Source organism: Paenibacillus sp. FSL L8-0340, from assembly GCF_038593145.1.
GTDB lineage: Bacteria > Bacillota > Bacilli > Paenibacillales > Paenibacillaceae > Paenibacillus_AQ.
Window position 1 is genome coordinate 2,536,680 of record NZ_CP151967.1, and the last position, 115,343, is coordinate 2,652,022.

At 49.7% G+C, this 115,343-nt stretch carries 96 protein-coding genes and 1 tRNA gene (2 of these 97 cut by a window edge); 73 read left to right on the plus strand and 24 right to left on the minus strand.

The features are described from left to right. Positions 1-52 carry the 3' end of a hypothetical protein gene (locus tag NST07_RS11200; protein WP_341091672.1) on the plus strand. 191 nt of this gene lie to the left of the window's left edge, so the window shows 52 of its 243 coding nt (coding positions 192-243); its start codon lies beyond the left edge, outside the window; its stop codon occupies positions 50-52. Between the two features lie 327 nt (positions 53-379). Here the strand turns inward: NST07_RS11200 and NST07_RS11205 are convergent, their stop codons facing one another. The 4 genes from NST07_RS11205 to NST07_RS11220 form a co-directional block, all read right to left on the minus strand. Continuing rightward, positions 380-2,140 carry an ABC transporter ATP-binding protein gene (locus NST07_RS11205; protein ID WP_341091673.1) on the minus strand — a complete coding sequence of 587 codons (1,761 nt, stop codon included), beginning with the start codon at positions 2,138-2,140 and terminating at the stop codon, positions 380-382. Then, positions 2,140-3,891, minus strand: coding sequence for an ABC transporter ATP-binding protein (locus NST07_RS11210; RefSeq protein WP_342481568.1), 1,752 nt, complete (start codon positions 3,889-3,891; stop codon positions 2,140-2,142). Before NST07_RS11210 ends, NST07_RS11205 begins: the two co-directional genes overlap by 1 nt. Positions 3,892-4,011: 120 nt before the next feature. Then, a complete protein-coding gene (locus NST07_RS11215) occupies positions 4,012-5,067 on the minus strand; it encodes a HAMP domain-containing sensor histidine kinase (protein WP_342481569.1) in 1,056 nt (351 codons plus the stop codon). After that, the gene (locus NST07_RS11220; RefSeq protein ID WP_341091676.1) at positions 5,064-5,738 is read right to left on the minus strand and encodes a response regulator transcription factor; all 675 of its coding nucleotides are present in this window, start codon (positions 5,736-5,738) and stop codon (positions 5,064-5,066) included. Before NST07_RS11220 ends, NST07_RS11215 begins: the two co-directional genes overlap by 4 nt. Positions 5,739-5,894: 156 nt before the next feature. On the opposite strand from NST07_RS11220, the gene NST07_RS11225 reads away from it, so the two are divergent. Further along, positions 5,895-7,187: an amidase gene (locus NST07_RS11225; protein WP_342481570.1), complete on the plus strand. Its 1,293-nt coding sequence runs from the start codon at positions 5,895-5,897 to the stop codon at positions 7,185-7,187. Between the two features lie 179 nt (positions 7,188-7,366). Here the strand turns inward: NST07_RS11225 and NST07_RS11230 are convergent, their stop codons facing one another. The 3 genes from NST07_RS11230 to NST07_RS11240 all read right to left on the minus strand — a co-directional run bounded on the left by NST07_RS11230 (position 7,367) and on the right by NST07_RS11240 (position 10,839). Next, complete coding sequence (locus tag NST07_RS11230; RefSeq protein WP_342481571.1) at positions 7,367-8,194, minus strand: GNAT family N-acetyltransferase; 828 nt, start codon at positions 8,192-8,194, stop codon at positions 7,367-7,369. 43 nt (positions 8,195-8,237) lie between these two features. Continuing rightward, positions 8,238-9,461 (minus strand): hypothetical protein, encoded by a 1,224-nt coding sequence (locus NST07_RS11235; RefSeq protein WP_342481572.1) that lies wholly within the window; start codon positions 9,459-9,461, stop codon positions 8,238-8,240. 112 nt (positions 9,462-9,573) lie between these two features. Further along, positions 9,574-10,839, minus strand: coding sequence for a S8 family peptidase (locus NST07_RS11240; protein ID WP_341091680.1), 1,266 nt, complete (start codon positions 10,837-10,839; stop codon positions 9,574-9,576). A 175-nt stretch (positions 10,840-11,014) separates the two neighbouring features. Here NST07_RS11240 and NST07_RS11245 point away from each other — a divergent pair, with 175 nt between their 5' ends. From NST07_RS11245 to NST07_RS11305, 13 genes are all read left to right on the plus strand, one after another. Then, positions 11,015-11,377 (plus strand): hypothetical protein, encoded by a 363-nt coding sequence (locus NST07_RS11245; RefSeq protein ID WP_342481573.1) that lies wholly within the window; start codon positions 11,015-11,017, stop codon positions 11,375-11,377. 188 nt (positions 11,378-11,565) lie between these two features. Further along, positions 11,566-12,534, plus strand: a complete 969-nt coding sequence (locus tag NST07_RS11250) for a hypothetical protein (protein ID WP_342481574.1) — start codon at positions 11,566-11,568, stop codon at positions 12,532-12,534. Between the two features lie 508 nt (positions 12,535-13,042). Continuing rightward, entirely contained in the window at positions 13,043-13,624 is a 582-nt protein-coding gene (locus NST07_RS11255) for a TetR/AcrR family transcriptional regulator (RefSeq protein WP_341091683.1), read from the plus strand. Between the two features lie 203 nt (positions 13,625-13,827). Next, positions 13,828-14,565 (plus strand): UMP kinase, encoded by a 738-nt coding sequence (gene pyrH / locus NST07_RS11260; protein ID WP_341091684.1) that lies wholly within the window; start codon positions 13,828-13,830, stop codon positions 14,563-14,565. 263 nt (positions 14,566-14,828) lie between these two features. Beyond that, positions 14,829-16,235, plus strand: coding sequence for an NAD(P)/FAD-dependent oxidoreductase (locus tag NST07_RS11265; protein ID WP_342481575.1), 1,407 nt, complete (start codon positions 14,829-14,831; stop codon positions 16,233-16,235). Between the two features lie 82 nt (positions 16,236-16,317). Next, the gene (locus NST07_RS11270) at positions 16,318-18,153 is read left to right on the plus strand and encodes a UbiD family decarboxylase (protein ID WP_342481576.1); all 1,836 of its coding nucleotides are present in this window, start codon (positions 16,318-16,320) and stop codon (positions 18,151-18,153) included. Positions 18,154-18,838: 685 nt separating this feature from the next. Beyond that, positions 18,839-19,915: an alcohol dehydrogenase catalytic domain-containing protein gene (locus NST07_RS11275; RefSeq protein WP_342481577.1), complete on the plus strand. Its 1,077-nt coding sequence runs from the start codon at positions 18,839-18,841 to the stop codon at positions 19,913-19,915. A 28-nt stretch (positions 19,916-19,943) separates the two neighbouring features. After that, positions 19,944-21,881 (plus strand): alpha-amylase, encoded by a 1,938-nt coding sequence (locus tag NST07_RS11280; RefSeq protein WP_342481578.1) that lies wholly within the window; start codon positions 19,944-19,946, stop codon positions 21,879-21,881. 19 nt (positions 21,882-21,900) lie between these two features. Next, positions 21,901-23,052 carry an extracellular solute-binding protein gene (locus NST07_RS11285; protein WP_342481579.1) on the plus strand — a complete coding sequence of 384 codons (1,152 nt, stop codon included), beginning with the start codon at positions 21,901-21,903 and terminating at the stop codon, positions 23,050-23,052. Positions 23,053-23,067: 15 nt separating this feature from the next. Then, the gene (locus tag NST07_RS11290) at positions 23,068-23,727 is read left to right on the plus strand and encodes a dihydrofolate reductase family protein (RefSeq protein WP_342481580.1); all 660 of its coding nucleotides are present in this window, start codon (positions 23,068-23,070) and stop codon (positions 23,725-23,727) included. Positions 23,728-23,748: 21 nt separating this feature from the next. Further along, complete coding sequence (locus tag NST07_RS11295) at positions 23,749-25,110, plus strand: MATE family efflux transporter (protein WP_342481581.1); 1,362 nt, start codon at positions 23,749-23,751, stop codon at positions 25,108-25,110. Positions 25,111-25,327: 217 nt separating this feature from the next. Next, complete coding sequence (locus NST07_RS11300; RefSeq protein WP_341378120.1) at positions 25,328-26,722, plus strand: helix-turn-helix transcriptional regulator; 1,395 nt, start codon at positions 25,328-25,330, stop codon at positions 26,720-26,722. A gap of 202 nt (positions 26,723-26,924) precedes the next feature. Then, on the plus strand, positions 26,925-27,047 hold the full coding sequence (locus tag NST07_RS11305) for a hypothetical protein (RefSeq protein WP_269322513.1): 123 nt from the start codon (positions 26,925-26,927) through the stop codon (positions 27,045-27,047). Between the two features lie 327 nt (positions 27,048-27,374). Here NST07_RS11305 and NST07_RS11310 read toward each other — a convergent pair whose 3' ends face one another. Beyond that, positions 27,375-29,078 carry a methyl-accepting chemotaxis protein gene (locus NST07_RS11310; RefSeq protein WP_341091695.1) on the minus strand — a complete coding sequence of 568 codons (1,704 nt, stop codon included), beginning with the start codon at positions 29,076-29,078 and terminating at the stop codon, positions 27,375-27,377. A 30-nt stretch (positions 29,079-29,108) separates the two neighbouring features. Then, a complete protein-coding gene (locus NST07_RS11315) occupies positions 29,109-30,380 on the minus strand; it encodes an ABC transporter substrate-binding protein (RefSeq protein WP_341091696.1) in 1,272 nt (423 codons plus the stop codon). 350 nt (positions 30,381-30,730) lie between these two features. On the opposite strand from NST07_RS11315, the gene NST07_RS11320 reads away from it, so the two are divergent. The 5 genes from NST07_RS11320 (at position 30,731) to NST07_RS11340 (ending at position 35,561) form a co-directional block, all read left to right on the plus strand. Next, entirely contained in the window at positions 30,731-31,045 is a 315-nt protein-coding gene (locus NST07_RS11320; RefSeq protein WP_342481582.1) for a transposase, read from the plus strand. A 464-nt stretch (positions 31,046-31,509) separates the two neighbouring features. After that, positions 31,510-32,061 (plus strand): GNAT family N-acetyltransferase, encoded by a 552-nt coding sequence (locus NST07_RS11325; RefSeq protein WP_342481583.1) that lies wholly within the window; start codon positions 31,510-31,512, stop codon positions 32,059-32,061. A 220-nt stretch (positions 32,062-32,281) separates the two neighbouring features. Next, entirely contained in the window at positions 32,282-33,247 is a 966-nt protein-coding gene (locus NST07_RS11330; RefSeq protein WP_342481584.1) for a sugar ABC transporter permease, read from the plus strand. Further along, positions 33,244-34,068, plus strand: a complete 825-nt coding sequence (locus tag NST07_RS11335; RefSeq protein WP_342481585.1) for a carbohydrate ABC transporter permease — start codon at positions 33,244-33,246, stop codon at positions 34,066-34,068. The genes NST07_RS11330 and NST07_RS11335 overlap by 4 nt, the downstream gene beginning before the upstream one ends. Positions 34,069-34,178: 110 nt before the next feature. After that, on the plus strand, positions 34,179-35,561 hold the full coding sequence (locus NST07_RS11340; protein WP_342481586.1) for an ABC transporter substrate-binding protein: 1,383 nt from the start codon (positions 34,179-34,181) through the stop codon (positions 35,559-35,561). A 179-nt stretch (positions 35,562-35,740) separates the two neighbouring features. Here the strand turns inward: NST07_RS11340 and NST07_RS11345 are convergent, their stop codons facing one another. Further along, entirely contained in the window at positions 35,741-36,385 is a 645-nt protein-coding gene (locus NST07_RS11345; RefSeq protein ID WP_342481587.1) for a phosphotransferase, read from the minus strand. 487 nt (positions 36,386-36,872) lie between these two features. Between NST07_RS11345 and NST07_RS11350 the strand changes: the two genes are divergently transcribed. Together NST07_RS11350 and NST07_RS11355 are read left to right on the plus strand one after the other, a co-directional pair. After that, entirely contained in the window at positions 36,873-37,817 is a 945-nt protein-coding gene (locus NST07_RS11350) for a YafY family protein (protein ID WP_342481588.1), read from the plus strand. A 39-nt stretch (positions 37,818-37,856) separates the two neighbouring features. Continuing rightward, positions 37,857-38,429 (plus strand): GNAT family protein, encoded by a 573-nt coding sequence (locus tag NST07_RS11355; protein WP_341378126.1) that lies wholly within the window; start codon positions 37,857-37,859, stop codon positions 38,427-38,429. Positions 38,430-38,549: 120 nt separating this feature from the next. On the opposite strand, the gene NST07_RS11360 is transcribed toward NST07_RS11355, so the two are convergent. Beyond that, the gene (locus NST07_RS11360; protein WP_342481589.1) at positions 38,550-39,707 is read right to left on the minus strand and encodes a glycosyltransferase family 1 protein; all 1,158 of its coding nucleotides are present in this window, start codon (positions 39,705-39,707) and stop codon (positions 38,550-38,552) included. Between the two features lie 201 nt (positions 39,708-39,908). On the opposite strand from NST07_RS11360, the gene NST07_RS11365 reads away from it, so the two are divergent. Then, positions 39,909-44,024, plus strand: coding sequence for a choice-of-anchor I family protein (locus NST07_RS11365; protein WP_342481590.1), 4,116 nt, complete (start codon positions 39,909-39,911; stop codon positions 44,022-44,024). 162 nt (positions 44,025-44,186) lie between these two features. Here the strand turns inward: NST07_RS11365 and NST07_RS11370 are convergent, their stop codons facing one another. Next, on the minus strand, positions 44,187-45,152 hold the full coding sequence (locus NST07_RS11370) for a zinc dependent phospholipase C family protein (RefSeq protein WP_341378129.1): 966 nt from the start codon (positions 45,150-45,152) through the stop codon (positions 44,187-44,189). 303 nt (positions 45,153-45,455) lie between these two features. On the opposite strand from NST07_RS11370, the gene NST07_RS11375 reads away from it, so the two are divergent. Both NST07_RS11375 and NST07_RS11380 read left to right on the plus strand, forming a co-directional pair. Continuing rightward, on the plus strand, positions 45,456-45,863 hold the full coding sequence (locus NST07_RS11375; RefSeq protein ID WP_341091710.1) for a VOC family protein: 408 nt from the start codon (positions 45,456-45,458) through the stop codon (positions 45,861-45,863). Positions 45,864-46,370: 507 nt separating this feature from the next. Then, entirely contained in the window at positions 46,371-48,161 is a 1,791-nt protein-coding gene (locus tag NST07_RS11380) for a methyl-accepting chemotaxis protein (protein ID WP_342481591.1), read from the plus strand. Here NST07_RS11380 and NST07_RS11385 read toward each other — a convergent pair. Further along, the gene (locus NST07_RS11385) at positions 48,141-49,034 is read right to left on the minus strand and encodes an NAD-dependent epimerase/dehydratase family protein (protein WP_342481592.1); all 894 of its coding nucleotides are present in this window, start codon (positions 49,032-49,034) and stop codon (positions 48,141-48,143) included. The two genes, NST07_RS11380 and NST07_RS11385, sit on opposite strands and share 21 nt — an antisense overlap. 49 nt (positions 49,035-49,083) lie before the next feature. Then, entirely contained in the window at positions 49,084-49,821 is a 738-nt protein-coding gene (locus NST07_RS11390) for a sigma-70 family RNA polymerase sigma factor (protein WP_341097620.1), read from the minus strand. 185 nt (positions 49,822-50,006) lie between these two features. Between NST07_RS11390 and NST07_RS11395 the strand changes: the two genes are divergently transcribed. The 11 genes from NST07_RS11395 to NST07_RS11445 all read left to right on the plus strand — a co-directional run bounded on the left by NST07_RS11395 (position 50,007) and on the right by NST07_RS11445 (position 61,388). Further along, a complete protein-coding gene (locus NST07_RS11395) occupies positions 50,007-50,588 on the plus strand; it encodes an ATP-dependent Clp protease proteolytic subunit (RefSeq protein ID WP_038589409.1) in 582 nt (193 codons plus the stop codon). A gap of 19 nt (positions 50,589-50,607) precedes the next feature. Further along, positions 50,608-50,814, plus strand: a complete 207-nt coding sequence (locus tag NST07_RS11400; protein WP_341091715.1) for a hypothetical protein — start codon at positions 50,608-50,610, stop codon at positions 50,812-50,814. A gap of 194 nt (positions 50,815-51,008) precedes the next feature. Continuing rightward, positions 51,009-52,709 carry an AraC family transcriptional regulator gene (locus NST07_RS11405; RefSeq protein WP_342481593.1) on the plus strand — a complete coding sequence of 567 codons (1,701 nt, stop codon included), beginning with the start codon at positions 51,009-51,011 and terminating at the stop codon, positions 52,707-52,709. Between the two features lie 76 nt (positions 52,710-52,785). Further along, on the plus strand, positions 52,786-53,799 hold the full coding sequence (locus NST07_RS11410) for an ABC transporter substrate-binding protein (protein WP_342481594.1): 1,014 nt from the start codon (positions 52,786-52,788) through the stop codon (positions 53,797-53,799). A gap of 29 nt (positions 53,800-53,828) precedes the next feature. After that, positions 53,829-54,836, plus strand: coding sequence for an iron ABC transporter permease (locus NST07_RS11415; protein ID WP_342481595.1), 1,008 nt, complete (start codon positions 53,829-53,831; stop codon positions 54,834-54,836). Between the two features lie 59 nt (positions 54,837-54,895). Continuing rightward, entirely contained in the window at positions 54,896-55,876 is a 981-nt protein-coding gene (locus NST07_RS11420; protein WP_342481941.1) for an iron ABC transporter permease, read from the plus strand. A gap of 24 nt (positions 55,877-55,900) precedes the next feature. After that, positions 55,901-56,662 (plus strand): alpha/beta hydrolase-fold protein, encoded by a 762-nt coding sequence (locus NST07_RS11425; protein WP_341091722.1) that lies wholly within the window; start codon positions 55,901-55,903, stop codon positions 56,660-56,662. Between the two features lie 167 nt (positions 56,663-56,829). Then, positions 56,830-57,231, plus strand: a complete 402-nt coding sequence (locus NST07_RS11430; protein ID WP_342481596.1) for a DUF5808 domain-containing protein — start codon at positions 56,830-56,832, stop codon at positions 57,229-57,231. 531 nt (positions 57,232-57,762) lie between these two features. Continuing rightward, complete coding sequence (locus tag NST07_RS11435) at positions 57,763-58,962, plus strand: saccharopine dehydrogenase family protein (protein ID WP_341091724.1); 1,200 nt, start codon at positions 57,763-57,765, stop codon at positions 58,960-58,962. Between the two features lie 11 nt (positions 58,963-58,973). Further along, positions 58,974-60,119 carry a carboxynorspermidine decarboxylase gene (gene nspC / locus NST07_RS11440; RefSeq protein WP_341091725.1) on the plus strand — a complete coding sequence of 382 codons (1,146 nt, stop codon included), beginning with the start codon at positions 58,974-58,976 and terminating at the stop codon, positions 60,117-60,119. A gap of 285 nt (positions 60,120-60,404) precedes the next feature. After that, a complete protein-coding gene (locus NST07_RS11445) occupies positions 60,405-61,388 on the plus strand; it encodes a phosphotransferase (RefSeq protein WP_342481597.1) in 984 nt (327 codons plus the stop codon). A 581-nt stretch (positions 61,389-61,969) separates the two neighbouring features. Here NST07_RS11445 and NST07_RS11450 read toward each other — a convergent pair. Then, entirely contained in the window at positions 61,970-63,586 is a 1,617-nt protein-coding gene (locus NST07_RS11450; protein WP_342481598.1) for a stalk domain-containing protein, read from the minus strand. A 245-nt stretch (positions 63,587-63,831) separates the two neighbouring features. Between NST07_RS11450 and NST07_RS11455 the strand changes: the two genes are divergently transcribed. From NST07_RS11455 to NST07_RS11510, 12 genes are all read left to right on the plus strand, one after another. Further along, on the plus strand, positions 63,832-64,455 hold the full coding sequence (locus NST07_RS11455; protein ID WP_341091730.1) for a deoxynucleoside kinase: 624 nt from the start codon (positions 63,832-63,834) through the stop codon (positions 64,453-64,455). Then, the gene (locus tag NST07_RS11460) at positions 64,452-65,105 is read left to right on the plus strand and encodes a deoxynucleoside kinase (protein ID WP_038589434.1); all 654 of its coding nucleotides are present in this window, start codon (positions 64,452-64,454) and stop codon (positions 65,103-65,105) included. The genes NST07_RS11455 and NST07_RS11460 overlap by 4 nt, the downstream gene beginning before the upstream one ends. Before the next feature lie 223 nt (positions 65,106-65,328). Next, positions 65,329-66,507 carry a MalY/PatB family protein gene (locus tag NST07_RS11465; RefSeq protein WP_342481599.1) on the plus strand — a complete coding sequence of 393 codons (1,179 nt, stop codon included), beginning with the start codon at positions 65,329-65,331 and terminating at the stop codon, positions 66,505-66,507. A gap of 202 nt (positions 66,508-66,709) precedes the next feature. Then, positions 66,710-67,660 (plus strand): nucleoside hydrolase, encoded by a 951-nt coding sequence (locus NST07_RS11470; RefSeq protein WP_341091734.1) that lies wholly within the window; start codon positions 66,710-66,712, stop codon positions 67,658-67,660. 110 nt (positions 67,661-67,770) lie between these two features. Continuing rightward, positions 67,771-69,015: a stalk domain-containing protein gene (locus tag NST07_RS11475; RefSeq protein ID WP_342481600.1), complete on the plus strand. Its 1,245-nt coding sequence runs from the start codon at positions 67,771-67,773 to the stop codon at positions 69,013-69,015. Positions 69,016-69,250: 235 nt separating this feature from the next. Beyond that, positions 69,251-70,204 (plus strand): radical SAM protein, encoded by a 954-nt coding sequence (locus NST07_RS11480; RefSeq protein ID WP_342481601.1) that lies wholly within the window; start codon positions 69,251-69,253, stop codon positions 70,202-70,204. A 192-nt stretch (positions 70,205-70,396) separates the two neighbouring features. Next, positions 70,397-70,540: a hypothetical protein gene (locus NST07_RS11485; RefSeq protein ID WP_342481602.1), complete on the plus strand. Its 144-nt coding sequence runs from the start codon at positions 70,397-70,399 to the stop codon at positions 70,538-70,540. Between the two features lie 152 nt (positions 70,541-70,692). Further along, the gene (locus NST07_RS11490; RefSeq protein WP_342481603.1) at positions 70,693-71,694 is read left to right on the plus strand and encodes a bile acid:sodium symporter family protein; all 1,002 of its coding nucleotides are present in this window, start codon (positions 70,693-70,695) and stop codon (positions 71,692-71,694) included. A gap of 237 nt (positions 71,695-71,931) precedes the next feature. Beyond that, positions 71,932-73,965 carry a methyl-accepting chemotaxis protein gene (locus NST07_RS11495; protein ID WP_342481604.1) on the plus strand — a complete coding sequence of 678 codons (2,034 nt, stop codon included), beginning with the start codon at positions 71,932-71,934 and terminating at the stop codon, positions 73,963-73,965. Positions 73,966-74,105: 140 nt separating this feature from the next. After that, positions 74,106-75,458 (plus strand): AraC family transcriptional regulator, encoded by a 1,353-nt coding sequence (locus tag NST07_RS11500; protein ID WP_342481605.1) that lies wholly within the window; start codon positions 74,106-74,108, stop codon positions 75,456-75,458. A 280-nt stretch (positions 75,459-75,738) separates the two neighbouring features. Further along, positions 75,739-76,005, plus strand: a complete 267-nt coding sequence (locus tag NST07_RS11505) for a CD3324 family protein (protein WP_342481606.1) — start codon at positions 75,739-75,741, stop codon at positions 76,003-76,005. 138 nt (positions 76,006-76,143) lie between these two features. Then, positions 76,144-77,145, plus strand: a complete 1,002-nt coding sequence (locus NST07_RS11510; RefSeq protein WP_342481607.1) for a phosphotransferase — start codon at positions 76,144-76,146, stop codon at positions 77,143-77,145. A gap of 48 nt (positions 77,146-77,193) precedes the next feature. Here the strand turns inward: NST07_RS11510 and NST07_RS11515 are convergent, their stop codons facing one another. Then, positions 77,194-78,468 (minus strand): histidine--tRNA ligase, encoded by a 1,275-nt coding sequence (locus NST07_RS11515; protein ID WP_342481608.1) that lies wholly within the window; start codon positions 78,466-78,468, stop codon positions 77,194-77,196. 321 nt (positions 78,469-78,789) lie between these two features. On the opposite strand from NST07_RS11515, the gene NST07_RS11520 reads away from it, so the two are divergent. Beyond that, complete coding sequence (locus NST07_RS11520; protein WP_342481609.1) at positions 78,790-79,452, plus strand: HD domain-containing protein; 663 nt, start codon at positions 78,790-78,792, stop codon at positions 79,450-79,452. Between the two features lie 81 nt (positions 79,453-79,533). Beyond that, positions 79,534-80,979 carry a DEAD/DEAH box helicase gene (locus tag NST07_RS11525; protein ID WP_341091747.1) on the plus strand — a complete coding sequence of 482 codons (1,446 nt, stop codon included), beginning with the start codon at positions 79,534-79,536 and terminating at the stop codon, positions 80,977-80,979. Between the two features lie 77 nt (positions 80,980-81,056). On the opposite strand, the gene NST07_RS11530 is transcribed toward NST07_RS11525, so the two are convergent. Continuing rightward, complete coding sequence (locus NST07_RS11530; RefSeq protein WP_342481610.1) at positions 81,057-83,321, minus strand: FAD-dependent oxidoreductase; 2,265 nt, start codon at positions 83,319-83,321, stop codon at positions 81,057-81,059. 129 nt (positions 83,322-83,450) lie between these two features. Here NST07_RS11530 and NST07_RS11535 point away from each other — a divergent pair, with 129 nt between their 5' ends. The 6 genes from NST07_RS11535 to NST07_RS11560 all read left to right on the plus strand — a co-directional run bounded on the left by NST07_RS11535 (position 83,451) and on the right by NST07_RS11560 (position 90,667). Continuing rightward, on the plus strand, positions 83,451-84,206 hold the full coding sequence (locus NST07_RS11535; RefSeq protein WP_341091749.1) for an AraC family transcriptional regulator: 756 nt from the start codon (positions 83,451-83,453) through the stop codon (positions 84,204-84,206). A gap of 140 nt (positions 84,207-84,346) precedes the next feature. Beyond that, positions 84,347-86,212 (plus strand): histidine kinase, encoded by a 1,866-nt coding sequence (locus NST07_RS11540; protein WP_341091750.1) that lies wholly within the window; start codon positions 84,347-84,349, stop codon positions 86,210-86,212. Between the two features lie 15 nt (positions 86,213-86,227). Then, on the plus strand, positions 86,228-87,097 hold the full coding sequence (locus NST07_RS11545) for a response regulator (RefSeq protein ID WP_341091752.1): 870 nt from the start codon (positions 86,228-86,230) through the stop codon (positions 87,095-87,097). Between the two features lie 157 nt (positions 87,098-87,254). After that, positions 87,255-88,571: an extracellular solute-binding protein gene (locus NST07_RS11550; protein WP_341378147.1), complete on the plus strand. Its 1,317-nt coding sequence runs from the start codon at positions 87,255-87,257 to the stop codon at positions 88,569-88,571. 274 nt (positions 88,572-88,845) lie between these two features. Continuing rightward, positions 88,846-89,727 carry a sugar ABC transporter permease gene (locus tag NST07_RS11555; protein WP_340899243.1) on the plus strand — a complete coding sequence of 294 codons (882 nt, stop codon included), beginning with the start codon at positions 88,846-88,848 and terminating at the stop codon, positions 89,725-89,727. 58 nt (positions 89,728-89,785) lie between these two features. Then, entirely contained in the window at positions 89,786-90,667 is an 882-nt protein-coding gene (locus NST07_RS11560; protein WP_341091757.1) for a carbohydrate ABC transporter permease, read from the plus strand. A 175-nt stretch (positions 90,668-90,842) separates the two neighbouring features. Here NST07_RS11560 and NST07_RS11565 read toward each other — a convergent pair whose 3' ends face one another. After that, the gene (locus tag NST07_RS11565; protein WP_341091759.1) at positions 90,843-92,558 is read right to left on the minus strand and encodes an ABC transporter ATP-binding protein; all 1,716 of its coding nucleotides are present in this window, start codon (positions 92,556-92,558) and stop codon (positions 90,843-90,845) included. Positions 92,559-92,774: 216 nt separating this feature from the next. Here NST07_RS11565 and NST07_RS11570 point away from each other — a divergent pair, with 216 nt between their 5' ends. Beyond that, entirely contained in the window at positions 92,775-92,879 is a 105-nt protein-coding gene (locus NST07_RS11570) for a YjcZ family sporulation protein (protein WP_218642530.1), read from the plus strand. Positions 92,880-93,096: 217 nt separating this feature from the next. Next, on the plus strand, positions 93,097-94,344 hold the full coding sequence (locus tag NST07_RS11575) for an MFS transporter (protein WP_341091760.1): 1,248 nt from the start codon (positions 93,097-93,099) through the stop codon (positions 94,342-94,344). A gap of 39 nt (positions 94,345-94,383) precedes the next feature. On the opposite strand, the gene NST07_RS11580 is transcribed toward NST07_RS11575, so the two are convergent. From NST07_RS11580 to NST07_RS11595, 4 genes are all read right to left on the minus strand, one after another. Further along, positions 94,384-95,727, minus strand: coding sequence for a glycosyl hydrolase family 8 (locus NST07_RS11580; RefSeq protein ID WP_342481611.1), 1,344 nt, complete (start codon positions 95,725-95,727; stop codon positions 94,384-94,386). Positions 95,728-95,839: 112 nt separating this feature from the next. Further along, complete coding sequence (locus NST07_RS11585; RefSeq protein WP_342481612.1) at positions 95,840-97,246, minus strand: HAMP domain-containing sensor histidine kinase; 1,407 nt, start codon at positions 97,244-97,246, stop codon at positions 95,840-95,842. A 2-nt stretch (positions 97,247-97,248) separates the two neighbouring features. Then, positions 97,249-97,944, minus strand: coding sequence for a response regulator transcription factor (locus NST07_RS11590; RefSeq protein ID WP_341091764.1), 696 nt, complete (start codon positions 97,942-97,944; stop codon positions 97,249-97,251). A 198-nt stretch (positions 97,945-98,142) separates the two neighbouring features. Continuing rightward, positions 98,143-98,901: a methyltransferase domain-containing protein gene (locus NST07_RS11595; protein ID WP_341091765.1), complete on the minus strand. Its 759-nt coding sequence runs from the start codon at positions 98,899-98,901 to the stop codon at positions 98,143-98,145. 208 nt (positions 98,902-99,109) lie between these two features. On the opposite strand from NST07_RS11595, the gene NST07_RS11600 reads away from it, so the two are divergent. Next, positions 99,110-99,355, plus strand: coding sequence for a hypothetical protein (locus NST07_RS11600; RefSeq protein ID WP_342481613.1), 246 nt, complete (start codon positions 99,110-99,112; stop codon positions 99,353-99,355). A 19-nt stretch (positions 99,356-99,374) separates the two neighbouring features. Beyond that, positions 99,375-99,458: transfer RNA gene (locus NST07_RS11605), tRNA-Leu, on the plus strand. Positions 99,459-99,571: 113 nt separating this feature from the next. Here NST07_RS11605 and NST07_RS11610 read toward each other — a convergent pair. Further along, positions 99,572-100,267: a TetR/AcrR family transcriptional regulator gene (locus NST07_RS11610; protein WP_341091768.1), complete on the minus strand. Its 696-nt coding sequence runs from the start codon at positions 100,265-100,267 to the stop codon at positions 99,572-99,574. A gap of 353 nt (positions 100,268-100,620) precedes the next feature. Between NST07_RS11610 and NST07_RS11615 the strand changes: the two genes are divergently transcribed. The 13 genes from NST07_RS11615 to NST07_RS11675 all read left to right on the plus strand — a co-directional run bounded on the left by NST07_RS11615 (position 100,621) and on the right by NST07_RS11675 (position 114,748). After that, on the plus strand, positions 100,621-102,327 hold the full coding sequence (locus NST07_RS11615; protein ID WP_341091771.1) for a CocE/NonD family hydrolase: 1,707 nt from the start codon (positions 100,621-100,623) through the stop codon (positions 102,325-102,327). A gap of 301 nt (positions 102,328-102,628) precedes the next feature. Further along, positions 102,629-103,228, plus strand: a complete 600-nt coding sequence (locus tag NST07_RS11620) for an RNA polymerase sigma factor (protein ID WP_341091773.1) — start codon at positions 102,629-102,631, stop codon at positions 103,226-103,228. Next, positions 103,164-103,946: a hypothetical protein gene (locus tag NST07_RS11625; protein WP_341378154.1), complete on the plus strand. Its 783-nt coding sequence runs from the start codon at positions 103,164-103,166 to the stop codon at positions 103,944-103,946. Before NST07_RS11620 ends, NST07_RS11625 begins: the two co-directional genes overlap by 65 nt. A 59-nt stretch (positions 103,947-104,005) precedes the next feature. Then, the gene (locus NST07_RS11630) at positions 104,006-104,899 is read left to right on the plus strand and encodes an ABC transporter ATP-binding protein (RefSeq protein ID WP_341091777.1); all 894 of its coding nucleotides are present in this window, start codon (positions 104,006-104,008) and stop codon (positions 104,897-104,899) included. 12 nt (positions 104,900-104,911) lie between these two features. After that, positions 104,912-106,150, plus strand: a complete 1,239-nt coding sequence (locus NST07_RS11635) for a hypothetical protein (protein WP_341091779.1) — start codon at positions 104,912-104,914, stop codon at positions 106,148-106,150. 220 nt (positions 106,151-106,370) lie between these two features. Next, positions 106,371-107,075 (plus strand): RNA polymerase sigma factor, encoded by a 705-nt coding sequence (locus NST07_RS11640; protein WP_342481614.1) that lies wholly within the window; start codon positions 106,371-106,373, stop codon positions 107,073-107,075. Continuing rightward, entirely contained in the window at positions 107,005-107,295 is a 291-nt protein-coding gene (locus tag NST07_RS11645) for a hypothetical protein (RefSeq protein WP_342481615.1), read from the plus strand. The genes NST07_RS11640 and NST07_RS11645 overlap by 71 nt, the downstream gene beginning before the upstream one ends. Positions 107,296-107,332: 37 nt before the next feature. Continuing rightward, complete coding sequence (locus tag NST07_RS11650) at positions 107,333-108,208, plus strand: ABC transporter ATP-binding protein (RefSeq protein WP_341091785.1); 876 nt, start codon at positions 107,333-107,335, stop codon at positions 108,206-108,208. Then, complete coding sequence (locus tag NST07_RS11655; RefSeq protein WP_341091787.1) at positions 108,205-109,431, plus strand: ABC transporter permease; 1,227 nt, start codon at positions 108,205-108,207, stop codon at positions 109,429-109,431. The genes NST07_RS11650 and NST07_RS11655 overlap by 4 nt, the downstream gene beginning before the upstream one ends. Beyond that, on the plus strand, positions 109,428-110,060 hold the full coding sequence (locus NST07_RS11660) for a hypothetical protein (RefSeq protein WP_341091790.1): 633 nt from the start codon (positions 109,428-109,430) through the stop codon (positions 110,058-110,060). The genes NST07_RS11655 and NST07_RS11660 overlap by 4 nt, the downstream gene beginning before the upstream one ends. Before the next feature lie 458 nt (positions 110,061-110,518). After that, complete coding sequence (locus tag NST07_RS11665) at positions 110,519-113,986, plus strand: PAS domain S-box protein (RefSeq protein ID WP_341091793.1); 3,468 nt, start codon at positions 110,519-110,521, stop codon at positions 113,984-113,986. A 93-nt stretch (positions 113,987-114,079) separates the two neighbouring features. Further along, the gene (locus NST07_RS11670) at positions 114,080-114,268 is read left to right on the plus strand and encodes a hypothetical protein (protein ID WP_341091796.1); all 189 of its coding nucleotides are present in this window, start codon (positions 114,080-114,082) and stop codon (positions 114,266-114,268) included. 87 nt (positions 114,269-114,355) lie between these two features. Continuing rightward, the gene (locus tag NST07_RS11675; protein WP_342481942.1) at positions 114,356-114,748 is read left to right on the plus strand and encodes a NusG domain II-containing protein; all 393 of its coding nucleotides are present in this window, start codon (positions 114,356-114,358) and stop codon (positions 114,746-114,748) included. Here the strand turns inward: NST07_RS11675 and NST07_RS11680 are convergent. Next, positions 114,741-115,343 carry the 3' portion of a TIGR03943 family protein gene (locus tag NST07_RS11680; RefSeq protein WP_342481616.1) on the minus strand. The gene runs 270 nt beyond the window's last position, so only the last 603 of its 873 coding nucleotides appear in the window; its start codon lies beyond the right edge, outside the window; it ends in the stop codon at positions 114,741-114,743. The two genes, NST07_RS11675 and NST07_RS11680, sit on opposite strands and share 8 nt — an antisense overlap.

The window sequence follows — 115,343 nt, forward strand, 5'->3', positions numbered from 1 at the left end:
TGCAGGGAAATGGATGAAGGTCCGCAGCTTTACGGTCAAGAGTGAAAAATGAAACTTGGCACAACAATCAAAGCCGCATACCCCGCGATCTGTGGGGTATGCGGCTTTTTTGTGGTAAAGAAAACTATAGATTGTGAAAATTGTGTATCACTCGAAAACTTGATGATGCACTGGCTCAGCTACTTGGGATTGAGTAAAAGTGCCAGGAACTCTATCACTATGCTGCACAGGATATTAGATATTGGTGCCACTGGGCTACTGGGCTCCGGGTGAAATGAGAAGCATAAGTGCATTTGAATTCGCCGTACTCGGCAAAATCCAATGATTTAAGTCAACCTTTTGAGGACGGCAAGCCGTTTCCACTTCTTTTGTAACCGCATTAAGATGCTTGTTCGAATTGGCTATTGTAAAGCTCCGCATAGAAGCCATTTTTGGCAAGCAGTTCATGATGGCTGCCGCTTTCCAAGATATCGCCATCCTTCAGAACCAGAATCACATCGGCATTCTTAATTGTTGAGAGCCTATGTGCAATCACGAAGGAAGTTCTTCCTTCCATAAGCTTATCCATCGCCTGCTGAATCAACAGCTCTGTTCTTGTATCGACCGAGCTTGTTGCTTCATCGAGGATGAGCATCGGCGCGTCCTTGAGCATCGCGCGGGCGATCGTAAGCTGTTGCTTTTGCCCGGTAGATAAATTGACTTTGTCATTTAGCACGGTATCGTATCCGGCACTCAAGGTCTGTATGAAATGGTGTAAGCCCACTGACTTACAAGCCTCTTCGATTTCATTATCGGTTACGCCCGTTTTGTTGTACACTAGGTTTTCCCTGATAGTGCCCTCAAAAAGCCAGGTATCCTGCAGAACCATACAGAATAAATCATGGATATTTTCTCTGGTCAAACTGCTGATTGGGGTATCATCAATATAAATTTCCCCGCCCATTAATTCATTAAACCGGATAAGAAGGTTTACAAGCGTTGTTTTACCTGCGCCGGTAGGACCGACTATAGCGACTTTTTGTCCAGGCTTAACCTCTGCAGAGAAATCTTTAATAACAAGCTTGGCTGAATTGTCATAAGCAAATTGCACATGCTCAAATTTCACTTTGCCCGCAGCGGTTTCAAGATGTCCTTCCTTGTGACTCTCATTGTCCATTTCTTCGGCATCCAGGAATTCAAAGACACGTTTGCTTGCGGCAGACGCCGATTGCAGACTTTGTGCGGCTTGCGCAATCTGTGACAGCGGCTGTGTGAAATAACGGACATACAGAATGAAGGCCACGATAACCCCAAAGGATATCGTTCCGTTCATAGCAAGTATAGCACCTGCGACACAAACGGCCACAAACCCCAGATTGCCTATAAACATCATAATCGGCATCATGAGACCGGAGAGGAACTGTGCTTTAAATGCACTATCTTTTAGATTCGTATTCAAGGATTCAAATGTACTGCGCATTTGCGATTCGCCATTGTAGGCCTTCACTACAGTATGTCCAGAATAGACTTCCTCCACATGGCCATTGATTTTTCCTAAATATTCTTGCTGGCTTTGAAAATACTTTTGAGATTTTTTCATAATTGCCGCCATGAGGCCAAAGCCAATTACGGTGGCAACAATCGCTGTAATGGTCATGATCACGTTCGTTTTGAACATCATGAGGAGAGACCCGACAAACAGGGCGAGGGCAGTGACCAGTGTGCCGACACTTTGATTTAACGCTTGCCCGATGGTATCCACGTCGTTTGTAACCCGGGACAGGATGTCACCGGTTGTAGACTTATTATAATAAGAGATCGGAAGCCTGTTCATTTTACGGGAGAGATCGGTTCTTAAGCTTTTGGAAACCTTTTGTGTAACTACGGACATAATTAATCCTTGTGCCAAAGACAATACAGAGCTAAGGAGATAGATAAATACAAGGAAGAGTCCAATGGAAGTTACAGCTTCCATATCAATACCGGTGACGATGCCCTCGGTGATCAAGTCTGTTATCTCTGAAAGCTTATCCGGCCCGAGCAAAGTCAGTACCGTACCGATTGCTGCACTGATAATTGCAATAAGAACTACGGGAATATATTTTCTGCCATAGCGGAGAAGTTTGCTCCAGGTGTTGAGTTGCTCTTTGCTCTTGTTCATTAGGCCAGCTCCTCCTTAGAAAGTTGTGAGTAGGCAATTTCCTGGTAGATACTACAGGACTGCATTAATTCATCATGTGTCCCCATGCCTGCCATACGTCCAGCTTCCAGTACAATAATTTTGTCCGCGTCTTTGATTGTACCGATTCGTTGGGCAACAATCAGCATCGTTGTGCCGCGGGCTTCTTTCTTCAGCTCACTGCGCAATTTGCGGTCTGTCTTATAATCAAGGGCTGAGAAGGAATCGTCGAAGATCAATATTTCAGGACGGCGCGCAATGGCCCGGGCAATGGACAGACGTTGTTTCTGCCCGCCGGACAGGTTCGAGCCGCCTTGGGCGACATGAGCCTCGTAGCTGCCGTCCATCTTTTCCACAAAATCCGAAGCTTGAGAGGTATAAACGGCATCAACGACATCAGATGCAAGATTACTTCCGTTGTCACCAAAAGCAACGTTGGAGCTTACCGTGCCGCCAAACAAAATCGCTTTTTGGGATACATATCCTATTTTGTTGCGCAGTGCACTTTGCTCGTATTGGTTGACATTGATACCATCCACCAGCACCTCACCTGCTGTAGCATCATAAAAGCGGGGGATCAGGTTAACAACGGTACTTTTTCCGCATCCGGTTGAACCGATAAATGCCACGGTTTCTCCTTTTTTTGCCGTAAAACTGATGTCCTCAACAACATAATCCTCTGCATCAGGATATTTGAAGCTGACATTTTTAAATTCGACTTCGCCAACCCGATCCGCCTTGGAGGAAGTAAGCGATCCGTTCTGTAAGCTTGGTTTAGTGTCCAGCACTTCGTTGATTCTTTTGGCAGAGACATGGGCACGGGGCATTAAAATAAAAATCATGATCAACATCATGAACGCCATAACCACCTGCATCGCATAGGATGAGAAGACAATCATATCGGAAAATAAGCCCAGCTTCGCGGCACCATCGGCATTCTGAATCAACACAGCACCTACCCAATAGATAGAGAGACTTAAACCGCTCATAATGAGAGAAATACTTGGCATCAGCATGGACAATACATTGTTAGCGAAGAGATTCGTCCGGGTAAGCTCGTTGTTGGCTACGCCGAATTTATCTTCCTGATAGCCTTCTGCATTATACGCGCGAATGACACGCAGTCCGGTGAGGTTCTCTCTTGCTACACGATTTAGGTTGTCCGTCAGTTGCTGTAATCTTTGGAATTTCGGCAGCACGAGCACGATACATATGCCGACAATCAGGATTAACACTCCAATAGCGACACCGGTAGAGAGCGACCACTGCCAACTTTTGCCCGTGATCTTGAGCATCGCCCAGACTGCCAGGATAGGAGCCTTCAACAGCAGCTGCAGACCAATGACAATCAGCATTTGCACTTGCGTGATGTCATTCGTGGACCGGGTAATTAGACTGGCTGTAGAAAAGTTGTTGATTTCTTCCATGGAGAAGGACTGTACCTTATCGAACAATTTGGAGCGTAATCTTGAAGAGAAGTTAGCCGCGGTTCTGGCGGCAATGCCTGCCACAATAATGGAGGTGGCTAAGCTGCCGAGGGCACAGAGCAGCATCCAGACTCCGGCTGTAATGATTTCGCTCATTTCACTTCCCGGTGTCTGTATAAGACGGGTAATATCGCTCATATAGCCGGGCAATTCCAAATCCAGCCATACCTGTGCAACAATGAAGAGGAGGCTAAACCCGACCAGAGCCCATTCCTTCGGTTTCAAGTATTTAAGTATAGTGACCATATCTCTGACTCCTTTATGTGGCGTTGCATTCATGATAACGAAACAAGATAAACTGAAAGTTAACTTTTCTGAAAAAATAAAAAGCCTTGAAAGAACCATTCAGTTCTTTCAAGACTAGAGTCAAAGTCCATCCGGTATTGTAATTGTAAACGTGGTACCTTGTGACGGGGTGCTGCTGCAGGCAATCGTTCCTTCATGCAGATGAATGATTTGGTTCACGATCGCTAATCCAAGCCCATTGCCTGCTGTCGAGTGGGAAGTATCCTGCTGATAAAATTTATCGAAGATCTTGGTAAGTCCTTCCTGGCTAATCCCGCAACCGTTGTCGCGGAACAGAATGACAATGGTATTTTCATTTTGCTTCATTTGAACTTCAATTAGGCCATTGTCAGGTGTGAACTTGATCGCGTTATCCAACAAATTCAGCCAGACTTGATTCAACAGCTCTTTGTTTCCAGAGATATTGTAATCCTGAACGTTAACATTCAGCGACATATTCTTCTTCTCCAATTTGGCAGCAAGCAGCAGCACAGATTGGCGAATCTGCTCCCCAACATTAAACCGTACTTTATTCGTTAAAATCGTCTGCGCCGCAATTTTTGAAAGCTCAAGAACATTCGAGGCGAGGGAGGCTAGTCTAGCCGATTCCTCAATAACAATGTCTAGATATTCATCCCGTTCCTCTTTGCTAAGATCATCATGCTTGAGCACTTCGGCAAATCCTTTGATCGAGACAATGGGGGTTTTGAATTCATGGGAGAAATTATTGATGAAATCGGTTCGCAGAATTTCAATTCCCCCAAGCTCTTCGGCCATCCGGTTAAAGTTCTCCGAAAGAATTTTAAATTCCGGAGGGCTTTTGAGCTGAAGACGCATGGAAAAGTCACCTTTGGCGAGCCGGTCCGTGGCTTCTATAAACATCCGGATGGATTTTACCATTTTCCGGCTTGTGACAGCCGATATCGTTGTACCGATAATTGTGCAGGCGATTAATGTCATTACGGGAAGCAAGGTGCCATCTTGGGCGATTTCTTCATTTAACAGACCAAAAACATTCGCAAGATAGAAGAGCAGCCCGGTAATCACAACAGTAATGAGAAAGATGACGAATACGGCAAGAGAGAAATAGAGGGGAAGAGAGATTTTGCTGCTGAGTTTGTTACTCATCTTGCTCATGGTGTTCTCACCGCCTTGTATCCCAGACCCCGAACAGAAACCAGTTCAAACTCCGGATAAGCTTCAAACCGTTTCCGCAGACGATTGATGTGCACATTAACGGTTGTATCCGTACTTTCATTTTCCATGCCCCATATTTCGTCCATGAGCTGGATTCGGGTGAAAATCCGCTCAGGATAAGATAATAGCTTATACAACAAATAAAATTCTTTTTGCGGAAGGGTCTGTTTCTCATCCTCCCGGGTTACCGTCAAGGCGTCATAATCAAGTACGACTTTACCCACTGCCAGCTTACGGGCACTCGCAATTTGGGAACGGCGAAGCAGAGCTTGGATTCTGAGAAGCATTTCTTCGGTATCAATGGGCTTGGTCATATAATCATCGGTTCCAAGCCGGAACCCCTTTTTCTTATCTTCAGGGAGCTGTTTGGCTGTAGCCATAAGTATGGGGATCAAGCTATTGGCATCCCTTACTTCCTTTGCGAATTCATAACCATCCATATTAGGCATCATGATGTCCAGAATGATTAGATCAATATGCTGTGAATCAAGGACCTCCAAAGCTTTAACTCCGTCTTCGGCAGTAACAACAGAATATCCTTCACGTTTTAGAACAGCTTCAAGTAGTCTTCTTACATGCTTTTCATCTTCTACGACCAGAATGTTGATCATGATTTCACTCCAATTCATTTCATTGGGGGTTCAGGGTCATAATATCATCTTTCTTCTGCAATGAACAAACTGTGAAGTATAGGGAATTTATGTAACTTATAGGACTTGGCATCGTATATCATTCGAGATTATAAAAATGACCTTGGAGATGATACCGTGCAACTTGCCCGCTCCACCTTAACCGACCTGCACAGTAATGAAGAAGAACCGGATATTATATTACAGCAAGCGGTAAAGCTTTATCTGCAAAGGGTCCGCCAGTTTGAACCACAGATCCATGCCTTTGTTCCGGAAGAGCATCTGGAGGGGCGGTTGGCCATTGAAGCGGAGCGTTTGCTGGCTTCATCCGCTGCAATGGCAGTCAAACCGGCTTTATGGGGAATCCCTATCGCCATTAAGGATCTGTTGCATGTCGACGGTTTACCCACTTGTGCCGGTTCCGCGCTTCCTCCAGAAGTATTGGCTGATAAGGAAGGCTCATTGGTAAGACGTCTTCGCGACTTGGGAGTGCTGATTGCCGGAAAAACAGTGACCGAAGAATTTGCCTACAACGGGCCTATTGCTACACGGAATCCGCATAACACGGAACACACGCCCGGCGGATCAAGCGCAGGATCTGCAGCAGCGGTAGCCGCCGGCCTATGTCCCCTCGCAGTAGGCACCCAAACCTTGCGCTCTGTGATCGCACCGGCGTCCTTTTGCGGGGTGACCGGATTCAAACCGAGCTATGGAAGAGTCCCGCTGGATGGAGTGATTCTGCTGTCACCTTCTTTTGACACGATAGGCTTCTTCACGCAGGATCTGCCAAGCATGGAAGTGGCTGCAGCCCATCTTGTTCCGGACTGGACCCCCCGCCAGGTAGATCGGAAGCCTGTACTCGGTATCCCGCGGGGAGTATACATGGAACTGATGAGCCCGGAGGTCAAAGCCACCTTTACTGCGCAAATCGAACATCTTGAGCAGTTGGGCTACGAGGTCCGTTATGCAGACATGCCTTGGGAAGATGAGTTTATTTACGGGGACAGCATGCTGCGGTTCATTGAAGGGGAGATGGCCCGCGGGCATGCATCCTGGTTTGAGCATTATGCTGAGCTCTATGGTCCTCCGGTGAGAGAGGCTATTCTTAGAGGCAAAGCCATCCCGGAAGATGAACTGGACGGGTACCGCAGGAAGCAATGGGTGCTGCAGGAAGAGCTGAAGTCGCTGATGGTGAAAGAAGGGATAGATATTTGGGTGTCTCCAGCCCAAGGCGGAACCGCTCCGAAAGTAGCGGACAATAATACCGGATGGTCTGGTATGCCCGCCATATGGGGGTTTGCCGGATGCCCGGCTCTCAGCCTTCCGTCAGCAAGCCTTGAGGGATTGCCGCTCGGTTTTCAGTGCATCGGAAGCTTTGGCGAGGATGAATGGCTGCTGGCCTGGGCCCGGGAAGTGGCTCGGGATTTGTGAAAATATAAGAATTCATATGCTTTATGCTATAAATTATCCTTCTATTTCTCGCTGAAACGGATACCGTCCTTATGAGGACGGTATCCGTTTCCACTTGCTAAATCCATTGATACCAATACCGCCAAGCTAAAAGTAAGGGAGGAGATCCTGGAATCATTATCGGAGGCATGGCAATGTACCTATTCTCGACCGGTGAGGAAACGAAAAGCCGCAAACAAGTCTTCTACAGGAATATCATGGATTCGCAGGCCGGACAGGTTGCATTCCTGAATATTCACATTGGAAAGATCACAGCCGAATAGGGTGCTGCCGGTTAACCGGGAATCTGCAATAAGTGTGCTCTGAAGGTTCAGGTTGGTGAATTTGGAGTCACTCATATTGCAGTCCGTAAACAGGCTGCGTCTTAAATTGCTGTTGCTGTAGGAGGATTTTTCCAGATTCATATTGTAAAAGTCGGCTTCATTCATCATACAATTCTCGAATTCCGCCTTGGAGAGCTGCTGGTCCTCAAATCTCACACCTTCCTCTGCTGTTACAGCCGTGCCCGATTTGACCTTCTCATAGCCGAATTCGGTGGCGGATTCATAGATTCGCGTATAACCGGCTTTCTCATAGAAATGGTGGTTGCTCAGCTGCTTGCTGGAGGTTTCCAGCTTCCAAACCCGGACAGCAGGGAATTCCTCTTCGAGAAAACTCATGATCTTCGATCCGAAGCCCCGGCCTTGATACTGCGGGTCAATGAAGATTTTATCGAGACGGGCATGTCTTCTTCCGGTGTAATTAATGCTGAACCCGCCTGCAATATGCTGCTCTACTTCTAAGACAAAATAATCTGATTCCCGGATGAAATACTTGTGCATTTCTGCAGAGTCATATCCCGGCGGGCGTAGATTATTATCATATTCATTCTCTTCCGTTGCCCAGCGCTTCATCTCCAGGTCGAACGTTCTTTTCATTACTTCAGCTAAAAGCCCGGCATCTGCCGTGGTTGCTCTGCGAATATTCATGTCTGCACACTCCGTTTTTTGTAATCGTAAATCCTTAATTGTTTTATTCAGAACAAAGGTATACCCCAGCCTCCGGAATATAGCTGATGGATGCGCAGCGGCCGGTAACAGCTCCAATGACTTGCAAGGTATAAATGTCGATCAGCTGCAGCAACAGGGTTTCCTGCTCTGAGATGAAATTGCGGGTAAGCATACACTGAGCATTGATCATCCTTACCATCGTATATTGATCACTGGCCGTGTACAACAACTCACCGCTGTCAAGATCATAAATCTGATCCAGAGGCTCCGATGTTCTGATTCCAAACTTGTTCAGATCTTCCCCGATATAAATAGTGTCATAACACTCCTCAAGTCCGCATCTTTCCATCTGCCTGTCCTTTAGACCGTATGTACATAGTTCTGAAGAATTTTCTTTAAAATTCTGTTTGCATAGGAAAAGAGAAGATCCTCTCCGGCTGATGCCGGCATACCCATGGGCCGGATCACATTGGTCAATAATAAAAGTTTCGTCGATTGGCAGGTGATTGCGGATATTCTGAACGAACTGTTCCAGCGGAATCATGACCACACTTTGTATGGCTGTACCTTCGGGCATATCGTATTGGCTGTAATCCCATTCCGCCCTTTTCTCAGAGACTCCAATCCGGCCCGTTACAAGCATAAGCTGTTCGATATGATCCTGCTCAAAGACTGAGGTGTATGATAAGTGTACGATCCGGTCATTCGGCCCGATCCTCTCGGGAACGGGGAAGCTCTGCCCAAGCTCGACGTCGATCAGCAGATATCCGGTAAATCCGGAGTTTCGTTTTTTGGAGAAGGGGTCCAGATCACGGACAGCCACCAATAGATAGCGCTGGTTCAGCCCATACAATTCTGTGTATTTTAAAGCCGATACCTCTATGTTTTCTGCCAGATCATCTGTCAAACGAAGAATATAGACCTCCTTCGCATGCATGCTGCGGCAATCCAGTTGATGAATCGCCAAGACGGCTGTCCGGCCTTCCCAGCTCAAATAGGCATAATAAATCCAGCGCCCGGCGTCTGAATGATTAAGAATATAAGACCTATGCCCATAGCTGACGAACTCCGTGGTATGGTTGACCAGATCATAGCGAAGCACTCCGGCAAAGGGGCCGGATTCCGTAAGCTCTTCTTCATAAATAGCGTCACTGACATAAAAGACAGCGTAGCGCTCATCGAGGGTAACCCCGGAGTAAGCTACAAATTGATTTTCAAAGCCGTGCAGATGCAGCATTTCAGTCATTACCGGGCACAACTCCCCTACACTGTAATAAAACAGAATATACCATAAATTACGAAAAAAAGGTTAAGGCTACTGTGGAAAAAGAAAAACTAGGCATTGAAAGGGCACGAGCTCAGCTCGTGCCCTTTGCGTACCGCAGAAATCTGACATTTACTTCTCCGCTACCTGCTGTATTTGGACGGAGACCCAGACAGAAAGCATTCCGTTTCAGTGCCGTTTTGACCTGCGAGGGGGAAAGGGAAGGAGAACGCTGCAGCAGCAACGCGGCTGCGCCGGAGACGATAGGCGTCGAGACGCTGGTGCCGGACAAGACAAAATATTGTTTATCTATCCTCAAATACGGATATTGGCGGGCTAACTGTGAGCCGGGTGACCGCAGAGAGATGATCGTTTCGCCAGGAGCTACAATGTCAGGCTTCTTCCTTCCTCCCGGTGCCGGCCCGCGGCTGGAGAAATCGGTGATTCGGTCATCGCCCTGCGGCACTGTCCGGCGGTCATCCACAGCCCCAACTGTTATAGACGAAGGGCTAACGCCCGGTGACTCAATCGTTCTGCGGCCTGGACCGCTGTTCCCGGCGGCAATCACGACGGTGAGCCCGGCTTTGACTGCTTTTTCTACAGCTTGGCAGAGCAGGTCGTCCTCACATGAAGTATTCACCGGTCCGCCGAAGGACAGTGAAAGAATGCGCAGCTTCAACCGCTTCCGGTGCTTAATACACCATTCAATCCCCTTAATAATCGTGGAATCATAGCCATCGCCATTCTTATCCAATACTTTAATGCCCACAATTCCCGCTTCCGGTGCCGGGCCTCTGTATTTCCCCCGGCTTGCCCAGCCGTTGCCTGCAGCATCGCCGGCGATATGCGTACCATGACCATTGTCGTCATAGGGCTGTTTCCGGTGATTGATAAAATCCTTGAAGGCTATAATCCGGTTTACCGGCCGGGTCAGATCCGGATGCGGGAATACTCCGGTATCGAGAATGGCGATATGGATTCCTTTGCCCGTAAGCCCATCCGCTTGCCGAACGGTTGCAGCTCCGATTGACGGGGTGGCTATATTTAATGAAGTTGTTTTGATTGCGTCCAAATAGACCTTGTGAACTCCATTCCAGCAGCATATGCGTTCCAGACATTTCAATGATACCTGTGAGGATACCGCATTGAGCAGAGGCAGACGGCGGCTTACGATAAATGGCTGCGGGCCGATATGTCTGTGTAGAGCAAGAAGACGGGAGGATGTGACAGGGCGTTTAAACTGAATAATAACCGGAACGGCGACCGCTTTATTGACAGAGGCATAGGTTTTCCGGACTTTGTGTTTCAGGGGCCGATTTAATTTGGTGGCATGCTGCTGCAGCCATAACTGTGCGTTCATTGCTCAGTGATCACCTCTTCAGTCAGTGTATGCACAGTAAGAGACGGTGGGTACGTATCTATGAACCTAGGACACTACCACATTTTAATTCAAATAGGCCATTGTAGTTTCAGAGAGCACGGGAAATGAATCTAATAGTGTATCCTATAAGAAAGTGGTGAAGTAAATGAAGCCAGTGGACAAGAAGACTCTTATGGCAAAACGGGCACTTATGGCAAAAAAGGCGCTTATGGCCCGCAAGGCAAAGGCATCCGCAGTGAAAAAGAAACGCAGAATCAGACAAAGCCTCGACAGATTTATCGTAATTGCTACGAATCTGTCTAATGCACCAAGAGATACAAGTGGATGGACAGCTAGCTTAACCAACGCAGGCGTAACAACAACAGCCGATTTTGATGATTTTGGTGTGGCCAGATTCCCCACAATCACCACGTTAACAACGGTACCGTATCTTTTGAGAATAAGAGATGCCAACGGAAATTCGGTAGTCAGCCGAAATGTCCCTGCAGACCGTGAATTTTTCATCGCCAGATTCTAATCTGGGGTGATCCATGGATGTGACATAGTCTAAACAGCGTGCGCCGATGCAAGACGGTGTGCGCTGTTTGTTATGATATGAAAACAAATTAGAGTAAACTGGAATTGTAATGTTTTTCCTGTATCCTCATCAGCTTGGTATTCAGATTGGAGGGGTGTCCTATATACGAGTGGATCAAAGACCGTAGCTTGCTGGAATATAGCGCCAAGCAGGAGCGATTTGAACTGGATAGGTTAACTGATTTTCATGTGAACAGACTGACGATGGACAAGCCACCTTCCGGGATGACGGCGCTTGGGCAGTATTTTATTGCTTCTAGTGTGTTGGACGACCAATCCTTCGCCCAGGTAATCCCGGTACAAGATGAAGCGATTAGAGCCATATTGATGGAGCAGGTGGCGCCACATTTTACGGTAGTAAGGGAAGCCGGACATGAAGGTGTAATAGAATCGTTTTTTCTGGAGCAGCTCAGACCGGAATCGAAGATATTGTTCGAGGAGACGAAGACCGGGATATTGCCCGTTATACAGGATTTGTACCGTCACAAGGATATGAGCAGCCATTACCATGAGGGCAAGAGACAATTGATTCATTATCCTGTGAATTTGGAGCTGCTTACGCCTTATGATGCGCCAGATGTGCAAGAACTGCAAACGCTGCTGAGAAAGTTCTATTTCAAATCCGGGGGGGAATCCAGTCTGATGCCGGTCGGCTGGATATTTGAAGATTCCTTACGGGATTCTGCCCTGCTGCGGTTTCTTGCCGGATTTGTCCCCTATGTTACGATGCTCGTGGATGCAGACAGCAACGAAGTTGTAGTGCTGCGGATGAGCGAAAATGAATGTTCACATACGCTTAAATTGAATTCAGCTAAACCGCAGCCGCCGCGCAGACACAATAATTATTTATACCTGGATATGGGCATTGGATTGGTCTTTGCGGTTGATTTAGCCGGGCAGCTACCGGTGGAGGATTGGAAAGGTCTCCGGGAGAAACAGGGGTATTATTTGCCGGAGGACAGTGACTTTGCAGATTTTGATCATGAGACCGCAGCGCCGATTCCTGAGGGCATAGGCCTTTTTTTTGATTCGGATTTCACGAAAGCAATGGTTGAGGCGGTTAACCGGGAATTGCTGAATTTCTTGGGAGGAAAATGATGAAGTCTATCAGGGGGTTTGCAGCTTTGCCAGAAACGGATGGTCCTTATGTGGTGTATATGGATTTCCGGCCCGGAAAAATAGGGCTATATATTGAACTTAAATCTTGAGATAAGGGAAAGGAGCAACGGAGGGGGATTTTGGAACTGGAGGAGCGGTAGTGTCCGACTGAAAGCTTTCCGAAGGAAAGCTAGCATCGAAAGCATAAGCAGTCTTCGGATTTCTACCGCTAATAGCGGTTAAAATCAAGAAATTTGAAGACAACAGCGGCCGGAAGTCCAAATATTCACCGTAGTAGCGACTGATCCTGTACTCTAATATCTTAAGTTCAATCTATGCAGAAAAGCTGAATTGCAGAAATCGGTAGAACTTAATCCTTACTGAGAAGACCAATAACACTTATTATTGCTCCTAGTAATATAGTCAGAAAACTCAAGCTGGGATATCTGACCTTGTAATCAACGATAGCATTAAAAATGAGTCCTAAAAAAATCAGGAGGTGCAGATCGTGCCGCCGAAATCAGATATTACGAAAGAGCAAATTATACAGGCGGCATTTGCCATTGTGCAGGAGCAGGGGCTTGAAATGTTGTCAGCCCGAAATATCGCGCAGAAGCTGAATTGCTCCACCCAGCCGATTTACAGCTTGTACGGAAATATGGAGGAGATCAAAAGTCTGGCGTATCAGAGGGTTGTAGATCATGTGCGTTACAGCATGACAAGTTATGAGGAGGGGTACTACTCACCTGCTCTCAATTTGGCTATCGGATTTTTGCATTTTGCCAAGAAAGAACAGCATTTGTTCAGATCTGTGTATCTTTCAGGTTATAAGAGCTATGATCTGGATCAAGAAGAATTTATAGGCGAAGCCATAAGTATGGCCTACATGCGTCATAGCAAACGGCTCAATTCAGCCTCAGAACACAGACTTAAGCGGGTTTTTCTGAATCTCGCCATCTATTTAATCGGGCTGGGAACCCTGATCCACTCAAGTACAAAGAAGCTGGAGATTGATGAGGCGATAATCATGGTCAGGGAGATGTATGAAACTTTGCTCCTGAGAGAAAAAGAGGGAATGAGCTGTGAATAGCGGTCTGGCGTTATTTCTGCAAGAAAGCAGATTAAGATATTAGCCGTTGCTATTTTCTTCTTGATGAGTATACAATAGATTGAATTAAAATACTGGAAGAGGTGGAAATATGAATTCATTTTTAAATCTTCATATTTTCATTTCATTGAAACACTAAGGCATTTTATGCTTTAGTGTTTTTTTATTATGCGGAGGTGTAGAGATTGGTAAGGTACAAAAGAGTTCTCATTAAACTAAGCGGCGGGGCAGTGGCAGGAAAGACAGAATTTGGTTTTGAACCGGAAAAAATGGAGCATATCGCGAGTGAAATTATGTCCGTGGTGAAACTGGGCGTTGAGGTTTCACTCGTGATCGGAGGAGGCAACATATTCCGTGGCAACATGGCGGAGAGCTGGGGCATAGAAAGAGCGGAGGCTGACAATATCGGCACGCTCGCGACCGTCATCAACAGCTTGATGCTGCGTGGAGTACTCAAAGCCAAATCTGACAGAGAAGTGCGCGTAATGACAGCAATACCGACTACATCCGTTGCTGAACCGTATATCCGTCTAAGGGCAATTCATCATTTGGAAAAAGGGTATATCGTGATTTTCGCCGGAGGCAACGGTCAGCCCTATGTGACAACAGACTATCCTTCGGTTCAACGAGCGATCGAGGTGAATTGTGATGCCCTGCTGGTTGCCAAACAAGGGGTGGATGGTGTACTTAGTGCAGATCCTAAACATGACAGGGCGGCCAGAAAGTTCAAATCCCTGCATTACAACGATGTGCTCCAGCATAACTTGAAGGTCATGGATCAGTCAGCGTTCATTCTGGCCAGGGATTATCATCTCCCGATGCATGTGTTCAACTTTGACCAGCCGGGTTCCATGAAAGACATTTGTGAAGGGATCAATCACGGAACAATCATTAGCGGAGAATCTCTTCTGGAATTGGAATAAGTGGCATGTTTTATTCCATTGATAAGAGGGTGTAGAGTGTAATAGCTTAGTTTGTCAATATACAGCTAGCTAATAAGCTTGAATATTAGTGATTATGTACAATCGGTTGGCAATAATTTAGCTATAATGACAATAAACCTAACATATATATTTAAAAGGCACAGCATTCAAGATATAATGTGGCCATCAGTATCAGCGTGAAGGTTGGCGGAGAGTCATGTATTTTGATTTCTAAAAGATGCCATCGAAAGGTCTGAGGGTTGATGAGCCTGGAAACTTTAAATGAACGAGTACAAACGGACCTTTCCTATTTGGCCTATGGCGGTACGGACTGGGTACGTCCTCTGGAGCATCTGGAAGGGCATGTCTACGATGTTGTTATTGTCGGAGGCGGTCAAAGCGGTTTGGGAGCGGCTTTTGGACTGCTGCGTGAACGGATATCTAACATTCTGGTCATTGACGAGAACAGTGAAGGGTCAGAGGGGCCTTGGGAGACCTATGCCCGGATGGTTACACTGCGGACGCCAAAGCATTTGACCTCCATTGATTTAGGGATTCCATCCCTGACCTTCCGCTCCTGGTGGGAAGCGCAGGCTGGTCCCGAGGGCTGGGAGGCCATGGACAAAATCCCGCGCGGTGAATGGATGAACTATCTGCGCTGGTACCGCCAGGTGCTCAGACTTCCTGTCATCAATGAGGTGAAGCTGAAGCTGATTGAGCCTGGAGAAGAGGGGCTCCACCGCCTGCACATTGCTGGCCCGGGAGCACCCTCCGGGTTGCTGCTGGCCCGGAAGGTGGTGCTGGCTACCGGCATTCAGGGTGGCGGTCAATGGCATGTGCCGCCGCTTATTGCCGGAAATCTGCCGGAGCATCTGTACTCGCATACTTCGGAGGCTATTAATTTCAGCGCACTGAAGGGCAAAAAAATCGCCATTCTGGGCGGCGGAGCCTCAGCCTTCGACAATGCTAATTACATGCTCTCCGAAGGTGCAGCCGAAGCCCATGTCTTTGTACGGCGGGAGAAGCTGCCGAGCGTCAACCCGATTCGCCAGATGGAAATATCGGGGATGATTGAAAGGTTCCATACGCTGGCGGATGACGATAAATATGCGGTGATCTCCCATTTCTTCAAGTACAATCAGCCGCCGACCAATGATACCTTTGCCCGTGCCGCGGCTTGGCCCGGCTTCACACTGCATCTCGGCTCCCCGTGGCTTGATGTGCAGGCTACTCCGGGAGGGGCGGTAGTAACAACTCCCAAGGGAGAGTTCGCCTTTGATTATATTGTGGTCAGTACTGGTCTTCTCAGTGATCCCGGCCTGCGTCCCGAGCTGCGGCTGGTTGAGCGTTATGTCGCCCGCTGGAGCGACCGCTATCAAGCCCCGGAAGATAAGGCGAATCCGCTGCTTGATGCGCATCCTTATCTCAGCCCGGGGTTTGCGCTGCAAAGCCGTGGGGAAGACGGGAAGAAGCTGCTGCATGGTTTGTTTGTATTTAACTATTCCGCTTTGGCCAGCTGCGGGTTGTCCGCTTCGGCGATTTCAGGTATCCGGAACGCCATACCCAAGCTTGTAGCCGGGGTGGCCGATCAGCTCTTCGGGGATGACCGTGAGAGGATTCTGCAATCCTTTTACTCCTATAATGAAATTGAATTTACCGGAGATTTGTAAGGAAAAGCTCTCTTGAGAAATCAAGAGGGCTTTTTGCTATAATAGAGAGGTTCATATTTCTTCTGCAGATTGGAGTAAGACCATGACCTATCGCAATTTGGAAGAGTGCATTATAGATTTGGAGAAGCACGGACATTTGATCCGTATTCATGAGGAAGTGGACCCCCTGCTGGAGATGGCAGCGATCCATTTAAAGGTTTATGAGGCCGGCGGCCCTGCATTATTATTTGAAAATGTTAAAGGCTCGAAGTACCGTGCGGTGTCGAACCTCTTCGGGACCATTGAGCGCAGCAAGTTTATATTCCGGGATACCTGGGATTCTTCACAGAATGTCATCGCGCTGCGCAATGATCCGATGAAGGCGCTCAAGCAACCCTTTAAATATATAGGTACAGGGCTTGCCGCGAGAAAGGCTCTGCCGCTTAAGACACTCGGCGGTGTCCCGGCAGGCTTCGAGGAAATTCAAATCTCCGACCTTCCGCAGATTAAGCACTGGCAGGGAGACGGGGGGGCTTTTGTCACCTTACCGCAGGTGTATTCGGAGGACCCGGACAAGCCGGGCATAATGAATTCCAACCTGGGCATGTACCGTATTCAGCTCAGCGGCAATGAGTATGAAGTGAATAAGGAAGTGGGGGTTCATTACCAGATCCACCGCGGCATCGGAATCCACCAGTCCCAAGCGAACAAGCGGGGCGAACCGCTTAAAGTGAGCTGCTTCATCGGCGGTCCTCCCGCACACACATTGTCTGCTGTCATGCCGCTGCCGGAGGGCTTAAGCGAAATGACCTTTGCCGGTCTGCTGGCCGGACGCCATTTCCGCTACAGCTATGTAGACGGCTTCTGCATCAGCGCGGATGCGGATTTTGTAATTACCGGGGAAATACATCCCGGCGAGACCAAACCGGAAGGTCCCTTTGGCGACCACTTGGGGTACTACAGCCTGGTGCATCCTTTCCCGGTCATGAAAGTACATAAGGTGTATGCCAAAAAAGGGGCAATCTTCCCGTTCACCGTAGTGGGACGGCCGCCGCAGGAGGATACCGCCTTTGGGGAATTGATTCATGAACTGACCGGAGGTGCTGTGAAGCAGGAGATCCCGGGAGTGAAAGAAGTACACGCGGTTGATGCTTCAGGAGTGCATCCCCTGCTGTTTGCCATTGGCAGCGAACGGTACACGCCTTATCAGCAGTTGAAGCAGCCGGCGGAGATTCTTACCATCGCCAACCGGATCCTGGGAACCGGCCAGCTTAGCCTGGCTAAGTATCTGTTCATTACGGCCGAGGAGGACCGGGCCATTAGCACTCATAATGTGGTTGATTTTCTGACCTATATTCTGGAGCGGATTGATTTTCACCGTGACATTCATTTTCAGACCAATACTACGATTGATACGCTTGATTATTCCGGCACAGGAATGAACAGCGGCAGCAAGGTGATTTTTGCGGCAGTGGGAGAGCGGAAGCGGAGCTTGTGCACAGAAGTGCCGGAGGTTCTGTCCCGGCTGCAGGGCTTCGGTGAGGCCAGAATGGTGATGCCGGGCATCGTTGCCCTGCAAGGGCCGGCATTCATTAATTACAAGGAAGCGCAGCAGCAGTTAAGGTCTTTGTGCGCCGCCATTGAGGAACAAGGTCCGCTCCCTACCTTGCCGATGATTATTCTGTGTGATGATAGCGAGTTTATGAGCGGGACCCTGAACAATTTCCTATGGGCGACCTTCACGCGCAGCAACCCTTCGCATGATATATATGGCGTGAACAGTGTAGTGGAGAATAAGCACTGGTCCTGCGACAATGTCATTATAGACGCCCGTACGAAACCGCATCAGGCCCCGCCATTAATCCCGGATCCTGAGGTGGAGCGTCATATTGGGCGGCTTTTTGCAAAGGGAGCCATCCTGGGAAGCCTGCGTAAATAAAACTGCAGGTTATTCTCTTGGCGGGGAGTTGGGAGAAAACAGTATATTCGAACGGAAAACCGCAGCTGATGTCGCTGCGGTTTTTTATGTGCGTCTCACAGTTGTACCTATTCGAAAATCGGTTTTTTGTCATATTTTCGCGAAATTTCGTACGAAAATAGGTAACATTGCTGGATCAAAGTCGTAACCTGCGTGTCCGGGAGTACTCTACAGAAAAAAATATAATGCAATATGCAGGCAGGACAAATTGCCAAAGGATAGAGAGTTAAGAGACTCTAAGAGTGAAAATAATGCATCGGAGAGAAATTGCTTTCAAGTGAATTAATCCAAGAAGGCCAGGCCTAGCCTGGCTTCTAATCGCTGAGCGAGCCTGTTGGACCGGATTTTATTCCCGATCCCCTGAGCTGAGATTGTAGGACACAATAAACGAATGCAGTCATATTTTGGAGATTATTAACGATATGAAATAGAAAAAAATAATAATGATGTAATATTCGACAATAAATTCCTTACATTTCAAAAAATATATGATAGGATAAAAAATGAAATCGTACAAACGTTTGCACAACTTCTGGTTGTTGCTTTTCGAGAGTTAAAGGGGGCGTACTGAGTTGATGTGAAAATATATGAAATTATGTGAAAAGAAAAGAAAATAAATGTAAGAAAGTGGAAAGGGGATTAGGCAATGAAATCAGAACAAGCTGAATATGCAGTATCGGAGAAGATGCCAGCACTGGTATGGTGTTCCGAGGGACTGAATCTGTCTGAACTGGACATCCCTGCGGTCACACTATTAACTGATGTCAAAATAAAAATTCAAATGACGGGGATCTGCGGAACCGATCTGGCTGTCATCTCAGGAAAAGAACCTGGTATTTCTGGAGTGATACGCGGTCATGAAGCTGTAGGAACTGTTATCGAAACCGGGGCGAATGTGACAGGCCTGAACATAGGCGACAGAGTAGTCATTGATCCCAATCAAAGCTGCGGCGAGTGCAGATTTTGCCGTCAAGGCAAAGAACATCTCTGCATAGGAACGGATGGGAAGGGCATGCCGATTGCCGGATTGAACAAAAATGGCACTTTTGCTCCCTGGTTCGTTACTGATGAAAAGTACTTGTATAAACTACCTGAACAAATGAGTTGGGAAGCTGCACTGGCCGTTGAACCACTCGCCTGTGTTCTGCATAACTTCCGTGAGGCAAGGATCAGCGCAGATGACTCGGTGTTAATTCTTGGTTCCGGCCCGATGGGACTTTTAGGTCAAATAGTTGCTAAACGTATGGGATGCACAACTATTGCTACGGAAATCAATACAGGCCGGCTGGCAAAGGCGAAGCAAATCTCTGACTATGCCTGCCCGCCGGAGGAGCTGACCCCGGAGCTGGTGTCCAGCATACTGGGAGAGAAGAAATTTAACATCGTAATAGATACAGTGGGCACACAGATGGAGCTGGCGGAACAGTGGGTGGAACGCGGCGGTACGATAATCCCCTTCGGCATCAATGGGAAATATCAGTATACAATCTCACCGACCTTTTACACCCAGAACGCAGTAAGGCTCCTGGGAGCCGGTGAATATCTGAACACCTTTGAGGATGCATTTCAGTTTGCGAAGGATGTACCGGAGGTAGCCTCCCTGATTACACGTAAGTACAGCTTGAACCAATCCGGGACAGCCATTCAGGAGTTGCTGGGACATATGCCGGATCATGCAGCTTCTTCGGACAAGCCGCTTCTAAAAACGGTGTTTGTTTTCTGAAAAGAACTTTCATAGGGAGATGCGCTCAATGATCAGACAGGATGAAAGAATAAACCGGATGCTTGAATATTTTGCCGGCTGCCAATTTAAAAAAGTGGAACCCATCTGGATACCCGCTTTGTGGAACGAGTGCGGCTATTTGTCGGTCTTGGATAACAAGGATGGCGAAATTCTCGTTGATCCGGCAGGATTTATGGTTAAGCATCTGCAATACTTGCTTGAGTTGTCTTCGGGCTATGTCAATATCGAGCAGACAGATTTAGATAATAGTGTCATCTATTGCTCCTTGCTCCGTTATACTTCAGCCTGGGATTATAGCCATACCGGGAATATCCAATCCGGAACGTTTCTGAAATTTATGATTCTGTTGCCAATGCTAAAAAAAATGAATGTCAATATCCTGTACTTGCTGCCTGTAACCCAGTACAGCCATTTGAATCTCAAGGGGGATATTGGTTCGCCGTATGCCGTGTACAGCCTATTTGATTTAGATGAGAATTTACATGATCCGTTGCTGGACGGTATGGAGAAGCTGACCATCCATGATGAGCTGGCGACCTTGGTTGAAGCCTGCCATTTGCTGGATATCAAAGTAGTACTTGATTTAATCCCGCGGGTGAGTGCAAGAGATAATATTTTTTTGGCAGAACACCCGGATTGGTTTTACTGGATTGATCTTAACGTGCTGCCGGGATTCCAGCCTCCGAAAATTGCCGAATTGGAGTTCTTCGCCGAATGTACACCGGATAAGCTGGAAACCATTTACCGCAGTGATGAAACCCGGGTTTTTCTGAACCAATTCCGTCTGCCGCCGAATGAACTGGATGCAGTCCTTTGGAGTGACCTCAAACGGCGCGCCCTTGAGTCAGGCGAATCCATATTACCGATGATCGAACGTGAGATGGGGATTACCCCGGCCCCTGCACATTCGGATTGGATTAATGATGTTCAGCCAATCTGGACAGATGTAGCTTTCTTTCGTCTATACAATGATCCCTCTCCGTTGGTCCGGTCTTATTTACCTGAAGGGCAACCGCCATACGTACTTTTTGATACGATCAAGTGCAATGTATACCCTGGAGAGGAGCCGAACCGGGAATTGTGGAACACACTGATAGAGGCTGCTTGTTTCCAACTGAACACCTATAACATTGATGGTTTCCGGATGGATATTGGACACACGCTCCCGGTTCCCTTACAGGAATCTATGTTCAAGGTGATTAAAGATATTAAGCCAACAGCGATTCTGATCAGTGAGGATTTATTCAATCGCAACCACCGTGAAGCGGCAAGAACCGGATACAATGTGATGTTAGGCAGCGGGTGGAACATCATGACTGATATCCGTGTCGAACGCTTGGAGGAGTACCTGCGGGAACTTCCGGAGTTGCAGATCCACGTATTTGCCTGCTCGGAAACAGCGGATACTCCAAGAATTACAAGCCGGGGCGGGATGGAGCTGGCCCGTCTCATGACGGTGTTTAATTATTTCCTACCGAACGGAATCCCTTATCTGACTACAGGAATGGAAGTATATGAGGAGCAGCCGCTCAATTGCGGTCTCGGGGATAATACCGGCGGTGCAGATATTCCAAAAGCTTTTTTCAATACCATGACGATCAATTGGACCAATGAATCCACACTGCTGCCGCTCCTGGAGCAATTAAAGCAGATAAAGAGACAATACTCTAATCTGCTGAAGCCAACGAACTTTTATCTTTCTGATTCACAAGGCGATATTATGATCTACTCTTACTATTTGAAAGATGAGCTGTTCAGCGTTTGTTTTAATTTGAACCCGGAAAAAGAGCAGACATTAAAGATTGAGCTTATCTATCCGGGGTCTAAAAAGACAAATCTGCTGATAGAAAGCGAACAGGGCGGATGGAACAAGCCTGGCAGCGAAGAAACCTATGAGATGCAGCCTTATCAGGCGCTGGTACTTTTAATGGAACTGATCAAATGACCAAGGAGGAAGGATTGCAATGGATAAACAAACCTTACAGCAACAGCAACTGAATATCTGGCATGAATTTGATGGGAAGGGAGATACCTCCATAGAGGTGTTGGAGCAGCTCTGCCGTGAGTATAGCTCTAAATTCGGTGTTCCCGTTATTCCGAAAGTCATGAATATCTCTAAACTGACCGCTGGCTTGCAGCAGATAAAAACTGCCGGAGCTGGTCCACAAATGGCGCTGGTTCCGGCAGACATGGCTGGATACGGGGAAGGAGCCGTGTATTCGGAGATTCCGGAGAAATTCTGGTCTATGTCCGGCTTCTCTGATAAGGATATCCGTTTCTCCATGCGGTCGAATGACAAACAGTATGGTATTCCTATTCTAAAAGGCAATCATCTGGTGCTTTATTGCAACTCGGAAATCTATCCGGAGGCTCCAGCTTCGTGGGAAGCGATTGAGCAGCAGGCGGAGGAGCTCATGGCTAAAGGTATTGTTCCAGCCGCCACTGATCTGGCGGACCCTTATTGCTTTATCCCATTCCTGACTGCATTTGGAGGCTGGCCGCTGAAGGAAGGTAAACCCGATCTGTCAACTCCGGAAATGGAAGCGGCTCTGCGGTTCGTTCAGCGGCAAACGGCCCAAGGGGTGCTTGGCAGTTTTCACGGTTCCACTGAACTCCTGGACCGTTTTATCGCCGGAGAGATTGGTGCCATCATTTGCGGGGAATGGATTTACAATTATTTAGACCTTCATATGCGAGACAGATTGCTCGTAGGTGCGCTGCCGACTATTATTGGCAACCCGGCAGTCTCAATGGCTTCATCCATCGGTCTGGTATTTCCGCAGAATTCGTTGGAATCGGAGCAATCGGACGAGCTACTATCATTCGCCGCTTATCTGCTGAGTGAAAGCAGCCAACGGGAATGGGCGGAACGGGTACAGCGGATTCCAGTGCATACCGGGGTATTGGAGGACATCAGGGTTACCGCCTCACCGGTCAGGGCTACACTGATTTCCTGCCTTGAAAGTGCGCGTAACATGCCAATTGAGCCGGTTATGAGGGAAGTCTGGGATGCCATCTCCGCAGGCTTAAAACATTTATCACAAGAAGACGCCGCGAGATTATTGGTATTAATGGAAGAGCATGTGAGCAGCCGCAGCAAACAGCAAACTCTATAGAGAAGAGGGAAAACCATGAAAACGACCATTTTTAGCCAAGTGTCAATCGACGGAAAGCTTACTTTAGGTGCGGGGCAGTCCAGCAAACAATTGTTCAGTATGTTCGAGGAACCTGATATTGAATATATTCATAAATTCAGGGGCTTAGTTGACGCAATCATGGTAGGGAAAAATACAATACAAAATGATGATCCGATGCTGACAAACCGGTATGAGGAGAATAATAACCCGCTGAGGATTATCCCCACCTCACATATGGATATTTCACTGGACAGCCATGTTTTTGCCGACAACGGCAGAACGCTGATCGTTACTACTGAAAATGGCCAGGATCCTGAGAAGATAAGTATTTTGAAGGACAGGAACAAAGAGGTGTTAATCTGCGGAGAGGACAAAGTGGATTTTGTGGATTTGTTCCGTGAACTGGAGGCTAGCTACAACGTGCACAGCATTATGATAGAAGGCGGCGGGTTTCTAAACTGGAATGTTTTTGACCAGGATTTAGTAGATGAAATCATCTTAATGCAGCTGCCGATTATTATCGGAGGCGGGACCAATATAACGCTTGTTGACGGCAAGGGATATAATGACCTGAGCTTTGCAAAGAAGTTCAAGGTTGTGGAAGTTCTCCCGCAAAAAAACTATACACTGCTTCGTTATCAGAAGGCTGTGTGACGACGATGGGAGGGCCCGGTAATGTTAAAAGATTCAAAGGCGGATTTTTATAGCAATATCTATAAAATAGCAATTCCTGTAACTCTGCAAAGCCTGATTATGGCACTGCTAACCTTAACCGATCAGCTGATGGTCGGACAACTCGGCGATGTGGCCGTTGCTTCTGTAGGCATATCCATAAAAATATACGGGATTATAACTGTAGTATTGGCCGGACTAGCGACAGGGGTATCCATTTATGCCGCACAGTTCTGGGGGAAGAAGGATGAGAGAAGCACAGCGCAGCTGCTGGGATTAGGACTGCTTCTAGGGATGGGCATCTCCATTATTTTTACGTTGCCCATTCATTTCTTCCCGCAATTCAGTCTCAGCTTATTTACTAAGGACCAGCGGCTGATCACAGAGGGGTCCGGTTTTCTGAAAGTGATCTCTCTGAGCTATATTCCGGTTATGCTGACAATGATCTACTCCGCTATTTTGCGTGCTACAGGACATGTGAAGCTCCCTATGATAACCAGCATAGCTGCAGTGTGTATTAATATTATACTTAACTATCTGCTAATCTTCGGGAAATTCGGCTTCCCGGAATGGGGGTTAAAAGGCGCAGCGATTGCTACACTTACCGCCCGGTTGTTTGAATGCTGCTTTATCATTGCAGCTGCCTATAAGCTTCGTCTTCCCGGAGCAACACGTATCCGCGACTGGTTCGGGGCATCCGGGACGCTTCTGGGGAAGTTCCTTCGCACTACGTATCCGATCGTATTGACCGAGCTGATTTGGGTGCTGGGTGAAACTGTGTACGCCATTATTTACAGCCGGATGGGAACTTCTGAAATAACCGCGATGACGATAACCTATCCGCTTCAGAGCTTAAGTATCGGTTTATTATCCGGGCTCTCTAGCGCGGCCGGCATCATGATTGGGAATAAGCTGGGGGCCGACGAGCAGGATGTAGCATTGGACTTTTCAAAGCGGTTTATCAAACTGGGTATTCTGGTATCCCTTGGAATCGGTGTATTGATTGCCGTATTTGCGCCTTTGTATGTATCTATCTTTCAGGTGTCAGATGAAGCGCGTCTCATGGGAACCCGGCTGGTTTGGGTATTCGCTGCATTCCTGTGGGTAAAGGTTGCCAACATGATTTTGGCGGGCGGCATTCTCAACAGCGGCGGTGACAGTAAGTTTGTATTCGCGATGGAATCCACTGCGACATGGCTGATTGGTGTCCCTTCCGGATTATTAATGTCGTTTGTCTGGAAACAGCCTGTATTTCTGGTATATATGATATTGTCTATGGAAGAAGTGGTTAGGCTTAGCATAGGACTAATACGAATATACTCCAGAAAATGGATGAAAAATTTGGTCGCTGACATATCTGCATAAGAAGAAATGGATTCGGGGGAGAAATCCCCCGTCTTGCTTTATTACAATACAATGGAAACCGAATTGCCAAAAAAAATAGATTACCATTATACACGATGATGCCAAAACTATGAATTATATATTTCAATTGACCAACGGTAAAACTATGGTTATATTTGTAATATAATAAAATTTCTCTCATATGTTGCAACGAGTTGATTCTGAAGGAGTGGTTTACTTGATAGCTACAACCACGATCCGCAGCGAGTTGGATAACCTCATGAAACAAAAAGGCTGGAATATGAGTAATCTGGGTAGAACCATCGGTATAAATGTAGGATCTATAAGCTCCATTTTAAAAGGCAATAAGGTAATGAGCGTGGATCAGGTTGACAGGGTGACCGCGGTGCTTTCGTTGCCTGCGGGTTATTTTTACGAAAATTATATTCAGGAAAGTATGATAGAAGCGACGCCTAATTGGCGAAGAATCGGCCCGTTTCTTTACCGCTGCGCAGAACTGAATAAACTGGATTGTGTTCTGAAGACGGTTACTATTCTTCTAGAGGAATTGACCTACGCACCCTTGCTCTTTGATGTTGCCAATGATTTTTTCAAGAGAAAATGGAATGATTCTGCTGCGATTCTGTATAATAATGTGGCCAGATGTGAAATCCGCCAGCATTCCGAACGTTTGGCCTTTTGCCAATACCGTCTCTTCACGCTTAGCATTGGAGATGACCAAATTCAGAATTTTGAGGCGGCTTGTCAGTTTGAACCGTTTGTCGAACGGTTAGACGAGAAGGATCAGCTGGATGCACTTAAAGATTTAGCGAATATTTACCGTTCTTTGCGGCGGTGGGACAAGGTTGAGGAGCTTGCCAGAGAGATGGGCCGGAAGGCCCGGATACAGTATTACAGCAAACACCGGAAAGAAGGAAGAGTGCAAGAGAGCTTGGCGACAAGCCTGCCGCTCTTTGTTTACATAGCCTATTCGAACCTGCTTCTTGCAAGTGTATGGGACGCCAGAGGGGATTTTCAGCAAGCCTTGGAATGCACCTATGCTTATGCCGATCTTAGTTGGGTCAAAGAGACAGACCCTGAGACGTTACATTGGGTTGAATTATTCCAGCATTGGGCACAAGTCAATACCTATATAAATAAGCTTCGAGGCGGAGATCAAAGTGTAATCTCTGACCTTGTTAAAATTACTAAAGGAAAAAAAGAAATCTTTACTGAGCTCCTTAATATTATTGAAGCTGCAAATCAGTATTCTTTTGATATCGATTACATATTAGATGAATTTGAGTCTCAAATTGTCTTTTATGAACGAGATCTCGCTTCGGATGTGTATACCCGTCAGGTCATTCCTGAACAAACAGCACGGTTTAGTTACGAGTTGTCAAAATATTACCTTAAAAAAGCAATGTATGCAGAAGGGTTTAAGTATTTATTGGAAAGTATGGAATCATACAGTGCGAAAAACAATAGTAATGCTATTATCAAATGTGTAGGCTTATTTGAGAGTTTTAAAGAATATGCGCGGCCTGAAACATTGATACAATATCAAAGATTTATTCAAAAGGTGTGGGAAAAAAATGAAAAAGAAGCTGACCTCGTTATTAGCAGTATCTAGCACTGCAAGATCCTAGTGCCTAATTGATACAGAGAACTGTCTATTCATGTCAAATGCTCAGTTTTTATTTGGGAAAATATACAACAAAAAGAAAAGATTGTGATATAATCATTTGTGTAGGCTTATCTGAGAGATTTAAAGAGTATGCGTTGTTTGAATTACTGACACAGTATCACAAATTTATTAAAAAGGGTGTGGGAAAATGAAAAAGAAGCTGACTTTGTTGTTAGTAGCTACCAGTTTTTTAGCCATTTTATTTTTGCCGGTATTGCCTTCAAATCCGTCTCATATTGTAATCCTTAATGATCAGGTTGGAGGAGCATAATCAGGCTGTCACCTCCCTTGGAACTGTTGAATTCGAGTACCCGTCTTTAAATATCTCTTCAATTATTTGAGCCTACATAACCTCTGAGTATCCGGCAGATTGTATGAGAACTGTCCTTCCTTTGCAGGGAGGGACAGTTTTTGATTGTAATGGCTGACTCCAGCACGCCTGGCAATTTCCGAGTGAGTGGGAATCACTCCCTGGCTTTGGTCTGCCAGAAGAAGTAGGAGACAACGATTTCGAATACCTTTAGATGTGGAAATGCTGTGAAGGAGTTGCTTACACAATATATTTTACAGTCAGTCTCTCGACTATTGAATAGTTATTTTAAATCTTAAAAACAGATACTGTTTGATTCATTTCTTCCGCCCTTTTGGCAAGCATGTTGGCCCCGGCAGAAACTTCCTCCATGGCTGCCGTAGTTTCCTCGACAACGGATGCTACCATTTGAGTAGAATCTGCTGCACGTTCAGAGATTTCAGCTATTTTTCTCATAGATTCCAGCATAGAAACGGTCCCTCCACTTACAGATCTTGCTTCAATAGCGGCATTGTCCACCTCACCGCTGACCTCTTCAACAGCAACAACAATATCAGAGAATACGGTACCCACACCTTCGACGAGCACCATACCTTCATTTAGTGAATGAACCCCTTCATTCATTGAGATCACAACTTCGTCGGTTCTCAATGTGATTTCGTTGACCAGAGAAGAGATTTTGCCCGTTGCTTCACTGGCCTGTGCTGCCAGTTTGCGTACTTCAAAGGCAACGACCGCGAACCCTTTTCCATGCTCCCCTGCTCTTGCAGCTTCTATGGCCGCATTTAGTGAAAGTAAGTTGGTACTGGCTGCTATGTCACTGATCATAGTTGAAATTTGACTAATCTCGGCAGACTTTTCCCCCAAAATATTAACTACTTCCGCAGATTGAGTTACCTTGCTATGAACATCTCTTATTTGAGAGACAGTGGAAGAAATTATGGCTTGACCATTATTAGCCTTCTCCTGTGCTTGGATTGTGAGATCGGACACATTAGCAAACCGATTAGTTATTTTCTCGACGCTATTAGAAACGTCTACTGTAATATTCAACGTTTCAGCTATATCTGCAAGCTGAGTTTGCGATCCCTCTGCGACTAAAGTAACACTTACGGCTATCTGCTCGCTGGCTATACTTGTCTGCTCTGCACTAGCTGTTAACTGCTCTGCTGTAGAGGCAACCAGTAACGAGTTTTCTACCACTTCTTTTAAAAGGTTACTCAGTGACTCGCACATGACATTAAAGTCGGACGCCAGCTCGCCGACCTCGTCTTTTGATCGGACCCTAAGGGGTTCGACTTGCAGGTTCCCCCTGGTTACCAACTTCATTTGTTCCGCGATCTTTAATATAGGTTTAGTGAACGATGCAGCCAGTAAAAGCGAACCGATGATTCCAAGGATAGTGCTTATGGCAGTCAGGGAAATCATTAATATTTTACCTGATTGGTAAGAACGACTCGATAGATTAGCTGCATCCATAGCGTATTGCTCATTGAGTAGCCTAAGTTTATTAACGTCGTCTAATGCGGCATTATAAATAGCAGAATTTCCATGTATGATCATGTATGACATCACTTTATTATTTTCTTCCATCGCAGTGGAAACCACTTTTAGATACCGAAGATACATTGCCCACTGACCATAAAAGTTGGTGAACAGCTCTTTTTCCTCTACTGTGGAGGCAATACTCTGGTATTTGTTTACGCTCTCTTCCATTAAACCTATCGCTTTTGCTAGGTCAACTTGATCTTTTTTTCGGGCTGCCGGATCATCTTCGATTATCATCCTAACGGTGAGTCTGTCAACTTCTGTTATCTGCTTGTCCATACCCTGAAGCAGAATAACGGCAGGTAAAGAGCGCTTATTAACTTTATCTGCTGCCACCCCCATATCCGACATCTTTATGATACCTACAATACTCGAAAGTGACAAAACGATAACTAATACGAGCGCCGCACTTATTAATTTTTTCTTTAAAGTCAATCTAAACATCGTTTCTTCCTCCTATGTCTGGTCTCGATGTCACCGTTGGGCTTTCCAGTAAATACGTATTTGCCGCAACAGCTCAGCCGAATCTATTTTCCCACTGATGTAGCTTTGAATAGATGCACCAGTGATGGCCCAATGATCAGGAGGAAGAGTTGTAATAAACGGTAATGTCTTTCCTTCCGAGATATACGCCTTGATCGATTTCCCCAAAGGATCGACAGGCTCTAAGGAAATGTTCTTGAACGCAGGAATAGTATTGGCCTTGTTGACTAGGAACTCTTGACCGGGCTTTTCAAATACGAGCCAATTAAGAAACCTTTTTGCTTCCTCTTGCTGTTTAGGAGTGGTGGTTTTTGAGTCGATGATTATATATTTTGTTACACCAACTGTAATTTTAGAATTAACAGGATCATCCGAATTATTGTTTAACGGTAGAGGCAAGAAGCCGTATTCCCCATTTGCTGTATCATTGCTCTTAATTTCCCCCCAAGCCCAGTTGCCCATAAACCAAAGCCCTACTTTTCCCTCTCCAAGGGCCTTTGCTCCGTCATAAGTATTTTCCATAGGCGAATTCTTATTAATGTTGTTATCTTTGAGCAAATCTAAGGTTTGTACCCACCCAGACATCGCATCATTTTTAGACATATCTATGGAATTATTCTGCATACCCTTAACAAACTTTGAAAAACCTCCGGGTTGAACAGAATAAGATACAGTTAAAAGATGAGAGCCAAGTGACCAATCCATCGTAGAAAGCATGACTGGTTCTACACCCGTCTTCTTGATCTTAGTCATTAATAAGTTGAGGCTGCTTCTACTTTTTACCGATGAAGCATCGAAAGAGCCCCCAACCGCCTTGTCGAGTACCTTCTTATTGTATATTAACCCGTAGCCTTCAACTGCAAATGGAAAGCCGAGTACAGTTTCGTTTTTCTTAACAGCATCAAGTCCATTGTCTATCGTTTCAGCTACCCATTTTTCTTTACTTAAATCAACAGCTTTATCCAGAAACTGCTGTGTGTCCCCTGAATCAAGCATCGACATAGTTGCCGGGCTCCCTGAGCCGTACATTGACATTAACTTTTGATAACCAGACGTACCCTCCGGAGCGGATATTATCTCTAAAGTTACTCCAGGATGCTCTTGATTGTATTGTTTCGCTACTTCCTCTAATTGAGTTTTTATCTCAGTTTTGGAATTTAGAAGTGTGATCTTGGTTGTCTTCAGTGATGTTGGGGAAGCTGAACACCCCATTAACATTAATAGACATGCCAGGGAGAGTGAAATTCCCAGCTGTTTTCTCATTAAGTTTCCCTCCATATTATGAATACATTTCTAACGGATTTTCTATTATCCTGAGTCCTATAAATATTTATTTGCTTAAACTATAGGAAAGTTGTTCGAGCTAATTGTAATATAATAGGATTCAAAGACGAATAACCCTATCCCTTCTGATGTTTTTTCGAAAATCTAGCACTTTTAACTTATCGGCATATTTACCTAGGTGAATTAGGGATTTACTTTGGTAATATATGACTATGGAATCAAGACGTTTTCTTTATACTTTCCTGACTAGGGTGTTTATGCAAACTAGGGTTTTGTAAGAGTTTGGTAAAAGTAAGTATAATGAGACGATACGAAATCCGTGACAATCAATGGGAAAAGATCAAGGACCTGCTGCCGCCGGAACGAAAACCACAAGGAGGGAGACCCCCGAAAGACCATTGTCAGATGCTGAATGCCATGCTGTGGGTGCACCCTGGCGGGATTTACCGGAATACTACGGCTCCTGGTCCACAGTGTACAGCCGGTTTCGGCGCTGGCAAATTGCCGGCATTTGGGACCGGATTTTAGAGCATCTCTCGATTGAACCCGACTATGAAAGCATCATGATTGATGCAACGATTGTGCGTGTCCATCAAAATGGGGCGGGCTTCAGCAGGCAATTGGCCGATCACGAGGAGGCTTAACGACCAAAATCCACGCCGTTGTCGATGCTTTGGGCAACCCGCTGCGTTTTGTGCTGACCGGAGGACAGTCCCATGACTCGATAACCGGCTACGAGATCCTAAAACAGATGGACTTAATAAGAACGCAAGTGCTGGCTGACAGCTTATGACACCATTCAGTTTTTTTACCTTCTGAAGGAGCAGTCTGCAACTTCGGTCATTCCAAGTAAAAGGAATCGTCGGGAACAAAGAGAATGGGACAAAAAACTCTATAAAGAGCGTCATCTGATCGAATACTTTTTTCAGCAAAGTGAAGCATTACCGCCGATTGGCGACTCACTATGGTTTATTCTTGCCTCGTAAAAGAAGCAGTTAAAATTTAGTTTCACGAATGTAGGCGAGTCGGCTAACATCAGAGGTATTATAGAGCAGCAATTGCAGATGAAGGTCTCTTCATAATCAAAGATGCAAAAGGATGAGGATTAATGGAAGTTTTGGAAACGTTGCGTTTAGTGCTTAGGAGATTCAGAGCAGAAGATGGGCAGGACCTGCATGAATATCTTTCCTGTGCAGAGGTTGTAGAATATGAGCCTTATGGTGTTTACAATGAAGAAGACAGCCATGCTGAGGCGGTCAGACGTTCCACGGATCAGGCATTTTGGGCCGTGTGCCTGAAGGATTCAGGCAAAGTTATCGGCAACTTATACTTTCAGGAGCAGCATCCGCAGGAGTTTCAGACTTGGGAGATTGGCTACGTGTTCAACCGTGAGTATCAGGGCTGCGGCTATGCGGCTGAAGCCTGCCGCACATTGCTGGAGTACGGCTTTAATACGCTAGGAATCAGACGGGTAACCGCCCATTGTAATCCGCGGAATACACCATCCTGGCGGCTGCTCGAACGGCTGAAGCTGCGGCGGGAGGGGCATTTTCTCCAGACGGGCTACTTTAAAACCGATGAACAAGGTATGCCGAAATGGCATGATACTTTTGCCTATGGTGTGCTTGGTAAGGAATGGCTGAATTTGAAACAGGAGTAAGCGGCGGAACGACAAGTGTAAGCAAAGACCTTCTTGAGAAATCGGGGAGGTCTTTTTTTGTATAAATAGTTGAGATAATTAATCTCTCCGTTTACAAAATTTATATAATTTTAACGCTGGCTTGCCATCCTCCTGATGCTGCGTTGACATCCAAGCCTTACACTTGCAGAGGTAGTAAGAAGACAAAAGCGGACTGTTAGGTCATTAGGAGGCTTCCATTTTGAATGAACTAGAGAATTCATTAACCCTGCCTGCAAGAGAAAAAGCGGCATCGGCTGGAGTTCCCTTACGACCGGCATATTTAAGTAAGCTGAAGGTTCAGGAGAATATGCTTGCCTACCTGTTCCTGGCTCCTTCGTTGCTGCTGTTCGGTGTGTTTTTATTCTATCCGTTGCTGAAATCCGTATATTTAAGTCTGCACAGTACGGACCCGGCGGGACGAATCGCAGCGTATGTCGGCTTTGACAATTTCAATGCCCTTTTCACTTCAGGACTATTTCTGGACGGTATCCGGGTGACGGCGCTGTTTGCCCTCCTGACGGTCCCGACCGGCCTGCTGCTTGCACTTGTGCTCGCGGCGCTTACCCACAACCAGCAGCTGCGCGGCAAACGGTTGTTCCAGTTCACCTTCTCTTTGCCAATGGTGCTGTCTGTTGGATCGGCGGCAGTGATCTGGAAATTCCTGTTTCATCCCACGCTGGGTATGCTGAATTATTTGCTGGAGCTTGCCGGGATGAGGCCGGTGGCATGGCTGGTCAATCCGGACACTGCGCTGCTGTCTATCTCATTAATGACGGTATGGATGAATCTCGGGTTCAATTACATCATTCTGTCGAGCGGAATGCAGGGTATTTCGGACGAAATCTATGAGAGTGCCAGAATTGACGGAGCGGGAGCAGTTACGGTATTTCGCAAGATCACCCTGCCTCTGCTGTCCCCGACCTTGTTCTTCGTACTCGTGGTTTCGATCATTAGTGCCTTCCAGGCGTTTGGCCAGATCAATATATTAACCGCCGGAGGACCGATGAACAGTACCAACGTGTTTGTATACTCCATCTACCGTGAAGCCTTTGTCAACTTCCGCTTCGGAACGGGCAGCGCCCAGGCACTGATGCTGTTTCTGGTTATTATGCTGCTGACGTTGATCCAGTTCAAATGGGTGGAAAGGAAAGTGCACTATCAATGAAAAAGCCAAAAGCAGGACAACTACTTAGCTACTGTGTGCTCACTGTGGTGGCGGCACTGGTATTGTATCCCATATTCTACAGCTTCTTCATGGCCGTTATGGCCCCGGAAGAGGCCAGCGCTTATCCGCCGTCCATCGTTCCGCATTCCTTTCATCCGGAGAACTTTAGCGAAGTGTTCGATATTATTCCGATCGCCACCTTCATTGGCAATACCTTTCTGGTATCCGGCATTGTCATGATCGGCCAATTGATCACCGCCAGTCTGGCAGCTTATGCCTTTGCCCAGATGAATTTCAAAGGGAAATCACTGATGTTCAGCCTGTTCGTGGCCACGATGATGGTTCCCTGGGAAGTGACGATGATTCCCAATTATTTGACTGTACGCAGCCTGGATTGGCTGGATACTTATCAGGGTCTGACCGTACCCTTTCTGGCGACGGCGTTCGGCACCTTCCTGCTGCGGCAGTTCTTTATGCAGCTGCCCAAAGAGCTGTTTGAGGCAGCCAAAATCGACGGCTGCGGACATATTCGCTACTTTCTGTTTCATATGCTGCCGCTCTCCAGACCGGCACTGGGCACCTTGGCTGTCTACTCTTTTCTGAATATGTACAATTCCTATCTCTGGCCGCTGCTTGTTACGAACAGCAAACCGATGCGGACGGTGCAGATCGGAATCTCCATGCTTGAATTTCAGGAATCGACCTCGTGGAATCTGGTATTTGCCGGAATCACACTGGCCATTCTGCCTTCGCTGCTGCTGCTGGTATTCGGGCTGAAGCAGTTAGTCCGGGGCATGGCGGCCGGTGCACTGAAGGGATAAGTGCCCGGGATGCGCAGAGCTAAAAGCTAGTCAGCTGCTTATTACAGATGATGAATACGTATATAGCTTCTTCAATCCAAATTATAGGGGAAAAGGGAGAGATACTTAGAATGAAACGATTCAAACAAGGTATGGTTCCATTGCTTGCGAGCCTGATGCTGGTTCTTGCTGCCTGCGGCAACAATTCAAATGCTGGTGATAACAGTAATACTGGCAGCAACGCCTCCTCCGGAAATGAAGGAGAAGTCAGTGCCGCTGCTGCTCCGGTAAAACTCAGCTGGTGGCATTCTATGTCCGGTGCGGGTGAAAAAGCGATTAATCAGATTGTCTCCGACTTCAATGCCAGCCAGACCGGCATCGAGGTGGAAGCAGTGTACCAGGGTAAATATGATGAAAGCTTGAATAAGCTGAAAGCCTCCATCGGCTCGAACAGCGGACCGGATCTGATCCAGGTCTATGAAATCGGCAGCAAGTTTATGATTGATTCGAAGATGATCACACCGGTGCAGCAGTTTATCGACCAGGACGGTTTTGATCTGTCAGGTCTGGAACCCAACATTATCCGATACTATACGATTGACGATAAGTTAAATGCGATGCCGTTCAATACGTCCAATCCGATTCTTTATTATAATAAAGATGCTTTCAAAGCAGCCGGACTTGATCCAGAGAACCCGCCTAAGACGTTTGAGGAATTCGAAGCCGCTGCCAAAGCATTAAGCAAAGACGGTAAAGCCGGAGCAACAATTGCCATCTACGGCTGGTTCATGGAGCAGCTGTTTGCCAATCAGAACGCTGATTATGTTAATAACGGTAATGGGCGCGACGCCGCTGCCACAGAATCGCTGCTGGCTTCGGATGCCGGTGTAAGCACACTGGAATGGTGGAAAAAGATGGTTGACGATAAAATAGTCGCCAATCTGGGCCGGGACACAGATGATACGGATAGCGCATTCGCGGCAGGTCAGGTAGCGATGACACTGAACTCTACGGCTTCACTGCGCAATATGGTAGAGGCGGCTGGCGGCAAATTCGAAGTCGGCACAGGTTTCCTGCCGAAACCTGCCTCAGCGAAGGACGGCGGAGTGATTGTCGGAGGAGCCAGCCTGTATATTATGAACAACAAACCGGAAGCGCAGCAGAAGGCGGCATGGGAATTTATCAAATATGTGGCCTCACCGGAGGTTCAGGCAAAATGGAGTGTAAGCACCGGGTATTTCCCGATTAACAAGGCTGCTTATGAGCAGCAGGTGCTCAAGGATAATATGGTGAAATATCCGCAGTTCCAGACTGCTGTTGACCAGCTTCATGCTTCGAGTGCTTCAACGGCGACCTCGGGTGCGGTAATGGGCGTATTCCCCGAAGCACGCCAGATTGTTGAAGGAGCGATTGAAGAAGCACTGAACGGACAAAAAGAGCCTAAACAGGCGCTGGAGGATGCCGGCAAACAGATTACCGAGAAAATCGGCCAGTACAATGCTACGGTCAAATAGAAATCCGCAGTCAATGAATGGGGCTGCATTCGACAGCTGAAGTGGAAGCCGGGCAGACGCCCCGGCTTCTTTTTTGTTACATAAGGATTTAGATGTCCGCTGCGCAAATGATCCTTAAATAAAGGATTAAACGACCGAACAATAGTAATAGCGGCGACTATGGATGAACGAAGGGTGGCCTATAATTGTATATCGCAACCATCAAATCTCTGACCAGATTGAATAAGATTTATGGTTTGGGCAATTGCAGTTTGCTGAAATGCAGACAGGCGACTCTCATCTCCGTCCCAGCTATGTAGCCACCAGAAGTATGAGCATATATTCCTATAGTCCATGAACATAGGAATCTGCTTAACCCAATAGGTATCTAAGTCATTATGTTTGAAGTAGCCAGTTAAAAATTCATCCAAGAATCGTTTTGCAAATTCATTTTTAGATTTTCGGTCCCCGGCCGGAGCTCCCCACCACACGGCATGAGTTGCCGCAATTGCAATATCCAGCGCAAACCAGCCGTATATACTGTCATCAAAATCAAAAACCGTAATGTCATCATTGTTGATATGAAAATTATAGGGATGAAAATGGTTGTGGATCAATCCATACGATTGAGCATCTTTAGGCAGAGAAGCGATCATATTCTCCAGAGATTTCAACTTTTTAAGCAGGATATGATATCGGCCTTGTTGTAAATAAGGGTTATCCATGTTCCATGTTCCCCAGTCATCTCTTTGTACAGCAGCATCTGCAGCCGTATAGGATTTTGTGAGCAGATGCATTCTTCCCATGGTTTCTCCCCATTTATTGAATATCGGGGGGCCCCACAATTGCAGATTGTTTTTATCAAAAAAACGTCAATCGTAAGATGCAGAGTTGATTGTTTTTGGAAAACCGGTACACCTCATTACAAGAATTGCTAAGGAAAACCAATGTATCAACTTCAAACCCAAAGGATTCTGCAGCTCTGCCTAACAGTTCTTTACTTACCATATTGAACCTCATCTCTTCAGCAATTCCCGGCCGGGTATAACCTCAGACTAACCGTATTTTCAAATAAAATATAGACTTATAGTTCTCTATCAAATAAACTAATAATCAAGTACAAATCATTTTATTTTCGTACTGTTCATGAAGTTTCGGACACATACTATAATTAGACAAGACTCCTTTTCAAGGAGTCTTTTTTAATAGTTCTTCTCTTCAGAAGTTTCGTCAGACTATGACATTGTTATCTTTTAACAGCACATTCGACTTTACAAACCTCCCGGATGCATCGGATGATAGAATCAGCTTGAGAAGAAACAGGTGAATCAGATGAAAATTAACCGTTTGCTGGGAATCGTAGTCTATCTGCACAATCGGGAGGTGGTCAGTGCCCGTGCACTGGCCGATAAATTCGAGGTATCGCCGCGTACGATTCAACGTGACATCGAATCTATTGGGCTCGCCGGGATTCCGGTGGGATCACTGCAAGGCACTAACGGAGGTTATTACATACTCGACAGCTTCAAAATGCACAGACAGCTGCTTCAGTCCGAGGATTACGGTTATATTCTGGCCGCCCTGAAGGGGCTGGTATCGGGCTACAGCAGCAGACGCGCAGAGGATACCATGGAGAAAATCATGTCCTTAACACCGGAGAAGGAGGCAGTGCCGCAGCCCTTTCAGCTTGATTTGGGGGTTCTCCGGGAAGGAGCGGGCACGGCAGAGGCAATTCAAGTTATAGAGCATGCCATCCGCCGGAAAAAGGTGCTTCACTTTCAATACACCAATGCAAGGAATGAGGTGGCAGACAGAAATGTCGAGCCATTGCTCTTAACCTATAAGTGGTATGCATGGTATTTATTCGCCTATTGCTGTGACAATTGCGGATACCGGCTGTTCCGTCTTTCCCGAATCCGGGAGCTTAGGGCCACGGACGGGACCTTTTCAATAATACATCGGGATGCGGAAAGTCTGCTGGCGGAGGCGCAGGATCACCGGCCGTACATAACCGTTAAGCTTGCATGTCCGGCAGGTCTCCGGGTGCTGATGGAGGAGCTGCTCCCCAATGCGGTGCTGATAGAAGTCCGGGATCAGGAACTGGTCATGGGCTTCACCGTCCCGGAAGAGGAGAATGGCTGGTTCGGAACACTGCTGCTGTACGGCCATCAGCTTACAGTGCTTGAACCTCTGTCACTGCGCCAGCGAATGGCGGACCACGCCAGTAATCTGCTGAATAAATATGCCGAATGTACGACAGACAGTTGTCCGGATTAGCCGTCTATAATGAATGTATTCAACCTGAGGAGGGCTTGCATGAATACACAATTATTAGATCCCTATACTAACTGTCCAGTCTATGAAACGGAGCGGTTTACGGTCAGAAAGGTGCTGCTGGAGGATGCCGCGGATTTACTGAAATGTTATGCTGATCCGGTCTCTATGCCGCTGTTCAACAGCGATAACTGCCATACTGATTTCAAGATGTCCACCGTGGATGAAATGAGGGAATGTATCCATTCCTGGCTCGAGGCATATCAGCGGCGGGCCTATGTGCGGTTCAGTATCGTTGATAAAAGGAATGGAAAGGCCGTGGGGACCATCGAGTTTTTTAGTAAAAACGATGCTGGTAGTCATGTGAATCCTACGGGAATCTTGCGGCTTGACCTGGCTTCGAAGTATGAAGATGAGGACTTGCTATGCGAAATGATTGGACTGCCTGACGGTTTCCGCGAGTGTTTTGAATTTGAGGGTATTTTGACCAAAGCTATGCCACTGGCAGACCAAAGAATTGGTGCTCTGCAAAGGTGTGGTTACCGAAAAGTGAAGAACAAAGCTGTTTTGCCGTACGATTACTATTACATAAAAGAATTTAGCAGAATGTTGTAAATACATGATTGTGCAGCACGTTTCTACACCCTTTCCGGAGGGGGAGAGAAACGCGCTGATTTTTGTGGGCAGTGTGCGGTCCCTCCCGCACAAGCAGGGCAACTCCTCAACCTCTTTTCGCTAGGCTGTAAATATCCCCGTTCGGTTCTTCAAGCGCCGGTTTTCAATCACCTCTTCGTAATCCCGGATCAGGCCGTCAAAAATATGCTCCCAGGAGCGGCCGAGCGCGAGCCGCCGTCCCTCCCGGCCCATAGCCATCCGTTGCTCCGGCTGATCCGCCATAATGCAAATTTCCTTCACCAGTTCTCCCGGATGATGCGGTTCAAACAATGACCCGGTCACACCGGACAAGACCAGATCCGTTGTGCCGCCTGCCCCGGCAGCGATGACAGGCAGGCCCGAGGCCATCGCTTCCAGAACAACGTTCCCGAAGGTTTCCGTGCTGGAGGGGAACACGAATACATCTGCCGAGGCATACAGCTCTGCCAGCTCCTCCCCGTGCTTGCCCCCGGTGAAGGTGACATTGCGCGGCGCCTGCGCCCGCAGCTCAGGCAGCAGCGGGCCGTCTCCCACTACCAGCAGATGAACCGCCGCAGCCGTGGATTCCGGCAGCTGCCGCATGGCGGTTAAGAGGGTGGGGATGTCTTTTTCCGGAGCAATCCGTCCAACATAAAGCAATACTACCGGTGCCGCAATTCCGTAACGCTCCCGTACCTGTCTGCTGCGTTTCTCCGGTGTGAACAGACCGCAGTCAATTCCCCTCGACCATAACCGCAGCCGGGTGAAGCCATGGGAACGGAGCGTAGCTTCTGTCTCCCGTGAAGGGGCCAGGATGGCATCGCAGGAGCGGTGAAACCATTTCATGTATTTCCAGTAGAGCGGAATGATTCTGCTCATCCGGTAGTATTGAAGATAACGGTCGAAGTGGGTGTGGTAGGAGGCAACATGAGGGAGGTTCTGCTTCTGGGCATAGCGGAGACCGTACAGGCCGATGTTGAACGGGGTGACCATATGCAGCAGATCAGGCCGGAAGGACCGCAGCTCGTGCTGGATGGAGGACATGCCGGGCAGCGCCAGCCGGCACTCGGGATACAGAAAAAAGGGGATGCTGGCAATCGGGCGGATTGGATCGGCGAAACGTTCTTCAGGGGCGGATTTCGGGGTGAAGAGCAGATGCTCGATGCCGCGGCGGTGTAAATGGCCGGCAAGCCGGTGAAGCGTGCGTGCGACTCCGTTGGTTTGAGGAAGATAGGTGTCCGTAAACAAGGCAATACGCATGGATAATCCCTCCCGGTACTCTTGTTGTCTTGATCATAACAGGCGAATATTTCAGTGAGGTTATCGGGGGATCAACTCATTTCCGCCTTCATGTAGCGATTTATTCTGGGGTTTACACTCCGTTTATGCAAATCGGCAAATTAGAACATACTCGTCCTCTATAGTAGAAAAAAATCTATAGAGTATTGGAGTGACAATCACTTGAATTCAACAGGCAAAACAATCCTTTCTCTGCTGATTGCTGCAGAACTGGCAGTGGGCCCGGCGTGGAACGCTGGTCCGGCAACGGCTGCAGCAGCACCCGGGTCCGGCACTCCGTATACCGCTGGCGGCGTTTATGATGTAACCGTTCCCCATATTGTCGTGAACCAGATCTATGGCGGCGGGGATGCCGAAACAACGGGAGGGTACTTCTCCAAGGGCTATATCGAACTTTATAATCCTACGGATTCCGCTGTGGATTTGAGCGGCTGGTCCGTGCAATATTCAGATCCAACCATGAACGGAGCCTGGAGCAAGCTGGAGCTGACCGGCACGATCCACGCACATTCTTCTTATCTGATTACGGACGGCAAAGTGAACCCCGACTATAAAAGCGATATCAGCGGCAAAGGCGATCAGGTATGGAGTGATATCCTCTTTTACAATAAAGGAATGAAGGTGGTGCTGCTGAACAATACTACGCTGCTGGAAACGGCAAATCCGTTCCTGAATAAACCGGATTCCTATGTGGATATGATCGGCACGGCCGGCAATGACAACGGCTCAACCATCGACGGCTATGAAAGTGACTATCCAACCGGCAAAACCGGCGGCACCTCGAAGCAGAAGTCGGTGCGGCGCAGCGATTTTGCCGATACGGACAACAATAAAACGGATCTTAAGCAGATCAGCTTCGATTCACTGGATGTGGGAACGCTGAATCGGATGAAGCCGCATAGCGGTGCTGACGGAGCATGGGGCGTGGCTATTCAGCCTCTTGGCCTGGCGGACCCGTCTCTGCCTGCCGCCACGGCTGGGTCCCCGTATTCGGTGACACTGTCCGTATATGGCGGGACGTTGCCTTACACCTTTGAGGCAGCGGGGCTGCCCGAAGGTCTGAGCCTGGACGTTGCATCCGGCAAGATCAGCGGAACTCCGGTGACGGCAGGTGCGGCAACGGTCAGCGTCTCTGTGTATGACAGCAGTGTTCCTGCGATGAAGGCGGAAGGGAGCCTTCCGCTGACGGTGGATAAACCTGCGGGAGAGCCAACCGCGGATGTTATCAGCATTACAAAGCTTGGCGGATATTCCGTCGGGGTTACCAATGAAGACGGCGGTGTGGCGGAGATTGTCAAGTATAACCGTGACAACGGAAAGTTCTATCTGGTCAACGGTTCGACGCATCCTGCGACAGTAGATATTGTAAATCTGAAGGACGGCATCCATCCGGAAAAGGAAAAAAGCATCAACGTGGAGCAGCTGGCGGAAACCGGAGGCTTCAGCTATGGCGATCTGACCAGTGTGGATATTAACCCGGCAACGAAGCGGATTGCTGTAGCCATACAGGAAGCGGATGCCATGAAGAACGGCAAAATTCTTGTGCTGGATTATGACGGTAAGCTGCTGGATACCTATGAGGCTGGAGTCCAGCCCGATATGATCAAATTCACCGGGGATGGCCGCTTTATTCTTACGGCTGACGAGGCCGAGCCCCGCACACTGGAGGGGGATCCCGAAGGCAGTGTGACGATCATTGACACGACTGCGAAATCAGCGGATTACGTCAAGTTCGACAACCCTGAGCGGATCGACGATCTCGTGCATATCCGCGGGGCGGTTGATCCGGCAACGAAGCTGATTACAGGGAAGGGTACAAAGGAAGAGGCAGTCCGTGATCTGGAGCCGGAATTTATCGAGCTGTCCGAAGATCAGAAGACCGCTTATATTTCCCTTCAGGAGAACAATGCTGTAGCTGCAGTCGATATTGCTTCCCGCAAGCTGCTGTGGGTCAAGGGGCTTGGGTTTAAGGATTTGAGCGATCCGCTAAATGGACTTGACCTCGTGAAGGACAGCAAGAGCAGGCTGGAAAATGTACCGTTCTACGGCGTTTATATGCCAGATGGGATCAGCCAGTATACAGTTAACGGCAAAACCTACTTGTTCACGGCCAATGAGGGCGATGCCACGGAATGGGACAGCAAGGAAAATGCCAGCACGATCGGCAAAATGAAGGGGGCACTTGAACCTGACTCTGCGGCTGCACTGTTCCTGAACGGAAATACGAAATATGACGGTGTAGAGGTCATGTCGGATATGGGTCATGACGGCATGTACTTGTACGGGGGCCGTTCCTTCTCGGTATGGGACGCTGGTACGCTGAGGCAGGTGTATGACAGCGGCAGTGATTTTGAGCGGATTACAGCAGAGCGGCTGCCTGATTACTTCAATGCAAGCAACAGCAATACAACGCTGGACAGCCGCAGCACCAAAAAAGGGCCGGAGCCTGAATATGTTAAGGTAAGCAAGGTGGGGCAAAAAGCGCTGGCCTTCATCGGCCTGGAGCGCATTGGCGGCCTGATGACTTACGATGTCAGCAATCCCGAACAGCCGCAGTTTCTCAATTATATTAATTCCCGTGAATTCACACCGAAAAATAATATCGCTACGGACACCGGGCCGGAAGGCATCGAGTTCATTCCGGCAACGGACAGTCCGACCGGACTTCCGCTGGTGCTGGTAGCCAATGAGGTAGGAGGCACTGTAGCGGTATATCAATTCAACGTTACAAAGATTACGCTGGACCAGAAGTCACTCTCTCTAAAAGCCGGAGGGACAGCGGCAACGCTCAAAGCTGAGGTTAAGCCTGCGGCTGGAACGCCGGAGAAATCACCGCTTAGCTGGAGCTCCTCTAATCCTGCAGTGGCCGCAGTGGATCAGAAGGGGACGGTAACTCCGCTGGCAGCGGGAACGGTGACAGTTTCCGTATACAGTGCGGATGGATATGGCACAGCCGAATCGCTGGTGACTGTAGCGGCGGCTGATCCGGTCATTACGAATCCGGGTACAGGTGGCTCTGTGGGGCAGACCCCGGCAGTTGCAGCTCACCCCCCGGCGGTAACTGTTGAAGGCTCCAAGGTTGTTCTTGAACTCAAGGCCGCAGCAGGTGCGGATGGAGCGGCAACTCTGTCCGTTACTGCCGAAGCCGTGGCAGCAGCGCTGGAATCCTTGAAAACTTCTGCCGGCAAAGAGCTGGTCTTCCGCGTTGCTGCAACAAGCAGTGCGGCCAAAGCCGTAACCTTGGAGGTTCCTGCCGCAGTCTGGGCTGCGATTTCCGGCAGTGCTGTGCAGAGTGTGACATTTGCAGCCGGTCGGGGAACCGTCTCGCTTGACCGCACTTCGCTAATAGCAGTGAACACTGCGGCAAACGGTGAACCGGTGAAACTATCTATTACAGGAACAGATCTTGGCAGTGTCATGGGCAATCCCGCTGGAGGTATAAGCGAAGCCGCGCGGAGCACAATCGGCAGCCGTCCGGTTATCAACCTAACAGTGCAAACCGGTAGCCGTACCCTTTCCAGCTTTGGGGAAGGGAAAGCGTTGGTGAGCATCCCGTATTCACTGTCATCTGCGGAGGATGCCAATGCGGTAGTAGCCTACAATGTTACACCTGCAGGTAAGCTGGTTGTGCTTCCTGGCAGCCGCTATAATGCGGTGACCGGCCAGTTGACCTTCCGTACCGCTCATTTCTCTGCTTATGCGGTTGGTTACAGCAACCCGGGCTTTACCGATACTGCTGCCAGCTTTGCCAAAGACTCTATCACGTATCTGGCGGCACGCGGCATTATTTCCGGAATCAATGAAAGCCAGTTTGGGTTGAAGAGCAACCTGAGCCGTGGAGACGCAGCCCTGCTATTGGCCCGTCTGGCCGGGGCGGAGCTGAACACGGCAGTGTCCGGCAGCTTCACAGATGTGAAGCCGGATGATTATTATGCAGCGGCAATCGCTTGGGCGAACGTTAGCGGAATCGTAAACGGCACCGGAGACGGGAAGTTTGCACCCAAGGCGAAGGTTACACGCGAACAGCTCGCAGTTATGATTATCCGTCTGGCGGATGAGCGGAACTGGACTCTGCCCGTGAGCGGCGGCACTGCCGTATTCGCAGACCGGCAGTCCATTAGTTCTTTTGCGCTGGAAGCTGCTGCAGCTGTCCAGCAGGCGGGGATCATCTCGGGCAAAACTGCCCCGGATGGCAGTGTTAACTTTGCGCCGCAGGCTGCAGCTACGCGTGAGGAAACCGCGCAGATGCTGGCTGCCCTGCTCAAGCTTGCCGACTGAAATCGGCAACGGATTTCTTTGACACCCCTGGCGCCTCATGAGCGTCAGGGGTTTTTCGTGTGCAGGCCAAGAAAAATAGGCCAACCCGAAGTTTCTGGCTGACCTAAATAATACGAAATGAGCCACTTTCGGAGCTCCACCCTTGAATTAATACAAATGTCTTTACGAGCTAATGCCGGAATCCCAGATCGGCTCGGCGAACTGATTCTTGAGATTGCTGCTGCAATCCTTGCCGGTATCATAAGACCGGTTGCCGAGCACCCGCTTGAACTGTTCCAGCGCGCGGGCTGCTTCTGCAGGCACCTTGCTGTTCAGCCAGTCGGCCAAGGCCTGCAGCACACTCCGCCCTTCCGCCAGCGCCTGTTCCCAGAGCTCCCAGACACTTTCCGTCCGGACCTCGGAGTACAGCGCGGAATGCCGCCATTCGGCATGCTTTTCATTTAAATAATCCAGCTGCTCGTCTCTTGGGGAAAGCGGCTGGTAGAAATGATGGCGCGCTTTTCCTCTTAGCAGCGACTTCTTCCAGCCTTTGGGATCATATAAGCATTTATGGGCCAGAATCATGTCCAGGTACGCCTCCTGCCAGATCTCATCCGGGAGGCCCTTTGTTTCGGGATACCAGGCCGCTGCGGTTTCATGAAGGAGAGTGTGAACGGTATGGGGGAGCCGCGAGCCGACGTGAATTTTTTTCCAAGCTGCAATCCGCCAGGTATCGATTTGCTTCAGCCGTTGCATGAATACGGTATCGAGGACGATCTCAAACCGCTGATGGTTGCGGTGCTTGTAGCCCGCTTTCCAGTTAATGTAGGGATGAAGATTGCGGTCCAGCAGATGATGTGTCAGAAATCCAAGGAAGTATTGCTGTGTTTCTGCAAGGTCAGGAGGAGGGAGGCTCCGGATTTTTTGCCAGAGCTCCAGCAGCACCGGACCGCAGTGTACAGAGTGCATAAGGTCGCCCAGCCGGAGGGCTCCGGTATCTTTTTTCCACGGCAGAAAGCTGTGGTATAGAAGCAAATCAGGTCCTTGGCAGCCAAGCTGGTACAATTCAGGCCGCTCCTTCAGCCCGCCCAGAAAAGGAAACTGATCCGCAAATTGTTCCGCCAGCACCTGCCCATACTCTAAATGCATCCAAATATTAGGCATCGCTCCACCCCTTTTACGCTTAGATAGCTCCATCTTAAACTCTTCATGTTAACAGAGATTGCATTCTGCTTCTTTGGATTGTAATCCTTGGGGTAGCCTTTGCAGATGCGTTTAAACTTGCGCTTAATTCTAAGGTACTCTTGTATAGCACTAATATCAACTCTGCAAAGTGTGGCAATTGTGCAAACGCGCTGGAGTCCGGGGATATCGCAACTAGAGGCATCCTCCGGTAATTCATGTTATAATCGAACGGACTACACTCAATTAATTACCGAGGTGATGAGAAGAATGGGATTTCAGGCAGGCCAGCTTTTTGTTAATTTGCCGGTGGACAATCTGCAGAATTCGATTAACTTTTTTACCGCTTTAGGTTTTGAGTTCAACCCCCAGTATACCGATGAGAACGCAACCTGTATGATCATCAACGGCAACACCTTTGCGATGCTGCTGGTCAAGGAGTTTTTCAACACCTTCACCTCCAAAAAAATCATCGACACATCCGGTCAGACAGAGGTAATCCTGGCCATCTCTGCCTCCAGCAAAACCGAGGTGGACGAGCTGGTGCAGAAGGCGCTGGCCGCAGGCGGGAAGCCTTTTAACAATCCGGTTGATCACGGCTTTATGTACAACTGGAGCTTTCAGGATATTGACGGGCATCTGTGGGAAGTCATGTATATGGAAGAAAACGCCGGGTAAGCGGGCGAATCAGAATATGTAATGGATCAAGAACAAGCTTCCGGAGAATTCCGGGGGCTTGTTTTGCTTTTATGGGTTTGAACAGCAGTACTCGGACCCCAGCGCCTTTATTTTGTCAAAAAAAGCTTTATATCTGACGTTGCGGACTCCAGAGACCTTATTTGCCCAAAAAAACTCTCAACTAGGATGATTTAGCTAAATAGGGTCATTCAGGTCCGGATAGAAACTTTGGCGGCTCTTTGGGAAGAGATAACGCCTATGAGGTCCGTAAGCAGTTTTAATAGCTGGGACGATGGCGGATGTTCAGCGGATATGGGATATGGGGGTTTTTGGGCACGGTGCAGGTTTTGTTAACATTTTCGCAACAGATTCTTTACGATCCGCATACAAAACTGTGGAGAGTAATTAATATCCAGCTCCTACAATGAGTGTATTAGTAAAATATACCTATAGTAGGCGTGATACGAAGGGATGATACGCTTGAAAAGAAGCTTGCTGCACCTATCTATGAAATGGAAGTTGATTCTGGTATTCTCTGCGATAACTTTCATCTTCCTGGGGGTGGCTCTGTACCAGGGACACAAGATTAATCAGGTGGAGCTCTCCATGGAACGGCAGAAGACGGAGATGGAAAAACGAATCACCGTTCAAACGATCACGCAGCTATTGCAGGAATTGGACGGTCTGGAAAAATCGCTGGCCGAGTCCAGTGATGTGGAGCTTGCCGGGTCTTTTAAGGACAAGCAGCAGCAGCTCACCGATGAGATTGCCAATATGGATTTTGAACAGGAGACGCCGGCGTCAGCAGAACTGCAGCTGCTCCGGACCCAGGCCGGGGAATATGCCGGGTTATTCGGGGAACTGGTTAAGACGATGGAGGATGAGAGCCTTGACCCGCTGACGGTGCTGGAACAAATCGACGCCCTGCATATGAAGGCACTGGCTGTCAATCAATCCATGCTGGAGACCAACGGGAAACTGTATGACGCTGCTGCGGGGAACGCCGAGAGGGCACAGGATCATTCTTTTGCCCTGCTGGATCAAACGGTATCCATTGTGCTTTACGCCGCAGGTGGAGTTTTCCTGTTCACACTGGTGCTGGCCTGGCTGCTGATACGCTCATTCTTGGGACCGGTGCGCAGGCTCCAGGATGCGTTGCGGCAAATTGCCGATGGCGATTTACGGCAGCAGATCAACTCTACTTATAACGATGAACTGGGACGTTTGAGCTATCATTTTGATCATATGGTTACCCGGGTCCGGGAAATGCTGCGGCAGACCCTGTCCGTTGCTTCTTCCCTGGCGGATTATTCGCATTCCTTCCAGCAATCCTCATCCATTACCGCGGATACCAATCAGGATATTGTCAGAACGATACAGGAAATTTCCGTGGGCGCGGATCAGCAAGCCGTTCAGTCCGAGCAAAGTGCAGTCTTGCTGCAAGAGCTGGAACGGGAAGTGGATGAGATTACGGATCATACCGATGCCATGCTCACGACAAGTGAAACGGCCAATCACAATACCCGCAGAGGGTCTGAGACGGTTACCGCACTGCAGCAGATTTCCCGGCATTCCCGTGATTCCATCGGCAGAGTGTATCAAGCGCTGGAGAAGCTGGTGGAGCAATCCCAGGATATTACCCGGATCACGAATTCCATTACCGAAATTTCCAAGCAGACAAATATCCTCTCGCTGAATGCTGCGATTGAGGCTGCGCGGGCCGGAGCTTCCGGCAAGGGGTTTGCCGTTATTGCGGACGAAGTCCGGCATTTATCGGTCCAGACCAAAGATTCCTCCATACATATCAGCGAGATCATTCATGAGCTTCAGAACAGTATGACCGACTTTCAGGGCTACATGCTGGAGACAAAAAAAAGCCTCGAGCAGCAGGAGCACCAGGTAGCGGAAACCCTTGCATCTTTCGAGGCGATTGACGGATCGATTACCGGAATCAGCAGACAAATTGGACAAATTCATCATAAGGTGGAGCTGACCCGGAAGATTAATTCCCGGCTTGCCGTATCCATTCACTCTGTAGCATCCGTAGCCGAGCAGACAGCTGCGGGTGTTCAGGAGGTCAATGCTTCCAGCACGCAGCAGGACAAGGCGATCCGCGATATTGCCCGGCAGGCGGTGGAAATTAATGAAATTTCGCAGCAGCTGTTCACGGAAATTAATATTTTCAAAATAGAAGAGGAGACCGGGAATGTCCCGCCATCCGGTCAGCTGCTGGTATTGGAAGAACACTGGAATGAACTCAACGAACCAACGGAAAAATTACTCGCGATTGCCGAATGAAGCATTAAGCTGGGTCACCAGCTCCGGAAACCAGTCACTGAGTGCAAGGAATGGAAAGCCCGCCGAGCGGGCTTTTGTTGTATCCATATGCCAGGACTCGGTAATGCCGAAGGGTGACATATCCTCATCCGCAGTTTCGGCCTCAATCACCGCCTGCTTACCCGTGGCTGCTTCAATGATGGAGAGAATCTCCCCAATGGTAAGAGTACCGTCCGAGCATGCATTTACCGGTCCGGTCAGTTGGGAGAAGCCAAGCCAATACAAGAAGTCCGCAGCCTCATCCGAACGGATGAAGGAGATGGCAGCCTGGGTGTTCGGGATACCCATCGGCCGGCCTTCGCGGACATGCTCGATGTGAAAATGCAGCCTCCGCGTATAATCATCCGTGCCCAGAACCATGGGAATGCGCACGGCAGCCACGGGGAATGCGTCCTGCTTCAGCAAAACCGTTTCGGCCAGTCTTTTGCCCTCCTGATAGTTGAAGTCCTCCTTCGCACCTAATCGCAAGGGGTATACTTCAGGGTCGAAGTCAGCTTCGGTCAAAGCTTCCGGCCTTGGATCATAGACCGACAAGCTTGAGGTAAGGATGTACCGTTTAGCGGTGCCGGCAAAAATACGGCCTGCAGCATCAGCCTCATCCGGTGAAAAGCAGATATTATCATAGACCACATCCCAAGGGGTATCCCCGACGGCTACGGCAAGCGCTTTGGCGTCCGTACGGTCCACATTCAGCCTGGAGACCTGTTCCCCGAAGCTGTCTTCCGCCCGGCCTCTGGTTAGAATCGTTACCTTGCTGTCTCCCTCCCGGAGCAGCCGTTCCACCAGCCGCTTGCCAAAAAACCGGGTTCCCCCAAGCACAAGTATGTTCCTCATTCAATACACTCCTTTAAATTGAAATAGCTGATCCGCCTGAGGCTTTGGGTTAGGCGGCCATCCGCAGCCCGGGATGAGTGCTGCTGCTAGCAGTTGAACGGCTGCTGCTGGCAAAGTGCAGCGCCTGCACGGTACCTGTGCTTACAGCCATCGTAAGTTCCGCTGATTGTTCATGGCGGAGAAGCTCCAGCATGACAGGGATTTGACCCTGCTCATAAGCATCGGCCAGTGCCGACAAGAGCTGCCGGTAATCGGCGTCCAGCGGAACCGCAGGCCCGCCGTCCGCCGACAGATCCTCTCTAACGGCTGCGAGTGCCTGCCGTGCCCGGTGCAGCGCCGATTTCACCGCGCCTTCGGTTGTTTCCAATTGTTCCGCCGTTTCACCCGCAGAATAGCCCAGCACATCCCGCATCAGAAAGGCCGTCCGCTGCAGCGGAGACAGATGTTTCATTAGGGCCTGAAAAGCCATTTCAATTTCGGAAATCGTTCCGCCGGTTAATGGTTCTGCCTGTGAATGCCCGCGCTCCAGTGCGCGGCTCAGAGAAGCCCGCCGCCGGGCAGCATCAATCCATGTATTTTTGGCGATCCGCAGCAGCAGGGCTTCGGGATTCGGATTGGCCGGAAATTTTCCGTATCCCAGCGCCTTGGCCCAGGTCTCCTGAGCCAAATCCTCGGCTTCAATGCTGGACCGGGTAAGTGTCAGGCAATAGCGGTTCAGGACTGCTCCAAGCGACTGCAGACTTTTCTCACCGGTATGGTTAACGGTATTGTACTCTTCAAGGGTCATCACGCTTACGCATCTCCTTCTGGCTATCCCATTTAATTTGTTCCCTCTATTATATAAACGAATAGCTCATCATAAAAGATACGCATCTTCCGTAAATTTAAAATTCTGTATGTCCCGTATCCTTTGCCCGTCATGATCCGTTTACAGGGTATAAAGTTAAGGCACATTACAGGAGGTATATAAGAATGAGTATTATTCCCTATGTAATTGAACAAACGAGCAGGGGCGAGCGATCTTACGACATTTATTCCCGGCTGCTGAAAGACCGGATTGTATTCGTGGGTGCGGCCATTGACGACCAGCTGGCTAACAGCATCATTGCCCAGCTGCTGTTTCTGGCGGCGGATGAGCCGGATAAGGATATTCAGATGTTTATTAACAGCCCGGGCGGCTCAACTACTGCAGGGTTCGGAATTTATGATACGATGCAGGTAATCAAACCGCAGATAAATACGATTTGTACCGGTTTTGCAGCTTCTTTCGCTTCGCTGCTGCTGCTCTCCGGGGCTACAGGCAAACGGTTCGCCCTGCCGAACAGCGAGATTATGATCCACCAGCCGCATGGCGGCGCACAAGGGCAGGCTAGTGATATCGCAATCAGTGCCAAGCGTATTCTGCAGATCCGGGAGAAGGTTGTGCGGATCACTGCGGAGCGCACCGGACAACCGGTGGAGAAGGTAGAAAAGGATATGGACCGGGATTATTTCCTGTCGTCCGAAGAGGCGCTGGAATACGGGATTATTGACAAAATCATTACCAAACTTTAAGCGAATGGAGCGGATGGGTATGCTGGTAGCATTGCAAGGGCAAGAGGTCACGGTTAATTTTCTGGATGGTTCCACTGTCAGAGGCGGTGTTCTGGAAGAGATCGACGAGAGGTTCGTGAAATACCGTACGGAATATCAGGTACTGTACATTCCGATCAGCTCTATCCGTGCCGTAGCCGTGGAAACGAAGGAGCGGGAGCGTCCCCGCGTCGGATTCGGGCAGTAAGACCGGAATGTTCCGCTGTAACTGGAATCCCCCAAGCCCCAACAAGGGGTTCGGGGATTTTTTTGTATCTTTTGCATCTAATAAAGTATTCTCGTCATTGGCATTGAGAACGATTATCAATTATACTTGTTTGTAATAGAGGAATATAAAATGTTCTGTAATGGTGGTGTTCTGTAACAATGGACCTAAAAGTAATGGAACCAGAAGTAACTTCTCCCGCTGAAAAGGATGCTGAGACTCTGCCGGACTGGGATCAGCTGTCCTTCAGACTGTTGTCGGTTCAGGCACTGAGGGGAGACGGGGAGGTCCGGCTGCCCCAGCAGCTGAATTTCTGTTATGCGCTGATTCTGGTGGCAGGCGGAGCAGTCCGGATTCATGTGGATCACCGCCAGGTGGAGCTGTCAGCAGGTTCAGTCTGTCTATGCCTGCCGGAGCAAACGGTCGGAACGGCCAAACCGGCCGCCAGCCTGGATATGTATATTTTTTATTTTGAAGTCTATCATTACGGCAAGCCGGAGAACGTTCGTGGCCATGCAATCCATGACGTACTTCTGTTTCCGCCGGATATCGTACTGCAGCACTTTCCAGCTAAGCATATCTCTTCGGTCTATAGTGAAGTTTTCCGGTTATCCGGGTCAGGACAACAGAACATTAGCTTTCGCGCGCAGATAGATTTTCAGGAGCTGCTATATGTGATTCGTATAAGTTGCCGGCAGAAACCCAGAGATACGGGAAGGGCATTGGAGCAGGCCAAGCAATACATAGAGCATCACTTTACGGGGCCGCTGACGACCCAGGAGCTGGCGCAAGCCGCCGGGCTCAGCCCCAAGTATTTTGTGGACCTGTTTAAGCGGAAATACGGCAAAAGTGCAGTGGAATACGCCGCCGAACTGCGGCTGCAGCAGGCGAAACGACTGATGGCGGAGAGTGGACTGAAGCTGAGGGATATCGCCCACCGGGTGGGGTATGCCGATGAGTTCTATTTTAGCAGGAAATTTAAAAAGATGATCGGCGTGCCGCCTGCAGTCTATATGAAAAGCCGTCACCGGAAGCTGGTTGCTTATTCTCCGGCCGTGCTGGGACAATTGCTGCCGCTGAACCTGACACCCTACGCGGCGGCGCTGCATCCGAAATGGACGGAATATTATTATCTGAATTACCGCGGGGATATTCCCGTGCATATCAGCGCATACCGTAACAACCAGGAATGGCAGGCTAACATTGACCTGCTGAGCCAGCATCCGGCTGACCTGATCATCGCCCGGGATGAGCTGAAGGAGCAGGAGAAAACCGCGCTGGAGAAGATAGCTCCAGTCTATTATAGTCATGGCGGCAGCAGTGATTGGCGTGGACAGTTTCAGCAACTGGCGCAGGTTCTGGGCGAGAGCTGGCAAGGAGAGCAGTGGCTGTCAGCGTATGACCGTGAGGTGCGCAACGCCAAAGAACTTCTGCACAAAGCGATGGGCGATGAATCTGTTGCTGTGATCCGGATGCTTGGCAGCAAGCTGTATTTGCACTGCAATTACGGCATGCTGGATATGCTCTACCGGGAGCTGGAATTAAAGCCGGCCTATAAGTCCGGCGAGGATATTTATAACGTGCCAATTACATTGGAAGAGCTTGCGGCTCTGCCGGCAGATCATTTGTTCATGCTGATCCGCAGAGAGAACGATACACTAGGCGAGTGGCAGAAGTTGCAGAATCATCCGTTGTGGTTAAAGCTTTCTGCGGTTCAGAGACACCGGGTGCATCATATGAGCTCCGATCCCTGGCGTGAGCATTCCGCTTATGCGCAGCTGCGGATGCTCCGGCAGACGCTGCAGCTGCTTTGCAGCCAATCGTCCATAAATATTCCGCCTTTTGTCCATGGTACGGCAGTAAACCCTTCGTTATAATCGAAAATGATAATCATTATCACTAGTTGTGATATAGATTGGACATTTTACAGAGTGGAAGGGGTTTTATAGAAAGATGAAAAGATCATTTGGGATAGCAGGACTGATAGCATTATTGGTATTGGTACTTACAGCGTGCGGAGGCAACGGCAACAATACGCCGGCAAATGGGGCCGCAAATGCTGCGGAAACCGCAACAACAGCTCCGGCTGCAACGGCAGAAGCCTCCCCGGCAGCAGCTGAAGCAGGCACGCGCACGATTGAATATTTAGGGGAGCAATATACGGTACCCGCATCAGCAGAACGGATTGTTATTACCGGAGCTATGGAAGCCATGGAGGATGCGCTGGTGCTGGACGTGCATCCAGTCGGCGCGATTACGTTCAGCGGTGAATTTCCGGAACGCTTCGCTGCCATTACGGACAAGGCTGAATCGATCGGGGAGAAAACCGAACCGAACTTCGAGACCATCCTGAAGCTGAAGCCGGATGTGATCCTCGGGACTACGAAGTTCAAACCTGAAGTTGTAGAGCAATTGAAAAAAATCGCTCCGCTTATTCAAGTCTCGCATATCGCCAGGAACTGGGAAGCCAACCTGAATCTGATGGCAGAGCTGACTGGCAAGCAGGAGCAGGCTGCGGCGGAAATCGCCAAATATCAGGCAGCGCTGGAAAGTGCAAAAGCAGAGCTTGGTGCGAAGTTGAAGGATCAGAAGGTAGTGGCAGTACGTATCCGTGCGGGACAAATGTTTATTTTCCCTGCGGCCGTGTTTGTTAACCCTATCTTGTATAACGATCTTGGCCTGAGTGTTCCGGCAGAGGTAGAAGCGGCGAAAGCACAGGAAGGCATTTCGGTCGAGCAGCTGGCGTCAATGAATCCGGATATCCTGTTTATCCAATTTGCTGCCGATGAGAATGCCGAGACTGCAACAGCGCTGGAAGACCTGCAGAGCAACCCGATTATCCAAAAAATCAATGCGATGAAAAATAAAAAGACCTTCGTTAATGTAATTGATCCGTTGTCCGAAGGCGGACCGGCATGGAGCCGCATACACTTCCTGCAGGCTGCAGTGGAGCAGCTGAACAAGTAATCTGAGATTGTACAAAAGAGTGGGATGATATGAAATTATCTGCCGGACTAAAAACGACCTCCCTGCTGGTGCTGGGGGTCGTCCTCATTATACTCGTCGGTGTCTTGTCGGTGCTCTACGGCACTAAATCCATCAGCTATGGCACGGTATGGAATGCGCTGTTTCATCTGGACGGGAACAATATTGATCATCTGATTATCCGCACCTCGCGGATTCCGCGGGTGGCCGGGGCGCTGCTGATCGGCGCGTTCCTGGCCGTATCCGGGGCCTTAATGCAGGGGATGACGCGGAATTATCTGGCCTCCCCTTCAATTATGGGGATTAGCGACGGGTCTGTACTTGCCATTACGATGTGTATGGTGTTCCTGCCCGGCGCTTCATCCATGACGATGATTCTCTATTCACTGGCAGGCTCGATGCTGGGAGCGGCTTTGGTCTTCGGTACAGCCAAGCTGCTGCCCGGCGGGGCCTCGCCCTTGTCACTGGCCGTCCTGGGTACTATTATCGGCACCTTTCTTGGAGGGGTGTCGCAGGCGCTCGCTACCTATTTTCAAATTTCGCAAAATATCAGCTTCTGGTACAACGCCCGGCTGCATATGATGGACCCGGCGTTAATCAAGCTGGCAATTCCGTTTGCCGTGGCCGGCTTGGCTCTGGGTCTGATGATGGCCCGCTCCGTGACAATGCTCTCGCTTGGGGATGAGACCGCTGCAGGCCTCGGCCTTAAGGTCACAGTGGTAAAAGGCTTGACGATGCTGAGTGTCGTCATTTTGACGGGGATCTCAGTAGCCATTGCCGGGAAAATAGCCTTTGTCGGCCTCATAATCCCGCATATCACGCGTTATCTGATCGGTCAGGACTACCGCAAGATCATTCCTTTTTCCGCTTTTTTGGGCGCCCTGTTCCTGGCTGTATGCGATCTTATCAGCAGGTTCGTGAATTTTCCGTTTGAAACGCCGATCGGTGTAGTCACCGCTTTGTTCGGGGTTCCCTTTTTCCTCTATTTAATCAAGACGAGAGGGGGCGGCCAGACTTGAGCAAGTCCTCTCTTTCACCGAAACCAAAGCGGCGTGCTTTCTGGTCGTTGTTTCTGATCATGTGTGCACTCACGTTGTGCTTCATGTACATCAGCCTAACCAACGGGACCTTCGACCTTTCAGCGAAGGATGTGTTCCGTACTTTACTGCGGATTAATCCCGCCAAAGATCATGACCTCGTTATCTTTGATTTTCGTCTGCCGCGCATTGTGCTTGGCGCACTTGTCGGATTCGGGCTGGGAATCGCCGGGGCCGTACTGCAGGGCATTACCCGCAACTCTCTTGCGGATCCCGGAATTCTCGGCATTCATGCTGCTGCAGGAGCTTTTGTCGTATTGTACATGTTCTTTGCGGCAGGGACGATGAAGACCCCGGACTGGTTTGCGGTCCTGTCCATGCCGATGTTCGGCTTTGTGGGCGGGCTGGTTGCCGTCGTTCTGCTCTATATCTTCGCCAGGCAGAACGGTGAGTTTAATCCGCAGCAGCTGATTCTTGTGGGCATCGCGCTTGCATCCGGCTTTGGGGCAATTACCCTGTTTGTCTCACTCAAAATGGACCCGCAAAACTTTGAGATGGCCGCCGTCTGGCTGGCTGGCAGCGTGTACAGCGCGAATTGGAGACAGGTGCTTTCGACCCTGCCCTGGCTGGTCATATTAATTCCAGTGATCTGGAGACGCGCAGCTGTTCTTGATTTAATGCAGCTGCATGAAGTGAGTGTAAAGGGATTAGGTGTCGCTGTAGGCAGAGAACGGCAGATCCTGCTGCTCTGCTGTGTCGGTCTGGTCAGCGCCTGTGTCTCCGTGTCCGGCAGCATCGGGTTTGTTGGCCTGATCGCACCGCATATCGCCAGAAGACTGATCGGCAACAGCTATAAGTACATCGTCCCGTTATGCGGCATGATTGGGATGCTGATGGTGGTTATCAGCGATTTTATCGGCAAAACGGTGTTCGCTCCGGCTCAGCTGCCGGTAGGTATTGTCATCTCTATCATCGGTGTGCCGTATTTCATTTTTCTTTTGTTCAAGACACGCACGAAATAGGTGCGCTTGTAGGAGGTTAATATCATGGAAGGAACCTATAGACAGGAAGAGATTGGCGGCCGCAGGCTGACCCTCTATACTCCGATGTCCTATGGGGAAGAGGGCAGAAGGTTTCCGGTTGTCTATCTGCAGGATAATGGCGAAGTGATGGAGCATTCGCTGAATTACCTGGAGCATTTGTTTATAACCAAAGAACTGCCGGAACTGATTTTTGTCGGTATTACCCCGCGTGACCGGAATCATGAATATACACCATGGCCGTCACCGGCCCTGATGCCGGGCAGACCGGATTTTGGCGGTGGCGGTGGAGAGTATTTGGAGGAACTTGTCGGGAGGATCAAGCCGTATGTAGACAACAGCTATCATACTTTGCCAGGACCAGAGCATACGGGGCTGCTTGGCTGCTCCTTCGGCGGACTGATCTCGCTTTATGGATCTTACCTTTATCCCGATGTGTTTGGCAGGATCGGGCTGATTTCCGCATCATTCTGGTATGAAGGTATCGTGAATTACATACAGGGACAGAGCAGGACGATGCCGGAACAGCGGATCTACATGTATGTTGGAGAGCTGGAGGGACTGTACAAGACAAACTTGCAAAAGCAAATGGTCCCACAGTCGCGCCTCGCGCATAAGCTGCTGCTGGAGCAGGGCTTCAGCGAGGAGGCATTGCGCTTTGAGACCAACCCCATAGGAACACATGACAGTGTGTTTTTCAGCCAGCAGCTTCCGCATGCCCTGCACTGGCTGTTTGGAGCAGAGCATGCCGGGGGCAGCAGAGTCTGATCCTGTGGTGAGTGAATCAATGGCGGGCAATCATATAAGGGAGTCTTCTGAAAACCGCGTGGCGGCTAGAAGAAGACTCTTTTTTTACGAGGATCTGAAGAGAGGATGAAATTGTACCGATACTAGGCATTGTAAATGTACATAATAGGTTAAAGAAACTTGAGGCGGTGGCGCTTGCGGGGGAACAGGAGATTTTATACACGGATGATGATGATGAGTATTGGATGAACGGGACAACCTATAATAACCCTAATGACCGTTCCATTATGGTACCGAAGCGGATTGGAATTGGCACTACGATTAATATAGGGACAAAAACGGGTAAATATATTTATTACGGCCTTTTTGTGTTTGTGGCGGAAGTAATCATCGGGACCGGATGGATCAGTGTCCAGGCAGAGTTCTCTACACCTGTAATGAAGATCGGCGACAGCGGAACTGTTAAGATTCAATTTCCGATGTACAATTACAGCTTTGCACTAGAGGATGTTCTTGAACTGAAGCTGGTGGATCAATTGCCGGAAGGCGCAGAAGGACTAACGGCATTGGAACGGACAAAGTGGTTATAGGAAACTTTAAGCTGGATCAATTTGGCAAAAGCAAGCTATACCTCTATAAACAATCTCCTCCGTACATTGTAATCAGATTGCCTGACCTCTATGTGGTGTATAACCATAAGGAGGCATCCGAGACCCGGCAGATTTTTGCGGAGCTGCAAGGGAGGTAAGGAAATTCATTGATTTTAAAATAAATCGTATGAAGCAGACCCCTGCTGTGATACAATAGTCCGGTTGGCCTTGTATACGGCGATCCGTTCAATATAGCTTCTGCTTCTTTAGTGCAATGAACAGAAGAAGCCGAGAAAAACAGAGCATTCTCATGTATTGCTATGAATTACAGAGTATTAATAAGGAAACCCGTAGATTTTACAGAAAAGGCATCAGTTTTTGTCGTTTTTTATTGATTTATTCAAATGTATTCTGTATAATCAGCCTTGTTGATTTTTCATATGGAATAGCCCATGCTTCTGAAGCAAGTTTTGTATAAAGCTATTCTTCTGAAGCAACGCTGACAAAACTTTTTTTGGGAGGTTGTTAATTTTGGGAAAAGCGTTAATTATTGGCGCTGGCGGCGTAGCAAGTGTTGTTGTGCATAAATGCTGTCAGAACCCGGATGTATTTGAAGAGATCTGTATCGCGAGCAGAACCCTTGCGAAATGTGATGCTCTGAAAGATAAATTGGCCGGAGGCCAGACGAAGATTTCTACTGCTCAGCTCGATGCAGATAACACGGACGAGGTCATCCAATTGATCAAGAGCTTCCAGCCGGATGTCGTTATTAATGTCGCTCTCCCATATCAGGACCTGACCATTATGGATGCTTGTCTGGCAACGGGAGTGCATTATGTGGATACTGCCAACTATGAACCACAGGATACTGCTAAATTCGAGTATTCCTGGCAGTGGGCTTACAAAGAAAGATTCGAGAAAGCCGGAATTACCGCGCTGCTCGGCAGTGGCTTTGACCCTGGTGTAACCGGTGTGTTCACGGCTTATGCGCAGAAGCATTATTTTGACGAAATCCATACGATTGATATTGTTGATGCCAACGCGGGCGACCATGGTTATCCGTTTGCCACCAACTTCAATCCTGAAATCAATATCCGCGAAATTACAGCCAACGGGCGTTACTTTGAGAATGGCGAGTGGATTGAAACTGCACCGCTGTCCGAGAAAAAAGTCTACGATCTCCCGGAGATCGGTCCGAAGGATATTTACCTGCTGTATCATGAAGAACTGGAATCCCTGGCTGCCAACATCAAGGGCGTGAAGAAAATCCGTTTCTGGATGACCTTCTCGCAGAACTATCTCACTCACCTGAAGGTGCTTGAGAATGTGGGCATGACTTCCATTGAGCCGATCCTTTATGAAGGCAAAGAAATTATTCCTTTGCAGTTCCTGAAGGCGATTCTGCCTGACCCGGCATCCCTGGGACCAAGAACCAAAGGCAAAACCAACATTGGCTGCATCATTCAAGGCACTAAAGACGGCCAGCCAAAAACTTACTATGTGTACAATGTCTGCGATCATGAGGAATGCTACAGAGAGGTTGGCTCCCAAGCCATTTCCTACACCACCGGCGTTCCAGCAATGATCGGGGCTATGCTGATTATAAAAGGCATCTGGAAGAAACCGGGCGTCTACAACGTAGAAGAATTCGATCCGGATCCATTCATGGATGCACTGAACAAACACGGGCTGCCTTGGCAAGAAGATTTCTCGCCAACGCTGCTGGATTAGGACGTAACGTAATGAAGGATATAGATATCGATATCAGCTCACTGCCGTCACCTGCTTATCTTGTGGATGAACGGCTGCTGAAGAAGAACCTCGAGACTCTGAACTATGTGCAAGAGCGTAGTGGTGCGAAAATTCTGCTCGCGCAAAAAGGCTTCTCCATGCATGCCCTGTACCCGCTTGTCGGACAGTACCTGCATGGCGTGACCTCCAGCTCCTTGTTCGAAGCCCGGCTGGGCTTCGAGGAAATGGGCAAAGAGGTGCATGTCTACGCGCCTGCTTATATGGACCGCGAGTTCGATGAGCTGCTCGGCTATACCGACCACATTGTGTTCAACTCATTTGATCAGTGGAGCCGGTTCAAGGATCGGGTGCAGAATGCTCCGAAGAGAATCAGCTGCGGCATCCGTGTTAATCCGGAATATTCCGAGATTGAAGTGCCACTCTATGATCCGTGCTACAGCTTTTCCCGGATGGGCGTAACTTTGCCGAACTTCCGGCCCGATGAGCTTGAGGGTATTGATGGCCTGCATTTCCATACGATGTGCGAGCAGAACTCCGATACGCTGGAGCGTACGCTTAAGGTCGTGGAAGAGAAATTCGGACAGTACCTGCATGGCATGAAATGGCTGAATTTCGGCGGCGGCCATCATATTACCCGTCCCGATTATGATCTGGAGAAGCTGATCAGCTGCATCCTTCATATGAAGGAAACCTATAATGTCGAGATCTATCTGGAGCCCGGTGAGGCGGTTGCCCTCAATACCGGATACCTGGTGGCTACCGTTCTGGACACGATGCATAACGGAATGGATATTGCCATTCTGGATACTTCGGCCGAATGCCATATGCCGGATGTGCTGGCGATGCCGTACCGTCCGAACATTATCGGCGCCGGAGAGCCGGGCGAACATGCCTATACGTACAGACTCGGAGGCATGACCTGCCTGGCAGGAGATGTGATCGGGGACTATTCATTCCCGGAGCCGCTCAAATACGGCGACAAGCTTGTCTTCCTCGACATGGCGCATTATTCCATGGTGAAGAATCATATGTTCAACGGTGTGAACCTGCCGGCCATTGCTTCGTATAACGAAGAAGAGGGCCTTAAGGTGATCAGAGAGTTTGAATATAGCGACTTCAGCAACAGATTGTCTTAATAATTATAATACCGAGGCGTTCCGCCACCATGTGTTCATGGGTGATGGGGCGCCTTTTTTTGGTTGCAGTTAACGGGGAAGCGGCAGCACGGAATGGTTAAAGCTGTTTTTTCCATTGTTCTTAAGCATAGTACTCGCGTAACATCGAGGAATGAAGCCAGCCAGCTTGAACGTGAAAGGAGTGATCGGCATGAAACGCCGGGCTAATCCATACTATTCCATTGACGGTGAAGAGGAATTGATTACTTAATCCAATTGTGAACTGAAAAGGAGCTGCTGCAACGCATGCTGAAGTTAAAATATTTATTCTCGAATGAAAGTTTGGCGGAGATGCTGCTGGGGAACTGGACATATGATCCGGAGTCGCTGCATTTGTTCCAGTACTATCGAATCTCCTCCAATGCGATATATCCGTTCAGAAGTGCCGGGAACGGGCAATTCCTGCGGTTTGCCCCGCGGTCGGAGAAGCTAATGGAGAACTTGCGGGCGGAGCTGGAGTTCATCTCCTACTTGAAGGACTGCGGATATGGCGTGCTGGAGGCCGTTCCCTCCTTGGAAGGAAAGGAGCTGGCAGAAGCGGAGACTCCCTGGGGAGAGTATTATGCTTCTGTCTTCGAACGTGTACCCGGAGTTCAGCTGCAGGATGCCGGCTTAAGCGATCATGTCATGTTCAAGTATGGCGAGGCCTTGGGCAAGCTGCATCAGCTGTCCAGCACTTATAGCCCTGTACAAACCAAGAGAGGGTCATACCGCGATGTGCTGGACTGGATCGTGGATGTGTTAAAGGTATTTCCGCAGGAAACGGCGGCTGTGGCGGAAGCTCGGCTGCTTGCCGAGTATTTCAGCAAGCTCCCGGTTACAACAGCTAATTACGGGCTGATCCATTATGACTTTGAACTGGACAATGTGTTTTATGATGAAGCTAGTGATACCATCAGCGCGATAGATTTTGATGACTGCATGTATCACTGGTATGCTGTGGATATCGAGCAGTCTCTGGACAGCCTGGTAGGGGAGATTGATCCTGAAGAGTTTGGACTAAAGAAAGAGCGCTTTATGGAAGGGTACCACAGCCAGTTTAGTCTTCCCGATGACGGTCCCTCTATGGCGGCGTGCAGACGGTTCGCCGATTTGTACGGGTATGCCAGAGTTTTGAGGTCCACCGCTGAACAATGGGAGCATGAGCCGGAATGGCTCACGGGACTGAGAGGCCGGCTGCACCATTCCCTGGTGACCAGATCTGCACGGTTTGGAGAGCGGTTAACCTAGGGTGGCAGCGCAATGTGAGCAGTGTGACGTATGTTGACGAATATTGAGGGATGATGACGGATGTTGATGGATGCTAATGAATGTTACTGAATGCTACTAAATGCTACTGAATTCTACTGAATTCTACTGAATTCTATTAAATTCTACTGAATTCTACTGAATGCTACTACCGATTTAGCGGTAAGTAACTTGTTGCTGTCCCGCCGGACAACCCAGAAATTCGTAACGGGAATTGCGCCCGCTAAATAGATGAAACTAGCGGAATCTGAGTAACTAACGGGAATTTCTCCCGCCTTATTTAACCAAATGGCCCGATGCAGTGAAACGGCTCAAATTAGCGGGAGAAATTCCCGCAATGGTCTTACAGAGGGATGGGATACAACAATACCGGGAGCTTTGCCCGTTATTGTTGCTAAGACTGACTGGTGAGCTTAACAGAAGCTTACAGTAGAGGAAATCCTGAATTGATAAACCCCAGGAAAAAGCGGACCTTGCTTCCACGAAAAGTGGAGCGGAGGCCCGCTTTCTGCTTTTGGACTGGCTTTAGATCGGCTAAAAGATAAGGTTGAGACCGTGGAGATCTATTTGTAGGTGATTGCAATCTCCTCTTCCTGCGGCATCCAATTGACTGTTGCGCCAAGCTGTTCGCTGATAAAGCGCAGCGGCAGGTAAATCGTCCCGTATACGACAAACGGCGGGTTTGCAAGAGTTACCGTTTTGTTGTTCACGGTCGTAACCCCTGTAACAGAATTGATGGTGATGGAGATGGCGGGTTTATCACCGGCGGCGCGGGTAATCGTCACTTTTTTATCCACAGTGGTTGTTGTTCCTCCTGCTTTGCCTGAAGGGACACTCTTCGTATCTTCTTTGTAAGAGACATTGGCCCCCATCTTGTCAAACAATGAACGGAGTGGGATAAAATTCTCCCCGCCCCGGGTAATTACACCGTTCGTTAGAGCAACCCGTTCGCCGTTCAAGGATACTGCAATCGGCTTCTGCACGGGAACGGGTATTTTATAGCTGAACTCATACTCACCATACCCCAGCTGTCCGTCTTTGTTGACGCCCCAGCCAAAGAGGGACCCGTCTTTTTTTTGCAAAATTAGATGACGCTCACCTTCCTGAATAGATGTGATATCAGAGGCCAGGAGGGTGAACTTCGCAGCCGCTGGCATGGAGTCGCCTTCAAGGGAGGCAGAGTAAGCATTGCCATCCGAAGTCAGGGCGACGATTGAGCGTTCCATGAAGTAGGCACCGGTCACGTTCTTGATGCCTGTAAAGCACACGGGAACTTTCTGCTCATGATAATTGGTTCCGTCGGACCAGCCCGTTACGGTGGAGCCCCAGAACCACAGGCGTGATTGACCATCGATGGCCAGCATGGTCCGCGAGTTGCCATGAATCGAGCGGATATCTGTCAATCCTGTCATCCGAGAAGCGGATAGAACAGACGGAAACGGCTTTCCGGAATTAGGGGAGTCATAGGACTGTATAGGCCAGGTCCAGAGTGTACCGTCTTTTTTAAGCGCATATTGCTGCGTCAGCTGGAGGATATCGGTCAAATTCTGGATAGGCTCAAAGGTGGACAGCCCATCGCGGGAGGTCCATACAGTGCCATCTTTTTTCAGGAAGTTGATACGTTCCAAGCTTTTGTTTCCATCCCATTCACTATAACCATTTACTGCAGCGACATTATCTATGCCGGGAACAGCTGTAAAGCGGGGAGATTTGTCTTCGTCTGATACTCGGGGAGAGCTGAATACCGCGCCATTTCCATCTATAGCTATGTAGCGGTTCCAAAGCGTAGAAAGTTCTGTTAGACTGGTCAGTTCCTGCACAGGAGTGACTTCCACCGCCAGAGTCTTAGGGTTGGTCTGCCACCGCCACACGGCATTATCCTTTGTGACAGCCAGCCCTCCGGCCTGTAGGCCAAACCCATAGGCGGCTTGTACATCCTTCAGCCCCGGAAGCAGAGTAGGCACCGATTTAGTGTCACCCCATATCCAAAGGCTTCCGTCATTTTTAATCAGGTATTCTGGTCCATAGGACTTAATGCCGGCAGTTGCCTGCACTGTTGCTGCGGCTGTTGTGGCAGTAGTTTCGGCAGTCCCGGCAGTCCCGGCAGCAGATGCATGTATTGAAGCCATTGAAGCGGTTAAGCTCAGCAACAAGCATAAAGTCATCGTCCATTTCTTCACGGAAATCCTCCTCGGTAATTTGCGTAATTGACTTATATAGGAAATAAAACAATCTGTAAGGTTAGACGCAAGGACTGGTTAAAAAGTTTCCTAACCGATCTAATACCTCATGATTGTAAAAATCACGAATTCATCCGTTCACAGAAAGCCCTCCTGTGATACAATAGTTTAGTCTGTTTTTTAATGGAATAATCACAGCATGCTTTACCCGGCATTGTCCGTACCTGAGGAGGAAATCAGCGTTAATGAAACATGCACCCTTTATAGCAGTGGAAGGCCCGATCGGAGCCGGTAAAACAACACTTGCCACGATGCTGGCCGGTGAATTGCAGCTTCCGGTCATCAAAGAAATTGTGGAGGAGAATCCGTTCCTGGACAAGTTCTATCAAAACATGGACGACTGGAGCTTCCAGCTTGAAATGTTCTTTCTCTGCAACCGGTATAAGCAGCTTGAAGATACCGTGAACGAGTACATCGCTAAGAACAAGCCGGTTATTTCGGATTATCATATTTATAAGAACCTGATTTTTGGCGAGCGGACGCTGAAAGGCACCAAACGTGACAAATACCGCGAAATCTATCATGTGCTGACTGATGATCTGCCGAAACCGGATATCATTCTTTATATCAGAGCGGATCTTGATACGCTGCTTACCAGAATCGCCAAGCGCGGCCGCCCGTTCGAAGAGGAGATTGCTCCTGCATATCTGCAGCAATTAATAGAGGATTACGACGATGCGATGGCTTCTCTGGCCGTCAGCGAACCGTCAACCGTTATTGTGACTATCGACGGAACTAAGGTAGATTTTGTGGGAAACCAAGAAGACTTTGCCGCAATCGCCGACCACCTAAAGGAGCTTATGAAATGAACCCATACAACATCCCTGATAACGCAATTATTACAGTAGCCGGTACGGTAGGTGTCGGAAAGTCCACACTGACCGGAGCTTTGGCGAAACGTCTCAATTTTCAGACTTCGCTGGAACAGGTAGACCACAATCCGTATCTGGAGAAGTTCTACCATGATTTTGAACGATGGAGCTTTCATCTGCAAATCTACTTCCTGGCCGAACGCTTCAAGGAGCAGAAGAAAATGTTCGAGCTGGGCGGCGGGTTTGTGCAGGACCGCTCCATTTATGAGGACACCGGAATTTTCGCTAAAATGCATGCCGATCAGGGCACGATGTCCAAAACGGACTACGAAACATACACCAGCCTGTACGAGGCTATGGTGATGACGCCCTATTTCCCGCATCCTGACGTGCTGATCTATATTGAAGGCAGCCTGCCGTCGATCCTGACCCGCATCAATGAACGTGGCCGCGAGATGGAAATTCAGACCGATGTCTCCTACTGGGAGCATATGCACGGGCGTTATTCGCAGTGGATTGGCGAGTTCAGCGCCTGCCCGGTGCTGCGCCTGAATATTGACGATTATGATGTGAATGATGCGGCTTCGATGGCGGAGATTCTGAAGCAGGTAGGGAAGTCAATCCAGCGGGTTCCGGTGGAGAAGTGAAGTTGAAGGTCAATCGGAGGAATCCGGTTGGCCTTTTTTGAAGTATAGAATTTATATGCTTCACGCTATAAATTATCCTTCTATTTCTCACTGAACGGATACCGTCCTTTTGAAGACGGCGAGCCGTTTCCACTTGATGGATAGGAGTTAATGCGAGAGGTGCCTGAAGATGTCCCCTGTGATACAATAATCTGAAAAGCCGTAATGGATGGAGGAACCTCACTTGAAGTATAACTTTGACAAAGTAGTTAACCGCCGCAATACCCGCTCCTACAAATGGGATCAGTCCGAGAAGCTGTTCGGAGACAAGGAGATTCTTCCGCTCTGGGTAGCGGATATGGACTTTGAGAGCCCGCCTGCCGTGAAAGAAGCGATTCTTCGGCGCGTTCAGGAGGGAATATACGGCTATAGCGTGACGAGTGATTCCTATAAAGAGGCGATTGCCGGCTGGTACCGCAGACGCCATGACTGGGAGATTCAAAAGGACTGGATTACGGATTCCCCCGGAATCGTTACCTCGCTCAGCCTGTCGGTAGAGCTGTTCAGCAAGCCGGGAGATCAGGTGATTCTGCAGTCGCCCGTCTACTATCCTTTTTATGATGTGATCCGGATGAATGACCGCAAGGTGGCCATTAATCCGCTGAAACTCGAAGACGGCCATTATGTTATGGATTATGTCCAACTGGAAGAGCTGATGGCCGGTGGCGCCAAGCTGCTGCTGCTGTGCAGCCCGCATAATCCGGGAGGCCGGGTGTGGGAGCGGGAAGAACTGCTGCGTCTTGGAGAACTGTGCCTGCAGTATGGGGTAACGGTGATCTCGGATGAAATCCATTGTGATATGGCTATGCCGGGCCACAAGCATATTCCGTTCGCTTCCTTGTCGGAGGAGCTGTCGAATATTACACTGACCACGCTGGCCGCTACCAAGACGTTTAATTTGCCGGGCCTGCAGACCTCTTACATCGTAACCTCCAATCCGGAATTGCAGCGGAAATTTGAGTACAAGCTTAAGACGCTCAGCCTGCACATGTCGGCTTTTTTCACACCAGAGGCTGTGGAAGCGGCATACAATGAAGGTGGAGAATGGCTGGATGAACTTATACAGCATATCAGCGGCAATGCGGAATATGCCATCGGCTACCTCGCGGAGCACATGCCACAGGTGAAACCAATGACGCCAGAGGCTACTTACCTGCTGTGGATCGATTGCCGCGCACTTGGACTGGACACTGAGGGTCTGAAGAATCTGATGTACCGCGAAGCCAAAGTGGCATTTAATGAAGGATCAGTCTTTGGCACGGAGGGACAAGGGCATCTGCGGATTAATCTGGCTTGCCCGCGTTCTATTCTGGCCGAAGCACTGGAGCGTTTCAGTCAGGCTGCAGCACCTTATGTAAAATAAGGGTTTACGCGTTAGCGATAAGCCCGCCGTATCTCTTTTGAACACTGCCATGTTCAGAGGATACGGCGGGCTTTTTTGCGCCTGCTGATACGCTTTCATTTTAATGTATCCCATTGACCAGTCCTGGCATTGAGCCCTTGGGATACCCGTGTTAAGATGAAATCTATGATATGGATACATAATGGGAGTGGGAAAAATAGAGATGAGTACAACCCGCATAATTATTGATTGTGATACCGGCATTGACGACGCATTGGCCATATTATATGCCCTGCGGACTCCAGATGTGGTTGTGGAAGGAATCACTACTGTATTCGGGAATATTGATGTCGCTCAGGCGGCAGATAATACACTCAGGCTGCTGGCTTTGGCCAATCCCGGTTATGAGATTCCCGTAGCCCTTGGCGCGTCCCAAGCCCTCGTCCGCGAGCTGGGCGGCTTCTCGACCCATGTGCACGGTGGGAACGGGATTGGCGGTGTTCAGCTGCCTCCATCGTCTCAGCGGCCGGTGCTGGAAACGGCAGCCGAATTTATTGTCCGCCTGGCGGATGAGAATCCCGGCGAGATTGTACTCGTAACGCTGGGACGGTTGACCAACCTGTCGCTGGCGCTTGACCTGGACCCGGCTCTAACCGGGAAACTTAAGAAAGTAGTCGCCATGGGCGGTACCGTCTTTAAGCCCGGCAATGTTACGGCGGTTGCGGAAGCGAACCTGTGGGGAGATCCGGAAGCGGCCGACCGTGTATTCACCTCCGGGCTTCCCGTGCTGATGGTCGGGCTGGATGTTACGCTGAAGACGCTCATCACCACAGAGCATCTGGAGCTTCTGAGGCAGTTCGGCAAGGAAGAGAACAAAGCCCTGATTGACTTCATGGACGAATCCCTGAAGTATTATTTTAATTTCTACCGTGAAGCGAATTATCTGATAGGTGCGGCACCGCTGCATGATCCGCTGGCCCTGATGGCTGCGCTGCAGCCGGACCTGCTGACCTGCCGCCAGATGAAGGTCCGCGTGGAGACCCGGGGTGAGCATACCGCCGGAATGGTCGTTGCCGATTTGCGGGCACAGCCCAAAGCCGGTGAATTCATAGAGGTTGCCGTTGATGTGGATGCGGAACGGGCTGTCGGCGTCTTTTTGAGCGCGTTTATGTGATAGTTACAATCTATTAATTTGCTAAAAATAACTATTTTGGTAAAATGGTAGACGGAACTGAACTAGGTTTGAGAGACTCGTCATCCTATCATAGAATGGAGAATTTATACATGAAACGCTTAACTAAGCTGCTATTATGTGCAGCAATCTCTGTAAGCGGCTTTGCCGCTTTGCCTGCCCAGCCGACTCAGGCTGCCCCGGCGGGTGTCAGCATTATGCTGGACGGATATCCGCTGCCTTTTCCGGTTGAACCTGCGGTGATGAGCGGAACAACGATGGTTCCGTTCCGGGCGATCGCGGAAGCTTTGGGAATTCCGGTGGTATGGGACCAGGCCGCACGTAAAATCACAGCAGCCACAAGCGGTGCCGCCGGGAACACTAAGGTTATCCTTACACTCGGCAGCAAAGATGCAGCGGTGAACGGCGCAACCGTGAAGCTGGCTGTAGCTCCGCAAAATATCCGGGGCACCACGATGATCCCGCTCAGCTTCTTTGGCCAGCAATTTGGCGCAGCGGTATCTTGGAATCAGGCGAGCAAAACTGTATCGATCACTTCGCCGAAGAAGGATATGTATACGCTCGGATTTTATGCGCAGGGAGCCTATAGCGAGGTTTCGCGTATTCCTGATTTTAGCGCGGTCGCCTTTGGGTGGAGCCGGATCGACCGCAGCGGACAATTTACTACGGCCAGTACGGATTTCTGGTGGCCGAAGGCTGACGGCGATGTGACACCGGAGTCCATCGTCCAGAATGCCGCTGCTGGAGGCACCACGCCTTACCTGATGGTTTATTCCGGGGACAAAGAGCTGGAGCTGACCAAGAATATGGAAGATCTTGAGCTTCAGCAGAAGACGATTACCAGCATTGTTGATTTGGCTTCACAGAAAGGCTTTAAGGGAATCGGGCTTGATCTGGAAGGGCTGGGGATGACCGGCGACAAGAAGCTGGTACAGAGCCAATATAATGTTTTTGTCAAAAAATTATCCGTAATGGCGCGGGCGGCAGGTCTTAAGCTGACCGTTATTCTTCCCCCGCTGAACGGCTCCTACAAAGGGTATGATTATAAGACGCTGGCATCGCTGGCCGATGATTTGGTGATTATGGCTTATGCGTATGAGGATGAGTCAGGTCCGGAGCCGATGAACAAAGTGGATGAAGGCATTCGTCTGGCCCTGCAGCAGGTGGATAAAAGTAAGCTGGTGCTCGGAATCTCCGTATACAGTGAGAATGCAACCTCCGTCAACGCCAAGATTGGACTGGCCAAACGGTATGGCCTCAAAGGCATCGCCATCTGGCGGCTTGGACTGATCGGACAGCCTGTTTGGAATGAGATGAGCAAATCGGTAGAGTTGTAGAATGGTAGAGTTGCCGGAAATCATAGATTGAATCCGAAGATTGAAGATAATGTGAGTCGGTTTGGAAGAAGAGGCTGCCCGCCGGGCAGCCTCTTCTTGCTATTTCCAGGGAAGGCAGCAGTGTAGATTGCGTTCTTTATACAACAAATATCACATTAACTTGAGCTGCAAACCTTTATAATCTCTAAGGTTGACCCTTGAGCAGGAAATCTTATTTTCAGGAGGCTTATCAAACATGAGCATGAAATATAAATCACTGGAGCTGGACAAACCGCTGACGTATGAACTGGAAGGTTTGGAGGTTGGCGTGACCTCGAACTGCAATTTCCGCTGTGATTACTGCTGTGCATATAATAGAAACGACGGGCAGAGCATCAATGGCAAGGAGGTTATCCGTATCCTGGAGGAGCTTCCCGGGCTGAAGCGGGTCCGCCTCTCCGGCGGTGAAGTCACCTTGAAGTTTCAGGACTGCGTTGAAATTGTATCCTACTGCGCTTCCCGGGGCATCCAGACCCAATTGAACTCCAACGGTAGTCTGCTGAATGCGGAGCGCATCGAACAACTGGTGTCTGCCGGGCTGACTACGATCCATATCTCGTTCAATTTTACGACAGCGGATGCTTTCTCCCGTTATTACAACATTCATCCAAGCGTCTATGACAAAATCAGAGAGAACATCACGATGTTCGCCAAGACAAGTGTGGATGTCGTGCTGGAAACGCTGCTGTTCAATGAAACACAGGACAATATGAAAGAAATCAGCGATCATGTCTACTCTATGGGCGTTAGAACGCACGAGATTCAGAACAGCATCATCATGGGCCATACCGGCTGGAAAGCCATTGCTGCCCGCGAACAGCTGAAGAATGCCGTGAATGAGCTGATTGACCGCAAAAAAGAAGATACAACGCTCTACTTCACCTGTATGGACCGCTTTATGGAAGCGCTTGGTTTCCAAGAGCAGCCTGGGGTATATTTCCCGCATTGCATAGAAGGCAAGAAACAGCTGCACCTGCATGGCAACGGCGATATTCTGATCTCCGAGCTTTGCCACCCGGTAATCATCGGCAACATTTATCAGGGAACCTCGCTGAACGAGCTGTACAGCAACATGCCTGAGCCGCTCTCGCAGTTTCTGGAGAAGCAGCCTTGCCCGGCGCTGGACGCGTTGTTTCCGCAAGGCCTATAGAGAGCTGCGACGAACCGGATTCAGCTTGGAGGAGCCGGTTCAGCAGCTCAGCAGCAGACAGGACCGCGGCATTCCAGCTGCGGTCTGTTTTTGTTGCCGATGTGATAGGCCGGCGTGAGATATTTCTTGTGAATTTCATCCCACAATGACTTACAAAGATTATGTCGCTAAGGGGGCTCGCCTTTTAACGGCTTGTCCTTAATTATCAGCAATGCCTGGGGCCTCAGAGACGGGGAGTGGAAAGGGTTTGCAGCCCCCGAGAAACTGTTGCTATGGGGCAACGTAATCCTGATTCTGTCCTGGATTGTCGTGGGGATTGCGAACAGCATGGCGTAGTTTTCTGCAAATTGCCATGATTAACAGGCAGAGATATCATGAGAATCTGTTAAGATTTCAATAGAGTCTGTAATGTGAAATCTATGGAGAAGGCTTGTATGCCGCTGCATACATGAAGGTAGAAGAAGATGCTCAATGGAATAAGGAATGGATTGCTGCGTTCCAATACGTTGCTGGAAAAAATAATGCCGCTGCTGACACCGGCTGCTATCGCGTTTGGCGTTCTGAACGAGAGTAGGCTTCTGCCCTTTACCTGGCTGGTGCCGTGGATATTTGCCTTCATGACACTGATTGGCAGTCTCAAGTCTAATTTTCGCGATTTGCTGGCCGTACTGCTCAAACCGCAGAAGCTGATTATTCTGATGGTCATTCTGCATGTGGTTATGCCGCTGATCGGCTGGATTGCGGCGAAGGTTTTTTTTCCTGGCGATCCCTATACGGTTACGGGTTATGTACTGTTGTTCGCCATACCGACTGGAGTCGTCAGCGTGGTATGGGTATCCATGCATGGCGGCAATGTGGCACTTACGCTAGCGCTGATTCTCATTGACACCTTGCTGTCACCGCTGATCGTACCGGGTACACTGCATTTGCTAATGGGGGCAAGCGTGGAAATCCAGCTCGGGGAAATGATGAAGGGGCTGCTGTGGATGGTCGTATTGCCTTCTCTGGCGGGAATGCTGCTGAATCAATGGTCGAAGGGAACGGCCGGGAAAGTGTATGGTCCGCCGCTGGCTCCATTTGTCAAAGTAGGACTTTTTATCGTTGTATCAATTAACGGCGCCAGTATTGCCCGGTATTTAAAGCATCCGGACGGCAAACTCGCGCTGATCCTATTCGTCACCTTTGGAACAGTTGTGCTAGGATATGTGATCGGAGCCTTAGTGTCACGCCGCTTTCACTGGGATTATGAAAATTCGGTGGCCGTGCAGTTTAACTCCGGAATGCGCAACCTGAGCGCGGGGGCTGTGCTGGCGGTGAAGTATTTCCCTCCTGCTGTTGCGCTCCCGGTCATTTCCGGGATGCTCTTCCAGCAGATTCTGGCCGCATGCTCAGGATTTGTAATCCGCAGAAGGGTGAGACGCATGCAATCCGAAGATACTGTAGCACAGTCAACCTTAATGTCTCCAACGGAAACGAAGATCTCCTCATAGAAGTAATATAACGATAAGCAGGCGGAATATCTTTCCGGCCTGCTTTTTTTGAACTGTATAAAAATGATATAGAATGTAATTTTCTGTTTTCTTCGACGAAATACGCTATTATTTTCTGAAATTCTACATCTCATCTTCACTGTTTTCATAGGAATACCGATAATAAATGTAACAAATTACATAGAAATAGGAAGATAACCAGGACTATAAGACCAGTATGAAAGGACGTAGAAAATTATGAAAATTCGTATGAAGCTGTCAGTTATGATGATTGCCGTTACCCTGCTTTCTACTGTAATCATGGGGGCTTTCACCTATAGCAAATCCACTAACACCATTCTGGGCCTTACCGAATCTGCAATGAAGCAAGTCAACACCAATAAAGCGGAAACCATAGCGGCCATGATTGATAAAGAGAAACGCAATATGGCTCTGGTGGCCGGACAGACCGAAATTATTGAACTGCTGCAACAAAACAAAACCGGCGGAATAGCAGATGGAGATAAGCTGCAGGCCGAAGTGAACACCAGGCTGCAAGGCATCGTGAAGGATGCCGGCAATCTTGAACATATATTTGTATCCGATATGAAGGGGATTGCGGTAGCAGATAGCGACACGGCGCTGGTGGGTACGGATTTCAGCGAAAGAAGTTATGCAAAGCGCGTGATTGAGACCGGTGCCCCGGTCATCAGTGAAACTTTGAAATCGAAAGCTACAGGGGCTTATGTTGTAGCGTTTGTGCAACCGGTGACCAACGGCGGCCAAATGATCGGCTTTGTCGCCTCGGCTGTCAATGCGAATAGTATTATCAAATACTTGTCCGGTGCCAATGTGGCAAATGCCCCTTCCTCGTACGTCTATCTGGTAGATGAGACCGGAAATATACTGTATCATCCCGATGAGACGAAGATTGGCTTGCCTGTCGAGAATGAGCAGATCAAGGCTGTTGTGGAACGTGTGAAAGCCGGAGAGAAGGTTGAAGACGGCAAAGTGCAGTATAGCATCGGTGATGCGGAGAAAAAAGCTGCTTATACCGTCATTCCCGAAACGAACTGGACAATGGTGCTGACTGGTGATGTCGGGGAGGTCATGCAGCCTGTAGACAATATGACGCATTATATTATCCTGCTTGGTCTGGGGAGTCTGCTGCTGACTCTGATCATTGGATTGTTTGTTGCCGGCAGAATTTCTTCCCCGATTATCAAGCTGACAGAGATGATTAACCAGACCGCTAAGCTGGAACTCAAATACGATGCGCAGTATGAGTATCTGTTGAAGAACAAAGATGAAACTGGAATCATTGCCAAAGCCATGTTCCATACCCGCGCTGTACTCCGGGAAATGGCTGAAAGCCTGATCACCATCTCCACGAAGGTGCTGGACAATGCGGAAACGCTGGAGAAGCTGTCCATTGATGTCAGAGAGAATGCGCATGACAATTCAGCCACGACGGAGCAGCTGTCGGCAGGTATGGAAGAGACGGCAGCTTCAACAGAGGAGATGACAGCAGCGATTCATGAGATCGAGAACAATGTCCGAATGATCTCCGGAAAGGTCAAGGAAGGGTCGGAAGTGACCAGCCAAATTATCGAGCGGGCACTGGTGCTGCAGCATGACGCCGTGCAGTCTACGGACAATGCCAAGCGGATTTACGAATCGGTGCGTATCGAAATGGAGAAGGCGATTGAGCAGTCGGGCGCGATCAATGAAATCAATCTCCTGGCAGATACCATTCTGTCGATTACCAGCCAGACCAATCTGCTCGCCTTAAATGCGGCGATTGAAGCTGCCCGCGCGGGCGAAGCAGGGCGGGGATTTGCGGTAGTTGCGGGTGAAATCCGCAAGCTGGCAGAGAAATCCTCCGAAACGGCAGCGGGAATTCAGGATGTCGTCAAGAATGTATACTCTTCCGTAGAGCAGATGAAAGAAAATTCTGAAGCCATGCTTACGTTTATTGACCATAATGTGCTGGGTGATTATGAGCGCCTGACAGAGGTCAGCGAACAGTACAACAGTGACGCCTCCATCATCAACACGCTCATGAACCAGTTCGAGGAGTCCGCAGATCACTTGGATCAGACGGTATCAAGTATCGCGATTGCGGTGAATGAGGTGGCAGCTACTGTCAACGAAGGTGCAATCGGCGTGCAGGATATTGCCGAGAAGACGGCGGATATTGTAGAGAAGACATTCGATGAGGCGAAGATGGCCGACGAAAATACGCAAAGCGCCAAAGAGCTTCAGGGACTGGTGGAGAAATTTAAAATATAAAGCTATAACTTAGACCCCGCCCACACTGGCGGGGTTCTTTTTTTTGTTCATCATCATTACATCTATTGATAGGTACATCCAATTTTTGACCATACTATGGTTAGGATACAGCAGAGAACCGCTGATATGGGGGGGATGTAATGATTAAGATAACACTCGGGGACGAAGAGAAGGAATACAGCCATAATCAAGCAGAGTTGAATGGGGATGGCGCAAGATTAGCATTTCCCCTGTTAACCGCTAACGATAGAGAAACACGCAGGCTGGATCAGCTACGGCTTATGCAGGAGAGCTTTCTGCTGCAGATGGTCCGGGAAGCGTGGCTCAGTCCGGAGAAGGTGAAACAACGGCTGCGGCAGCTTCAGCTCCATCCGCTGGCCGATGAGGGAGTGAAGCTGCAATTTGCAGCCGTAGAGCTGCAGATTCCGGCAGGAGAAATAGGAGAGCCACGGAAGCGCCGGAATCAGCTTTACAAGGATTTCCAGCAGATCTGCCACAGGACGGCGGCAGGGTGGAAGGGCGTGTATCCGTTCTGCGATGTCGGAAGCATTAGCCCGGTAATGTATTTCCTGATTGTCATGAAAGACAATGCGTCACATAAGAATGACAGAGCTGAGCACTTCGCCAGAGAGCTTGAGCAGAATATCGAGAGCAAATTGAGGCTGGGGCTTGCCGCAGGAATCGGTGCTGAGCACAAAGGACTGAAGCGGTTAAAGAACGGTTATGCCTCGTGTTTACTGGCTTTAAGCGGGAGCCGCAGCGCTATTCCCGGCAGCGGCACAATAGGGCTGGTTCTCCAGAGCCGTGCCGGTGACCGGTTGACTGCATTTAACCAGGCAACGGTGCAGAGGCTGACGTTGAGTCTAGAACAGCCAGCTAGTGCTGCTTTCCGTCTGGAGCTGGATTCCTTGTTCACTCTGGAGGATGGTGCGGCCTCTCAACTTGAGGTTTGCCGCTTTTTGGCGCAGCGTACGCTGCTGATTCTAGGTGGAGCTGCAGGGAAATTTGAATACGGAGGCACTACGCTCCAAAAATATTTATGGAACAGCCAAATGACGCTTGCCGCCTGCACATCGAGTGAACATGCAAAGGAATTGCTGCTGGAACTAGGGCAGCTGGTCATGGCGGAAGTGAGAAGGACGCAGGCATCCGGTGGAAGAGAGCTGGCCGAGGCTATCAGGAAATACGTGAAAGAACATTTTGCCTGCGACTTGAAAGCTCCATCTCTCGCAGCGTTATTTCATGTATCTGAAACCGAGCTCAGCCGGATATTCAAAATGCATGTTGGCATTCCTTTGAACGACTATGTCACTAAATTGAGAATGGCCCAGGCTGAGCAGCAGTTGCGGGAAAATGCACTGAAATGCTCTGAGATCGCAATGCTGGCAGGTTATTCCGTGACAGACGAATTTATAGGCGCCTTCAAGAAGTACAGCGGCAGAAATCCCAAGGACTACCGGGAGTGGTACTTGAAGAGACAGATGAAGGTATAATAAGGCCTTCTTCAAAAAGGGGTGAAGGCCTGCGTCTTCATCTTCAAGTCATGATATGGTAAATTAAATGTAAGCATTGCCGGATTTGAGCGGAAGGGAGACAGGATCATGACAAGTTTCGGCACACAGCTCTATGCAAAGTCTATAGATTAACAACCGCGGTTGTTTGTATAGAGCTGTAAGCAGATTACCGCATAAGTTATCTTGTAGAAGATAATGGTTTCTCCTATAGACTTTGCTCCCTTAAAACGTTTACTAATTTTAAGGAGCGGGCTATAAAATGAAATATGTTAACGCAGATGTGATTCTGCCGGAAGTATTGCTGAAGGAAATTCAGAAATATATTCACGGTGGAATGCTCTATATTCCGAAGCCTGAAGGCGTGCGGAAGAAATGGGGCGAGAATTCGGGCAGCCGAAGGTATCTGATAGCGAGAAACAATGAAATCAGGGAGCAGCATGCCGGCGGGGCTACCGCCCGTGAACTTTCCGAGCAATTTTGTCTGTCCTACGACAGCATCAAAAAAATTATCTACTGCAAAAAATAGATTCACAAAATGCCGTATGGGATGAACAGTCCGATGCGGTTTTTTTGTGCAATAATCTCTTTAGAAGAGTTGTCTATCTATTAGCAAAGCGGCGCTGCCATTATAATAAACGGACATATTCGTTAAGGAGGAAGCAGAATGTTCGAAGCTTTTCGCTGTGATACGGATGAGGATAGACAGCTTCTGTTGGAGCAGGCAAGGAGCATGGTGATGTGGGCACTGCCGCAGTATGGGCTGGATTGGACCGCAATTTCATATATTGGTCTGTCCGATAACATCACTTATAAGATTGAGACGGCAAGCACCGGAAGCTATTTGCTGCGGCTGCACGGGCGATGGATGAGCTATGCAGAGATTCAGTCGGAGCTGATGCTGCTTCAGGCGTTGAACCGGGTGGAGAGACTGACTATGCCGGAAGGGGTGGCCAATACAGAAGGCGCTTATATCCTCAAGGCAGATTCCGCGGAGGATGCCTCTTCCTTATGGGTTACACTTACCCGCTGGGTCGAAGGGGAGCCTGCTGACGGGCAAATGACGGACCAAAGATTATTCGATATGGGAGCTATGATGGGAGACTTACACATCGCCGCTGCCGGATTCGTTCCTCCGGCTGGGTTTATCCGCCCTGTATGGGGTGAGCAGAGCTTTACGCGTGAGATGGATAAGCTGGGACGTTATTACAGCGGGTTTGTATCTGAAACGGGGTGGAAGACTTATCAGTTAGCTGCTGCAAAAATCCTCTCCGAACTGGAGGACATGGAGGCAAACGAAGATCAATATGGACTGATTCATGGAGATCTGCATAGCGGAAACGTTGTGTTTGCCGGGGAGCAGCCCTATCCGATAGATTTTGGGAGATGCGGTTACGGGTACTATCTCTACGATCTGGCTGCCGCATTATTGGAGCTTTCCCCTGGGCAGCGCAAGCGGTTTATTGAAGGTTATGCAAGCCGGAAGAAGCTGGAAAGCGGATATGTGCGTAGACTGGAATGTTTTTTTGTTATGATTATGATCGGAAATTACAGCCATCATGCCTCGAACCCGGCGGAAGTCCCCGGACTGCGGGAGCAGCAGCCATATTCCCAGGCGTATCTCAGGGAATATTTAAAGAGTGCTCCCTTTTTGTTCGAGGTGACTTAAGCCCGAGGAAGTGAAATGATTAGAGGGAATTTTGCGGGTCCAGGAGAATTAGCTGGAAATGAGCGAAATTGCTTCCTCCACGGTAAGCAGTTCCTCCTTGTGTGCAGACATGTCCTTGAGACGGAGCTTGCCGAGTGCGGCTTCGCTTTCGCCGAGCAGCAGACAATAGCGGATGCCTTTTGCTGAGGCTGCGGCCATCGTTTTCTTCAGCTTCCGGGTACCGGAATCTACGGTTACGCGGATGCCTGCGGCCCGCAGCCTTGCAGCGGCGAGCAAGACCTGAGGCATATTCCCGCCAATGGGAACGATCCATACTCCAGGCGGCTCCTGCTGCACCGGACGCTCTCCAAGCAGGGCCATGATCGACTCCATGCCAAATGAAATGCCAACCGTAGGATATTCGATATCCTCCCGTCCGACCAGCTTTCCAATGATGGAATCATATCTTCCTCCGCCCCCAAGGCTGGACGTATAAACACCGGAGGCGTCGAAGATTTCATAGACGGTCCCGGTATAGAAGGATAGGCCGCGTGACAGGAATGGATCGAAGACACAGAAGCCGTCCAGGCCAATTTCTTCAATCAGCTGTTTCAGAGCGAGAACTTCCAGCGCTCCGGGGCGGCCGGCGAGTCCATATTTGCGCGTCAGCTCCTCAAAACCCGGGTTGCCGGATTCCAGCAAAGCGGTAATCGCCAGTAAGGCCTCCGGAGTTAGTCCTTTATCGTACAACTCCGCCAGCACGCCGCCGATGCCGATTTTGGCGAGCTTGTCGAGGGTCAGCATCACGGAGAGGTGCTCCTGCGCCGGGACCCCTGCCGATTCCAGAATCTCGCCGAGGAACCGGCGGTTGTTCCATTTGACCACCACCGCAATATCCAGTCTGCGGAATACCTCGGCGGCCAGCTGCATCAGCTCTGCTTCAGCCTGCGGACCGGCAATCCCGACCACATCGGCATCACATTGCAGGAATTCGCGCAGCCGGCCTTTTTTGACCGGACCGTCGCGGAACACCTTGCCGATCTCATACCGCTTGAAGGGGAACTCCATCCCCGGATTGAGGGCAATCACCTTGGCAAAGGGAATCGTCAGGTCGTAGCGCAGTCCCAGTCTGCGGCCGCCCTGGTCGGTAAGCCGGTACATTTCGCGGAGGATTTCGTCTCCACCGGCATATTTGGAGGTCAGTAATTCAAGCTCATTCAGCAGTGTTGTATCCATGGATTCAAAGTCATAGCTTTCAAACAGCCCGCGCAGCACAGCCTGTACCTTTTGTCTGACCGCTTGCTCCCGGCCGAAATAATCGTAGGTTCCTTTAATGTTTTGCATGTTAAGCAGCTCCTTTAACCTCGAAATATAATTCAGCATAAAAAAACGCGCCGGACCTCATGGTCCTGCGCGCTTATGAATGCCGCAGGGAGGTCAAACGCGAAATGCGTTAGCCCTCCCTGATAGATGTTCAGGAGTGCTAACGCTGCTTGTGATGATGAAGCTGATTCTGTATGATGGTAATGCTGTTTGTGCTGTTCACTGGAATCAACTCCCTTTCAGACTGGATTACAGCACATTATAGCGGATAGTGAAAATCCATGCAAGTGTGATACTGCAGATGGTTTAGAATAATCAATTGAACGAAAAGGGGGATTTACTGTGAATCATACACAACTTATTGCCGAGTCTGAAAGGTTTGCGAAGGAGCAGCTGGCCGGAGATTCCACCGGTCATGACTGGTTTCACACAGAACGTGTGCGGAATACGGCAGCGCTGATTGCGGAGATGGAGCAGGGGGATGTTTTTATTTGTACGGTCGCTGCGACATTACATGATGTTGCTGACGAGAAGCTGAACCCTTCCAAGGAAGCGGGACTGGATAAAGTACATAACTGGCTAAAGCAACACCTGGCGGATGAAGCCCAAATCAAACATATCATGCTTATCATTGAGACGATGTCTTTCAGCGGCGGTGGAGGAGAACCGATGTCGACCTTAGAAGGGCGGATTGTGCAGGATGCAGACCGGCTGGATGCGCTTGGCGCCATAGGCATTGCCAGAACGATGGTATTCTCGGGTGCGAAGGGACGTCCGGTGTATGATCCGGAGATCGCGCCGCGCGATGAATCGCTGCAGAAGGAATACCGCGATTATTCCAAGGGAACAGCGGTCAATCATTTTTATGAGAAGCTGCTGAAACTGAAAGACCTGATGAATACCCCCTATGGCCGCGAGCTGGCTGAAGAACGGCATGATTTTATGCTGGGCTTTCTGGAGCAATTTTATAAGGAATGGAATCAAGGCAGCCATAAACTGGTATAATGAAACTATGCACAAGATGGAAGGAACGCGGGAACCCCCGCTTGAACCGGAACAATCGGCATAGAAGAGGTTGAAGTGAACATGAGTGAACTGCAGTTTAAAGAGTATGGTTTGAATGAAGAGATTATCCGGGCACTGGATGTGCTGAAGTATCTGGAGCCGACTGAAGTACAGCGTAAAGTGATTCCTGTAGCCTTGCAGGGGCAGGATTTGATCGTGAAATCGCAGACCGGCAGCGGCAAAACAGCGTCGTTCGGTATCCCGCTCTGCGAGCTGGTGGATTGGGCGGAGAACAAGCCGCAGGCTTTGGTGCTAACCCCAACCCGCGAGCTGGCTGCTCAAGTGAAGGAAGATATCACTAATATCGGGCGCTTCAAACGGATTAAGGCTGTCGCCTTGTTCGGCAAACAGCCGTTTGCCCCGCAGAAAATTGAACTCACGCAAAAGACACATGTTGTCGTAGGTACGCCGGGCCGTGTGTTCGACCATATTGAACGCGGTACGCTGCCGCTGCAGCGGATCAAATATCTCGTTATCGACGAGGCCGACGAAATGCTCAGCATGGGCTTCATTGAGCAGATCGAGAAGATCATCCTGCAGCTGCCCCGGGAACGGGTGACGATGCTGTTCTCCGCCACACTGCCGGAGGCGGTGAAGAATTTATGCCGTAAATATATGCAGAATCCGGCGGATATTGAGATTGAAGCCAGCGGCATCACGACAGCGTCGATTGAGCATGCGCTGATTGAAGTGAGACAAGCTGCCAAATTCCAGCTGCTGTGTGATCTGCTCACCGTGGAGAATCCGGACAGCTGCATTATTTTTTGCCGTACCCAGGATCAGGTGAACGCCTTGTTCCGCGGGATGGCCGATCTGGAGTATCCGGTGGACAAGATTCACGGCGGGATGATGCAGGACGAGCGGTTTGAGGTCATGAATGCTTTTAAGCGGGGCCAGTTCCGTTATCTGATTGCCACCGATGTGGCCGCCAGAGGGATTGATATTGAGAACATCACCCATGTGATCAATTACGATATTCCACTGGAAAAAGAAAGCTACGTCCACCGCACCGGCCGGACCGCACGCGCGGGTAAAAGCGGCAAAGCGATCACGCTCGTTACACCGAATGAGCACAAATGGGTAGCGGACATTGAGGGCTATATCGGTTTCAGGCTGCCGGTAATGAAAGCTCCTTCGGACGATGCTGTGGCCTACGCCAAACCGGCCTTCGATCTGAAGCTGGGCAAGCAGCAGGTCCGCAAAGCGGGCAAAACCGAGGTCATGAACGAGAATATCATGAAGCTGTATTTTAACGGCGGCAAGAAAAAGAAGCTCAGAGCCGTCGATTTCGTCGGCACCATAGCGAAGCTTGAAGGCATCTCCGCAGACGACATCGGGATCATCACGATCCAGGATAACGTCAGCTACGTAGACATCCTGAACGGCAAAGGCGCATTGGTGCTGCAAGCGATGAAAGACACTACGGTAAAAGGCAAGCTGCTGAAGGTGCATATCGCGAAGAAATAACGCAAAGACAGATTGCAAAAAGCAGTATCGGACGAAAGTCTGATACTGCTTTTTGTCTTTGCGGAATGCCGGACCGCTTACTGGTGAACGGCCCCGTATACCCGGATCTCGATAAGCTCCGCATAGCGGCTGCCGTTTGTCGAATCAATCAGTACTCTGAGTTGGTCAGCCTGCACCGGATTCGGCAGACGGTGGACAACCTTGCGCTTGCGGTTATCGCTTCCGGCTGCAACCTCAGTCCACTTCCCGCCGGTAACGCACGCCTCTACCCGGTAGTCACGAACCAGCTCGGGAATGATGGCAAAAGCCGTGCGGTGATGATGCAGGTTCACCAGATCTTCGTTGACATCATCGTTGAAGGTCAGGTGGATTTCGGCGATGGACTGCACGGAATCCCACTGCAGCTGCAGCCATTCCGGCTGTCCGCCTGCCATCGGCTGCGACATCCATTGCTGCGGCCCGCCGAACGGGCGGTGATAGCCGTTTACGGCTTTGTCCGCTGCGAAGGCGTCGGTCGGCGACCCGATCCGGCAGCAGAACGGCTGGCGGGCTTTGCCCCGCATCTTCCACAACACCACGGGCTGATCCGTGGCGTGGTCCTCCAGATCCTTAGATACCTGAGGCTCTTCATCCTTGAAGAAGACGAGTACGCCGCTATGCGGCTGCTGCGAATGATACAGACTGACCGCATCGTTTGCCTTGATGATGATAAAAGCATTTTGCGGCTCCTGCGGCTGCCACTGCAGATCGAAGGTAAGCCATTGCTGCTCACCGGCTACGGCGTGGGCAGTTGCCCTTGCCTGCAGGGTATGCGGCACGTAATTTTCCCTGCGCCCGGTGTCCCACAGCTCGGCAGTAACCGAAGTGGCCTGCTTGGCATCCACCAGCAGCTGAAAGCCGCTGATTCCCGGATCCGCAGGAATCAGCACAGCGGCATCCTGCTGCAGCGGATAAGCTTCGCCCGGTTGGGCCAGCTCAATCACGCCCAGCGTGCTTGAGGCAGTGGTCCGCGCTTTGCGGGCGACATCATCTTCATCGCTGCTGCGCAGCCCGATGATCGAGGCATCGCCGCGCAGCAGCGTCTGCCGCAGCTCTTCCAGATGCCGCTCCTGCAGCTGACGCGGGGTGATTCCCTTGCGGCTGCTGAGCGCGGCTCCGGTTCCGGCCGCTTCACCGATCACGGCGCAGGTGGCCATCACTCGTGTCGTGCCGAAGGCGACATGGGAGGCGCTGATATCGCGCCCGGCCATCAGCATATTCCGCACATTGGCGGAATAGAGGGAGCGGAAGGGGATATGATATACCCCGTCGGCATGCATATGCTTGGAGCCGCTGGCGTCGGCATACATCCCCTGCGGCGGATGCAAGTCGATCGACCAGCCGCCAAAGGCTACGCCGTCCGCGAATTCGCGCTGGCCGATAATGTCATTCTGGTTCAGCACATAGTCTCCGGTAAACCGCCGGTATTCACGTTTGCCGGGTAGTGAGCCGACCCATTCCAGCGTCATATTCTCAGCGCCGAACTTGCCGGAATTTTTGATATAATCCCAGATGCCGTAAATGACCGACCACAGCTCGTCGCGGATCATTTCATTGTCATGAACAGCGTCATGCTCGCCGCCCCATTCAATCCACCAGTAGTGGCAGCCGGAATCACCGCTCTTAATGACACGGCGGATCGGAATCGTCGTCTGCGAGATGTCCTTGGCAAAGGAAGGCGGCACAAAATTCACCGGTACGCCGGTATCTTTGGTATAGAAGAGGATAGTGCTGCCCAGCGTAATGTCATCGGCGATCTCCGGCGCCCACTCTTCGCCGTATTCGCTCCGGGCTTCCCGCCCCAGGGCAAATTTGGCTCCGGCCAGAAATCCGATCAGTCCATCACCCGTGCAATCGAGATACATGCTGCTCTTAAAAGTGATTCTCCGCTCCGAACCCATCATCCAACCGGTGACCGCAGTAATCGTCCGCTCCTGCTCGTCACCTTCAGCCAGAACCTCATGGACATCCGTATTCAGGTAGAGTGTGATATTGGGCTCAGCCTTGACAGCCTCCAGTACGACCAGATCCCATAGATAAGGGTTACCTTCCGGATTGCGATACTGGTTCTCCACGAACAATTCACCCATAATTCCCGTTTCCCGGGCGTAGCGGTTCGTGCCGTGTGCTGTTGCTCCGCAGACCCAGACCCGCACCTCGCTGCTGGAATTACCTCCGAGCACAGGACGGTTCTGGATTAGAGCCACCTTTTGCCCAAGTCTCGCCGCAGCAATTGCCGCACATACCCCAGCCAGCCCGCCGCCGATCACCGTAATGTCATTTTGCACTAGCTCCTGCTTCATGAATGAGCACCTCTTAGGATTATATTCTTAATGCATATCTATAATTTCATAATGAAGCTGCTGCTTTACTTTTGAAATGCACGATTATATCATTAAGCATATACTTTATTTCGAGAAAGGGATGGAGCCATGAAACTTCTGGACCATATCTACTGGAAGCAGAAGACGAGTTTTGCCCTGCCAAGCGACTGCTATGATTCCTGGGTCGCCTTTGCGGTAGAGGAGGGGCTGTTCCGCTTCGAAATTGGAGAACATGGCGGTGAAGCAGGGTTTGCAGATTTGGTCGTCTGCCCTCCCGGAACCCCCTTCATTCGTGAGACAATCACACCGCTCACCTTCCATTACATCCAGTTCACCCCGGAGAATGATGCTAGCCTGCCGCAGCCGGGGCTCCTGCAGCTTAGCGATACGAAGCGTTTAAGCTCGACCTATGCCTATTTGCGCCAGCTCAGTGAAGACAATAGTCCAGCAGCAAGGGATTGGAAGCAGCATCTTATTAAAGACCTGTGGCTGCCGGTTCATATGGAGAGCCGGGCGGAAGCCGGAGGGCGTAAATTCTCAGAAGACGCAATGATGGATGAAGCAGCATCCCTCATTGCCGATAGAGCCGCTGAACCGCTCAGCCTGCTGGAGCTCGCCCGGGAGCTGGGACTCAGTCCCGTGCAGTTTACTCGGCGCTTCCGCGCAGCTTTTCAGGAGACGCCTTCCTCCTATTTGAAATCGCTACGGTTGGCCAAAGCACGCCTTCTGCTGAAGGACAGTGAACTGAACCTGGCCCGGATTGCCGAAAGATGCGGCTATGAGAACGGATTCTATTTAAGCCGGGTGTTCACGAACAGCACCGGGATGAGTCCGGCGGAATACCGTAAACGGCATAGGCTGTAGAAGCATAGAACAAATCTGTGCATCATAACCCCGGTCTATAGGAGCAATGGGACAAAACAATGCAATTTCCTCCAGCTTCAGCCGGGTGACCCCTGCAGATGTTATAATAAGCCCACAAATGAAGGGAGAGAGCTGCGGAAATGAAGAAGCCGGACTGGAAGATGTTTATACCCCAGAAGCTGAGATACAGGCTGTTCGGCGCTTTTCTCATCCTTATTCTTCTGCCGTTCAGTGTGCTGAATGTATACAACTACAGGCAGATTGAATCCCTCGTCGAGGAGAAAATCAGCCAGCAGAGCCACGAGCAGCTGGTGCAGATGTATGGAACGCTGGAGGATCAGATGAGCGTAGCCTTCAAGACGCTGATCTTTCTGGAACAGGATTCGGCGGTCCGCAGTGTTCTGACAAAGCCAGGCAACCGGTCGCCTCTAGAGAATAAAGCGCTGATCGAAGAAAAATTCAAAATGCTCAACAACAGCTTTTTCCTATACAATCCTTCCGTATATTTCACCCTGCTGGACTTTCATGAGAGCGTATACACTTCTTATTTGCCGAAACAGGCGCTGGCCTACGAACCGTACCGTGAGCTCTTCCGCCGCCATCTGGGGAGCGTTGTCCCAGCAGATCAGGGCACGGTCCAAAGAGAGGCTGCCCTCCCGGGTGAAGCAGCAGCGCAAACATTGGATTCCGCAGAAGCCCAAGGCCTGTTCTACCAGTGGGATTCACGGGACGGGAACAATATGCTGCGGGAGGTATCCACCAGCCCTTATCTGCTCTCGCTTTATGCCTATATGAAGGACAGCGGAGGCAACCGCTACGGACTGGCCCGGATCAGTATCGATTATTCCTTCTGGTTCCAGTCCGTCCTCAAGGAATCCCTGAGCAGTCAGGATTATTTTCTGATTACCGGCAAGGGAGAGACTGTGGCCCGCTCCTCCAAAAAAGCGGTGCTGGCCCCGGAGATCACCCGGGAAATAGCCCTCCATCCTGCACAGGCGTATCTTACCGATGACAAGTCCGGCACACTGATCAATTATGTCTACATCGAGTCGCTGGACTGGTATATGGTCAACCGGATTCCGCTGGCCGTGTTGTTTAATGAAATTTCCGGGCTGAAGCAGCGTTATTTCCTGACGTTTTTTGCCTTCACAGCTGCATTTGTACTCATAGCCTTTATGATCTCTGCTACCTTTACCCGTCCTTTGTCGCATCTGCAGAACAAGATGAAGGATGTCGTCCGCAAAAACCTGAAAATCCGCATCCCCGAAGGCCGGAGTCATGGCGAAGTGCTGGAGCTGACCCGGACCTTCAATACAATGCTGGATGACACGAATAAGCTGATTGCCCAGTTGAAGGCAGAGGAGCGGCAGAAGGAGGCGGTTCATTTCCATATGCTGCTGGCCCAGATGAACCCGCATTTTTTGCTGAACACCTTGAACACGATGAAATGGAGCGCCATCCGCAGCGGGAATGAGGAGATCTCCGAAATGTGCGTGTCGCTGGGCAAGCTGCTGGAGGTCAGCCTGAATGCTGAGGTTGAGCTGGTCTACCTCAAGGACGAGATCGAGCTGGTTCAGGCTTACCTGCATATTCAGCGGATCCGGTATCAGGGCAGCTTTGAGGTAACCTGCGACTTTGACGATGAGCTGGAGTATGCGCTGGTGCCGAAGCTGAGCCTGCAGCCGCTGGTGGAGAATGCGATCCGCCATGGCGTCGGGCCTCTGACTGAACGGGGGCAGATCAGTATCCGTATTTACAGAAATGATAAAGCGCAGCTTACGCTGGAGGTCGGAGATAACGGTATCGGCATGGAGGAATCCAGACGCCTGCAGGTGACACGGACCCGTAAGGGGATCGGTCTGTCCAACCTGAAGGAACGGCTGCGGCTGCTCTTCAAGGGCCAAAGTGAGCTGGAGATCCTCCAGCTGTCACCGGGAACCCTGATCCGGTTCAGTATTCCCTTCCTGCTGTCGACACCTTATGTGCAGGACAAGAAGATCCAGTAAAAGGAGGAAGGTCTCATGTGGAGCGTACTGCTGGTGGAGGATGAGGTATTCGTAAGAGAGTCGGTGCGGGAGATTATTTCCTGGGAGGAGCTCGGCTTCATGGTTATCGGCGAATCCGGCAACGGGACCGAAGCGCTGGAACTAATCACGCGGGATAAACCTGATCTGGTGCTCGCGGATATCGTGATGCCTGGTCTGAACGGCATTGAGCTGTTGAAGCAGACCCGTCAAGCGGGTCTGAATACGAAATTTATTATGCTGACCTGCATGGGAGAGTTCGAATATGTCCGCCAAGCGATGGAATACGGGGCCTCCAATTATATTCTCAAGCTGTCAATGAGCGTAGGTTCATTGCGGGATACGCTGCGCAAGGTTAGCGCCGAGCTGAGTGCCGGCAGTCACCGGAATGTTGCTCTTTTGGAGGCAGACGGGATTCCAGCGGTTGTTGCAGCTTCTGCGGAAGCACCTGACACCGCTAACCCCGGACCGGGTGCGGCTTTTCCTGAAGATGAGGTGAAAAATCAGCCGCTGTCCGGCTTCGGGTCCCTGTCCGGGCCTGTTGTTTCGCATCCGGAGATTAGCAAGATCATTGAATATATCGGAGAGCATTATGACCGCGATATTACAGTCAAGTCTATGTCCCGCTATGTAATGATGGGAGAGAATTATATCAGCGCCTTATTCAAAAAGAAAACCGGGCATACACTGATCCATTATCTGCACGGTGTGCGGATGGAGAAAGCGGCAGTGTTTTTGCGGGAGACCGATCTGCCTGTGCATGAGGTGGGGCATCGGGTGGGCTTTCCGAGCGATAACTATTTCATCAAAATCTTTAAGCGCTGGACCGGATGCACCCCGAGCCAATACCGCCACCGTGAGGAATAGAAGAAATATGTGTGAGCATTTTTGCCCGGTCCCTGCTCAAATTCCGTATATTTGTTCCGCCAGGATGATGGATTTGTATCTAAAATGCCTCCAGCGTCCCTGCTAGGATGTAAGGGAAGCACAATCCATAACATAAACGGGGAGGCAGACAGAAACGATGAAAACTAAAAAAGGGTTGACCCTGCTGGCGGCATGCGTGCTGATGCTTGGGATACTGGGCGGATGCGGAGGAAACAAAAATAACACCGGTGGAGAAGCGCAGGGGAATGAAGGCAGCAAAGCGGTGAAGTTAACCATGTGGGGTGCCGTTCCGCCGGAGAACGGACCACAGGAGGTTGTGGATACCTGGAATGCGGAGCATCCTGAGATTCAGGTCGAATACGTACGTTTTGTCAATGATGATGACGGCAACCTGAAGCTTGATACCGCACTCTCGACGGGGCAGAACGTCGATCTGTTCGTCAATTATACTCTGACCAATCTGGATAAACGCATCAAGGGCGGCACTGCCCTCGACCTCGGCGAATTCAGCGACTACAACATCGACGAGAAAATGGGTGCGGATGCTGCTACCTGGAAAATAGACGATAAATACTACGGGATGCCAACCAAAAAGAATGCTTTGTTTTTTGCCTTGAACAAGGATGCGCTCGATAAAGCCGGGCTGGCCTTACCAACGGCATGGACCTGGGATGAAGCAAGAGAATATGCCGCCAAGCTGAAGGCGGAGGGGTTCAAGTACGGGCTGGTGCAGCATACGGCCTCGCTGGTTGATCCGCTGGATTCCGTTCTCGTGAAGAACGGTTATGTCAAGGCGGATGGCAGCTCTAACCTTGATGATCCGCTGATCATCAAATGGCTTGAAACGCTGAACGGAATGATGCAGGAGGATGCCACCACCCCGCCGCTTGGCGAGCAGCTGACCTCCAAGATGCCTGTGGAGAACATGTTCCTCGGCGGAGAATCAGCGATGATCAACATTGGGGAATGGCTGATCCGCAGCTCCAACAATATGACGGATTTTCCGCGTGAGTTCACCATCGCCTTTGCTCCCGTTCCAAGGCTGGCGGATAATGAAGCGGATTTCGTCAAAAGCGGCGGACTGGGCGACTTCATCTCCATCAACGCCAAATCCAAAAATAAACAAGCGGCCTGGGAGTTCCTGAAATGGTATGCCGACGGCGGCATGATTCCGATGGCGGCCGGAGGCCGCCTGCCTTCCTCCAATGCGGTGGACCAGCAGACCGCGATTACCCATCTGCTCGGCGAGCATGCGGACACCTATGATAAAGCTTCGCTTCAGTTCGTGCTCTACGGCGATAAGACGCCAACCTTTGTCCGCAGCATCGCCCAGGAAATCGTGGATATGCGCGCCCAGGAATACGAGAAATATTTCCTTGGCAGCCAGACCGCGGAACAAACGGTACAGAGTATGGTCAAACGCCACAATGAATGGCTGAAGCAGAATCAGTAAGCCGCTGCCGGTTGTGCTGCATAGAACCGTTCCCTTATGGGGAGCGGTTTTTTTAAACTTCTATTTCTCGCTGAAACGGATACCGTCCTTTTGAGGACGGCGAAGCCGTTTCCACTTGTCCACGAATAGAACATTTCCATCCGCATGCCCCTAAGCAAACAAGCTGCAAAATAAGTAATTCTGTGATATCCATTCGGTGGTTATGTTCCTTAAAAGCCGCCGTCAGGCTTGTTATGCTTAGGTCGAGATCATACAGCTAAGGAGTGGGGGAACAATGAACAAATCATGGATGAAGCGGCAGAGCAGGCTCGGCTATCTGTTTATCGGACCGAATATGCTCGGGGTCCTGTTGTTTTTTATTATACCGGCCGCCTATTCGTTTTATCTGATGTTCACCGATTACAAATTTATGGACCCGGAGATTCATTTTGTCGGTCTGGACAACATTTCGAGGATGCTGGGAGACGAGCTTTTTTATGTGGCACTGAAGAATACGCTTATCTTTCTGCTGGCCGTTCCGGTGTCGATTCTGCTGGCTTTTATAGTGGCGGTTATTCTGAACAAATCTGTTTATTTTCAAAAAACGCTGCGGGCGCTTTATTTCATGCCTTACATTACCAGCGGCGTAGCCATTGCATTTGTCTGGATGCTGCTGTTCCAGCCGACCTCGGGTCCGATTAACGGATTCCTGCGCGGTATTGGCATTAACCATCCGCCAGGGTGGCTGTCCACGACGGAAACCTCGATGTATGCGATTGACATCATCTGGATCTGGTTCATGCTGGGCTACAACATGATTATTTTTCTGGCAGCCCTGCAGGAAATTCCCGAAGAGCTGATGGAAGCCGCCAGAATTGACGGAGCCCGTCCTTGGCAGAGCATCCGCCGTATAGTCTGGCCGCTGGTGAGTCCTACAACCTTTCTGCTGCTGATCACCGGACTGATCATGACGATCAAGAACTTCGGCATCATTCAGGCGATCACCCAGGGAGGGCCGGGAAACAGCACAACGGTGCTGTCGCTGTTCATTTATCAGAATGCCTTCCGCTATTACGAGATGGGTTATGCCGCCGCCATAAGCTGGGCGCTCTTCGCGATTATCATGATCTTCACCGTGTTCCAGTGGGTTGGCCAAAAACGCTGGGTCCATTACTGAGTGGACAGTTCAGCGTCCGGGTGATGGCTTCGCCACCAAATTTTCAGGAGGATTTCCGATGCAAAAAACAACGATTAGACCGGCAGCGCCTTACCTGCAGGAGATCAAGGCTGATTCTTCCGTCAATATCCGCAAAATCATCGCTACCCTTGTGATGTCCGGTTTCGCCCTGCTGATGATTGTGCCTTTTATCTGGATGATCAGCACTTCGTTTAAGTCACCTGCGGATGTGTTCAAATATCCGGTTCAGTGGATTCCTTCCAGCTTGAATTGGGAGCATCATATCAAGGTGTGGAGCGGGAATGACAGCTTTATTACCTATTACCTGAACTCGCTGAAAATATCGCTGATCAGCACGGCCGGTGCAGTGTTCTTCTCTGCTTTTGCCGCTTACGGGTTTGCCCGGATTCAGTTCAAGGGGCGGGAGCCGCTGTTCCTGGTCTACCTGTCGATGATGATGGTTCCGCCGCAGGTGCTGTTCGTGCCGAAGTTTCTGATGTTTGATTGGGCGGGCATCTATAATACACATTGGGCGCTGATTTTGCCCGGCATGTTCACGATCTTTGGAGTGTTTATGCTGCGCCAGTTCTTCCTGTCCGTACCCGCGGAAATTTCTGAAGCGGCATTTATCGACGGGGCAGGGCATTTCCGGATCTTTTTCCGGCTGGTGCTGCCGCTGGCCAAGCCTGCCCTGGCTACTCTTGCAGTCATCGACTTTTCCTGGCACTGGAATGATTACGAGAATGCGCTGGTTTTCCTGCTAGATAAGGATTTATATACCGTTCCTCTTGGCCTGCAAAATTTCATTCTTGAGAACAACGTAGACTACAACGGCATGATGGCGGCAGCAACAGCAGGCATTATTCCGATGATTATCGTTTTTCTGCTGGGGCAGAGGTACATTATTCAAGGAGTGGCCGGCAGTGCAGTGAAGGGGTAGGGAAAGAGGCAGGTAAACGCAGAACAACCTTCCGCAATCAGCCCATAGGGCTGTAGAGCGGAAGGTTGTTCTTATTTCTGCATGATGTCCTATGTCCTATCATTCCTGCATAGGACAATTCTCGGCCTTACGTTGCGCTATTGTTTCCTTGAGCATTTATTTCATTCTCTGCGTTTTACGCATTATACTGCGCCTGGTACAGGCGGCTGTAAGTGCCTCCGGCGTTGACCAGCTCTTCGTGGCGGCCTTCCTCGGAGATGCCGTCTTCGTTTACAACAATAATCCGGTCAGCATTTTTGATCGTCGTGAGACGGTGGGCAATCACAAGGGTGGTACGGCCCACCGACAGGTCAGCCAGCGACTGCTGGATGGCGGCTTCTGTTTCCGTATCCAGCGCCGAGGTGGCTTCATCCAGAATCAGGATTGGAGGGTTCTTAAGGAACATTCTTGCGATGGCCAGGCGCTGCTTTTGTCCCCCGGACAGTTTCACGCCGCGTTCCCCGATCACTGTATCCATGCCATCCGGCAGGCTGCTAATCAGCTCTTCCAGGTGGGCGCGTTTGGCAGCTTCCCAGATTTCCGGAAGCTCCGCATCCAGCTTGCCGTAGGCGATATTCTCATGGATTGTGCCGGAGAACAGGAAGACGTCCTGCTGCACAATCCCGATTTGCTTGCGCAGCGAATTCAGCTTCATGTCACGGATGTCTATTCCGTCGATGGAGATGCTGCCGCCGGTGACGTCATAGAAGCGGGGCAGCAGGCTGCAGATTGTGGTTTTGCCCGCGCCGGAAGGGCCGACAAAAGCAATCGTATCCCCGGCGTTGACCTTCAGGCTGATCTCCTGCAGTACCGAACGATTGTCGTCATAGCCGAAGCTGACGTTTCCGAAGATAATATCTCCGCGCAGCGAACCGACTTCCACCGCACCCGGCTTATCGGCGATATCCGGCTCTGTATCAATCACCTCAAGATAACGCTTGAACCCGGCAATACCTTTCGGATAGCTCTCGATAACGGCATTGATTTTCTCAATCGGCCGGAAAAAGACATTGGACAACAGGATGAAAGCAACAAACTCCCCGATCTCCAGCTCTCCCTGAATAAAGAACCAGGCGCCGCAGACCATGACCACAATTGTAATCAGGCGTGTCATCATATAACTGACTGACGAGCTTTTGGCCATCAGCTTGTAGGCCATCAATTTGGTCTGGCGGAACATTTGGTTATCAACAGCGAACAGTTCTTTTTCATATTCTTCATTGGCAAAGGACTGCACCACGCGGATTCCCCCGACATTGTCCTCGATCCGGGCATTGAAATTGCCTACGTTGCCGAATAGCCGGTGGTAGGTAGAGGTCATGCTGCGTCCAAAATGGATGATGACCCAAGCCATAATCGGCACGATAATGAACGTGATCACGGCCAGCTTCATATTGATATCGGCCATCAGGATAAAGGCTCCGATCAGCGTCATCACGGCAATGAACACATCCTCAGGACCGTGATGCGCCACCTCGCCGATATCGTTCAAATCATTGGTAATCCTACCGAGCAAATGCCCGGTTTTATTGTTATCGAAGAAGCGGAAGGAGAGCTTCTGGATATGATCAAACATCTTTTTGCGCATATCTGTTTCAATGTTTATTCCCAGCATGTGCCCCCAATAGGTGACAACATAATTCATTGCGGTATTAAGAGCGTAGATGGCAAGCAGGGCAACGCTGGCGATCAGAATTAACGACCAGTCTTGTCCGGGGAGCAGATCATCAATAAATTTATTCACGGCCACCGGAAAGGCCAGCTCTAAAAGCCCCGCACCCACCGCACAGGTGAAGTCGAGAACAAACAGCTTCTTATAAGGACGATAATAGGAAAAAAAACGACGCAGCATCTCTTGTTCACTCTTTTCTGTAATGTTATGTATTCTAGTTGAGAGTGATTCTCAACTACCTTTATTCTTAGGATACTAAAGAGGGTTGTCCGATTTGTCAACCGCAAGAATAATTTAAATTGCAGGGGAAGTGAGTAAGTTCTTGTCGTTTCACCCAGACCAGACTGGATATTTCCACATATTTTAAAAGTATTCAAGTATAAAGGAGGAGTTAACATGAGCGAAAATGTTGGAGGATACGGCGGTGCTTTCACTTCCACTGGAGCGATTCTGGTGTTGTTCATCCTGCTCGTAATCATCACTAAATCTCTCTGGGTATAATCAGCTGAATTAATCTTCAGCAAAGCGGCCGGTCCTTTTGGACCGGCCGCTTTTCAGATGGAAGGCCGTATAGTTAAGCTATCCTAAGAATCCAAGAAGCTGTGCGCCGGCATACATAAGGGGGTATAATGTAACAAAGTGTGATACATAAAACAGCTTCATTTCCGTACAAGCCCGGTGCTTAACGGATTTTTTCGCTGCAATCAGGAGGAGCCTCATGAAAGCAAGGCAAGAAGACCGCAAGATTCAGACTTCATTATCCACCTTATCCCAAGGAAACGCCGGATCTAAACGTATTCTGCTCGTGGTCGGCATTGTTTTTGTCGCAGCGGCGCTGCGGGCCCCGTTCACCTCTGTCGGACCGTTGCTGGAGATGATCCGCGATGATCTGGGATTATCCAATACACTTGCCGGAGCAATAACTACACTTCCGCTGCTCGCTTTTGCGCTGCTGTCCCCATTTGCTCCGCAGCTCGCCCGCCGTTTTGGCCTTGCCAACGTGCTAATGCTGGCGCTGCTGGCATTGTCGATGGGAATCCTGATCCGTTCCGCCTCGGGAACCCTCACATTGTTCGCAGGCACCGCAATCATCGGGCTGTCGATTGCGGTGTGCAATGTGCTGCTGCCGGGACTGATCAAGGGCAAGTTTCCCGGACGTATCGGTCTTCTAACCGGGATTTATACGGTTTCGATGAATTTATGCGCAGCGGTGGCTTCCGGTATTAGTGTTCCGATAGCGGACCAGGCAGGGCTCGGGTGGCGGGGCACACTTGCCCTATGGTTCATTGTCGCTGCACTGGCCACTCTATTCTGGATTCCGCAGATGAAGAGCCTGGGCCAAGGCAGCGGAACAAGCACGCCCGGTTCAGCAGGGAAAATGTGGCGTTCGCCGCTCGCCTGGCAGGTTACCTTATTTATGGGCCTGCAATCTCTGCTTTATTACGTTCTGATTGCCTGGTTCTCGGTCATTCTCGGTGAGCGGGGCATGTCCTCCAGCCATGCGGGCTGGATCCTTTCACTGCTGCAGCTGGCCCAGCTGCCGTTTACTTTTTTTGTTCCTTTATGGGCAGGCAAACTGAAGAACCAGCGGGGGCTGGTTGTCATTACGGCTGTTTTGTTCATGGCCGGAATCTCCGGCGTTTGGTTCGGCAGCAGCGCATGGATGCCGGTATGGGCGATCTGTATCGGCATTGCCGGAGGTTTTGCCTTTGGACTGGCAATGATGTTCTTCAGCTTGCGCACCCGCAGCACTCAGGAGGCAAGCGAGCTGTCGGGAATGGCCCAGTCGATCGGCTATCTGCTGGCAGCCATGGGACCGGCACTGTTCGGGCTGCTTCATGACGCTACGAACAGCTGGAACGGTCCGTTGGCACTGCTCGCAGCAGCAAGTGTTCTGCTGCTTGTGGCGGGGCTGGGAGCCGGAAGCAGCCGATTTGTAGGAGATGCAACAGAACCCGCCAAATAACGGCAGGTTCTGTTGTGCTGTGACAATCTGCCTAATGTCTTAATTACTTGCGTCAGTGGGGTCCCACCAATTTCCGGAAATTGTAATCATGCAGAGCAATCTAATGCTGTTGCCATAGTAGGAATTGGACGATGTCGGCGCATTGACAATACTTTTCCATAGTGCATTCAGCCAATTTTGATTGCTGGAGTCTACCATGGCGCTAACTGCAAACGGTGCGGAAAAGGCAATTGCGGGATCGTTGTCGTCAAGCGGATCACCGTTCAATTTGTATCCTGCTACAATTTTGCTTGGATTGCCATTTGTTTTTTTGGATATCCATGCATTCGTTAGCTTTGTCTGGTTCAATGCGCGCGTATCTCCTGAAAGTAAATAATCGACAGGAACTCTCCATGGAACCCGTGCCGCATTCCAGCTAAAGTACCCGTCCCTGTCTGTTTCCAGAAGATTTGGAGGCGAAGGGGCGTAACCCCTGTTACTCCATACCACAAAATCAGGGAGTAAGCCGGTGGAGGGGCTGTATTTAGTGGAGATCGTTTGGATAATCCCGTAAGTGTTGTCAGCGACTTTAGCCCAGTTGGGATCACCGGCAGCATTCCCGAATGCCCGAAGATGGCTCAACATAAAGTCGGAGGGACGGGTGGCAAGGCCGTAATCGGGATCGCTATTTTCTACCCAATCGCCGAATTTCAAGCTCCATTTCTGCTGATTCACATCTTCTTTCATGATCGCAGCTATGGCTGCCTTGCCCTCGCTCAAGTAATCAATTGGGCCGCTGCTTCCCCACTGCTTGTCCGCGAGCAGCAATGCATAGGCGATATCCATGTCTCCATCAGTAGCAGAACGGCTTCCATCATCGCTGTCGCTAGGCGGTGTGTCAATAATATCTCCCGCACCGGTCTTAATCTGCTGCCAGGCCATTAAGGCCGGGTTATTTACGCTTGGATGCGCTTTATAGAACCGATAGAGACCGTCAAAATAATCTTTTGCCAGCGGGTCGTGACCGGCCATCAAGGCGGAGATTAACATGCCATAACCGTGACCCTCCGAGCAGGATACGGCATTATCCGGGGCAGCTTCCTTTTCCAGGTTGTAGAAAACGTAGTATTGATCCGATTTTTTGGGATGTTTTTTTAAATATCTCGTTTTCCATTCATCATATTTTTTACGCACCTCGTCATCCAGCTGGTTTTGGGAAACATAGTTGGGCTTGATGGTACCCGCCTGGTATTGCTCATGTTCCGGGAAGGGGTGCATGGCTTGTACGGCAGAGGACGAGACTTCCCCGGAAAATAGAGGCTGAGGTGCTTCTGCCGCTTCAGCCTGCAACGAAAAGGCCAAACACGATAGAACGGTTACAGTTGAAAGAATTCGCTTGAACAATAACATCAACTCCCCTTACTCAAAATAGGTGGTAGGCTCATGGTTGTATGATTCACAGCCTAAACATAACAGACCAGACTTTCGCGATTCTAAAACGAAACTTAATGTAGCCTTAAATTTGGGGAAGAAAGATGTGGAAGATCGTAGTTTCTTCTGTTGTACCCAGGAGCTGAATTGAACCTTGATGCAGATGGACAATTTTTTGGGCGATCGCCAGCCCCAGGCCTGTACCTCCGTCATTGGACCGGGCCTTGTCCCCTCTGACGAAGGGTTCGAAAATAATGGATTGCGTGTGCGCGGGAATCCCGTTCCCGTTGTCTGCGAACTCCAGGTAGAGGCCGTCAGGCTGAACCTCCAAAGTGATCCGCAAGCGGGTGCCTGCCGGATTGTAGCGCACCGCATTTGCGATCAGGTTGCTGAATACACGTCCCATTTGCTTTCGGTCGAAAGGATAGAGCACCACTGCTTCAGGTATTCCCACCTCCAGTTCAATCCCCTTGTCCTCGATTTCCGAGAGATGGTCCAGTATGGTTTCACGCATACATTCACCGATGTCCTGTTCTTTTTTGTCCAAAATAAATTCAGGATGGTCAAGCTGTGTCATCTCAAACAATGTATCCAGCAGGGCATTCACCCGTTTGGCTTTATTATAGATGGACTGCAGATAGCTTTTTTGCTTGTCTGCATCTTTCACCATTCCTTCATGCAGCGCTTTTGCATAACCGTATAAGGTGGAGATGGGTGTTTTCAGGTCATGGGAAATATCGGCCAGCATTCTCTGCCTGTCCAGTTCCATCCGCTTTTTTTGTTCGCCGGCCCGTTCGAGCTTCTCAGCCATACCATTCAAGGTATCACGGATTTGCAGAAATTCGCTTTCCAGCTTAAAATCAAGGCGAACTGTATAATCACCTGCTTTTAAGCGGTCAATCCCTCCGGCAATCTTTGCCAGCGGATAACTTATTTTTCTTGCTGTCCATCTACTGTATACAAAAATAACAATGGTGGAGAGGAGGATAAATCCAAGTACAGCTTGGGCGTTATAACGTTGAATGTGCTTATCCCGTAGGGTGCCGCTCTGTTTGCTCCAGATGCTCACTTCCAACTGATCAACAGGGATCTTCACGACATAGGTATACAAAACTCCTTTTCGCAAAAAAGAAGCAACTGAGCTGATATAAGGGGCATACTCCGGGTCTTTGTCCAGCAGCATCAACTCCGGTGTGGACTTGTCCAGGGGCGTCCCGATATATTGCGTAATCAGTTTCCGGGAATCCAGAACTTCGATCCACCCGTTGACTTTCTTGATATCATCAAACAAGGAGTTCAATCTCTCGGCATCATTATTTGCATCCACCAAATTCTGTGCCGTCACCACATCCATCTCTGTCTCTGCGTAGCTCTGGTCAGCTCCTTTGGATGCATATAATATACTAAGGATTCCAATGACACTGATGACGATGACCAAGAGGAAGTAATGAATACGCAGCATCGTCCGGACGCCTGTGTTTCTCCGGCACATCCTCAGCATCTCTTTTCAAATCTGTAGCCAAGCCCCCGGATCGTTGTTAAATAGACCGGTTTCCTTGGCTCATCTTCGATTTTATCGCGCAGCTTGCTTATGTACACCAACAGGGTGTTGTCGTCGCCAAACCACTGCTGCCAGACACTGTCAAGGAGCTGCCGCTTCGTAAATACCCGCCCCGGATTCTCCATAAAATGAAGCAGCAATTTATACTCAATGGAAGTCAGCGTTGTCAGTTGCCCGTTTTTGTACAATAGGCATCCGGCTTTATCAAGGACCAGTCCGCCAATCTCCACCAGCTCGGAAGCTGCAGTAGTCTCCGTTTGGACATATTGATTTCTTCTTAACTGGGCTTCTATTCGCGCCACAACCTCCAATGGATTGAAGGGCTTTGTGATATAATCGTCAGCACCAATTTTGAGTCCCAGAATTTTATCATGATCCTGCACACGCGCAGACAGCAGAATAACCGGTACCGACAAGGACTGGCGCAATTCCTTCACGACCTGAAATCCGTCACATTCAGGCATCATGATATCCAGCACAATTAAATGAATGGTGTGATTTTGTACGATTTCCAGAGCTTCCTTCCCGTCAAAAGCCTCAAGCACATGGTATCCTTCGTTCTCTATATACAATTTCAACAAATCGACGACCTCTCTTTCATCGTCTACTATCAGTATTGTTTGACTCATCGGAAATCCTCCTCGCTCACGTAACTTATCAGCAAAGCTTAGTTGCGTCTTTATTGTAGCTAATAATCGTGGAAAGGGATATAATGTCCCCCGATCCCAAGACGAGAATGGGGAGCAACAGGCAAAGAAGAAACGGTATGCGGGTATGAAGAAACAAAGAGCGCACCGGAAATTAACCTCCGGTGCGCTCTTTGTTTCTTAGTGCTTCTTGGCGGCAATCCGGATTCTGCGGTAATCCATGATCCAGCCGCCTTCTTGGAACAGAACGGGCTTCAGCTCCTTTTCCATGAAAGCCAGCACATCCTCACGCTGCGGGCTGCTGAGCACGCTCAGAATTCCATCCGCAAAGGTGTTCAGCCAACGGGTGAAACCCTGCTCACCTCCGGCAAGCGGTGTTGGCCGGCCGAAGCATAGGGCAAGTTCAACGGTCATCCCGTTCCGTTCCAGGAGTGACGAGTATTCCCCGATGCTGGGGAAATACCAGGGCAGCTTCAGCTTGCCGCTGCACCCGATGGCGGCAAAAGCACGCGGCAGACCGTTAACGACCGAGGCGATGTTTCCTTGCCCGCCGAATTCGGCAATGAACCGCCCTCCGGTCCGCAGGCTGGCGGCAATGCTTGCAGCGGCCCCTTGCGCATCCTGCAGCCAATGCAGAGCAGCATTGCTGAAGACGGCGTCGGCGGGAACATCTGCACAATAGGACTGGCCATCCGCCAGCACAAATTCCAGCTGCGGATGTTTGCTGCGGGCAGCGCTTATCATCTCAGGGGATGCATCAATCCCTGTAACAGCTGCCCCATGATCAGCGATGGCAGCGGCCAAATCTCCAGTGCCGCAGCCCCAATCGAGAATTCGTTCGCCCGGCTGCGGCTGCAGCAGATGAATTAAAGATTCCCCGAAGCGGGATACAAAGGCCATATCCGTATCATAGGTTCCGGTATTCCATTGCTGATTCATCAGAAGTCTCCTTTCAGGTCAAACAGGAATACTTCTGTTGTATCATGCGTTATCTTATAAGTGAAATATATAAATCGAATAGAGTTTATTGGTTATGCCTATCATCAGTTTCAACCGGATTCACCCCCCTGCTTCGAATAAGGCAGAGCAGCTACCGTATAAGCTGAACAGGATCAGGCTGACCGATGAGATCAGGCTCAAAGATCGAATGAAGGCATCAGGCAGTCTGCCGCTGATCCAGCAGATAATAGCAGATAACAGCAGCCACCAGCAGCAGGAGCCGAGCACAATTCCTGCCGGGAGGAACAGGGAAGACCCGACAGTATTTCCAAGAGAAGCTGCGAGCGCCATGAAGCTTAGAATGGTAGCCGGATTAGCCAAAGTCAGAAATGCTTCGAAAATAAAACTTGCATATTACATCAAAAGGGAGTATATTCTTAATTACGGTGATTAAATCGCTGCATACATAATACGCGGTCATGGCGGAATTGGCAGACGCGCTGGCTTCAGGTGCCAGTGATAGCAATATCGTGGAGGTTCGAGTCCTCTTGACCGCATCATAGTTTACAAATCAAACCCTTCTTCGGAAGGGTTTTTTATTTTGCGTTTTGCAGGGTATGGTTGTGCCGCTCGAATAATGAAAATGGGTGTCTAGCGTCTTAGTCAGATCTTACGTACCTTTGGGGTCACATGTTGACCCTTTCAAGCCTCCGTTCGGTTTATCTTGCTGGCAGTATAGTTGTGGGGGAGGCGTTTTATCGACCTGTGTCATCCGATTATACATGTCCGTCCCTTCTCTTGTTAAATGAGGCAATATAAGGCTCCACAGGATGGAAAAGACACTTTTTTGCTTTGGAAGAAATTTTTGGAGAAGAATTATTTCCTGTGTCCCATACATATTGAGCGATAATAAAGAAATGGACAAATCTTCATATTGTCCGGCATATAATTCTTCTTTCATAATTCCATTATTAACAAATATGGTAAATGTATCGGTAAAAAGTGTATAGAAATCATTAACAACCTTAATTTGCATATCAGCGATCTCAGGATACAGCTTAGGCAATTCTGTAAAACTGGAGAAATAAAAGAAATATTTTTCGCGGAATGCACTAAGGATTAAAAACTGCTGATTCAGCCCTTGGATAGAAACGTCCGCAGAGAAATTTAAGTTTTGATATTCTTCATATTGCCTTGCCATAACACCAATCATGAGGTCTTGTTTTTTTTTGAAATGGTATGTCAAATTACCAGGACTAATATTTAGCGCATCGGAAATATCCCTCAATGTTACATATGCATATCCTTTTTTATTAAATAATTCAATTGAAGTCTCAAGGATCTTATCTCTTAAATTATTATCCATGCCTATCTCCTTTATAGCGTTTGTGATATGCACTTGAAATCAAAAGCATTATATCATAAATTGGCCCTACAAGCCGAAATAAGTAGCTTGATTAAGCATATGGAAGGATTCGAGAGATGATTGCCGAGAATTCTCAGCTAAGTATGATTTTCTCGAAAAAGATCAGAGTTGAATTAGTGTACTCGTAGGAATACACTTGCTTTAGTACATGTGTACTAATATTTGGAGGGAAATGTATCCGGCATATACAACACATCTTATAAGGAAAGTTCACATGCTATTAAACAGGACACAGGAGAACACAGCTTATTGATTAACTGGTTTCAAGAAAAACTATCAAATGGAGGCAAGCTATGAATCCTCTGCCTATCGACACTAACGAAAGAAGTAATCACTTTTATGAGCTTACCTGGAAGGAAGTTAAGATTCCTATGAGAGATGGGAATTATCTCGCCGCAAATCTTTATCAGCCTAATGCGGACGGGGATTTTCCAGTAATCATGACGATGTGTCCGTATGGAAAGGATACGCATTTCTCGCAATTTGCTCCTGCTAACCCGACGGTTGCAATAGAATATACCCATTTGCAGGATAAAGGGCCGTTACTTAGCTGGGAAACACCAAATCCTGAATATTGGGTGCCACAAGGGTATGCTGTATTACGAGTAGATGAACGTGGTATCGGTAATTCTCCAGGGAAGCTTGATATATTATCAAGTGCTTTAAAGAAGGATTATTATGATGCAATCGAATGGGCTGGAACGCAAGCCTGGAGCAATGGACGGATAGGACTGCTGGGCATCTCCTACTTGGCAATGAGCCAATGGGCTGTGGCATCCGAACAACCTCCACATTTAGCGTGCATCATACCTTGGGAAGGTACAGTAGATTATTATGCGGATTTCTGTTATCCGGGTGGAATTCAAGTAAACGGCTTTCTTTCATTCTGGTGGGAAAACGGAGTTTTGACACATCAATACAATCCCGGTGGAAGCCTTTCTGAGGAACAACTGCAGGACAATCGCATTGATTTCCCGGAGATGGTCAAAAACAATCCATTACGTGATCAATCGTGGACGAATCGGTTCTCTGATCTAAGCAAAGTAGAGGTACCTTTATTATCCGCAAGCAACTGGTTTAGCGCTGGAATGCATACCCGGGGGAACTTTCTGGGATTTCAGAATGCAGCATCGGAGCACAAGTGGCTTGAAGTTCATATCGGCAGCCATGTTGGTGAATTCTATACCGCTCAGGGTCGTGAGCTGCAGAAAAAATTCCTCGATTATTGGCTCAAGGGAATCGATACCGGCATAACGAGGGAGCCGAAGGTGAAGCTTGCCATTCCCCGCGGAGGTAATAGCTACACATGGCGCTACGAGAATGAGTATCCGCTTAAGCGTACCCAATGGACACGATTTTACCTTGATGCAAGCTCAAAGCTGCTTTCAGTGGAACTTCCGCAAGCCAAGAGCCAGCTTTGCTATGATGGCGATAAGGAGCGCGAGTCCAGGCACTGGGCCGGGCCCTTTATGGTGAAAGCATTCTCGAGAGAGGAAAACAACTCCAAGCGTATTCTGTTTGAAACGGCTCCGTTCGAGAACGAAACAGAGATTCTGGGACCTATCAAGCTCCGCTTGTGGGCATCGTCAACTACAGATGATATGGATATTTTTGTATCTTTGCGCAACATTGACCCTCTTGGCAATGAGGTAGTTAATTCAGGAGCACTAACGGATCAATTTCCCATTAGCCAAGGCTGGCTACGCGCTTCCTTACGTAAAACAGATGATCAATTATCGGCGGAATATAAGCCCTACTACAGCTTCGATGAGATTCAAAAACTGATTCCCGGGGAAGTCTACCCCTTGGATATAGAGATATGGGATAGCGCGATTGTTGTATCTAAAGGAAATCGGCTGCTCCTGGAAATTGGCAGCCAGAATCAGAGCGGCTGCGCACTGCTGACTCAGACGGCGGATGACAGGGTTTGGGAAGCAGACGTTACTCTATATACAGGGGATGAATTTGATTCTTATTTATTGCTGCCGATCATACCCTAACTGGATTTAACATGATATGCTTATCTTTGCTCAGATTTTAGTTTTTTTATTCCATGTCATTGAGATCTTCCCTGCCATATGTTCATGATGCGAATTACCGATTTGGCGCGTATAGAGAACGGAAATACATACTAACCTTAATCCTTGAGCAATCTTGAGATGCAGTGAGCTTTCTAGCCGCTGCTTCTTTTTTTGCCTATCCGTTCCTCCGGGTCTTGCATAACGTCACAAGAATGACACAATATCTGTTCATTTTTTCCGGCAGAAAAACAGTTATACCTATTAGAGAGGAGGGGACGAGGTGGATGAAAAGGAATGGATTCGGCGGATTCAGGAGGGGGAAACCGAGTATCTGACACCGCTGATAGAGCGGCACTACGCTGGCATCCAGAAGTATTGCTGCTGGCGGGTACGGAACGCGGAAGAGGCGAAGGATTTAACTCAAGAGACCTTTTACCGCTTCTGCCGCCATATTGAGCGTTATACTGACGCCGGAAAATGCCGTGCGTACTTATACACAATCGCCCGCCATCTATGCAACGATCATTTAAGGAAGGGACAGCCGCTATCCCTGGAGGACGAGGGGGATGCAGCAGACTGGAGGGGTGCACAGCAAAGCAGCTCTATAGAAGAACAGGTGGAAAGAGAGCAGCTGGTGCATGAGCTGTTTGAGCTGCTGCCTGAAGCGCAGCGGGAACTGGTGTTTATGCGCTTTTGCCTCGATCTGACCTACCGTGACATTGCCCGCGTAACAGGAGTGAACGTGTGTATGGTGCAGTACCGGGTGAAGCGCGGGCTGGCTGTACTAAGAAGCTACTTGGAAAGGAATGAAGCCGTTGAACAAGAGATCAGAGCAAGCCATCGTCAACGCCCTAAGGAACTACCCCACGCCCCCCATTGAACGGCAGCATCTTGAAGATACCGCCAGAGGGGCGGTGGAGGTGCTGCGCCAGCGACAAGCCGGGCGGAGAACGTCGTTCGGAGAGTTCTATCTGGCCCAGCTTCGCTTCATCAGCCGGAAGGTATGGGCCGTACAATTGCTGATCGTCCTGGGAATGGTGCTGTTACTGCGAAACGCCCTTCAGGAAATGGGTGAGAGTGTGCAAATCGTCATGATGGTCTCTATATCCTCGCCTCTGCTGGTAATGGCTGGAATCCGTACTCTGACCCGTTCGCTTCGCTGTAATATGCTGGAGATAGAACTCAGCACCCGCCATCTCCTGGAGAAGCTGACGATGGTCCGCATGAGTCTGCTGGGGATGGCGGATTTGCTGGGTCTGACCCTGCTGGCTGCGATATTAAGTGTTTGGATACATAGTGATGTTGCAACCATGCTGATCTATCTGCTGGTGCCTTTTAATTTAACTTGCCTCGGCTGCCTGTGGCTGCTCAATCGGGTTCGCACCCCAAGCTGCGGATATTACTGCCTGACCTTCGCCGGCATGGTGGCTTTGGTTCAGATGATACTTGCCTTTACCCCCAACCTTTGGGTGTTTGAACCAGCGGCAATGGGAGTATGGCAGACGATGCTGCTGGTGACAACCGCAGGAATAGCCCTGCAGGTACGCGGTTTGCGCAAGACTTGCCGGAGTCTGGAGACCGCTTCCAGCCTGATTTGAAATTACCGCGGCGCAGGCCGCTTGGCTACAGGGAGCATTAAATAAGGAGGGTTCATCACATGTTGGAACTGACTATAAATGAGCTAAGCAAGCGTTTTGCCGCGAAACAGGCGGTGAACGGCATATCGGCCCGGCTGACCAGTGGTGTGTATGGTTTACTCGGAGCTAACGGAGCAGGTAAAACAACGCTGATGCGAATGATCTGCGGTATTCTCAGTCCGACCTCGGGGATGATCCAGATGAACGGCCAGGAGATTGGCCGCATGGGGGAACAATACCGCGATCTGCTGGGCTACATGCCTCAGGACTTCGGATATTATCCCGATTTCAGCGCGGAAGAGTTTCTGTGGTACGTCGGATCGTTGAAAGGGCTGACCCTGAAGGCTTCGAAGGGAAAAGCCCGTGAACTGCTGCGCATGGTAGCTCTGGAGGAGGCAGCCCGCAAGAAAATCCGCACTTTTTCCGGGGGAATGAAGCAGAGGCTGGGTATCGCCCAGGCGCTGTTGAATGATCCCCGCCTGCTGGTGCTGGACGAGCCAACGGCGGGACTGGATCCCAAGGAACGGGTACGCTTCCGCAACCTTATAGCCGATCTGGCCCGCGATAAGATCATCCTCCTGTCGACACATATTGTATCCGATGTGGAATATATCGCCGATCAGATTCTGGTGATGAAACGGGGTGCACTGTTAATGAGCGGGACGGTAGAGCAGCTGACAGCTACGATGGAGGGCAATGTCTGGTTATGCCATGTTCCGGCGAGGGAAGCGGAGGTGTGGAATGAACGGTACTGTGTGAGCAATCTGCGGCATGAGCGGGACCGGGTTGAGCTGCGTATTGTCTCTAAGGTCCAACCCGCAGCTCATGCAGTTTCGGTTCCACCGACGCTTGAAGACTTGTTTCTATACCATTTTCAAGATGAATCGGCTGCAGCGGCGGGCGAAGTCAAATAGGAGGTACAGTTTATGGATATTCTGACCCGGTTTGAGCTCAGAAAGATCATGAGACGGAAATCATTTTTTATAGGCATAGCACTTGTAATCGTCGTGGCCTTATTAGGAGTATGGGCGCTCGTTTCGGGTGCGTACATAACGGACAAGGACGGCAATGATCTAAAGGGACTGGAAGCCATCCCGCTCCGAAAGGAATACAACCGCCAGCTTGCCGGACCGCTCACGGTAGAGAGAATAGCGGCTGCAGTCAAGCATCATCAAAAAGTCATGCATGATCCGAAAAACCTTAACGAGAAGGGGGAGCTCACAAATGAGGCTTATGTAACCTACAAAGAGCAGAGTTATCAGATTGATACGTTGATCCGGTTTGCTTTTTCCCATTCCCGTGAATACGATCATTATATTATCGACAGCATGACACCAAATACAGCAAAGACCTTCTATCAGGAACGTCTCGATAAGGTGAAAGAGTACATAGACCGGGATTATACTCCCGGCAATGCTTCTGCCAAAGAGAATGCTTTTTTTATGCGGATGAATAAGTCCATTCCGGTCCCCTTCCAAATGGACTATGTAAGCGGCTGGGAGAGTGTGTTCGAGAACCTGCAGTTTGTTTTATTGATCAGCGCGTTTGTGATTGCAATTTGGCTTGCTCCTGTCTTTGCCGGTGAATACCAGAGCGGGGCGGATGCAATAATCTTGTCCTCCCGTTATGGCCGCAATAAGGTGATTGCCGCCAAATTAAAAGCCGGCTTGATTGTCTCCCTTGGCTTGCTAGCTGTGGGATTAGGCATCTATACTCTCTTGATGCTTGGGATTTTTGGATTTGATGGGGGAAGCGCCAGCGTGCAGATGATCAAGCTTTTTGCTCCGGTTCCTTTCACGGTGCTTCAGACCTATTTGTGGGCAATTCTCATTGGCAGCCTGGCCTGTCTGATCGTGGGGGCGGTGACGCTTTGGCTGTCCAGCCGGATGAGCACCCCATTTCCCGTTATCATTTTCATTGTCATTTTGCTGATTGGCCCGCTGTTTTTTCCGGCTAGCAAGAGTAGCCGCTTGTACAATCATATGATGAACCTATTTCCTGGCAAAATGGTTGACGGCATTACAAGAGTAACCGAATACGAGGTGTATTCTGTGTTTGGACAGCTGATTCCCAGCTATAAGTTCGCTACAGGCTTTGCAATCATCGTTATTGTCCTGCTCCTGCCCTTTACTTATCGCGCCTTCAGAAACCATCAGGTGGTTTGATAGGAAAGACTCAAAGTTTCAGCTCTAAAGTCCCAAGCGGAAGTAGTCAAAAAAGTACGGATTCGCAGATTGCTGATGCAGCAGTTTGCGGACCCGTTTTGTTTTTTTCGGAAGCACTGTAACTATTTCGGAGGCTTGGACGAATAAGTAGTAGAAGGCTGCGGGAGAGGAGGGGATTCGGACGAACGATATCCAGAGAGGAAACAGGCAGCGCTCCATTATGGAGGATGAGGCTGCGGGTCACCCGGATGATGAGGCAGCCGTGCTGCTCCGGTTCCGGCAGGGAGAACGGGAGGCCTTTGAATGGCTGGTTCGTCAATACCGGCAGCCTGCGGTAGGGTTTGCCTATCATCTGACCGGGGATTATCATACCGCCGAGGATTTGGCACAGGACTCTTTTGCCTATCTGCTGGTGTATCCGGAGAGATTCGATGCCCGCGCGTCTTTTAAAACCTATTTGTTCACGATCCTCCGCAACAAAAGCATAGATTCCTTGCGGAAGCGGCAGCGGCAGGGGATCTTGCCGGTTGAAGCAGGAATGCGAAGCCGTCCCGATGCCGTCTTTTCAGGGAATATTTCAGGAGAGAACCTGCCTGAAGGGAACGGCATGCCGCCTCCCGGCAGGGAGGATCCCGAGCGGATGGCGATTGTGCACGAGGAGAACCGAGAGTGGCAACGGCGGTTGCTTGCGCTCAAACCGGATTACCGGATGGCCGTGTATCTCGTTGATGTAGGTGAGATGTCTTATACAGAAGCGGCAGCTATTATGGGCCGTACCACGGTGAGCTTCAAAGTATTGCTGCACCGGGCCCGTAAGAAGCTGAGGCAGATTTACGAAAAGGGGGAGTGGGATTGTGAAGCCAGCCGAAGAGGAACAAGCGTTTCTAGAGGAAGTGTACCGGAAAGCCCGTCTGCTGGAGTTTGACAAACGTGAAGCAGAGAAGGTGCAGAGAAACAGCCGGCAGCTCGACAGGCAAAGAAATACTAAGCTGGCGGGTATTGTGCTTACTGCGGTTGTTGTTTTTGTAATGATCAAGTTCGAAGTCATTGATCGAGGGTTGCTCGTCTTGCTGTCACTCCTCCTGATCGGAATAGGACTGATGGTGGAGAACACGGAGTTTGCCTGGGACCAGGAAAGCGATTAGTAATGGGAGTCAAAAATATGTGAGGGAGAGGACCAGAATGGAACTTGTAATTGAACAACTGACCAAGACCTACGGGGAAAAGCAGGCTTTAAACGGTGTCAGCTTCAAAGTAGGCGAAGGGATACACGGCCTGCTTGGTCCTAACGGGGCAGGTAAAACAACGCTAATGCGGCTGCTTGCAACTTTACTTACACCCACGTCCGGCAAAGCAACGATCGGTGGAGTGCCGTTGACGGACAAAGCGCAGATCCGCCAGCTGGTCGGTTATCTGCCGCAGGAATTTGCATTTTATCCAGGGATGTCGGTGCTTGAAGCGATGGATTATCTCGCACTTTTGTCCGGGGTGAAGGGGCATTCGGAGCGGAAGCGGAGAATCGACGATTTGCTGGAGCAGGTGAACCTGACGGAGCAGCGCCGGACCAAAGTGAAAGCACTGTCCGGCGGAATGAAGCGCCGGCTCGGCGTGGCCCAGGCAATGGTACATGAACCGAAGCTGCTGATCGTCGATGAGCCGACGGCAGGGCTTGATCCGGAAGAGCGGATCCGTTTTCGCCGGCTCCTCGGCCGGTTCTCTGAGGGGAGAATCGTGCTGCTGTCCACCCACGTTGTCGAGGATGTGGAATCCACCTGTGAGCAAATGACCGTGCTGCATAAGGGAAGTCTGCGCTACCACGGCAGAATCGGCGACCTGACGGGGGCTGCCGCCGGACGCGTCTGGACGGTGGAGCTTGACCGGGCGCAGTGGGAACGGGACCGCGACCGCCTTCCCGTGCTGTCCGCTGTGCCGGAAGGCACAGGAATGCGCATCCGTGTTCTCGCCGATCAGCAGCCTTATCAGGGAGCGCAGCAGGCCATACCGTCCATTGAGGATGCCTATCTTTACCTGATGCGCAAGGAGGAGTCGTTCGTATGATAGGGCTCATTGGTAAAGAGATTCGCATGATTCTGCGCAGTCTCGTCTTTTATGTATTTATACTAGTGGCCTGCTTCTTCTATTTCACCGAATATGCCGCAGAGCAGACCTGGAGCGAGCTTCGGCCTCCCGTTATGACTGAGCCGCAAAATGTGGGTCCCCCGGAACATCCTTTTTACGGCTGGAAGCTGCCCGGGAACACCTCTGAGCTTGCTACGCAAATTAGGAAAGAGATTGGCTGGGACCTGAATGCCGGTTCAACAACCAAGCTGAGAATCGGTTTTCCGCTCGAGAGCAAGCTGGACAAGCAAGAAAAAGCTGCCCTCACCGAAGCTGCTTCCAAGCTGGACAACATTATTAAAGATCCGGATAAGTACACGATGGATGATGTTTACAAGGTTGCCGATGATTTAAACAAGCAACTTGGCGGAAACAGTATGTACAAAAAAGGGATGGATGAATTCGGTTTTGCGATAGAGAACTACGATGAGGCGGTGAAAGCGCAGGAACAAACGCTTGCACGCTACAACGAGGTTGTAGAGGCCGGAGAGCTGCTGCCCGGAGCCGCACGGTATTTCAGCGATTATCTTTCACTTTCGGCCGGTATGTTTCCCGTGTTCCTATCAGCTTTTGTGCTGCTCCGCGATCGTTCCAGCCGAATGAGTGAGCTGATTTACAGCCGTCGGGTTTCGCCATGGACCTACGTTGGTTCAAAGTTTATCGCACTAGGGATTATGCTCTCCCTGATTTATCTTGTGCTTGCTGTCGCCGGCGGTTGGCAGACCGCAAATGCCCTGGAACTGAAGGGACAGACGGCGGAGACGATTTTCCTCTTCCTTGGATACACAGCTTGGTGGCTGTTGCCCACAGTCTGGGCTTCGATTGCCTTCGGTATGTTCGGCTCTATGCTGTTCCGCCGGGGGATTGTGCCGATCGCTCTGCAGATCGTCTGGTGGTTTATTTCCGCACTGCCGCTTATGGGCTCCTATGGGCTGTACAAGCTGATCATCCGCTTTAATACGCCAAGGGACGCTGATTTATATAAAGGCTGGGTGGATGAGATCGCAATTAACCGCAGCTTTTACATTCTACTTGCGGTACTGCTGGCAGCCGGAACCGCGCTGCTCTGGGAAAGAAACCGCAGCCGGACGGATTCTGGATGGGTACGGGGGAACAAAACCTCTGCTAGAAAAGCCAAAACGGTCGCGGGGGAAGCCTCATGACAGGTCAATCACTCCGCGTGCTTGGTTGGTACAACCTGAAGCTGACCGCCCATTATTCGTGGCTGCTATCCATCGCCTTGCTGTGCAGCGTGCATTTATTTATGGATCCTCAGCTCATGGAATGGAGAGACATCGCCAAGCTGGGAGAACAATTGATCAGCTTCCTTGGCCTGATCGTGTACCCCCATCTCGCGATGCTGGAGGAAGGCGGAATCGGTGAGGTGCTCTACGCCAAGAAGGTGCGGCATCACGCTATCTTCCTGTTTCGCTGGTTCTCCACTACTTTGTTTGTTTTTTTGATCATTGCCGTTTTTTTCACCAGCCTGCATTTGCGCGGCGCGGTATTTGACCTATGGCCGATGATCGGCGGGGTTGCCATTACCGCAATGGCGATAGGATCCGCAGGTATGACGGCCACACTTCTGCTCCGCAACATATCAGGCGGATACATTATCGGCTTTGCCTGGTATTTGCTTGATTTTATGACAAAGGGCCGTCTGACCGGACACTTTTATCTGTTTGGACTCATGAATGACGGATGGGATCAAGACAAGTGGCTGCTCGCCGGACTGTCATGCGCACTTGCCGTGTTCTGTGCCTTCCTGCTTCCGGCCCGGAGACTGGACTGATGGAAGCCTGTTTGACATAGAACGAACTTAACTCTTCAGCATCTTCGCTTAACCGGCGATAGATGCTTTTTTTTGTTTTAGCCTGAATGATGCCTGTATGTTAATACATTGGATACTGATTCGTATTAACCTAGCACCCGCAAGGACGGCGGGATCTGCACCGGAGCCGAAAAACTAAACAAACGGCATAAAGTGACTGAGAGGCGGTTTTTGGCCGGGCAAAACTGCTGACATTACGTCCCGATCTGCAACTGTATCGAACGGTTTTCCCGCTTCCATGGTCATTCTTTTTGGGCAAAAAGCCCTTATTCGCATGCCAAATCAACAGTAAATTGCCTCATTCGTTTTCCATTGTCTCTATGATAGACTTCATATTAGAAGCTAATTGACCGAAAAAAAGATATACTTACATTTACATTTAATTTCTGTCCGCCACTTTCACAGAGGAGGCTCTATCATTGTCCGACAATCTTTTTAAATATCTGTATTTGCGGTCTTCTACAGGATTTGCAGTTGTTTCCATGAAGGATGGGACGATACAGCTGGCCAATCCTGCACTGTGCAGTATGTTCGGGTATACGGAAGCGGAGTTTATGAACCTTCGGTATTTGGATATTTCCTGTACGGAAGAGAAAGACACAGCAGATCATGAGCAGGTTATAAACCTATTGCTGCAGAGCCCGGGTGCGGCTGTAGACAGTGAAAATCAATTTACACGCAAAAATGGTGAAGTCTTCTGGGTGGCACTGCATTTGTTTCTGACTTTTGATGAAGCTGCGGGTCCCCCTTTATATATGATTGCGGAAATGAAGGATATTACGGACCGCAAGCTGGCGGAGAAGAAGATTCTGGAGGAGCATTATCTCTATAATCTGATTTCGCAGAATACGCCGGATTTGATATCTCTCGCGGATCCTGAGGGTACGATCCATTATGTCTCGCCCTCCATTGAACGAGTACTAGGATACTCCACCCATGAAATGATCGGTAAAAAAAGGCCGGAATATTATCATGAGGAAGACGCATTGGAGATGACCGAGCAGGGACTGCTCTATTCGGATAATGATGTGTTTACCCGCAGGGTGCGCCATAAAGACGGGCACTATCTTTGGATTGAAAGCTCTTTCCAGGTCATGCGCGACGATAAGGGTGGGGTTCAGCAGGTCTTGACGGTTGCCCGTGATATAACGGTCCGGAAGAAATACGAGGACATGCTGGCAAACGCCCAGTTTCTGGCCCGGATGGGCTCGTGGGAATGGGAGGCGTCCAGCCAGCAGTTGATTGCTTCCAAGGAAATGCGCAGTATCTTTGGCCATACCGATGATTTCAGCAATCATACCGTCTACGATCCGCTGCTCATCAAGGAATGTGTGGAGCCTGAAGATCTGCCCAGGGTTACGGAGGCGCTGCTTGATTCGGTGAAACATGGGACAAAAGGCGGAGCGGTCTTCGGGATTACGGCGGCCGACGGCACGAAGAAATTTATAGATGCCCATTGGGAAGTGGCTCAGGATGCCTCAGGTAACATAAGGCAGATTAGCGGAGTGGTTCAGGACATTACAGCTCATCGGGAAATGGAGCAGCAGCTTCGGGAAAGCGAACAGAACTACCGGCTCATTTCGGAAAATTCCCAGGATTTCATTTCCCGCAATGCAACCGATGAGGAAGCAACCTATCTGTATGCCTCTCCGGTCTGTCTGCAGATGTTCGGATATACACCAGAAGAGATGGTAGGCACCGGGGGAATGGATTATATTCATCCTGAGGATGCAGCCCGTGTCCAGGCCTATCTGCGCAGCAGCATGAAAGGGGAAAGGCTTGAGCCGATCGTCTTCCGGTTTCTGTGTAAAGACGGCTCTTACATCTGGACAGAAACAACCCTGCGCCACATTGGTACCGGTGCTGGAGGAGATACGGAGATTGTCGGCATCACCCGCGACATCTCGGAGCGGAAGCAATATGAGCTCAAGATGCTGGAGAGCGAAAACCGCTATAAGTCTTTGTTTGAATATAACCCTTCGGCTATCAGCGCGATGGATTTGCAGGGACGGATTCAATCGCTGAATGCCAGCCTGCAGTATTTGACAGGGTATTCCTGTGAAAGCCTGCTGTTGTCAAACTACAGCGATATCTTTGATCCGGAAGAGCTGGATTTTGTGGCAGAACGCTTTCTTGTTGCTGCCAGCGGTGTAGCTCAAACCTTTGAGAGCAGACTGCTTCACCGGGATGGGCATGTTGTCGAGGTCAGTATGATTTATGTGCCGATAATGGTAGACAGCCGGGTTGTGGGCGTATTCGCCATTACGAGCGATATTACGGAGCGCAAACGGCATCTGGAGCAGATTGAGAAGCTCAGCTATGAGCATGCGCTGATTCTGAATTCCGTTTCAGAAGGTATTTTTGGCATGAATCTTGAGGGTGCAACGGTATTTATCAATCCGGCGGCATCCGCAATGCTTGGCTACGAAGCCGGGGAGCTGGCGGGTGAGATCAGGCTGCCTACGATCGAGCAGACCTGGCTCGACGGTGAGCCGTATCCTGGAGGGCGGAAGCCCCTGCGGGAATGGCTGGAAGATCATCTCACCTATGATGAGAAAGAGGGCGTATTCTGGAGACAGGACGGTTCAAGCTTTCTCGTCAAATACCGGATGACCCCTCTGTTCGATAACGGTGTACGGAAGGGTGTTGTGGTTGTGTTCCGCGACATTACCGAAGAGAAGGCGATTGTACGGGCTAAGGAGTCTGCCGAGCAGGCGGACCGGGCCAAATCGGAATTTCTGGCCATTATGAGCCATGAGCTGCGCACACCCATGAACGGGATTATCGGCATGGCTGATTTGCTTGAAGGCACCGAACTTGACGAAGAACAGCAATATTATACGCAGATTATAACCAAAAGCGGTGGGACGCTGCTGCATATTCTGAATGAGGTGCTTGATTTCAGCAAAATTGAGGCGGGTATGATGACGATTGAGCTGCAAGCCGTGGATCTCCGCCAGGTTGTATCGAACGTCACAGATATCTTTTATCCCCGTATCAAAGAGAAGGGGCTCTCGCTAAACTGCGAGCTGGATGACGCGCTGCCAACGCTGGTATTAACGGATGAGGCCAGACTGCGCCAGATTCTTGTAAACCTGGTCGGCAACGCGGTGAAATTCACCGAGGAAGGGGAGATCGGGATTCAATTGAAGCTGGTGTCATCCAGGGATTCCGGCGAGTGTGTTCTTAAATTTACCGTGACGGATACTGGGATCGGTATTCCGCTGGACAGCCAAGGGCTGCTGTTCCAATCCTTCTCCCAACTGCATCCATCGATCAACCGCAAATATGGCGGAACAGGTCTGGGACTGGCTATCAGCAAAAAGCTGGTGGAGCTGCTGGGTGGAGCGATAGGCGTGGAGAGCCGTGAAGATGAAGGCTCGGAGTTCTATTTCACCCTCCATGCCACTCTTCCAAGAGAAATCACCTCCGAGGGTGGCGCTGCTGCGTTCCCTGCTACGGAACGGCGTGAGAACCGTAGCAAGTACAAAGGCTCCTCCAGCGGGGTGTACGGTCCGCTCTCGATTCTAGTTGCCGAGGATCATCCTGTGAACCTGAGATTGCTGCAGGCATATCTCAAGAAGCGGGGATATGATTCCGATGTGGCGTCCAACGGGGAAATAGCGGTCGAGGCCGTGCTCACCGGGCAATATGATCTGGTATTTATGGACATTCAGATGCCGCTCATGGATGGGATTGAAGCAACAGCCAAAATCCGCGAGGAGCTCGGATTGTCCCCGGTCATTATCGCTACTACAGCTTTTGCCCGCAAAGAAGACAAGGAGATGTGCCTGAGGGCCGGCATGCAGGATTTCATCTCCAAGCCGATCCGGCCGGAGGAGCTGGACAGGGTGCTGAGGGAATGGTCGGCTTATTCCCGCAGATAGACTGAAGCAGCATACGGGAGTCAGGAATGATTGGCCTCCATTGAGGTTATTCTGAAAGAATGAAGGTTCAAAAAGAAGGAGAGAGGGCCGTTAATGAGAATGTTGTTGTATGTGCTGTTCGCGATCCTTTACCTGCTGACCACGTTCTTCGGCCTGGGTCCCGTACTGTTCGCTGACGGCTCTGCCAAGGAACGAACCCTTACGCTGATTGTCGTGTTGCTGATTTATACGGCGATCACCGTATGGATGCGCAGTCTACTGAAACGGGTGGGCAAGCATTGACAAAGTCTGCTGCGCTGACTATATTTAGACTATTCGTAATTATTACGTATAAATATAGCCAGCGAGAGGGTAACGCGATTGCAAAAGATGAAAAGCGGCGATTTTGTCATTATTGTATTGGTTTTACTTGTAGCCGGATCCATCTACGGAGTCAAATGGATGAATAACCGGAATGAGCATTATGCACAAGGGGATCTGAAAGCCGTTATTACAGTGAATGGCAAAGAGTATAAGACTGTTTCATTGACCAAAGAAGAGCAGATTATTGAGATGAAGACTAAGTTCGGCCACAATATACTAAAAGTGTATGATTACGGAATTCAGATGACGTATTCTGATGCACCGCTGCCGATTGCCCTGGAGATGGGCTTTATTTCCAGGCCGAGGCAGCAGATTATTTGCATCCCGGCCCGGCTGATGGTTGAAGTCGTCAACCCGGATAGATCCATTGATGATGATGAGCTGGATGCAGTTATTTAGCTGCTGGTAAACTTTGAATCTGCTTCCATGCGGCTACTGAGTCGGCATTGGTGTACACGTAAGGAGTGGAGGGCTGGGGAATCGCTGTAATGCTGTCTGCAGCAATCCGCATGAGTTCCTTGCCGCCGTATTTCACAACCTGAAGCTTGCCCCGAACCTCAATCCAGGTATCGGCGGGCAGGCTTATTTGTGTTTGCGGATCAAGCAGGATTCCGAAAGGAGTGGCATCGGCAGTACAGCATTGGACGAGAAAACGGCTGACCGCATACGAACTTGTGCCTGCCACCGCCGGTTCGCGGTACAGGAAACCTGAGACGGTGATCTCTTTACCTGCAAACTGGCCTTTATACAGGTCGATTGCTCCGAAGGTTTCGGAGAAAATTTCGGGATAGACCGTAATGACATCCTGTGCGTGAAGGTTGGCGGCAAGCTCCGCGAATTCCGCCTGATAAGGATTGGCTGCAACGAATGACTCTTTTTCCCGCGGTTCCACCGTGGTATAGGTTAAGGCGATGCCCTTTTTGGCTGCGGCCGCGCTGCCCAGAGCACGGTCGGGAAGCAGGAAGCCGAGCAGCAGCGGAAGCAGGAACAAGCC

Coding starts and splice junctions, on each gene's coding strand:
- NST07_RS11205 (WP_341091673.1), bottom strand. CDS start 2,140: ATGAACAAGAGCAAAGAGCAACTCAACACCTGGAGCAAACTTCTCCGC.
- NST07_RS11210 (WP_342481568.1), bottom strand. CDS start 3,891: ATGGTCACTATACTTAAATACTTGAAACCGAAGGAATGGGCTCTGGTC.
- NST07_RS11215 (WP_342481569.1), bottom strand. CDS start 5,067: ATGAGCAAGATGAGTAACAAACTCAGCAGCAAAATCTCTCTTCCCCTC.
- NST07_RS11220 (WP_341091676.1), bottom strand. CDS start 5,738: ATGATCAACATTCTGGTCGTAGAAGATGAAAAGCATGTAAGAAGACTA.
- NST07_RS11230 (WP_342481571.1), bottom strand. CDS start 8,194: ATGAATATTCGCAGAGCAACCACGGCAGATGCCGGGCTTTTAGCTGAA.
- NST07_RS11235 (WP_342481572.1), bottom strand. CDS start 9,461: ATGACTGAAATGCTGCATCTGCACGGCTTTGAAAATCAATTTGTAGCT.
- NST07_RS11240 (WP_341091680.1), bottom strand. CDS start 10,839: ATGAACGCACAGTTATGGCTGCAGCAGCATGCCACCAAATTAAATCGG.
- NST07_RS11265 (WP_342481575.1), top strand. CDS start 14,829: ATGAGCCTGGAAACTTTAAATGAACGAGTACAAACGGACCTTTCCTAT.
- NST07_RS11270 (WP_342481576.1), top strand. CDS start 16,318: ATGACCTATCGCAATTTGGAAGAGTGCATTATAGATTTGGAGAAGCAC.
- NST07_RS11275 (WP_342481577.1), top strand. CDS start 18,839: ATGAAATCAGAACAAGCTGAATATGCAGTATCGGAGAAGATGCCAGCA.
- NST07_RS11280 (WP_342481578.1), top strand. CDS start 19,944: ATGATCAGACAGGATGAAAGAATAAACCGGATGCTTGAATATTTTGCC.
- NST07_RS11285 (WP_342481579.1), top strand. CDS start 21,901: ATGGATAAACAAACCTTACAGCAACAGCAACTGAATATCTGGCATGAA.
- NST07_RS11290 (WP_342481580.1), top strand. CDS start 23,068: ATGAAAACGACCATTTTTAGCCAAGTGTCAATCGACGGAAAGCTTACT.
- NST07_RS11295 (WP_342481581.1), top strand. CDS start 23,749: ATGTTAAAAGATTCAAAGGCGGATTTTTATAGCAATATCTATAAAATA.
- NST07_RS11305 (WP_269322513.1), top strand. CDS start 26,925: ATGAAAAAGAAGCTGACTTTGTTGTTAGTAGCTACCAGTTTTTTAGCC.
- NST07_RS11310 (WP_341091695.1), bottom strand. CDS start 29,078: ATGTTTAGATTGACTTTAAAGAAAAAATTAATAAGTGCGGCGCTCGTA.
- NST07_RS11315 (WP_341091696.1), bottom strand. CDS start 30,380: ATGAGAAAACAGCTGGGAATTTCACTCTCCCTGGCATGTCTATTAATG.
- NST07_RS11320 (WP_342481582.1), top strand. CDS start 30,731: ATGGGAAAAGATCAAGGACCTGCTGCCGCCGGAACGAAAACCACAAGG.
- NST07_RS11325 (WP_342481583.1), top strand. CDS start 31,510: ATGGAAGTTTTGGAAACGTTGCGTTTAGTGCTTAGGAGATTCAGAGCA.
- NST07_RS11335 (WP_342481585.1), top strand. CDS start 33,244: ATGAAAAAGCCAAAAGCAGGACAACTACTTAGCTACTGTGTGCTCACT.
- NST07_RS11340 (WP_342481586.1), top strand. CDS start 34,179: ATGAAACGATTCAAACAAGGTATGGTTCCATTGCTTGCGAGCCTGATG.
- NST07_RS11350 (WP_342481588.1), top strand. CDS start 36,873: ATGAAAATTAACCGTTTGCTGGGAATCGTAGTCTATCTGCACAATCGG.
- NST07_RS11355 (WP_341378126.1), top strand. CDS start 37,857: ATGAATACACAATTATTAGATCCCTATACTAACTGTCCAGTCTATGAA.
- NST07_RS11360 (WP_342481589.1), bottom strand. CDS start 39,707: ATGCGTATTGCCTTGTTTACGGACACCTATCTTCCTCAAACCAACGGA.
- NST07_RS11370 (WP_341378129.1), bottom strand. CDS start 45,152: ATGCATTTAGAGTATGGGCAGGTGCTGGCGGAACAATTTGCGGATCAG.
- NST07_RS11375 (WP_341091710.1), top strand. CDS start 45,456: ATGGGATTTCAGGCAGGCCAGCTTTTTGTTAATTTGCCGGTGGACAAT.
- NST07_RS11380 (WP_342481591.1), top strand. CDS start 46,371: ATGAAATGGAAGTTGATTCTGGTATTCTCTGCGATAACTTTCATCTTC.
- NST07_RS11385 (WP_342481592.1), bottom strand. CDS start 49,034: ATGAGGAACATACTTGTGCTTGGGGGAACCCGGTTTTTTGGCAAGCGG.
- NST07_RS11390 (WP_341097620.1), bottom strand. CDS start 49,821: ATGACCCTTGAAGAGTACAATACCGTTAACCATACCGGTGAGAAAAGT.
- NST07_RS11395 (WP_038589409.1), top strand. CDS start 50,007: ATGAGTATTATTCCCTATGTAATTGAACAAACGAGCAGGGGCGAGCGA.
- NST07_RS11400 (WP_341091715.1), top strand. CDS start 50,608: ATGCTGGTAGCATTGCAAGGGCAAGAGGTCACGGTTAATTTTCTGGAT.
- NST07_RS11405 (WP_342481593.1), top strand. CDS start 51,009: ATGGAACCAGAAGTAACTTCTCCCGCTGAAAAGGATGCTGAGACTCTG.
- NST07_RS11410 (WP_342481594.1), top strand. CDS start 52,786: ATGAAAAGATCATTTGGGATAGCAGGACTGATAGCATTATTGGTATTG.
- NST07_RS11415 (WP_342481595.1), top strand. CDS start 53,829: ATGAAATTATCTGCCGGACTAAAAACGACCTCCCTGCTGGTGCTGGGG.
- NST07_RS11420 (WP_342481941.1), top strand. CDS start 54,896: ATGTGTGCACTCACGTTGTGCTTCATGTACATCAGCCTAACCAACGGG.
- NST07_RS11425 (WP_341091722.1), top strand. CDS start 55,901: ATGGAAGGAACCTATAGACAGGAAGAGATTGGCGGCCGCAGGCTGACC.
- nspC (WP_341091725.1), top strand. CDS start 58,974: ATGAAGGATATAGATATCGATATCAGCTCACTGCCGTCACCTGCTTAT.
- NST07_RS11445 (WP_342481597.1), top strand. CDS start 60,405: ATGCTGAAGTTAAAATATTTATTCTCGAATGAAAGTTTGGCGGAGATG.
- NST07_RS11455 (WP_341091730.1), top strand. CDS start 63,832: ATGAAACATGCACCCTTTATAGCAGTGGAAGGCCCGATCGGAGCCGGT.
- NST07_RS11460 (WP_038589434.1), top strand. CDS start 64,452: ATGAACCCATACAACATCCCTGATAACGCAATTATTACAGTAGCCGGT.
- NST07_RS11470 (WP_341091734.1), top strand. CDS start 66,710: ATGAGTACAACCCGCATAATTATTGATTGTGATACCGGCATTGACGAC.
- NST07_RS11475 (WP_342481600.1), top strand. CDS start 67,771: ATGAAACGCTTAACTAAGCTGCTATTATGTGCAGCAATCTCTGTAAGC.
- NST07_RS11480 (WP_342481601.1), top strand. CDS start 69,251: ATGAGCATGAAATATAAATCACTGGAGCTGGACAAACCGCTGACGTAT.
- NST07_RS11495 (WP_342481604.1), top strand. CDS start 71,932: ATGAAAATTCGTATGAAGCTGTCAGTTATGATGATTGCCGTTACCCTG.
- NST07_RS11500 (WP_342481605.1), top strand. CDS start 74,106: ATGATTAAGATAACACTCGGGGACGAAGAGAAGGAATACAGCCATAAT.
- NST07_RS11505 (WP_342481606.1), top strand. CDS start 75,739: ATGAAATATGTTAACGCAGATGTGATTCTGCCGGAAGTATTGCTGAAG.
- NST07_RS11510 (WP_342481607.1), top strand. CDS start 76,144: ATGTTCGAAGCTTTTCGCTGTGATACGGATGAGGATAGACAGCTTCTG.
- NST07_RS11515 (WP_342481608.1), bottom strand. CDS start 78,468: ATGCAAAACATTAAAGGAACCTACGATTATTTCGGCCGGGAGCAAGCG.
- NST07_RS11525 (WP_341091747.1), top strand. CDS start 79,534: ATGAGTGAACTGCAGTTTAAAGAGTATGGTTTGAATGAAGAGATTATC.
- NST07_RS11530 (WP_342481610.1), bottom strand. CDS start 83,321: ATGAAGCAGGAGCTAGTGCAAAATGACATTACGGTGATCGGCGGCGGG.
- NST07_RS11535 (WP_341091749.1), top strand. CDS start 83,451: ATGAAACTTCTGGACCATATCTACTGGAAGCAGAAGACGAGTTTTGCC.
- NST07_RS11540 (WP_341091750.1), top strand. CDS start 84,347: ATGAAGAAGCCGGACTGGAAGATGTTTATACCCCAGAAGCTGAGATAC.
- NST07_RS11545 (WP_341091752.1), top strand. CDS start 86,228: ATGTGGAGCGTACTGCTGGTGGAGGATGAGGTATTCGTAAGAGAGTCG.
- NST07_RS11550 (WP_341378147.1), top strand. CDS start 87,255: ATGAAAACTAAAAAAGGGTTGACCCTGCTGGCGGCATGCGTGCTGATG.
- NST07_RS11555 (WP_340899243.1), top strand. CDS start 88,846: ATGAACAAATCATGGATGAAGCGGCAGAGCAGGCTCGGCTATCTGTTT.
- NST07_RS11560 (WP_341091757.1), top strand. CDS start 89,786: ATGCAAAAAACAACGATTAGACCGGCAGCGCCTTACCTGCAGGAGATC.
- NST07_RS11565 (WP_341091759.1), bottom strand. CDS start 92,558: ATGCTGCGTCGTTTTTTTTCCTATTATCGTCCTTATAAGAAGCTGTTT.
- NST07_RS11570 (WP_218642530.1), top strand. CDS start 92,775: ATGAGCGAAAATGTTGGAGGATACGGCGGTGCTTTCACTTCCACTGGA.
- NST07_RS11575 (WP_341091760.1), top strand. CDS start 93,097: ATGAAAGCAAGGCAAGAAGACCGCAAGATTCAGACTTCATTATCCACC.
- NST07_RS11585 (WP_342481612.1), bottom strand. CDS start 97,246: ATGTGCCGGAGAAACACAGGCGTCCGGACGATGCTGCGTATTCATTAC.
- NST07_RS11590 (WP_341091764.1), bottom strand. CDS start 97,944: ATGAGTCAAACAATACTGATAGTAGACGATGAAAGAGAGGTCGTCGAT.
- NST07_RS11595 (WP_341091765.1), bottom strand. CDS start 98,901: ATGAATCAGCAATGGAATACCGGAACCTATGATACGGATATGGCCTTT.
- NST07_RS11600 (WP_342481613.1), top strand. CDS start 99,110: ATGAAGGCATCAGGCAGTCTGCCGCTGATCCAGCAGATAATAGCAGAT.
- NST07_RS11610 (WP_341091768.1), bottom strand. CDS start 100,267: ATGGATAATAATTTAAGAGATAAGATCCTTGAGACTTCAATTGAATTA.
- NST07_RS11615 (WP_341091771.1), top strand. CDS start 100,621: ATGAATCCTCTGCCTATCGACACTAACGAAAGAAGTAATCACTTTTAT.
- NST07_RS11630 (WP_341091777.1), top strand. CDS start 104,006: ATGTTGGAACTGACTATAAATGAGCTAAGCAAGCGTTTTGCCGCGAAA.
- NST07_RS11635 (WP_341091779.1), top strand. CDS start 104,912: ATGGATATTCTGACCCGGTTTGAGCTCAGAAAGATCATGAGACGGAAA.
- NST07_RS11640 (WP_342481614.1), top strand. CDS start 106,371: ATGGAGGATGAGGCTGCGGGTCACCCGGATGATGAGGCAGCCGTGCTG.
- NST07_RS11650 (WP_341091785.1), top strand. CDS start 107,333: ATGGAACTTGTAATTGAACAACTGACCAAGACCTACGGGGAAAAGCAG.
- NST07_RS11655 (WP_341091787.1), top strand. CDS start 108,205: ATGATAGGGCTCATTGGTAAAGAGATTCGCATGATTCTGCGCAGTCTC.
- NST07_RS11660 (WP_341091790.1), top strand. CDS start 109,428: ATGACAGGTCAATCACTCCGCGTGCTTGGTTGGTACAACCTGAAGCTG.
- NST07_RS11670 (WP_341091796.1), top strand. CDS start 114,080: ATGAGAATGTTGTTGTATGTGCTGTTCGCGATCCTTTACCTGCTGACC.
- NST07_RS11675 (WP_342481942.1), top strand. CDS start 114,356: ATGAAAAGCGGCGATTTTGTCATTATTGTATTGGTTTTACTTGTAGCC.